Here is a 115,343-nt window from a genome sequence, read left to right as displayed (position 1 = left end):
ATTAAAATGATGTCATTGCCCGCCAATATGGCTTGTTTAACCACCCAGTTAGCGTCAAAGTTTTTGGCAATAGCGCCCATATCCATGGCATCGGTGATAATTAAACCTTGATAGTTCAATTTATTGCGTAATATCCCGCTTAATATTGGCTTAGAAAGGGTTGCCGGCACACCGACTTGCCTTTTATCTATAGTAGTTAGTTTATGGTTATCTAATGCCGGTATAACGATATGTGCTGTGATGATAGCATCGGTATTTGGCATGGTATGCCTGAATGGGAGTAACTCAAATTTGCGCCATTGTTGCTGACTAATATTAATCGTTGGCAAGGATAAATGGCTATCAGCAGTGACATTACCATGGCCTGGAAAATGTTTAATTGCCGTTAAAACAGCATAGCGATGAATGCCTTGAATATAACTGTTGGCCATTTCCGCCACCAGCTGTGGCCTGTCTGAATAAGAACGGACACCAATAATAGGATTATCTTGATTATTATTAATATCAACCACGGGCGCAAAATTAAAATTAAATCCTAAATGCATAAGTTCATAACCATGGATCATACCAACCAATTCACTCAGTTGTTTAGAACGCGTTGCACCTAATGCCATATTACCCGGCATCTCAGTCCCTATCCGCAGTCGTGTGACATAACCACCTTCCTGGTCAATACTTATAAATAGTGGTAAATTGCTACGTGCCTGTTGCAACGCATTAATCAGGTTTACAGTTTGTGGCGTGTCAATTAAATTATCTCGAAATAAGATCACTGAACCTAAATGATAATGGTGAATAATATTGGCGATTTCTGGTTTGAGTTTGGTCATTGCCAACGCATTTTTTTCCGCGTCAATTCCCCAATGGGGAAAACCCAACATTAACATCTGCCCTAACTTTTCTGCAAAACTCATGTTTTCAACGAGCTGTTTGGCTTCCGCCTCTGGGGATTGCCATAGATCAGCTAATTGTTGATGGGTAATCACTTTCGCGGAACAAAAAAAACTTAACAGACACAATGACAAAGCTATTTTTTCATTTTTATTCCTATATTACTGGTGAGTAAAAAAGTTTTATTAATTAACTGTTGTGCTTAGGAAAAAATAAACTAATATCAACAAACTGCACTAACTTAGCATAATCTTAACAAAAAACCTCACTTCAATTAGTGAGGTGGTTACTCGCTTAACTGGCTAAAATCAGCAATCTATTGAGCAAACTCAGCGATAGGATTAATCAAATCTTCAGCAAATTGCAAACTTTGCATGGGATCCAATAAATCCAGCATCTGACGATTGTTAGCAATTTGTAATCGATTTAAACAGCAACGTTTGATTGTAGGCGTAAATAGAGGATAACGTTTAAATTGCTGAGCAAATTGTGGATGGGTCGATTGATAATCTAAAATACAATTCGCCACTGACTGCCAGAACTGTTGTTGGGCATAACCCGCTTTTTCATCAAGAATTGCGGCTATATAGCGAAAGACACCATCAAACACGTCCGATAAAATAGTCAGTGTTTTCATCTGTTCTGGCATACTAACTTTTACCCGACTCGCTTCTGCTGGCAAATCCGCCTGTGGATCCATCACCAACACTTCTTCTGCCAAATCTTTCATAAAAATAGATTGTGGAATATGATTTTCTAGCACTAGAATAATATTCTCTCCATGTGGCATAAACATTAAATCATAAGCATATAAACAGTGTAAGAGTGGTAGTAAGTAACAGTCCAGATAGCGTTTAATCCATTCATCAGCACAGATACCTGATGCGGCAATTAGAGCAGGTAAGAATGCGTTACCTTGTTGATCATGGTGTAATAATGCCGCCATCGTCATCAATTTTTGTTTGCTGCCAATTAATTGTAAGGGATTTTCCCGCCACAGTGCCGCCATCATTTTTTTATAAGGGGTATCGCCTTGGATCGCTTGCTCATAGTAATGATTTCTAAAACCAATACTGGCAACTTCCCGTAATAACCGAAAACCACAACGACGTAAAACATCATCTTGTTGTACCAGATCATATAGCCAATCATTAATCGCTGGTGTGGTTACCATGTAATAGGGCGACAAACCGCGCATAAATCCCATGTTCAAGATAGATAACGCAGTTTTCACATAATAGCGCTGTGGTTGGCTGCGATTAAATAACGTCCGTATTGATTGTTGGGCTTGATAGCAATCTTTGCCTACGCCTAGATAGATTAGTTTTTGACTAGCAAGCTCATGAGCAAAGATGGATGGTAACTTATTTTGCCACTGCCATGGATGAAATGGCATCAATAGGTACTCCTGTGGATCCAGTCCAAGCAAAATTAATTGGTGGTTAAAATCAATTATCTCCTGTTGACTCAATTCTTGCTCGATTAGCTGTTGATAACTAAGCTGCTCTATACAGGCAAACTGGGCCTGACTTTTATGTGCCGCTAACCATATTAAATGGATACCTGCCGCTGATTCAGGACTGAAACATTGAAAATCCTGTGCATCAAAGCCAATTCTGCCATTGTTAGCGATAAAAATTGGGTGCCCTTCCATCATTTCAGCCTCAATGGTCTGAAAATCAGCATGCAACAAACTATCAACGGTAATACCAGTACGATGGTATTTAAATGCGCTACTATGTAGTGTACTCATTAATTCTTCCACATAAGTTGGCATAACACTGTCACTGATCCCAAGCTGATGTTTAAATTCAATAATGAAACGGATAAAGTCGAGTTCAGCCCAATTCTCTGTGTGCATTTTTTGCAGCGAGTCAGCATCAATCAACCAATGATCTAATGCCAATCGTCGCGCACGGAAATAATACTGTACGCCATACTCATCATTATCCAAACGATAATAATGATAACCATCTCGATCGATTTTTTCTGTTAATTGTTTTGGCGATAATAAACACTCATGAGCAAACTCGGAAATGGCTTTTCTCAGCTGTAATCGATGTACTTTTTGCCAAACCTGCGGATATAAATGATGTACCAAAGGATTATCGGGCTGTGAAAATTTAATTAATGGCGCTGATTGCAAAGCTATTTGATGCTGCTCTCTGGTACAGAATGCTAAGCCAGCCATTTTATTTGCTAATTGCACGGTTTTTTCATACACAAAACCCGCCTTTATATTTAGCCGATGAATTTTCGTATTGCGAATATCAGGCTCAACAACAATCCGCTTAACCGCAGGGTTATTGAAAATGAAGGCGATAATGGTTTGAAAAACCCCCCAGGTAAACTGCTTGATTTTTTGCTCCGATGGCGCAACCAAAATATGCATTCCCATGTCACCTGGGTCAGCACGATAGTGCTGGCTGATAACATCATCTTGTGCCCAATAACACTCGAGTAAAAATACTATTTTTCCCTGGTAACTGCCAGTAAAGACCGAATTAGGCTGACGGATCAATAGATCTTGATAAAAATTTTTTACTTGTTGCGAAGTATAATTTTGCATTCCCCAATAATGCGCATAATTGCGATTAACCCATTGGCTAATAATGGCAATATCTTCATTTAGATTCAGTGGCTGTACTGAAAATGTGCCGACATCAGTGACTGTTTTTTTAAACGGCGCCATAGTTGCAACAGACATCAATTGACTCCTTCTTACGCTACACCAAACTGCTGGAATGCAATACTATTTTCTATTGCATAGTGTTCTTTGCCGGTAATTTGTTTAATTAAATAAGAATTACGATAACAGGCCATGCCAAGATCTGGCGTAATAAATCCATGAGTATGGAGTTCGGCATTTTGCACAAAAATGCGATTATGCTCATCAATACTGTAATTACGCCGTACGTCATAGCGTCCGTACTTATCCCAACAGATCTGGTCACGGATACCATCAATACATTTAGGTATTTGGTATTGATAACCTGTTGCTAACACAACAGCTTCCGTTGCCAGTGAAAATGCCGCTTGTTGCTCATGTTGACATAAATCTAATCGCAGTTGTTGTTTTTCATGATCATACTGTAGGTGTTTTAATTCACTGTTGGTATGTAATGCCACAGGCAGCTTGCCATTCAACCGTTTGCAATACAGCAGATCAAAAATGTCATTGATAAGTGAACTATTAATTCCTTTGTAGAGGGATTTTTGGCTACGATTCAGTTCATCACGTATGGTGTCTGATAGGTTATGGAAATAATCGATATACTCCGGTGAAGTCATTTCTAACGTTAATTTGCTATATTCTAACGGGAAGAAACGCGGCGAGCGCGTTACCCAATTCAGTTGATAACCATAGATATCAATCTGACTAAGCAAATCATAAAAAATTTCTGCTGCACTCTGGCCGCTACCGATGATAGTAATTGATTTCTTTTGCTGTAAACTGGCTTTATTAGCCAAATAGTTATCAGTTCGTACTATTTGCTCAGCAAATGGCTGGCAACATTTCGGTATATAAAGTGAAGGGCCGGTTCCTAATATGAGTTTTTTGCAGCAAAACTGATGACACTGTCCGGTTACCGTATCAACACAATGCAAGGTATAGCAATCCAGCGAGGGATCATAATTGATATTTTCTACCCGCGTATTAAAACGCAAATTGGATAATTGCTCTGCTGCCCATTGGCAATATTGGTTATATTCTTTGCGCAATAAAAAGAAATTTTCCCGAATATAAAATGAGTAAATACGTCCTTTTTGTTTGATATAATTGAGAAAACTTAATGGATGACTGGGTGATGCTAAAGTAACTAAATCGGCAATAAATGGCGTCTGCATCGAGGAGTTTTCCAACATCATTCCAGGATGCCAATCGAAAGCTGCATTCTGATCAATAAACAGGCTATTGATCTCTTTTATTGGTTGAACCAGACAGGCTAATCCCAGATTAAATGGGCCAATACCAATCGCGATAAAATCATAAGTCCTGGTTGTCATAATAACTCCTAACAAAATTGCTCCGTTTAAAAACGGGAATAATTATTTATTTACATGATGTCTTGTTAGTAAACGCTTACGATGTCAATAAGAAATTGCCTTGCTGAATAATGTTATTCATTATTTCTACCAGATGTTTTCGTTCTGTTAATGGATTAAGAAAAGTAAATTTCAAGTATTGTCGCCCGTTAATTTTGGTAGCAGCAATAATGCTTTCGCCTTCTCGGAATAAGGCCTTACGAATATTAGCGTTAAGATCATCAATTTGTTCTTGTGACAGAGATTGCGGCGGTATGAAACGAAAAACTAACGTGCTGAGCACGGGTTGATGAACAACTTCAAAATGGGAATTTGCTACCATTAAGTGGTAGGCGATTTGTGCAGTATCCAACACTTTGTCAAATGCCAAACCCAATTGTTCCGCTCCCATCATTCTCAGGGTCAGCCACATTTTTAAAGCATCAAAACGGCGGGTTGTCTGTATACTTTTATTTACCAAATTGGGAATTTTTTCTTGTTCAGCACTTAACGGATTCAAATAATCTGCATGATAGGTTAAGTGACAAAAATGCTGCCGATCCTTAATAAAAAAGGCACCACAACTGACTGGCTGGAAAAATGCTTTGTGATAATCGATTGTAACAGAATCTGCCTGCTCTATTCCCTGAAGTAAATGAGAATGACGCGATGAGACTAATAATCCACAACCATAAGCCGCATCAACATGCATCCACAAACCATATTGTTTGGCTAAATCGGCAATAGCGGGGAGCGGATCAATACTGCCAAAATCGGTAGTTCCCGCCGTGGCTACCACAGCAAATGGAATATTTCCTTCAGCAAGGCATTGTTGAATACTCGTTTCTAACGCCTCAATAGACATACAGAATTTATCATCATGAGGCACTGAAATAATAGCTTGATAACCGAGCCCTAACATAGCCGCTGCTTTTTGGGTACTAAAGTGACTGACTGATGAGGTTAATATGCGTAGCTTACGAAAATCGTCCGGTAAGCCATGGATCAAATTTTTATGTTGTCGATCACGCTGACAACAAAACCAATCACGAGCCAGTAGCATCGCCATAAAATTGGATTGCGTACCACCACTGGTAAAAATACCATCAGCATCTTTACCTAAACCTAGCTTATCCACGGTCCAAGCAAGCACTTTTTGCTCAATTAAGGTTGCGCCGGCACTTTGATCCCAAGTATCCATCGATGAATTAATGGCACCAATCAACATTTCGGCGATCACAGCGGGTAATACTAATGGGCAATTTAGATGAGCAACATATTTGGGATGATGAAAATAAACTGCATCTTTAATATAAAGCTGATTTAATTCTGCTAAAACTGATGACCAAGAAGATAATGAATTATCTAAATTTACTTTTGAAAATAATTGAGATAACTCATGGGGCAATATTCCACTAAACGGAATTTGCGTCTGTTGTAATATTTCTTTTATCTTAATTATAACGTCATGAGCATTATCAAAATAACATTGTGCATTATCACGATTAAAGAAATAGGAATAAAAAAGGCTATCTTTAAAATAATCTTCCTTTATAAAAGAAGTTGTTGCTGATGGCAATTCAGCACACATTTTTACTTCAATAGGCATTGTATATCCTTACTCTTGTATAGTAATTTGCTAAAATAATTGCTCAACATTATTTTTAAATAGATTAAATGCCTTACATTAATCATTTAATAAAGCGGTACAAAACTAACAAATAATTATTTTTATTTTAAATAAGCAGTAAATTTAATAAATTAAATTGATGCCATCACCTCAAGAGGGCAATCATGGCAATTACCGACACCGGGTAATTTGTTTCTCTGACAGCAGCTACGCCGTTGTATGACATTATTTCTAACAATAATGGTACGATAAAGCGGGTTATCTTGCTTATTTAACATTTTTTTTTCAAAAAAAAGCATATTAATTAAATTATTATACTGATCCGCGTCTAGTTTTTCTTTGAAATTCATTAAATACCAATACATAATGTAGCCAATATTATTCCATAATAAACGGCCATTGATACCACGATAAAATTCTATTTTGTTAGAGACTGGAATAATATGCTGCTGTAATAGATCATGATAACGCTCTAATAAAGATAAAGGTTTAGCCATCCATGCTAGCTGATAATGAACAATATTAGGCCGACCACTGGCATGAAATTCAACGCGGAAACGATGATAACTGGTATTAATCGCCTGCGGATACTCTAATAGCATCAACATCATAGGCGGAATCACTAAGCCAAAATACCATTGAGCCCATAAAGAATAGAGACCCTTCTGATTAACATGTTGACTACTATTACCATAGTATTCATATTGATAGCGATCCATTAATGACAAAAACTGTTTTTCCTTTGACCATTGATAAAATTCCATACTATTGGTAGTTATATTTTCTGCATTCACTTTAAATGAAGAATTAAAATGGCTGAATTTACTATCAAATAACTTAGTAATATCTGCTATTTCAATTTTAGGTATAATAGCTATGGAACTTTGATTATTTTTATTTCCCATGCCATATTCTCCGATTTTCCAATTTTATATTGCCAATACTAAAATATAATAAAATATCTTGTTGGTTATTTATTGATTTTATATTTTGGAATAATTAGTGGTTTACCCGATTCAGGATCTGAAATAATGCGACAAGGTAAACCAAATACATTTTTAATATTCTGTTCGGTAATAATTTTTTCAGGTTTACCTTCAGCATAAATCTGCCCCTCTTTCATCATAATTAGACGCGAGGCATAGCGTAAAGCCAGATTAATGTCATGCAGTACCAAAACTAACGTTTTTCCTTGCTGATGCAAACGTTGGCAAAGATCAAGCATTTCAATTTGATGAGCGATATCTAAATAGGTTGTTGGCTCATCTAATAAAATGATCGGAGTTTGCTGAGCAAGTGTCATCGCAAACCAGACACGCTGACGTTGACCGCCTGATAATTCACTGACTAATTTTTGTGCCATAGGCCAAAGATCAACCGCCTTTAACGCATCTTGCACCGCCCGTTCATCTTCAGTTGACCACTGAAATAAAAAAGATTGATAAGGATAACGACCGCGGGAAACGAGTTCATAGATAGTTAACGGTTCAGTGATAATCGCGCCTTGCGCTAATAATGAGAGCTGCCGGGCAACCCATTTAGGTTTAGCGTGGAAAACATCCTTACCATCCAATCGAATTTCACCACACTGCGGTTGCATAATACGGCTAAAGGTTTTTAATAAGGTTGATTTACCACAGCCATTAGGTCCGATAATGACACTAAATTCATTATCATAAATAGCTATATTTACCTCTTTAATGATGCTTTTTTTGCCATATCCAACAGAGACATCACGGGCTGTCAGCCGTGAAGCAACCAAGGGAGAATGAGTGGATGATACCATTAGCTTATTCTCCTAAATTCCATATGCAATAAATACATTAAATAAATCCCACCCATTGCTGCCGTGACTAAACCTACCGTTAAACGCCCAGGCGTTGGCAATATTAACGTAATAAAATCAGCGCACAGCATTAATAAAGCGCCCACTAGCATCGAACAAAATAGCGCAACACCTTTATGCAAAATGATCCGCCTGGCAATTTGCGGTGCTGCTAGTGCCACAAAAGCAACCGGCCCAACAACTAATACGGACAGGGTGGCAAAAATAATCGCTATCAGTATGCTGATGATTTGCACCAAACGAACAGGAACACCGAGTGTAATCGCAATATCATTACCTAAACTGATATAGTTCAACTGCTTACCCAACCAAAACAGAATAGGTATAAAAACCAACATACCGCTAATTAGCACCACATCCTGCCAACCCCGATTAGCCAAACTACCACTTAACAGTGACCGAATTTGTTGTGCCTGCTCAATACGCGTATTCGAAATAGCAAAATCAACTAAAGCCATAGATAAAGCCGCAACAGCAATACCTGAAAGCACAATTTTAGTCGTTTGGATCTCGCCACTTACGGCACCATTAGCAAGATAAACCAATAATACGGCAACCACGGCGCCGCTCAATGCGCCAATAGAAACAGGTACGACATCTGGCCAGAATAATAGTGCCGCCATAATGCCAACAGCGGCGCCGGCATTAATCCCAATAATATCTGGACTTGCTAATGCGTTACGGGTGGTGATCTGAAAAAGCGCACCGGAAAGCGCCAGCGTCATACCGGCACCGATGGCAACTAAAGCTCTAGGTAAACGGATCTGCAATAGAATAAATTGCTGATAGCGGGTTTTTATCTCTAACCAAGGATTATCCAACCCTTCTCGCCCAATGGCTAAAGTGAGATACAAAAACAATACTAACAACAGAAGTAAGAATAAAATTCTACTAGATGTCTGCCATGACGGAGTAATAAATCGTATATTGGCGACACCAAATGTTTTAGTGCTCACTTTTTTCGCTGACAAATCGATCTGCATCATATTTTACTCTATCATTCTGCTAGCGGTTGGTTTTTTAGCTACCCAATAAAGCAAAGGAGCACCAATTGCTGCGGTGATAATACCGACCATCAATTCTTCTGGTGCAATGACTAACCGTGCTATCACATCAGAGATTAACAACAAACATGAACCGGCAAACATGCTATAAGGTAACAGCCAACGGAAATCACTGCCTATCCAGGTGCGCATTAAATGGGGCGCGGCCAAACCGATAAAAGCAATTGGACCTGCCATTGCGGTTGCTACAGCGGCTAGCATGCTGACACTTAATAGCGCCAATAGACGGGTACGCGCAACATTGCCGCCGAGCGAATGCACAATGCCATCACCAAAAACCATAATATTTAATGCCGCACTCAGTGAAAATGTTAAACTAATAGCCACTAATAAATAGGGGATTAGCCAGCCAGCTTCAGTTAATGACATTGAATTTAAAGCGCCCATACTCCAAAAACGATAATTATCCATCGCTTGGGGGTTGATTAGAATAACGCCCTGCACTAGCGCTAATAAACAAGCATTGATAGCAACGCCAGTTAAGATTAGCCTTACCGGATTGGTATTACGACTACTACCACTGATAAAATAAAACAGTAAAGTTGATAAACTGGCACCAATAAAAGCGGCCCAAAAATGTGAGACATTGGTTAATGCAGGTACAAAAGAACAAAAAACCACTGCGGTCGCGGCGCCGGCGTTAATGCCTAATAAACCGGGATCACCAAGCGGATTACGTAGCAATCCTTGCGCCACTGCGCCTGCTAATGCTAATGCAGCGCCGGCCATTAACCCAATAAAGGTGCGTGATTCTCGAGCGTTAATGACTAAATCATAATAATTAATTTGACTGTTATAGCAATAATGTTGCCAAACGGCTGATAATGGCAAGGGTTTTGAACCAAAACTTAAACTGGCCAAAATACAAAGGCAGGTTAATAGCAACATTAATATTAATCCCAGCAGGCGGGAAATTCGTCGTTTAGGGTTTATCATATTTAGCTAACTCCTGCTGCAGTAATGACATAAATTTTGGTAATCCCCAGCGTAAACTCAGTGGTGAGCCATACGACATCGACATGACCAGCGTTTGATCCGTTAATGGCATATAGACTCCCTGACGAACTGCGCGTATCGATTGGAATAGCGGTAAAGATTCGGTCTCTTGTCGCTCTTTTTCGCTGTTATACCAGGTTAACAAAATATCAGCATCATTCAGTAAGTCGGCATTTTCTAGACCAATATTGACAGCAAAATTACCAAAGGCAGCGGTGACTGTTTTTGCCAATGGCAATAATGACAAGCCTATATGAACCAAGGTGTCAACCCGCGGATCATTTTTTACATAAATGGATAAACTATTGGCGGTTGTCCCTGCCTTAATATAGGCAAACTGATAGTCTTGTATATTAGGAATACGATGACCGGCTGCGGCTAACATCGCATCAAGTTCAGCACATAATTTCTTTCCCTGCGGTTGTTTATCCAAGGCATTAGCAATTAATTTAATTTGCTGTTGTGGTGTTGTTTGCCATGGTTTAGCTGGATAGGTCACCACAGGCGCAAAATAAGATAAAGAGTTAAAATCCGCTTGGGTGATGCCAGATTGGGTTGCCAGAATTAAATCAGGTTTTAATTTTATAATTTTTTCTATATCCAATTCAGGATACATTTCAATGATCACGGGTAATCGAGCGCCACGCCGTTCAACCTCTTCCTTAAACCAGGGTAAATATCCTTGTGCATCGCCCCCCCAGTAATGAGATTCAATCGCTATAGGCACGATCCCGAGTGCTAATAAGATATCCTCACTACCACTTCCCAAGGCCACAATCCGTTGCGGCTGTTGGTTAATTTCTGCTTTCCCTAGCGCGGTAATAATCGTTTTGGGATAGCCAATAGTATCTGGCGGTAAATTTGTTACTACCGGCGGTTTATCACAAGCGGTTAATAAAATTATCAGCAATATTAATGGTACTGTGAACCCCATTTTATAAGATGCTAATCGTTGTCGCAGCAGTACCATTATTGATAACCTTTAAATCTATTATTTAATTAAAACTGATAATTTAGCGTCGCTTCAATATTACGCGGAGCACCATAATAATATTGTTTGTAATCACCAAATTGCGTGTAATAAGTCTTATCAAACAAATTATTCAAATTAACCGTTAGCGAAAGCGCCGGTGTAAATTGATAACGTCCCATTAAATTAACAACAGCAAAGCTCGCTTGTTCAACCTTCACTTGCTTCTTAACCGGCCCATCGAGCAGTTGCCAAGTACTACCTTGCCAGTTAACACCACCGCCAATTGTCAGATTGCTCATTGCACCCGGCAACGTATAAGTGGTAAACAGTTTAAATAATCTATTTGGTATTTCTCTATTGATCCGTTTTCCATCCCTATCTGTGCCGCGGAACTGAGTATAACCGGCATAAATTTTCCAATCATCAGTGAGCTGACCGCTGACTTCAACTTCAAAGCCTCGGGTTTTAACGCCATCAATAGCGTAATAAACTCTTGAGCCATCCGGGCGTGGCGGCGCATTACTATCTAATTGGGTAAAGTTATTCTGCCGGATCTCAAATAGCGCTAATGAATAATCGACACTATTATCCATCGCAATACCCTTTATTCCTAGCTCAAAATTTTCTCCGCTAACCGGTTTAAGTAGTTGCCCATTGCGATCAACCCGGCTTTCTGGATCAAAGATTTGGGTATAACTACCATATATAGAGATATCTGGCGCAATATCGTAAATTAATCCACCATACGGCACAAATTGATCGCTATAACTGCCATTTTTGGGCTGATTGAAATCATCACCGCGGGTTTTCCAACTGGTTAGCCGGCCACCAAGAATGAGGGTTACAGGATCCATTAATGAGAGTTGAGTCACTGCATAACCCGCCGTTTGTTCAATATAGCCTTTTGAACCATAGGTACGAGACTTTGACCAAGAGGGTTGCGGATAATTCCAGTTAGATTCGCGAAAATCGCCTAAGGATTTACAAGTTTTCTTCAGCATACATAACGCACTGTAATAATCGTTTTGAAAATGCTGTTTTTGATAATTAATCCCAAAACTCGCATGATGGGTACGACTGAATAAGCCATAATCACCATTCAGTTGTAAATCAAAACTAGTTTGACGGCGACTACCATCAATCAAGGTCATACTCCCTGGATACATACCCTGATTATTGTTAGGATTGGGGTATCCGGTGGCCCATAATACTTTTTGATCGAGGGTATTATTATCGTAAGTAAACGTTCCTTTCATACTCCAATTATTAGCAAATTGATGCTGTAAGCTGGTAAACATTGAGAATGAACGAACCTTGGAAAATGCCCAATCCGGCGCATAACTGGTATGACGCTTATAATCGGTTTTACTTCCGTCGGAGAAGAAAATCGGTAAGCCGCCAAACATACCCTGGCGAGTGTGATTAAATTGGTAATCAGCACCTATTGTTAACAAGGTATTAGCAGTTAAGTCTATCTCGACAATGCCATAAAATGGATATCGTTCATGTTGTTCACGATCAATAAAAGCATTGTTGCGTTGGTAAGCGGTAATAAATCGCCCTCTCACCGTACCTGCCGCATTTAAAGGCCCAGACAAATCAAGCCCGGTTCTCCACTTATCCCAGGAACCGACTGCCATCATCACTTCGCCACGGAAATCGCGAGTTGGTCGCTTACGGATCAAATTTATTACTGCTGAAGGCTGGCCTGGCCCGACCATTAAACCGGCCGCACCGCGAACAACTTCAATCCGATCAAATAAGATTGTATCCAATAAGTTATCGCCATAATTAAAGCGCGTATCATAATAGGTCGCTACACCATCACGCAGAATATTTTTAATCCGCATTCCCCGCGATGTAAAACTAAAACGATCGCTATCTGATTGCCGCACACTGATGCCAGTAATATTATCCACTGCACTGGTAACATTCTTAAGATCCTGATCTAGCATTCGTTGCTTGGTAAGCACACTCACACTTTGCGGTGTTTCACGCGCCGAAAGATTTAATCCGGTGGCGGTTGACATCGATGAAGTATTATACATTTTGCTGTCTTCAGTGATGCCTGTTGCTTCTGCTTTGCCGGTTATAATAATAATATCGTCATTTATAGCCGACTTTTCTGCGGCTAAAGCAGAATTGTTCCCTGATATAAATAGTGGCACCATCAAAGATAATATCTTCTTCAATGTCACCCTATCATGATACAAATGTGGGTTAACCATTTTCTCATCCCATCCCTAAAATTATTTATTGTTATAATCAGTTCGATATTGTTATTGTCTTGTTCATCTGCACCGTAACTGCATAGTTATCACGGAATGCATAGAGTGGATTACGCAATTTTTCGGCGAATTTCAGATTTTTTTCTCGATCATCAAGATCGATCATCTGCTGATTATTCGCCATTTGTAACCGATTCAAACAAATACGTACAAAATCCGGCTGAAACAGATCAAACTTCTCGAATTTTTCTATTTGTTCTAAATGTTGTGATTGGTAGTTATAGATACACTGAGCCACTAATTGCCAAAAATGACTTTCCGCGAAAGAAAGATGTTTTTGCAGTAGGGGGACGAGATAACGGAAAAAACAGTCAAAAATATCCAGCAGAATATAGTTAATTTTCATCTCATCTTTGACTTTAACATGAAGAAAATCAATTTCTTTGGGTAATTGAATATCACTATTTAAAATAGCGATCTCTTCACCAATATCCTTCATTAACATTTTTACCGGTTGATTGTTTTCTAACACCAACATCAAATTTTCACCATGCGGCATAAAGACCAAATCATAGGCAAAAAAAGTATGGAGTAATGGTGATAAATAAACATCTAAATAACGTGAGATCCAATCTGCTACGGTAATAGCAGAATCTTCAATCAGTGCAGCAACAACAGCTTTACCTTGATTATCAAGATGTAATAATGAAGCCATAGTCATCAAACGTTGATCGCTGTTTAACATGGTCATTGGGCTTTCTCGCCACAATGCTGATAACATTTTTTTATGCGGATTATTGTTTTTAATCGCTATTTCAAAATAGGGATTAAAATAACCTATTGCTGCATGCTCACGCAGGATCGTGAACCCTTTTTGCTGTAAAAAATTATCAGACTGAACTAGATGATTAAGCCATTCATTTACACTGGGTGTCGTAACCATGCTATGTGGATCTAACCCACGCATAAATCCCATATTCAGCACTGATAGTGCCGTTTTGACATAATTTTTTTGCGGCTGGCTAATATTAAAAAAGGTACGAATAGATTGTTGAGCCAGATAATCATGATGACCTTCGCCCAAATAAACAATATCTTGATTAGCAATATCAGCAGCAAAACTAATTGCAATTCGATGTTTCCATTGCCAGGGATGTAGCGGCATTAAATAATAATCCGCTAAATCTAAATCTAATGTCTGCATATATTGGGCAAATTGCGTGAGCAAATACTTCTCTAATTCTTGTTCCATTAATGCCGAATACGAGAATGACGATAATGAGGAGAAAACGGTTTTATTACGATGGGCTGCAATCCAGACCAATTTGATTGGATTGGCGCTTTCTGGTGCGTAATGTAAATAATCATCAGCATCAAAACCGATCCTGCCATTATTTGCGATAAATACTGGGTGGCCCTCGGTCATCGCAGTTTCTACTATTTGGTAATCTGCTCGCACCAGATCATGTGCCGTTAATCGATTATTTTGATACTTAAACGCATAACCATAAAGTGTGCTGGATATTTCATCAAGATAGATAGGTAGCATTGAAGCAGAAATATCCAATAAGGGCGATAATTCAATAATAAGGGCGATGGCATCAATAACTTGTGGTTGGCCATTTTTACTTCTACTTATCGAGGTAGGATTAATATCTAAATGATCAAGTTGATAGCTTTGCGCTTGAAAACGATAGTGTGATTGGCCAATCTCAATCGAATAACTATCACCACAATTTAGTGGCTGAATTATTTTTTCGTGAAAAAGTTCACGCAATATTTTGGCGACTAGGTGCTGGTTTGCATATAACCAATTCTTTTTAGTCAGATGTGAAGTTTGTGATTTTACTTTTGTAAATAGTGAGTTCATTTAATAAAGCCCTTTTATTTACTATCCCTTTCAACATTCATGTATCAACATAAGCAATGGTGCTAAAGCTTAATATTTGATTGATTTATAAGGTGATAATTGAAACCTCTGAATATAGAAATTTGGATACAACCATCCAATTTTAGTTTTAAATTTTGCTCACTAAAATTTAATTATTTAGACTAATAGTTACATTAAATTATAATAAATTGACATTTGTTTACTTATGCAAATGATATAGAGAATCATTCTCATTATCAACCAGAAAAATATTAAGTTTATTAATCATTGTTATTATGAATAGAGAAACAACTAAGTAATGGCAGGTAGGCAACATATATATCAATGATATTTTAAATAATATCAACAATTTTGTTGCCTAGCCGAAAGATGGCAGGATTGGTTATTTTATTAAATACTCATAATTTTTATCATATATTGAATATGGTTACTTACATATTCAATAGCTGCTCAAAATTAATGTTTTCAAAACAGTCGACGCGTAAATCAGCACCGACTAAATTGTCTTGCGGCGATATGCCGACAGAAAAAATATTCGCTCTATTTAATGCTTCAATGCCAGCTTGTGAATCTTCAAAACCAATTGCTTCACTCGGCAATACATCGATTAAATTAGCAGCGGTTAAAAAAATCTCGGGATCCGGCTTGCCTTTAGACAAAGAGTGAGGATCAACAATGGCATCAAAATAATCTTTAATATTAAGTTGCTCAAGAATCATGGTAGCATTTTTAGATGCAGAGGCAATCGCACAAGGAATTTGTTTTTTTTTTGCTTGCTGAATAAAAGGCAATACTCCGAGTAAAATACTTTTCTCTGTCAGTTTCCTGAGTGATTGTACATAGTGATCATTTTTACGGTTCATCAGAATATTTTTTTCTGCCACACTAAAATCATCGACTTTATCACCATAAAGCAAAATTTTTTCCAATGACTCAACTCTGCTTATTCCTTTTAAGGTTTCATTAAACGTTGCATCAAAATCAATATCGATTTGTTTAGCCAGATATTGCCAAGCTTTAAAATGATAAAAAGCGGTATCGACAATAACACCGTCAAGATCGAAGATCATTCCCTTCTTCATGCAACTACCTCATTTTTATAATCAATATTGGCAATTTTACCGGCAGAAATCCGATATCCCTGCTTATTCACCAGTATTTCAGTATCGCGATCACAACTCACAAATAACTTCTCTTGAGTAATAAAAAATTGGTAATTAACACCTAAATGGCACAGTTTAAACTGGAGATGTCGCCAATGACTAGGTAATGAAGGATTGATCTCTAATAACGGTTGACGAATATCTACCCCACCATATGTCATAATTGTCATATTAAGGGTAGCGGCCATTACGCCAGTATGAATCCCTTCTGACGTGGTTCCACCTTGAATATCCTGATAATCAGAAAATAGCGCCTCTTTATATAATTGCCATGATAAAGCTGACAATTTAATATTTTCAGCCAAAGAAGCATGAACAACCCGAGATAATGTCGAGCCGTGGGAAGTACGAGAAAAATAATAATTGAAATTTTTTTCAACATAATTATCAGAGGTAGCATAATTCATTTTTTTTAATAAATTTTTTACAACGTCTTGACTCAGGTTATGAAATATCATTAGCAAATCTGCTTGTTTAGCCACTTTGTAATTATCAGCTGATTTCCCTTCAGCACGCAGTATTCTGTCCAACCGATAAATATTACCGTATTTATTGCGATATTTTTGCCAATCAATTTCTTTAAGGGCAAAATAACCATCAAATTGACCTATGATATTTTGCTCATTAATCGACAAGGCTAAGTTTTCTTTAATGGTTGTTAATTGCTGCCAGAAGTCAGTATCAATATCAACTCGATTTAAAATATTATTTAAGTCTTGTTTCGATAGAGACAAAACAATTATATCAATTTGATTAAATAACCATGCCACCATTAAATTAGTATAAGCATTATCCTGCAAACCAGCTTCTTTATTACCTAAACTATATTCATGAAATTCATCTGGTCCCATCACACCAGCAATATGATATCGATTGCTCGTCGCATCCCAGGCTGTTTTACTCAGCCAAAACTTGGCTATCTCGATTAATAATTCCAGCCCATAGTCGATCATAAATGGCTTATCACCCGTATTTAGCCAATATAACCATACATTATAAGCAATGCTTAAAGAAATATGACACTGTAAGTGGCTATGATCAGGATCCCATTGTCCTGTCAGCGGATTGATATGTAAGGTTTGCGTCTGCTCACTACCATCGTGACCCGATTGCCAGGGAAACATAGCTCCTTGGTAACCCGCTTGTGAAGCGGCCTGTTTTGCGGCAGGTAATCGCCGATAACGGTACATCAGTAATTGGCGAGCAGTTGTTGGAAAATGCATAATATAAAATGGCAGAATGAATATCTCATCCCAAAAAATATGCCCTCGGTAAGCTTCTCCATGTAAACCTCTAGCAGTAACAGAAACATCTAATTTATGTTTGCCATTTGTTAAAGGAGAACAAGAGGCTAATAGATGATAGGTATGTAAACGCAGCAGTTTTTGCGCCATCATATCACCAGCAATGACAATATCACTTTCCCGCCAAAGCGTTTGCCAGGCAAGCTGACTTTCTGCTAACTGAGCGGCAAAGTTAGGTAGTTGCCATGTATCTACCTGCTGCCAATCTTGTTTAAAAACAGTGGAAATTGCGATAGCTACATTTTTCTCTAACCGATAACAGTTGCCTTGCTCCGCAGAAAAAACGACTTGTTGAACAATACTATTTTCATTTATCCTATTTTCGACACTATCTGGCGCAAAGAAATCACCGCTAATTTCTGTCGAAATACCAATACCTATTTTACTTTGATAGGTTCGCGCTAATAAATAGGTTTTATGTTTATCAGCAATTAAATCTTTTATCTCATAATGATAAGAATTGAGCGAACGATAACGTTCAACACCATAATTAAACGTTCCGCCATCTGTTTTGGTACAAATAGTTATTTGATCAGAAAAGTTTAACGGACAAAATTGATACTCAATACTGTAGTGTGTCATTCTTGCCATATTAGTAAATTTTCGGCAATCTATTTTTAAGCGACGCCCTTCTTCATCTTCAATTTGTAATTCACTCGATAAAATCCCTGTCAGAAAGTCTAATCGACGATAAAGAGAAATGACCTTAAAATCAGTAAGATTAACAAACTTACCCTGGCCAATACGTAACGAGATATATTGTGCATTGGGTGCATTAACGAAATCTTCATTATGCACTTGGTGGTCATCTATTACCGAAATAGCTTGATTATAAAGCCCGGCAAGATAAGTTGCCGGATAGGTATCATCACTGATTACCATTTCAGGTAATGTACCCCTTAATCCTAAATATCCATTCGCTACGGTCAATAAAGACTCAGTGGTATATTCCGCTTTACCTGGATTATATCCGCAATAATCAATGCTCCAACCTATTGTTTGTTGTTTCTCTGCCAAAGTCTTTTTTAATGTTTCTTCACCATTATCAACCAAAGCCTCTGCTCGAACGAAAGGAACATTAAATATTTCAGCAAAACATTTCTCCATGTCAACGACATCTTCATCAGCAATTTTTATACAAAATGGCGAATAAAACGCTAACGCATCTCCTTTTAATATTCCCCCTTGATTATGGGGAAAATCTAATTTAATTTGCTTAATTAACGCTAATAAATCTAATTTTTTAATTTTCTGATAGGTTATCGGATAAGATTTATTATTCATTTGGGCTTGGTAAACCACTAATTCTTGTGGTTTAAAAACAACATGCAAATAATTCATATTCAAATTCACTATTAAAAATGTATTAGTCAAATAATCCTTTAATCAGAAATAAGTGTGCCTTTTCGTTGTTGGTAACGGTAAATCACTATCGTCAATATGATTGGAACGACAATCGCAATGATTGTTGCAAAAGAATAAACTAGCCAATAAATCGGTTGGATAGAAAGAATACCAGGCAGTCCCCCCACACCAATACCGTTCGAAAGTACGCCAAAGACACCACAAATAAAACCGGCAACGGCAGAACCTACCATAGCGCAGAGCAAGGGAAAACGATAATAAAGATTGACACTATAAAGCGCCGGCTCAGTAACCCCGAGATAAGCAGAAATGGCGGCCGGAATAGTGACTTCACGTTCATTTTCTTTACGACTGACAATAATAATGCCCACCACAGCAGAGGCTTGTGCAATATTAGAAAGTGCAATAATTGGCCAAATTGGCGTTCCACCCTGCGATTGCATTATCTGGAGATCAATGGCCAACGTCGTATGATGAACGCCACTGATTACTAATAGAGGATAGGTAAAACCAAAAATAGCAGAGCCAATTGGTGCAAAACCACCGAACATGACAAATCTGACTACTTCTGCAATTTCGTTACCAATCATTCGCCCTATTGGGCCGAGTATTGCATGAGCAACAAAAACAGAAATACTCAAAGTAACAATAGGAACAACCACAAATTTTAAATAACCAGGAACATAACGGCGTATGAATATTTCAAACCAACCTAAAAATAAGCCAGCAAAAATAGCGGGAATAACTTGGGCCTGATAACCTACTTTTTGAATAGTAAATAGACCAAAATCCCAAACAGCAGGTAACTGACTGCCTAAATTATAGGCATTCATTAATTGTGGTGAAACTAATGTAATTCCAAGAATAATACCTAATATCGGCGTTCCACCTATTTTTTTTACTGTTGACCAGCAAATTGCAACCGGTAAAAAATGAAAAATAGCCTCACAAGGCAGCCAAAGGAAATCATAAATCGGTTTTAGTGTAGGATAAAATGCCATTAATGGTTGATTATTTACTACTGGCATTTCGCCTAAAACATTTCTCAAGCCCAACAGCAAGCCGCCACAAATAAGCGCTGGCAGCAATGGAAAAAAAAATTTCAGCAAGATTGGTAATTAAACGTGTCCAAATTTTTGTCTTTTTTTTAATCGCTCTTTTGGACTCTCTTTTATTGTCGTCACAGTTTGTTATATCAAATTGTTCTTGAATGGCTTTATAATATTTATCTACATTGGTACCAATAACAATTTGTAGTTGTCCTGCTTGATTAAAACAACCTTTAACATCGGGTAGTTTTTTTAAATCCTCTATATTTACCTTTTCTGGTTCATGTAAAATAAAACGTAATCTAGTCAAACAGTGGGTAAAACTATTAACATTATTTCTACCACCAATCGTAGAAATAATCTTGTTAATATTAACATGACTTATTGTGATATTTTTTAACATAATTTCAATAATTTTATATTTTTACATAATAAAATATAAAATATCTCATCAATAATCATATTTCATAGAGATCAATCACAAAATAGATATAAAACAAAATGACTGTAATTTTTTGAAAAACTATTATTTATTTTGAATAATATAATGATAATTTTATAATTTTAATAAGCATCGGTATGAGAATTTTTCTTTTTTAAATAAATATAACTTACTTATGTCAATTTATCTTGAGAATAATTTTTTATTATTCTAATTATTTAGAATAAAACAACAGATAATGATTTTATGTCATTCAATTATCAACATAAATTTCTAAAAGAAATATTTATTAAATTAAAATAATATTTATATTAGCCATTAACTTTAAATATAAAAATTGAAATTTTACTAAAATTCTATTCAGAGATGTTATTACTTAGTTTCAATTATTTTAATAACATTTAGGATTAATCATTTTTTTGTTTTTATTTAATATTTTTAATAAACTGTTTATAGATATCTAATTAATATAAACTTTAATGTGTTAAAAAGTTGAAATATATTTAAAGTTAAATGACAAGTGTTATTTGAAAGATTTTTATTTGTATCTCAATTATAGCAAAAATTACTTTTATCCTTGTTGCAAATATTTTTATTCGATGCTTATCACAAAATATATTAATAATCATTAAAAAATAAGAAAATATTTATATTATACATGATAAATATTTTTTTATTCAAAGCAAAAAAATAAAAGATAGGGAATTAATATGCCTTATAAAAAAAGTTATGTTTATTTCATTTGATGCTATAGCTGTTTCAGGAATTACAGTTGAAGCAGCAAAATTAGCATGTTATTTAAATAATAAAGGATTTGAATCCTTTATTGAATTAGGCTATGACATAAAAATTGATAAAGGAAATTTTGCTAAACCCTATTCTTGTTATGAAAAATCAATTTTTGATAAACATTTTAAATTAGTAAGAATTAATGATATACATTTGTTAAAAAATTATACTCCTGAATTTATTGATAAAGTAAATAACTCTTTAATTAAATGTACGACAAAAATAAATTTAATAGAGAAAAATAAACTACTTGAACAAATAGATATTGTTGCCAATGAGTTATCTGAAATAATTTTTAAGATATGGAATAAACTGCAGATTACTCATCTGGTCATTGAAAATGGAACATTACCTGAAAATATTATTTATACTAAAGCGCTATATAAAAGTATAGAAAAATATGGCTCACAAAAAAATCTAGCCTGTTTTGTATTATGGCGAGATCATGACCTAATGTGGAACAGTGAAACATTATCAAAAAAATACGGCCAAGAACCTTGGCATTATGCAATAAAACCTATTAAATCAAAATATATAAAATACGTTACGTTAAACAATTCATTAGCTAAAAAACTAAAAGATTGGAGTAAGCAGGATATCAATATTGATGTTATGCGTAACACTTATTTATTTAATAATAATAATCATGATAGAATAAATATAAGAGATAGATTTAATATAACAAAAAATGATTTTTTAATCGCTAGAACCACTAGAATTATTCCTGAAAAAAAATTAGAAAGGGATATTTACCTAGTCAAAAAGCTTAACGATTTATATACAAAAAATAATAAATCATGCTCTATATATTTAATTATTGCTGGTGATGAAAAAGAAAATAGTGATTATTCACATTATTTAAGGAAATATATAAAAGAATTAGAACTAGAGAATTTTATAAGATTTTCTGGGCCACTACAACATGATTTTATAGAAAATGAAAACAATAAACCCACTATTCAAGACCTCTATTATTCTAGCGATATGGTTTCATTCTTAACATCCTATGATTATGATAGTTATGGTAATCCCATAGGAGAAGCAATTAGTCATAATCGTTGTTATATATCTACAAGTTACGAATACTATCATGAAGTTTATGGACAACATGGCTTTAAAACTGAATTAATGAATATTTCGCCAAAAGAAGATGGACTACCGGACGACGACTTTATCCAGCGAGTTTATAATTTAATTAATGATCAAAATAAGACAGCAGCTTTGGTAAAACATAATTTTAATATAGGAAAAAATTTATTATCTAATCAGGTAATAAATAAAATATTTAATATCTAGTATTAAAAATGAGATATTTAACCTTTAATATGGATAATTTATGCGTAAAGAAACCTTTATATCTATTGTATTCCCTTTTTATAATGAAAGTGAACGATTAGAAAGTGTCATAGAATCAATCTATAATCAAAAATTTAAATATAAACTATTTGATCTGAGTAATGCTGAATTAATTTTTGTTGATAATAATTCAACCGATGATTCTGTTAATAAAATTATTGCTTGTCAAAACAGATATAATAATCTTGATATTCATATTATTAATGAAAAAATTCAAGGCGTTTCTTCAGCAAGAAAAAAAGGAATGGATTATGCATCCCTACGAGCTGAAAAACGACGGGTTCAATTTAACAACTGGCAAAAACATTATATAGTTTCAGCTGATGCTGATTGTACTGTAGACCAATATTGGCTTGACGAACTTATCTATACCATGATCACCGAAGATGGTGATTTAGGTACCTGTAATTATTTTTATGAGAAAAATGATTTTATCGAGCGGCCTAATTTATATAAAGAAATAAATAAAACATTACGCTGCCGTGATTTTTCATTCTCCTTGTTTGGTGGCTTTCCCGATGGAAAAGGATTTGCTGTTGAAAAAAAAATGTATGATCTTGTTGATGGCATTGAAATATTTTACCAATTACAAAATGGTAAATTTGTCGAACATTTATCTGACGATTGGGATTTTGGCATAAAAGTTATTGCTTATGGTGGAAAACCAGTATATTCACCAAAATCATATGTAAAAATTAATAGTAGAAGAGTAGATACCTTATTATATGATGTTATTAATGGCATCGCCTATGGTGAAAATGGCGTTATTACGATGAAAGACGTAAGGCCATTAGATAATCAATTAAATCATTATCAAGATTTAAGCCTTAATGATGCACAACAAGCTTGGTTTTATTCAATAAAAGATTATATCCCGAAAAACATTATATTACCGGCGTTATTAAATCCTAATATTTTGATTAATAACCAAGAAGTTATTAATTTTTTCACACCTGAGGTTGCTAAGGATCTCTATAATAGAATTAATGAGATCAAAAATGAAACCAGTATTACTGATTTCAAACCCATACATTCTTACAAAACCCCCGCCTTCCGACTCTATTTTGAATTTAAAGAAGAGATATTTAACTCACTTCGCCGTTATGTAGGTGAAGACATCGGCTATCCGCCACCAATCCCTGAGTGCTTTAATGCTATTGATAATAAAGATTTTAATAGATTTGTTTATTATTTTTGCGAGGATAGAGAATCTGGAGAAGCACACAACTATTTTGCTAATGGTGGAGTGTTCTAATGCGAGATACCTATATTGCCTCTCTTAATGATATTGATGAAAAATATCCTAAACCAAATATATGCAATATTTTAAGTAAACAAGAAAATACAGATTTACTTGAATATGTAGTTAAGGATCCTTTTGGCTGTCATATTTTCCCCGGCGATATCGATAATTATCCCTTAACCTCATTTTATAATGATATGAATAAGGAAATAAAAAAGGCAGAAAATATTCATCTCTGGGTTTATATTCCAACTTGTCGTTATCGATGCCACTTTTGTCAGTTTCCAACCGTTATAGTGAACCCTAACACTGCAAAAGCTGATAGTTTATTTAAAGAAATTGTTGACCTTAATATTAAAGAAGCTACGTTTTGGTTAAAGCAGGTGCCAAATCTAACTAATGTGAGTATTGGCGAATTTAATATATTTGGCGGTACTCCCTCTCTTCTGCCTGATAGAGAATTAAAAAGATTAATAAATTTTTATAAAAATAATTTTAACTTCTCATCCACAACTATGCGATTTGAAGGAGAGCCTGGTAGTCTAAATAAAGAATATTTGTCGTTGTTAAAAGAACTTGGTTTTTCTAAATTATCCTTTGGTACTCAATCATTTCAGGATCATTTAATTAAAGCCTGTGGCAGAAAACACACTGCTGAAGAGTTTTTTAAAACCATTGCAGATGCTAATACATTAGGTTTTGAATTAATTAGTGTTGACCTCATTTATGGTTTATTCGGCCAAACTGTTGATGATGTAAAAAACGATATGGAAATAATAAAAAAACTGAATATTTCTCATGTTGTTTGCACTAAATTACATATGAAAGAGTTTATGGAAACAAGAACCGGCGTATCGGGAGAGAGAGATAGTTTGTGGCAGAAAAAAATAATTTCTGATGCGGATAAATTGATACCCAGTTTAGGAAAACAGTATCAAATGCGAGATTTAATAGATAAATATCTAGCTAGGGAATATAACGAACACCCGACAATGTATTTTTATAAGAAAAATACTTATCCTGAAAAATGGAAAAGCCTTATTACTGATCTTAATAAGCAATACCCTGAGATAGCGATCGGATTAGGTGGAAGTTCAAAATCTATCTCCTCTGAAATGATAAATATAACAAACTATAAACAATACAAAGAATCTATTATTAAAAGCCAACTACCTTGTCACTCCATTAGAGGTTTTTCAAACGATCAAAAAAGAATAAATGCTTTTAAAATGGCATTATCTAGCTTGATCCCGGTCGATGATAATGTTTATAAAGCAAAATTTGATGGAGAAAGTTTTTTTACCAATAAAACTATTAATCATGCTCTAACAAAATTACAGCTTAGAAAACTTATTTTCATTGATAATAACAGGTTTTTTTTAACTAAAGAAGCGGCAATATTAATTGAGTCCATTATTAATACCCAATTTTGTTAACATTATTTAATTAAAAAAATCAACACTATTTTTTGATGCCGTATTTTTCTGGCATATCTGTAATCATAATAACGTTATTATGGCAACAGATTTATAACTCGTTATTAATAAGTAGCAGCCAATACTCTACCATGACACCCTATCTCATTGGCAGCGAACATTATACTGGATGCCTAATGACATAATGTTTGGCACGAGGCCATAGCCCGTTATCTACGGCAAAATGTAAGGAAATTATTCATGGAAAAAAATATAACTCGCCCTTACCCGTTTTCAGTCTGTATTACGTTGCAATCGATACCGAGGCAGGTATTACAACAGAGCAATTCGAAACATTCGTTCGCCAAAAAGGTGTCTATCTTCCATGTTATCCAGGTTGGCGCTGGACGCTATTGCGAGGTCTGCGCGGCAAGCGAGTTGGACAATACCTGATGCTGTTTGAAATAGACAGTGTTGAACATCGTAATCGCTATCAATCCAATGACGGCAACAAAACAGAATTAGCGAATCAATTCTGGCAAGAACAACCACAAAAAATCCATCAAATCCTTGCCGAATGGCAACGTTATGGTACTTTTAGTGAAATTCCAACTATTTATACTGATTATCAACTACTGGCTGAAAATAAAAAAAGTACCGTCTGTTATGGCCCACGCTATATGGAGCGACCTAACCAAGAGACTATTGCCAGAATAATAGGGATCCACAACTTAGCGCTACGGCCTGGAGTTAAGGCAGAAACTTTTGAAACTTTTATTGCTGAAAACCATCATCGAATAGAGGATTATCCAGGATGGAAATTTCGCTTATTAAAAGGTGAGCGCGGAAACCGTCTAGATCAATACGTGGTAATGATGGAGATTGAAAGTCTTGCAGCTCTTAATCTATTTTATCCCAAACCAGATATAGCCACTGATAACGCTTTTCATTTTGCACGGGCACATCAGGACACTAAACTTATGTATAAAGAGTGGAAACAATTTGCCTCTTTCTCCGGCTCTCCCCAAATTTATACTGATTATTTGTCAGTAGCGGAAAGTTTAGGTTAAATTAATAAACCAGAAGTTCGACTCGCAGTGATCAAGCTCTATAATCAAACCATCCCTGCTTATCGCTGCTTGGCAATATCATTATCAATGATGAAAGATAGTCGATTTAAAAGTGCTAAATAATAAATTTATTAATATCTTAAAGTATAAAAATTATTTAAACTGTTAATTACTTATCACATGAAAATTAATATTTGTATAAGCTATTTAAAAAATATATTTTTGCTAGCTAAAGTTTTGTTTTTTATAACATCAATAATGTGATTCGTTATAAAAATAATAATTATCTAAATTACCATACTTAATTAATCATTATATAAAAATTAAATTATTTTAAAATAATTTTTACATTTCATTATTAAAAAACATTTATCTTACAAAATTTTAAGATTATTGAATAAAGGATTATATGAATTGTAATTACTAAAAAACAGTCTTTTAATTAAAGAGTTAATTTATTATTTTATTTAAATTAATATATCTATGAATCATTAAAATAACAAAATAAATTATAATAATTTATTAAAATCATAATTAAATAAAAACTGACAATAATTAAAATTCAATAATTATCGCTCAAGAAAACAATAAATATCATGTAATAAATAAAAACCAGAAGATAAATTTCAAATAGAAAGTTCATACAGAAAAACTGCTATATTATATATTTTTGGTTTAATATTAGATTCCCTGGTGTTTATTACATCATATTAATCACATATTAAATCGATAAGCCATTGTAAAGATTCTTTTTTTTCAGCCTTATAATATAATTTGCCACGAACTTCAATATTGAAAGGTGCGGGAGGAATAGCAAAATTCACTTTATGTTGCTTACCTAATGATATATTTTTATTGGATTTAGGAATAAACGAAATACCTTTTCCATCGCCTAATATCTGAAAAACATCATCAATACTTGGAACTGAAATTATATTTTTTTTATGCTTATCCATTAATAGATTTTTTATTCTTTCAAAACCTTTCGATAACAACATACTTTCTGTTTGTATAATATTATTATTAAGCAGTAATTCCATTTTATCTTTATAGCTATTTATAATATCTTCAGCCGCACCTAACTCTAACTTAGAAGATAGTGCTAAGCTTTCAATATTAGCAGGTAAATTCTCCTCTTCTCTTGAACCAATAAAAATATCTGCCTGAATACGACATATAATATCTGATATTAAATGATTAGAATACTTCTTAATATCAACAAGAATTCCCGATTCAATTGAGTCTATTTTTGATATTATTGATGCCAGATCAGGAAAATATGCATCATCTGTCGCTATATTAATAACAGACTCTTTTTTACTAGAAAAACCTAACATTAATTTTTTTGTTGTAGCACTTACATCTTGATAATGTGGAAATAATTCTTGATATAATTTTTCCCCATTAGAAGTTAATCTTGCTCCTCTTCCTGAGTGTCGAAAAAGTTGAACACCTAACTGCCCCTCTATTTCCTTCATTCCCTTACTAAGGGCAGAAGGAGATATACATAACTCATCTGCCGCTTCTTTAAAAGTTCCTTTTTGGGCAATAGTTATAAATTGCTCAACTCTTTTTGAGAAAAACATATTATCTCCTATATGAAAATCTGATAAAAATAAATTTTTTACGAAAAACATATTATCTTCTCTATAAAAAAATTAGATAGAAGCAAAATTTTATTAGAAAAACAACTCAAAACCTATAAATAATCAGTTCAATAATTTTTATATTTTTAGAATTCTCAATGTAATAATATATAGTGTAAGCTTTTATTTCATCCTAATATAGCTACATATAACTTCTCCCTATCATTTGTTATTACTTCTTATAACTTATAAATAATAAAATGTCACATACCTTTTTTTCATTTATTGTTTACTTATCATAAATTTGTAATCATTTATAAGAATAATAATGAAATTTTTAAAATTTATCATATTTAACAACTTATAATAAACTGTATAAAAATACATATATTTTGTATTTTTAAAAAATAGTAATTATGACATTGTAAAATTAATAATTCTTAGTGCATTTAAATAAAAAAATAAATAACTAGAATATATACATTACAATTAACAAATTGTAATGTATATTTTATTTTACTACAGTACATCACAAGATTTTTAAATTTAATAAAATTTGTAACAAAAGATTATGAAATAAGTTTTTTGTTATAACATTACCTTCTTTGATTTATTGATTAAACACCAAATACTAGGTATTATAATATTAATGTTTATATTATAGAGTTAATTAAAGATAAAAACTTTATTGTTAATATAGAATATAATTAATTTCATATGAAAAATGAACAATTACTCATCTGGATTATATTTCTATAGATACGCTTCTTATTTTAACATTATTATTCTTTATTTTCCGGTTAAAGCCATTTGCCTTTTTATAACTACCTATATATTTATAAAAGATCAAAACTTTTTAGTTTTATCTTACTCATCCTAAATCCAGCAATACTTCAACATAATCAGATTGATCTTAATAGTTAAAAATATTATCACTACAACAAAATAATAAAGAACTCCCGAATACCTTCTAAATCTATTTTGATTAATTCTAATTAACTAACTTTTGTCTACTTAAATTTTAGCTAAGTATCAAAAAAATCTTATACATATAAATAAAAGTGATAACATAACAATTTTTTAGTCTACGCCCAATGACCAAAAGTAAAATGAATACAAAAAACGGTTAATTATTATAAATAATTTTCTAAATCAATAAGTTAAAATTGTACAATCATACTTACCAAATATGTGGTTTATAACAGTCCTGTAAAAATTCGGTTGTTATCGTAAGGTGAAAATAGATCTATGAAGAAGCACAATTCTATCAAATCTCCTATCATTCAAATGTGACTCTACACTAAAATTAATAACATTTAACTACCAAAAGAATGAAAATTGCAATTTTAGGCTTTTACAACGTCATTTTTATCCTAACTATGATTAGTATAGGATTTTATAGGTATTTATTAATCAGCAAATATATTTCAGTAAATATGATAAAAATCACAATTTATTAATAACAATATCGTTTTTCAACTATTTATATGGGTTAAATTAAGATAATGTTTCTAAAATTTGCGTTGCAATTAGCTATTAAGTAATAACAATAATCCAATACTAAAAACCCATCATAAGGAAAATGGATATGCATCTCTTTCCTCATTTATTTAAGCCCTTAGACTTAGGTTATACGCAATTAAAAAACAGAGTTATTATGGGCTCTATGCATACTGGACTAGAAGAGCATCCTCAAGCTAGTGTTAGGTTAGCCAAATTCTATGCTGAAAGGGCAAAAAATAATATTGGATTAATCATCACTGGCGGCATCGCCCCTAATCACCCTGGCAGCCTAACCAAAGATGGAGCAACCTTAATTAGCAAGAAACAAATTTTCCATCATCAAAAGATTACTAATGCAGTGCATCAAGCAGGGGGGAAAATCGCCTTACAAATCCTTCACGCTGGCCGTTATAGCTATCATCCTGATCTAGTTGCACCTAGTGCACTACAAGCGAGTATTAATCCCTTTTTGCCTAAACCACTCGGTCATACTGCAATTTTACAAACAATTGAAGACTACGCTAATTGTGCTGAACTTGCTTTGCTCGCGGGCTATGATGGTATAGAAATTATGGGTTCAGAGGGTTATTTAATTAACCAATTTATTACTCAATATACAAATCATCGTGATGATTTATGGGGCGGTAGTTATCAAAATCGGATCCGATTTCCGATTGAAGTCATCAAAACTGTTCGACAACGAGTAGGAGATAATTTTATTATTATTTACCGACTATCTATGCTTGATTTAATTGAAAAAGGATCCATCTGGTGTGAAATTGAGCACTTAGCACAAGCAATCGAAATTGCAGGTGCATCGATGATCAGTACCGGTATTGGCTGGCATGAATCGAGGATCCCGACTATTGCAATGATGGTACCAAGGGCAGGCTTTACTTGGGTCACTAAAAAATTGATGGGAAAAATATCAATCCCTTTAATTTGTACTAATCGCATCAATTCACCCGAAGTCGCTGAGCAGATTTTATCTGATGGCTGTGCTGATTTAGTTTCTATGGCACGACCATTTCTTGCTGATTCTGAGTTTATGACTAAAGCGGCGGAAAATCGTGCGGATGAAATTAATACCTGTATAGCTTGCAATCAAGCCTGTTTAGATCAGATATTTGTTGGTAAACAAGCATCATGTTTAGTTAACCCACGCGCTTGCCATGAATTAGACTTTCCTTTTCGACCCGTATTAAAACCAAAAAACATTGCGGTTATCGGCGCCGGTCCAGCTGGATTATCATTTGCTATCACAGCGGCAGAGCGTGGTCACCATATTACTTTATTTGAACAAGAATGTCAGATCGGCGGCCAACTCAATCTTGCTAAACAAATCCCTGGGAAAATAGAATTTCAAGAAACTATTCGTTACTTTCAACGTCAACTGATACTAAAAAATGTTACTGTTCATTTAACTAAAAAAGCCTCAGCTGAACAATTGGTAAACTTTGATGAAATCATCATTGCTACAGGCGTCCTACCCAAAAAAATCCACATTGAAGGTATCGAGCACGCTAGTGTCGTAAATTATTACGATGTATTAAAACATCATATTTCCATTGGTTCTCAAGTAGCAATTATTGGCGCTGGCGGGATTGGTTTTGATATAGCACAACATCTTTGTCAAGAAATAGATAATAGTAGCCAAGACATTGATGCTTTTACACATCAATGGAACATTGATACAACGATATCTCAACCAGGTGGTATTAATCTTAAAGGTGAACAGCACCTAAGTTCTCCTCGTAAAATTTATCTGCTGCAATGAAAATTAGCGCGTGTTGGTGAACAACTTGGCAAAACAACCGGCTGGATCCATCGCTTAAACTTACTACGCCATGGCGTTATTATGATGAATGGTGTTAGCTACCATAAAATTGATGATCAGGGGCTGCACATTTATCATAATAAGCAAAAAAGTGTTTGCCTGTTGATAACATCATCATCTGTGCTGGCCAAGAATCCCTTCGCACTTTAGCCGACGCATTATATAAATTAGGCAAGAGACCCCATATTATTGGTGGTGCTGATATTGCCGTAGAGCTTGATGCACGGCGCGCGATTGATCAAGGAATGCGCCTTGCATATACAATATAAAGAAAAACACCAATAATCGTTGATATAGCCATCAGAAAGGCAGCAATTGAATAGGCCGACTATAGGTTTTCTGGCCTCTTTTATGGTTAACAATCGAAGAAATAACCAATATTCATACTTAAATAAGCGTAACCACTCCCAAGAAACTAATAAACTGTCGTTAAAAAAATTATCATTCTGCATGCCATTAACCCCAAGCTTCGCAAAAGTAATACAGCATTTAAATTAAATAGTCTTTACTTTATTAAACTTCATGTACGATATAAGACAATCAGCCAACATGCTTTTTCTATAGTCATGACAATTGTTTTATGGCTATAAAAATATTGTATTTACTCTAGTCTGGATAAAAAGATACCATCGTATATAAAAACAGATTGATTAGATAAACAACTAACTGTTTTATTAATGAATTAACCCGTAGAACTAATTTAACTAATAGAAAAAATAGCCATATCCCTTTTTACCATTATTAATCAATATAAAGGGATACAGTATTATAATATTTAAAGATATTATTTAATGATTAAATATATTTTTTATATTTATTAACAATAAGATTAATGAGCATCGTTAATGTTAAAATACCGGCAACAATACTCAGTGAAACAGCGGTCGGAATATGAAATATATCCATTAATAACATTTTTATGCCAATAAAAATTAAGATAATAGATAGCCCATATTTTAGCATAGAGAATTTTTCAGCAATACCCGATAAAACAAAATACATCGCCCGCAAACCTAAAATCGCAAATAGATTTGAAGTTAATACAATAAATGGATCTGTTGTTACTGCAAAAATAGCCGGTATGCTATCCACCGCGAAAATAATGTCACTAATCTCAACTAAAATTAATACCATAATCAACGGAGTCGCTAATAAAATGCCTTGTTGACGAATAAAAAAACACTTCCCATGTAAGGTATTTGTCATGCGTAAATGAGAACCTAGCCATTTTACTAAGGGTTTTTTATCAATTGATTGATCATTTTCTTTAACGAAGAACATTTTAATACCAGTGAAGAGTAGAAAAATGCCAAAAAGATACAAAATCCAATGAAATTGTGAGACTAGCCAACTGCCTGTAAAGATCATAATAGTACGCAATACTATCGCACCCAACACGCCATAGATAAGTACTCGGCGCTGTAAATTCACCGGTATTGAAAAATAATTAAATAACATTAACCAAACAAATACATTATCAACAGCCAATGCTTTTTCCAGTAAATAACCGGTTAAAAAAGCCATTGTTTGACGGTTAGCAATCGTTAGGCTAGTTGTCTGTTTAAAATAAAACCATAGACCTAAGGCAAACAATAATGCCAAACTAATCCAAATTAAACTCCATGTAATAGCCTGTCTTACTGTTATTTCTCTTCCCTTATGCTTACTCTGTAAAGAAATATCAATAAGTAACATAACCGCAATAACAATAGTAAAAATTACCCATAATACGGGAGTACCAACAGAATGCATATTAGCTCCTAGAAACGAAAAACGGCCGAACCCCACAGAAGGCTCAGCCGTTATAATCCATTTTAGTCTTCATAGGTTTCTATTCCACTAATTTAAATTATAAGTAAACCTTGCCTACTGGCAAGGTCTCACTTACAACACAAAAGCGACGTTGATATTCACCTGTGATGCCCGGCTACCGGGTGCATAACACCGTAATGACGACAAACCGGCTAAAGAAGTTACTCCCCTTTGCTAGCTAATAAAATAAAAGATTTGCTAGCGAAACACAAGATATTGGTAAATGTATTTCATGAATTGTAAAAAAATAAAATATTAAATAGAAAGTCAATTTCACCGAAAATTTACTATTTAGTTATTTATGATTTTGTTAGAGTATCTGATTAGTCTAATATATTATGCTTATATCTGAATTTAATATTTAAGCTCATATTACAACCTTTTTAACTAGAATCACATTATCTCTAATAAGGGATAATAGGTAATAACTGCCAATTAGGTTTAAAGATAACGGTATTTAGGAAACACTTGATGGAATTAGTTAAAGAACTTTTTTTTGCACTCTGGCATCAAGATTACAATATGCTAATGAATCCTTCATTGGTATGGGCTATCTACATTATATTGTTTGCAATATTATTTTTGGAAAATGGAATATTACCTGCCGCTTTTTTACCTGGTGACAGTTTGCTTATCCTAGTCGGTGTCCTAATAGCCAAAGACACTATCAATTATCCATTAACAATCTTTATCTTAACTGCAGGTGCCAGTTTGGGTTGCTGGATAGGATATCTGCAAGGTAAATGGCTAGAAAACAATAAAATTGTGCAAAGCTGGCTCTCTCATCTACCTGAACATTATCACCAGCGAGCTTATGGCCTTTTCCATCGCCATGGTTTGGCAGCACTGCTTATTGGCCGTTTTCTTGCTTTTATCAGGACAGTTCTCCCTACCATCGCCGGCCTATCCGGTTTACCTAATGGACGCTTCCAGTTTTTTAATTGGCTTAGTGGGTTACTTTGGGTATTGATTTTAACCACTATTGGTTATGTATTCGGTAAAAGTCCACTCTTTCAATACTATGAACGCCAAATTATGAGCATCTTGATGCTGATCCCGGTTGTCTTGCTTTTTATTGGTCTAATAGGCAGTATAGCCGTAGTATTAAAGAAAAAATTTAATCGCCGTAATCCCTAAATCCAACTTAATTTATGCTGTTGCCTACTTCCCTAGTAACAGCATTCCTTTCAGTCAAACTGTTTATCAAATTGTCATACCAATATAGTTATTTTTATATTTCAATATAACAAATTTTAAATTACCTTTAATGAGATATAGATTGATTTTATTGGATCTTTTACTATTCTCAAAGAACAAGAGTGATAAAAATTAACGATCTTTATTGAAAAGAGGTTAACGTTATGAAAAATACCGAAAACCTACGTACAGAATTAAAATCATTAGCTGATTCTTTGGAAGAAGTTTTGAACAATACAGAAAATAAGTCCAAAGCAGAAATTGATAAAATTCGCCGTAAAGCAGAAAAAGCGTTAAACGATTCTCGCCAAAAACTGAGTGATGTCAGTGGTAAAATTATTGATCAAACTAAGGAAGTTGCTGGCCGGGCAGATGATTATGTACATGAAAAACCATGGACCGGTGTTGGCGTAGGTGCCGCTGTCGGGCTGGTATTAGGCATTTTACTGGCTAGACGTTAATATGCGAGAAAATCAACATCCAGATGGGCCGGCTAAAGGCTTGCTAACTACCTTACAACGGATAGGTTCTATTCTTATTAATATGGTTGAGACACGACTGCAACTTGTTGCAGTCGAACTCGAGCAAGAAAAGCAAACCTTTGTTCAACTGATTTTATTAGCCGGTACCACATTACTATTAATCGCATTTGGCCTGATGAGTTTGCTGGTATTAGTTTTTCTCATGGTTGATCCCGCCTATCGTATACAAGTGGTTGCTATTACAACGGCTGTTTTACTTATCCTAGCATTATTAGGTACTTGCTGGACATTAAAAATAGCCCATCGCACGTCTCTATTAGCGGCTACACGTGAACAATTAAAGCAGGATATCAAACAGTTAAAACAGGATGAACATGAAACTGAGTAAAGCGAAACAATTGGTATTAAAAAAGCAGCAATTGTTAACCAATATTCAGCAGCAGCGTAATGCGCTGTCAGCAACCTCTGAACATTGGTTAGCAATTACTGCACCCTATGATCGTACTTGGCAAAAGATACTCGCTTTCAAACCACTGGTCATTGCAAGTTTTTCATTAATTGCACTCTATAATATTCGTCATCCTAAAAAACTTTATCGCCTCAGTCGACGCGCTATTGGTGTCTGGGGGATAGCTAAAACTTTACAAACATTTATAGCAAAAAAAGCCTAATCTAGTCGTAAATTTGTAAAATACTCCCTTTCGCCAAAAATTACCTGCATTAATTCATTCAATTTTTTTGCATAAGAGATTGAATTTTCCTAGCTAGTATTTTTAATAATCTAGGCTTTACTATAAATAAAACAGCAATTAACTGTTCTTGCTTGGCGGCCAAACGCCCACTATAGATTAAAACCCTTTACTTTAAATATTATGCTTTAAGAAGGATCAATATGAAAAACATAGAAAATATCACAATTTTAGTGGCGCGTATTTTAATGCCACTGTTATTTATTTTTGCCGGCTACGGTAAGCTTGGTAGTGGTTATATTGAAACCCAGCAATATATGCAAGCTATGGGTGTCCCCGCATTTTTACTCCCATTGACGATTTTATTAGAGTTTGGCGGTGGCATAGCGATCCTATTTGGGTTTTTAACTCGAACCACAGCTATTTTTACCGTTGCTTTTAGTTTGTTAACCGCTTTTATTTTTCACTTCAACTTTGCCGAAGGCGATAACCAATTGATGTTTTTAAAAGATCTCTCTATAGCTGGCGGCTATATGCTATTAGCCATTCTCGGACCAGGCAAATTCAGTATTGATCACTGGTTAAATAAAAAATGGTAATACTTAAAGTTTGGGCGATAATTTCACCATCGTCCATAAGTAAAATTTAACCCAATATTTTTAGCAAAAATGATCGATATAGTGTTCACTATTAAATAATTGAGGAATTTGACGCAAGCACCAAAATTTGGCTTCACCAATTTTGCCACGATGCCAAGCCATAATAATATTCGTCTCATGGCTATGTTCTGATCCCACGACACGTAATCGCCCCTCTTTAATATCTTTTTCAACCAACGTATAAGGCATAGTTGCTACACCTAACCCAGCTAATAAAGCGCGACGTTTTTCATCGATCGAACTGACTGTTAATCTCTGCTGTTTATCTAATAACTGTACCGTTAAGACTGGCCGTTCTTTGGCGGTATCGGCAATGGCAATCCCACGATATTTAATCCGTGTCATATCGGAAAGTGGCTCTGGTTCTTGATGAATAGGATGCTCAGGACTGGCAACATAAACATTATTAATAGTACAAAGTCGACGACTATTAATTTCAGGTGAGGAGCGAAAATGCAAATCAGGGGCAATCACAATATCAGCTTTACCGGTTTCTAAACATTCCCATGCACCGGCTAATACTTCAGTTAATAAAGAGAGTTGTGTTTCCGATTTTTGTGCCAATTTATCGACTAAAGGAAAAAGTGTTGAGACGGGAATTAAGACTTCACAAACAATAGTAAGATAGGGTTCCCAACCACGCGCTAATGCTTCAGCATCAACCACAAGTTTATCTGCTGCTTCTAGTAATAATCGCCCTCGTTCCAATAACATTCGACCAACATCCGTAAAACGAGTTCGATGGCCAGAACGATCAAAGAGTACCACATCAAGCTCTTCTTCTAATTTTTGCATCGTATAACTTAATGCAGAAGGGACTTTACCCAATTCATCAGCTGCTGCTGCAAAACTTCCGCGTCGGTCAATGGCATTCATTACGCGTAACGCATCTAATGTTAGTGCACGCTCTTTACTCATAAAGGATCTCAATCAAGAAATTTGAATGTTTAACTCAGATTAACTAGCTAACAATTTTTCGTCTAGTTAATTATTATTTTTCATCATAAATTATCTGAAAGGTAAAATTACTATGATAATTCCTAGAATAGAAAAAGAGTGTGGTCATGCTGATTTTGGTTGGTTACAAGCACAGTATACCTTCTCTTTTGGTCACTATTTTGATCCTAATTTTACCCATTACGGTGCTTTGCGAGTATTAAATCGAGAAACTATCGCGCCAAAGGCGGCCTGCCGGGCCAAAACCTATCCCAATATCGATATCATTAATTTGGTTTTACAGGGTGAGGCTGAATTCCACGATAGTGAAGGAAATCGCATTTATCAATCTGAAAATGAGTGCTTACTTATATCTCCGTTACATAATATAAGTTATAGCGAACACAATATTAATCACGAAAAACCGTTAATACAATTACAGTTATGGATTAATGCCTGCGTTGAATATTTCTGCCACCCACCCCAAAAACGTAAACTGGTTAATAATAATGCATTGACATTACTTGCTTCACCAAATGGTTCGGAGAAGAGCTTAAAAATTCGACAACAAACTTGGATTAGCCATATTTATTTAAAAATGGAACAAAATATAACGCTTAACCTGAAAGAGAAAAATAGTTATCTATATTCAATTACAGGAATAATCAAATTAGAAAACAATATTCACAAAATAGCTTATATTGACTATAGTGATGGTGCATTTTTGATGCAGGAACAAAAGGTAAAATTAACTGCCCAAACAGATTTTCGTGGCATATTGATTTATTTAAATTAAACATAAAATTGATAACTTTCAATAAAGTATTTAATAAAAAGATCGACAGCAAATAAAAGTGATAGAATAAATAGAGTTTTTAATAGATATAATTTATTTGGATGTCAGTGATAACCTTTTCATCAAGTTTTTAACTAGGATATCATCTTCAATCACAAACAACTTTTCTATTTTATTAATTGAAAGGTATAACTCGTGGCTGTTTTTACAAATCAACGTATCCATCAAATTTTTACTAATATTCAGACCGAAATTGTATCGCAAGAAGAACTTGCTAAACGTTTTGGTGTTTCAACGCGCACCATACGTTCAGACATCAACGAATTAAATGAATATTTGCAGGATTATGATGCGTGCATCGTTTATGAGCGCGGCAACGGATACCATTTAAAAATTAATAACGAAGCCCTTTTTGCTACCATCAAAACGGAAAAAATAGCGGATGATGAAAATATTCCGCGTACAGCGAAAGATCGAGTTGATGCATTATTATTAAAGCTTTTAATGTTGCCATTACCCGTTAAACTTGATGATATTGCAGAAAAATGGTTTATCAGTCGCGGTACCATACAGCAGGATATGAGTATTGTCAGAGAATATTTGCATAAACATGACATTCAGTTGGAAGGTATTCCACATCAAGGGATACGATTAAGTGGTAATGAATGGGCCATTCGTACTTGTATTACCGAAATATTATGGCGGCGTTTCTCCCAGGAAATAAATAAAGACATCGCTAAATTTAGTATGACCTATCTTGATAATATTGATTTAACCTATATTGATAAAGTATTGCAAAATAGCCTTAGCCGCTTTGATATTCGACTAACTAACGAAGGCCACCAATATCTTATCTTTAATTGTGCTACCACTATCTTGCGTATTACTCGTGGCCGTGAATTAACCACTTTTATTAATAATGAAATGGATCCTGTTATTCAAAACGCGGTCAAAGAGATTTCTAACGGACTGATTTACTTTCTCGGTGGTGATCTATCAAAAGCAGAACAAGCTTACTTATGCACACAGCTAGCTGCTCAACGTATTATTGGTAATGAACCGCCCACGCAAAAAACAGGTTTACATACCAAATTACTTGATCATATTTTGCAATATATAAACGATTCATATAATTACGATTTACGCAATGATGAGAAACTAAAACGTGACTTGACCACCCATCTCGCCACCTTATTGACTCGTTTACAATTTAATATTAATACCCCGAATCCGTTACTTAACGATATCAAACAATATTATCCTTTTGCTTATGATGTCACCCTCGATGCCCTACGCAGTGCTAGTACCCTGCTTCCTTACCCAATTAGTGAAGACGAGCTTGGTTATCTAGCAGTCCATATTGGAGTAAGTTTGGAATGTAATTATGGTACCAGCCAACATCGTCCAACTCAGGTTTTAGTCGTTACTGATTCAGGCAACTCAACAGTACGGGTTATAGAAACCAAAATTATGCGTGAATTTCCTCAACTGAAATTTAATCGTGCACTATCATTACAAGAATATGAAGCCTTAAAAAACATCGATGAAGATTTTGTCATTACCACCATTCGATTAGCGGAAAAAAATAAACCAGTGGTGAAAATCGCTCCCTTTCCGACTCCTTATCAACTGGAGCAGGTTGGGCGGTTAGCGATGATCAACCAAACCAAACCTTATATTATTGAACGATTCTTTGATGAACGTTATTTCATCATACTTAATGAAAAAATTAGCCAAGAAGCGCTATTTAAAAAAATCTGTAAAAAACTTCAAGCCGATGGTTATGTCACTAGCGATTTTTATCCATCGCTGATCGAACGAGAATCCATTGTGTCAACCTTACTAGGCGAAGGTATTGCCTTACCTCACTCATTAGGTTTATTGGCAAATAAAACGGTGGTTGTTACGATAATTTCACCACAAGGGATCGAGTGGAATGCAGAAACCAAGGAAGTGGCTAATGTCATTTTTCTGCTAGCCATTAGTAAAGCTGATTATGAAGAAGCAATCGCTATTTATGAGTTATTTGTTACTTTCGTCAAAGAAAAAGCAACCAAGAGACTAATTAATAGTAGAAATTTCAATGATTTTCAGGTTATTGCTAAGGATAGTCTAAGTCGTATTAATTAATAATTTCCACTAAATAGTGGAAAAGTGGAAATAATAAGCTAAAAGTGCCATTTTTAGTGATCATTATCATAAGACAGGCAATTTTTTTATCTTTTTGCTCACCACATACTTTGAGCTACTTTAAATTGGCAAGCCAAACTTCCAGAAACCTATTATGATTTAGTAGGCTATTTCCACTTAATAAGCTTACTAAAGAAACAAATAATTAACCAACTTTAAATTAGCTAATCAACTGAAATATAACAAAAATAATAATATCCCAATGTATTGAATAACAACAGAAATAATAAAAAATCAGTCCCTGATTTAGTTACATTTCCAATTTGATTAAAATTAAATCGTTATTTTTGTCTTTATTTTTCCAGATATTTGCCAGTTGAAAGTGGAAATGTTTCCTCTCCAAAACCATACTGGAAAGGACTAAAGTTATTAACAATAGCAAAAGACCAGTTTTATTTTAATTTCCAAATGGGATAGCGAAAATTTATGAGTGAATCCTCAATTGTTTTTAATGTCGCAAAAGACAACCTGGATGTAGAGACTGTCACCAATAAATTAATTTCTATTATTGATGGCTGGCTAAAAACTGAAGGGGCCCATACAACTGATGTTCAACAGCAGATGCTACGTTCTCACGTTAAAGCAATGGTAGAGAGAGCAAAAACAGGTGAGTCTCTGCCTGAAGTGGATGTCTCACTGTTTGAAGAAATATCCCCTGAATCCATTGCCTTGGCCGAGAAAGTTGTTCACACCTTGCCTGGCTTGGCTCAGGAAGAGGCTTATCTGCTCTCAGTTCATTTTGAAGTAGCGCGTTCTAACTCTTAAAGATAATAGGAGAATTAAATATGAAACAGATCCATGTCGTTATTGGTGATCGTTTAGGCAAAGGACAAAAAGTGGCTGCCGGTGTTGAAGCTGCCGGTGGTAAAGCAACTGTTATTCCTGGCGTTGCTGCTGATATGAAGTTAGGCGACGTAATGAAAGAACATAATGCAGATTTAGGGATCTCATTTTGTGGTAGTGGCGGTGCAGGTGCCATCACTGCTCAAACTAAGTATGGCTATAAAGCACGTTATGGTATGCGTTCGATTGAAGAAGGCGAAACGGCGATTGCAGATGGCTGTAATGTCCTTGGGTTTGGTTTTATGGATAAAGAAGAGTTGGGCGAACGTTTAGTCAAAGCATTTAATAAGAAACATGGCAATGCATGATGAAACAGAAAATGGAAACATCTGTACGTGTTAATGGTCACGGGAATTCCCGACAAAAAGCACTTGCTGATGCACTAAGTTCAATTCAACGTACCGTACTAAAAAACACTGATAACATTCTGCTACGTATCGAACCGAAAGACATCACCGTTATCAGCGCTAAAGTAAAAACGACAACAGAAAGGTTTCTTTTTTTATTCTTACCCCGCAAGCGTGAATATTTCTCTGTTGTTTTAGATGTTTCACTAGATATCACCTTGCTAAATGTTAAAGAAATCACATTTACCGATGAATAATCGGTATCTTGATTTGGAGAAAATGTCATGGGCGAGACAACGTCTTTTTTAGAAATACTCGGCATGTCCCTAATTATTGGTGGCTTATGTGGTTTTGGCCTCGGTGCAGGTGCTGCGCGTATGTTTCACGCACCCACTGTTCAAGGTATGGGAGCTTTCCGTACATTAGGTGAATTAAATTCCTGTGAAGGCGATCCTGCTTCTCACTTTTCATTCGGCTTAGGTTTTTTCTTCAATGCTTGGGCATCATCCGTTGCTGCTGGTGCTTTTACGCAAGACGTTGATCACCGAATTATACCCAACTGGGGTACTGCCGTCTTAATGATAAAAAACCGCAATGTCGCGGAAACAATGCATAATCCGAAGAAAATGGCCATTGCCTGTAGCATTATCGGTGCCATAGTGGTTGCTTTCTTAAATACAACGGCTTCTGCCGTGCCTGCTGCGCTACAAACTACAGCAATTAATGTCTTAGTTCCTGCGGCAAATTTATTAGTCGAAATTGTCATGCCGGTCATCTTCTGGTTAGCCGCCATGGATGCTGGTCGTCGTTCAGGTTTTTGGGCAACCCTGCTTGGTGGTTGTGCACAACTTATTATGGGCAATGCTATTCCAGGCCTTGTGCTTGGGATCTTGATTGGTAAAGGCGTCGACGATAGTGGCTGGACAAAAATCACCCGCACTATGATGGTGGCAGTAATCTTATTGTTCGTACTCAGCGCCTTCTTCCGCGGATTTGATGTCAAAATACTCGAATCTTTCCATCTTGGTGCACCTAACTGGCTGCAACATATCCACCAAATCATGAGTGGAGAATAATTATGACAACGGAAATCAATAAAAAAGACTTTTGGTACGCAGAGTGGTCATTTCCTCTGTTTGTTGGACTACTGTCTGCCGGCATCTTTGCTGGAACTCATATGTATGTCGTTTATGGCTTCGGTGCTTTCAATGAAGTTGCCTTCGTGGCTATGCTACGTTCCGGTCTTGATACCGGTGTTTTTGGTGCAGTGGCGGCATTTGGTGCTAGTTTCCTCTTTGCCCGTATCATTGAAGGCTCGCTGGTAGGGATCTTGGATATAGGTGGTGCTTTACAAACGGGACTTGGTTTAGGCGTACCAGCGTTATTACTGGCTAGTGGTATGGACTTTTTAGTCACCAATTTCTGGGCATCGCTGATGACCGGCCTAGTATTAGGTATCGTTATTGGTTGTATCATTATCTTCGCTCGCAAATTTACCGTGGGACAAACTAATTCCACCTTCGGGGCTGATGTCATGATGGGTGCAGGTAACACCTCTGGTCGGTTTTTAGGCCCATTGATCATTTTAGCCGCGATGGCAGCCTCGATTCCAATTGGTATTGGTTCGCTTATTGGTTCATTACTTTTTTATATTTGGAAAAAACCGATTGCCGGCGGAGCCATACTCGGTGCGATGATTCTGGGTTATTTTTTCCCTATCGCCGCCTAAATTTGCAAGAAAATAAAGAAGGCTATTATGAACGATCTCATTATCAAACAAGGGAAACTTATCAACGACCAGATCGTTGATATCTTAGTACGTGATAGCAAAATTGTTGCCATTGGCTCTGATGCTGCCAAAGGACAACAAGCAACTAAAACGATTGATTTAAAAGGCGAACTTTATATTAGTGCCGGCTGGATCGATGCCCATACCCATTGTTACCCAGAATCACCGATTTACTTCGATGAACCCGACTTAGCCGGCGCATCCTGCGGGGTTACCACACTAGTAGATGCTGGTAGTGTTGGCGCAGATGATATTGATCACTTTTTTGCTATTACACGTAAAGTCAAAACCAATGTCTATTCACTGCTTAATATCGCTAAAACAGGTATTATTGCCCAAAATGAATTAGCCGATATGCAGCAAATTGACGAAGCTAGTTTACAAAAAGCTATCGATGATCATCCAGACTTTGTCGTCGGGATAAAAGCACGCATGAGTAAGAGCGTGGTTGGTGAAAATGGTATAACTCCGCTTGTCAAAGCAAAAGCAATGCAGAAAAAAAGTGGGTTACCATTAATGGTACATATTGGTAATAATCCACCCAATCTTGATGATATCGCAGATTTGTTAACCAAAGGTGATATCATTACCCACTGTTTTAATGGTAAACCTAATCGTATTCTGGATGATAATGGCAATTTAAAGCCATCAATTCAACGTGCACTTGCTCGTGGAGTGATCTTGGATGTGGGTCACGGTGGTGAAAGTTTCAGCTTTAAAGTTGCGGAACAAGCTATGCGTATTGGTACTTATCCTGATATCATCAGTTCCGATATTTACCACAAAAATCGTATCAATGGTCCAGTTTATAGTTTGGCTTTCGTGATGACTAAATTTCTTTGTATGGGATTCTCCATACAACAAATCATTGATTGTGTCACGAAAAAAGCCGCTGACCTGCTCCATTTGCAAGGTAAAGGCTATCTAGACATCGGTATGGACGCAGACTTCACTATCTTTGATCTCAAAGAAGAGCGCACTCAACTTTCTGATGCAGAAGGTGAGGTACGCTATGGTAGCCATAAGTTTGTGCCTGTTGTTGCCATTGTTGGCGGTAAAGAAATCATTTCCACAGAAAGTGAGTCTGAATATGCAATCGATTTATGAACAATATCAACTCAAAAATGTGATTAATGCCTCCGGTCGCATGACAATGCTAGGCGTTTCTACGCCCAAAGCGGAAGTTACAGAGCGCGTCGGCTATGGACTTAATCATTACTTTGAAATCAAAGATCTGGTAAATAAAACCGGGCAATATATTGCCAAACTACTTGAGGTGGAAAATGCGGTGGTTGTGTCTTGTGCCTCAGCAGGAATTGCGCAATCCATCGCGGCCGTGATAGTAAAAGATAATGCTGATTTACTTTATAATCTTCACACTTCTCATCAACCTGTTGCCCGTGAAATTGTTATACCGAAAGGGCATAACGTTAATTATGGTGCACCAGTTGATACCATGGTCGCGCTTGGTGGGGGTGAAGTTGTCGAAGCCGGTTATGCTAATGAGTGTAGTGCAGCCCAAGTTGCTGCTAAAATTACCGATCAAACCGCAGCCATTCTTTATGTTAAATCGCACCACTGCGTACAAAAAAGTATGTTAACGGTAAAAGAAGCGGCGCAAGTTGCTAAAAAACATAAAATCCCGTTAATAGTCGATGCAGCCGCAGAAGAAGATCTAATGGCTTATTATCAAGACGGGGCTGATTTGGTGATCTACAGTGGTGCTAAAGCAATTGAAGGTCCAACTAGCGGGCTAGTCATTGGTAAACACCAATATGTTGAGTGGGTTAAACAACAAAGTAGCGGCATAGGTCGCGCAATGAAAGTCGGTAAAGAAGGTATTTTAGGACTAACATTAGCGATTGAACTCTACCTAACTGCCAAAAAAGAAACCGGCAAACAAATGGTTGAGCGGATGTCTGACTTTATTAATGATCTCAACAAAATTAAAGGGGTTAAAGCCCAAATTGTTTGGGATGCAGCTGGCCGTGATATTGCTCGAGCAGAAATAAGCTTCGATCAAAAAGCCATTGGTAAAACCACTTTCGCCATGATGGCAGAATTAAAACAAGGCGATACCGCTATCTATTTTCGCGAATATAAAGCCAACGAAGGGAAAGTTGAGGCTGATATCCGTAGTGTTACTAACGAACAAATGAAAACAATTGTCTCACGCATACGCCAAGTTGTTACTGGAGTCAAATAATGGGAAAACAATTAACCCCTAATTTCTATCATGATCGTGTTTGTCTGAATGTTCTAGCAGGCTCTCACCAAAATGCTAAAGATATTTATCAAGCTGCTGAAACTTATGTCGTGGTTGGCGTGCTGTCGAAAAACTATGCTGACTTAAATAGTGCTATCGAAGATATGGCTAAATATGCTGATGAAATTGATAATGCGCTTTCTGTCGGTTTAGGTGCAGGCGATCCCAATCAATCTAATATGGTTTCACAAATTGCTAAAGTCATTCAACCTCAACATGTAAACCAAGTATTCACTGGTGCAGCAACCAGTCGTGCACTATTGGGCCAAGAACAGACTATCGTTAATGCGCTTATTTCACCCACTGGTGAAGTTGGTAAAGTGAAAATTTCTACTGGACCGCTAAGCTCAAATTATCCAGATGCGATTGTTCCTGTTGAAACAGCAATTGCAATGTTAAAAGATATGGGCGCAAGCTCAGTGAAATTTTTTAATATGGCAGGATTAAAATATCGCGAAGAGTATCAAGTTGTTGCCGAGGCTTGTGCTAATTGTGATTTTTATCTTGAGCCAACCGGCGGTATCGACTTAGACAATTACACGGAAATTCTTAAAATTGCATTAACTGCTGGTGTAAAGAAAATTATTCCGCATATTTACAGCTCTATTATCGATAAAACAACCGGTAATACCCGCCCTGAGGACGTCAAAAAATTACTTGAAATGACAAAGCAGTGCTTATAGACGCTATTGATAATAAATAATCGGTTTATCAATTCTATTGCACTTTAAATAGTTAAAAAGTAAAACCCCATTGTAAGTTTACTCACAATGGGGTTTTTTAATGGTTTAGAGTCAGCCGATAAGCCGGGTTCTGTCGTGGACAACCATTCATCTAGGTCAGCACTTGCGCACTGACTCAAGCAGCCTACCCGGGTTCGATGCGGGCCGCATCTAATGAACCCCTATTTGGCCTTGCTCCGGGTGGAGTTTACCGTGCCACAAGCTGTTGCCAGCTGCGCGGTGCGCTCTTACCGCACCCTTTCACCCTTACCTGTGCTTTTAATAGCCATCGGCGGTTTACTCTCTGTTGCACTAGTCGTAGGCTTTCGCCTCCCAGACGTTATCTGGCACCCTGCCCTATGGAGCCCGGACTTTCCTCCCCTAAATTATCAATTACCACTGGTAACCAACAACAAAGCAGCGGTCGTCTAGCTAACTCCAACGCCAAATTATAGAGATTTAACATTAAGTTGTATAGTTATTTATAATAGCTGGCCAATTGCTAACCTACTTGATTGCACTATCAGAGTTAACTTGTTGTTCAAGGGCATGCTTATATAATGCATTCTTCTTTAAACCATAAATTTCTGCGGTAATGGCCGCCGCTTTTTTTAACGGTAATGATTGTTGTAATAATGCTAATGTTTTCTTCACCTCAGAGGAAATGGCTGCACTAGCCTCCTTTGGTGCTCTATACCCCTCAACCACCAATACCATTTCGCCACGATAACGATTTTCATCAACATTTACCCATTCAAGTAATTCTCTAACCGGCAAACCATGAATAGATTCCCAGGTTTTTGTCAGTTCTCGTGCCAAGATGACATAACGTTCAGCGCCCCAAATAGCGACCATATCTGCTAATGTGTCTAACAAACGATGAGGTGATTCATAAAAAATAAGGGTTCTAGACTCATCCATTAACCCCTGCAATACCTCTTGCCGATTCTTACGTTTTGCCGGCAAAAAACCTTCATAACAAAAGCGATCTGAAGCGATACCGGCAGCAGATAGCGCCGTAATTGCGGCACATGGCCCAGGCAAAGGAACTACCCGAATACCTGCTTGACGACAATTTTTTACCAAATGATAACCTGGATCATTAATTAATGGTGTTCCTGCATCAGAAACTAACGCTATACTTAGTCCCTGTTTTAATTGCGGAATTAATTGATCTGTTTTCTGCTGTTCATTATGATCATGTAAGGACATCATGCGGGTATTAATAGAAAAGTGCTGCAATAATAAACCCGTACGCCGGGTATCTTCCGCGGCAATAAGATCCACCTGCTTAAGGATCTGCAATGCACGCAGAGTGATATCGTCCAAATTACCAATAGGAGTTGGTACAATATATAGCGTTGATACCATCTCTACCTCTTTAGCTTGATTAGGTTCATTCATTGTTTCTTCCGAATAACCGATTAAAATTGAGCAATGATAATTACACCACTGGACAAAGTATGCGTTCTTCAATTTTTGTTAAAAAAAGTTTGATCTGTATAGCAATGCTATCCTCACTTATCTTAGTGGGATGTCATTCCTCAGTAGATCAAAGTAAACCGACCGCTGATGCAACCATACAGACAAGCTCTGAAATCAGCCATTATCAATCAATTATTGATGCTGCTAATGGTACACCATCAGCTAAAGCTTTACGCGCCTATATTGCGCAAGAACCACTCTTAAAAGATCAGGTTAGTCACCAAAAGAATATTGATGATTTTTGGCAAATGTTAATCAATATGCCTGCTGAACAAATTCAAAAACTCGATGTGAGGGCGGATGAAAATGTCTTACAGGGATGGGTTGATCTGCTTGATCTCTACCATAATAACTACCAAGATCCTGCGGCATTAAATAATGCATTTAACGATTGGAAAATACGCTATCCAGCTAACCCAGGTGTTAAAACTTCCCCAACAGCACTAATACAAATCATTCATCACTCTTCAATCAATAGCAACCCTAAAATTGGTCTATTCTTGCCTTTAAGTAATAATGGCAAAATATTTGCTGAAGCCATTTTACAAGGTTTTCTTGACGCCCAAAAAGGATTACCTATTAATCAGACCACAACAACCAACTCATCTGAGCAAAACAACCAGAATAGTGATACTGTCCAAAGTATTATTGATTCAATTACTAACAGTAGCAATAATATAGCGCAAGAAAACAATCTACAAACTCCATCGCTTGTTATTGACAATGCGCCAATTAATAATCAACAGGTTAAAGTATACGATACCAATACTCAATCGATTGAGACACTACTTCGCCAAGCCGAGCAGGATGGCATTACTTTGGTTGTCGGGCCATTATTAAAACCGGATGTTCTTAAAGCTATCCAAATAGATACTCCATTAAATTTATTGACATTAAATGAATTAGATCCTGATAAAATGCCACTTAAAAATAATGTCTGTTACTTTTCTCTATCGCCTGAAGATGAAGCCATCAATGCGGCTCGCCATATTGCAAAACAAGGTAAACAAGCACCATTGCTCTTGATCCCTGCTTCACCTTTTGGGGAACGTATTGCAAATGTATTTGCTCAAGAATGGTTAAAATTGAAACAAACCTCGGTACGTAAACAAACTTTTGGTGATATTAATAGCCTAAAAGCCCGAACGGCTCAGAGTACTGGAATACGTATGATAGGCACACCAATCATGCTTGCCGAACAGCCAGCATCAAATACCAACGATATGGCAGAGGCTATTGATGCCGTGTATATTGTGGCCACAAGTGATGAATTATCATTGATTAAACCGATGATAGATATGGCAACCGATAGTCGCACACGGCCAACACTTTATGCCAGTTCTCGTAGTCATCAAACGGGTTTAAGTACCGATTATTATCTGGAAATGGAAAATCTGCAATTCAGCGAAATCCCTTTACTTGCTGCTGCTAATTCCGCTTTACTAACACAAGCTAATCAACGGCTTTCGGCTGATTACTCCTTGATTCGTCTTTACGCCATGGGGATTGATGCTTGGCTTTTAGCCAATCATTTCAACCAACTACACCAAAATAATATTGAATTAAATGGTGCCACAGGCAAATTAAGCGTTAATAGTGACAATTGCGTTATTTTTCGTTCCCTACCTTGGTTAAAATTTCAACAAGGGAAAGTTCAATTGCTTTAATAAATTGTCAGTTAAAAGTAAAATTTATCAGCCAATAGACAAAAATAGAGTAAAATAGTGATTAAAGTGTCATCTTAACGGCATCTTCACCTGACAGATAAGGATATCCACTATGCTAAAATCGCCAAATTTATCTTGGATACAAGGACGCCATTTCGAATACAAAGCCAAACAATTCTTACAACAGCAAGGGCTGCAATTTATTAGCCGCAATGTGAGTTTCTCAGTTGGAGAAATCGATTTAGTTATGAAAGATCGAAACATCTGGGTATTTGTTGAAGTACGCTTTCGCCGCCATGATAAGTTCGGTAATGCATTAATGTCAGTAACTCTAAGCAAACGAAAAAAATTACTTGCGGCCGCAAAATTATGGCTGCTTAAACATAATGAAAACATAGAAACCGCTTTATGTCGTTTTGATATTTGTGCTACGACAGGGAATCAGTTTGAATGGTTACCAAATGCCTTTAGTGACTATGATACCATCCACTAATTATATGTAAGTAGGTCTTAACGTGTTGGAGAAAATCAAAGCCTGTTTTACCGAAAGTATTCAAACACAAATTGCCGCAGCTGAAGCATTACCCGATGCTATTTCTCGTGCAGCGATTATGATCGTTCACGCCTTACTAAATGGTAATAAAATTTTATGTTGCGGCAGTGGCGGCTCGGCAGTTATTGCACAACGCTTTGCAACCAGTATGATCAATCAATTTGAAGCTGAACGTCCAAGCCTTCCCGCTTTATGTCTTAACACAGATAATGCGATTATAACCTCGATTGCGAATGGCCAAAAACCGGAAGAAGTGTATGCTAAACAAGTGCGTGCATTAGGCCAATCTGGTGACGTACTCCTGGCAATTGCTACCAAGGGTGATAGCCGCGTTGTGATAAAAGCGGTTGAAGCTTCACTAGCTCGTGATATGACTATAGTGGCCTTAACCGGGCATGATGGCGGAGAATTAGCCGGTTTATTAGGCACTCAGGACGTAGAAATTCGCATACCTTCGCAAAGAAGCATTAGAATTCAAGAAGTTCACCTATTAACAGTTAACTGTTTATGTGATCTAATCGATAATACACTTTTTCCGCATCAAGATGACTAAGGAATAATAATGAGACTTTTTCCTCTAATTACCATAATATGCAGTAGCCTTTTGTTACAAGGATGCCTTGGTGCTGCTGTAATAGGTTCAGCGGCGGTCGCCACAAAAAGTGCGACGGATCCGCGAAGTGTAGGTCGCCAGGTCGACGATGGAACATTAGAAGCCCGCGTTAGCGCTGCTATTAACAAAGATCATGCAATTATCCGTGATGCACGTATTATTACTACGGCTTATGAAGGTAAGATACTACTTACCGGCCAAGCGCCTGATCTGGCGTTAGCTGAAAGAGCGAAACAGATAGCAACCAAAGTAGAAGGTGTTGAAGCAGTTTATAACGAAATCCGCCAGGCAACACCCGTTGATCTTGGTACGGCTTCTAAAGATACCTGGATAACAACCAAAATAAAATCGCAAATTCTAACCAGTGATTCGGTTAAATCATCTACCGTCAAAGTTATTACAGAAAATGGAGAGGTGTTTTTACTTGGTATTCTCACCCAACAAGAAGGCGCTGCCGCAGCAAAAATTGCTAGTGAGACAGATGGCGTTAAACGTGTGACTACGGCATTTACCTATCTTAATTAATATTTTCTCACTCAATATAAAAAGTAATTACCTTGCTAACTGTGTTACCTGGCAGCTATGATGTCGGGTAACAACCCTTAGCATACTTACTAGCCGCATTTTGTCTTTTATTAAAGGCAGCTCAATATTTGGTTATCATAACTAATTTCACAATAATTTTAAAAAAATTAAGTAGATTAAAGTAACTACTTCTCTTCAATATAAGCACTTTGTATGGAAATGCCATCAGTTGTGTAACGTGTTTAAATTTCTCAATCTGGAATTACGATCACTTTTTTTCGAACAACGATTCATGTTAAATAATATCACTCAATGTAAATATTACTCATGCAACAATACTCCCTCCAAGGGCTGTTAGGAGAATAGTTAGCAGTGGAGTTTCTGTATAACTCTATTTTTAGGTAAGGGAATATTTAATTGGAAAGTAAAAAAACTATAACATCTGAATTTGTTTAACCGTGCCAGTAGCTATTTTGCTGGTTTATGCACTGATTTATCGGTTTTTTTACTGAAACTCAGTTAGTTATTTGACGTCTAAAATAACAAAATTTATAATTTAATAAAAATAATAAACAAAAGAAATAATTCTCTTATGTAAATAATAAAAATCCATAAAAATTAAATTTTCAATATTTTATACTAGCACTAAAATTAATTAGCAATGAAGCCATATTTTTTCAGAAAATTCTTACCACCTAATTGCTGCATTTGCCGCAGTATCCATGCTTGTCTTATTAATAAATCATTAGATGGTCTTTTTACTTGATAAACTAACGGATTTGGTAAAACTGCCGCTAATAGGGCAGCTTCCGCTTCATTTAATTGATTTGCCTGTTTTTTAAAATAATATTTTGCCGCCTCTTCTACGCCAAAAATACCTTCACCAAACTCAGCTATATTCAAATAAATCGTCAAAATCCGCTTTTTAGACCACATAACTTCAATTATTGGCGTCATAATAGCTTCAACGCCTTTACGTAACCAGCTTCGTCCATCCCATAGCCAAAGATTTTTTACAACTTGTTGAGTGATAGTTGAAGCCCCTCTGACAGGTTTTTTACTAGCCGGATTTTGGTTGATGGCGCTTTCTATTGCCTGAAAATCAAATCCCCAATGATTTGGGAAATTTTGATCTTCTGCAGCAATAGCTGCAATTAACATGTTCGGCAAGATGGCATTAATTTCTACCCAAGAGGAACGAGAAATATAAGAAAAATTTAATGATAACCAAGCGTTAATTTCTCTTTCTAACATTACCATCGAAAAAGGAACAGGCAAAAATTTAAAAATCAAAATCGTTATTAACCAACAAGAAGATAAGATTAATAATGTCCTTTTTAACCAATGCCATAATAAGTAAGCTAACATAACTAACGGCTAGCCATCTCGATAACTTTTTTAACTAATTTATTAATCCCTTGCCATGCCTCATTAGGTGATGATGCTAACATATAAGCGGGTGTTGTGATTACTCTATTCTCTTCATCAACTACAATATCATCAAAGGAACAAATAATATGTTTCCCGCCCATTTGTTCTATTTGAGCAATGGTTTCTTTATCATTGCCTATTGTTAACGTTACCGTTTTATTTAAAATTTTTGGTAACATAACAGGTGCAATACACATCAACCCCATGGGTTTTCCTTGTTGGTGAATTTTGCGACAAAATGTTAATAAATCTTTATCTATTTCACAATCACTTCCTTTAATAACAAAATTAGATAAATTCTTTGCAACCCCAAATCCACCAGGAATGATGACTGCACTAAACTTATTGGCATCTGCAGATGCTAAAGGCGCTATTTTTCCACGTGAAATACGTGCAGATTCGACCATTATGTTTCGTTTTTCTTGTTTTTCTTTTTCACTTATATGATTAATAACATCTAGTTGCTCTCGATCAGGCGCAAAAAAACACATTTCAACATTATTTTGACTCAAAGATAATATAGTAAGTACTGACTCATGGATTTCGCTACCATCCAATACACCACAACCACTTAAAATTACTGCAATAGGTTTCATATTTGACTCCATTTGTAGTAGATTGTTACTAATTCATTTAATGTGATAACATGGAACTTGGTCACAAATTTTAATGAATCTTGTAACAAAAACGATTATATTTGTTATGTTGATTGGCTGACAAAAAAATCAAGATTTCTATTTTACTCACCATCTGCATTCATTCATATCATAATTGGCGAGTAAAAAACGATTTCCCTGGTGTTGGCGCAATATTCGCGCACCCCAACTTCGGTTGGGGTTATTTTTTTTCAGCTACCACTAACCATCGCTTCAAAACCTCAACATCTTTTTGCCAATCGACTTTTAATTCATCAAACCATTCTTGAATATTATCCCACCAGGCAGGTAAATCAGGAGATTGTATCTGTTGAGCTAACTGCTGGAGATGGCGTAAACCAACTGCTCCTGCTGCACCTTTAATTTTGTGGGCTTGGGCAATAATCCCATTACGATCTTTAGCCACAATATTAGACTCTAATAAAGATAGATATCCTGGCATCATATTTTCAAAGATCTTTATACTGTCTTCAATAAGTTTTGGGCCAACTAGTTCGAAATATTGGTTGAGCATGTTGATATCTAATATGTCATCATGATTAACAAATTGTTTTAGCGGAATGTTGATGGATTTATTTTTACAATCAGTTAAATATTTTTCAATAATCTTTATTAATGCGCTTACCGAGAGTGGTTTACTCAATACATCATCCATACCTGCCACAAGATACTCTTTTTTATCTTTCAATACATTAGCAGTTAAAGCAATTAACGGTGGAAGTTCATCATTAGCATAGGTTTGACGAAGCTGACGAGCTATATCGAGACCGGTCATATCAGGTAGTTGGATATCCAATAAAACCAGATCATAACTGCCAATTTTGAACATTTTTAATGCTTCTTTACCATTCATCGCAACATCAACGGTATGACCTAATTTTTCTAATACAGATCGCGCGACGATAACATTTAATTCAATATCTTCCACCAAAAGGATATGCAATTTAGGTAGTAAAACAGCTTCTGGTATTGGCATGTCAACCGTTTTGGCGACAATTGGCGCTATAACGGATACAGTAAAGCAAGAACCTACTCCTAATGTACTAGCTACCTGTATATCTCCTCCCATGCTTTGCGCTAATCGCTTAGAAACAGCAAGACCAATCCCAGTACCCGTTTCTGGCCGGCCACCAGCACTACCCTTTACCTGATAGTACATCGCAAAAATTTTTTTTTGCTCTTCTTTTGGGATCCCAATACCACTATCAATAACCTGAATAAAAAGCTGCTCATGTCCTTCGTACCAAATACGAACCTTGATCTCACCTTGTTGAGTAAATCTCACAGCATTACCAATTAAATTCCATAGTATTTGCCGTAACCGTGTTGCATCGGTAATGATCTTACTCGGTAAATTTTCTTTTACTTCTAGGATAAATTTTAAATCTTTAGGTTGTACTAAAAGTCTCGATAAGTTTTCAATATCAGAAATGAATTCATTAAAATCAATTTGTTGACTATCTAAACTAACTTTGCGACGTTCAATCTTATCCATCTCAATAATGTCATTGAAAATATTACCTAAAGTGATGGCGCTGACATGGATAGTTTTCAAATAATTTGTTTGTTCATTAGTTAATTCTGTATCGAGTAATATACGACTCAGTCCAACAATCCCATTAAGCGGCGTACGAAGCTCATGGCTAATGGTTGAGATAAATGTTGTTTTATCCCTACTGGCATTTTCTAACGCTTCTTGATAATGCTTACGCTCGGTAATATCGCGCCCAAACCCTACTAGCCCATGACGTTTCCCCACCCGGTCATAAAACGGGACTTTACGTATTTCAAAACATGCTTTTCGTCCATCTGGGTATACCAACCATTGTTCATAGGTTAATGACACATTATGACGAAATACTTTTTCATCAGTTTCAAGCTCTTTCTCTGCAACCTCCTCACCATAAATTTCACGATAGGTTAGTCCAATAAGCTGCTTTTCACTACGACCTGTCAATAATTCCATTGCTCTATTACAACAAGAAAAATCATTATTTTCATCACGATAATAAACAAGATCAGGAGATGCATCTAAAAATGATTGTAATAATATAGACTGCTGTTCGAACTCAAGTTGTGTCTGCTCTCGACGCTTCATCTCTTTTTGCAATTTTTCTAATAATTCTAAATGCGCTTTTTGTACTTTTTCACGCTCTGCAATTTCCAAATTTAGCTGAGCAATATTTCCTTTAAGTTTGTCAGTAAGCTCGGCATCACGCTTCCGCATAACTTCTAATTTATCAACCATACCTGATAAGCGACGACGAGACTCTTCAAGTTGCTCAACAACCACAGAAAGAAAATAGACCGCCCAAGGCGTGATAATCAATCCAAAAAAGATAGAGCGAACCAAATCAATATTATGAACATTGCCATACAATAAAATATCAACCGCTATCTGTAATACCATAGCTAATACAACCAGTGCTGTGGCTAATAGTAAGGAAAATCCAATTAAGCCAAGCTTCATCATTAAATCAACATAATACTGAGCAAGTCCTTTAAGCAGCTTCATACACACTCCAATACCGAAAATCAGCTTAAATCATAACTTATATAGATAAAAAGCAGAGGGATCTAACATACATTATGAGGGATAAATTACATTTAGATTTTCATAAACAATGAATTAACTTATAAACGAAGTTTTATAATTATCAGATAAATATAAATTTAATAAACAAAAAGTAGAGATTTAGAAATAAAAAAAGGGCAGTATTTTATACTCCCCTCAATTATAATATACCTTATTTAATAACACGTAGCGTCGGGCGTCCTTTTGGTGGCGTCGGCGGCTCATCATCAGAAGATGAAATTGACGTTATTTCTTGTGCTTCGTTTGACAATTCAGTATCACTAATAAGCACTAAATTTTCACTTTTAGCAACAGAATCACCTGAGCCACTCTCATATTCTGGTTCGGGTTCAAACATCATTCCTGCTCCATTTTCGCGCCCATAGATAGCAATAATAGCACACATGGGTACTTCAACACGGCGAGGAACACCACCAAAACGGGCACTGAAACTGACGATTTCATTCGTCAACTCTAAATTACCGACAGCAGAAGGAGTAATATTTAAAATAATCTGTCCTTTATGGGCATATTCCATCGGTACATTTACACCAAAAATATTAACATCCACAACTAAATGGGGTGTCATATTATTGTCGAGAAGCCATTCATAATGAGCCCTAAGAAGGTAAGGACGACGTGGCGACATTCCTAACAACTCCATAATAAATTAACCTGTGGTAGATAAACGCATCTCACGTTCAGCTTCAGTTAATGAAGCAAGGAAAGAGTCTCGTTCAAATACACGTTCCATATAAGAACGAATGCCCTCGGTTTCTTTTCCTTTGGGGATTTCGATATTCCAAAAAGGTAAACGCCATAAAAGTGGAGCTAAATAGCAGTCAACCAGACTAAATTCTTCGCTCATAAAAAACGGCATCTCTTTAAAAATTGGCGAGATTGATATCAGCTCCTCTCTTAACTGCTTACGGGCAGCATCAGCTTGAGGATCTTTATTTTCAATCTTATACATCAAAGAATACCAATCTTTATCTATCCGATGCATCATCAAACGACTACTACCACGAGCCACTGGATAAACCGGCATCAATGGTGGATGCGGAAAGCGTTCATCAAGATATTCCATAACAACGCGGGAATCATACAATGTTAATTCTCTATCGACCAGCGTTGGTACTGTTTGGTAAGGATTTAGATCAATCAAATCTTGAGGCAAATTGCCTGCTTCAACATTCTCAATCTCAACGCTCACGCCCTTTTCTGCCAATACGATCCGCACTTGATGGCTAAATATGTCGGTCGGGCCGGAAAACAGTGTCATTACCGAACGTTTGTTGGCAGCGACAGCCATGAAAACCTCCAAGTTTTATTAAAAAAGACCAAACAGCCATAATATAATAAATAAGGCCATTCTCACATGTTTAAAACACTTGTAAACCAATCACTCAGTTAACAGGCATCTATTCATTGAACTGCAATTAATACATGTTATTTCCACCAAATTTGGTGGAAATAGATAAGAAATTAATGGCCTATAGTCTATCAGATTTTGGTCAATATGGGGGAAAGTTTGACAAGATTTTATGATAAATGTACAAAATTAGAACATTTTTTTATTGAAAAAATTAATAGCAAAAAAATTTAAATTAATATTCGCAAGATAATATAAATTTATAACATACTAAAAACCCGCCTAAAGGCGGGTCTTATATTAATAATTTGTTGCAAAAACAAAAAATTAACGTTTAGAGTATTGTGGACGACGACGTGCTTTACGCAGCCCCACTTTCTTACGCTCAACAGAACGCGCATCACGGGTAACAAATCCAGCTTTGCGTAGTTCAGAACGTAGTGTCTCGTCATATCCCATCAATGCACGTGTAATACCATGACGGATTGCACCTGCTTGACCAGAAATGCCACCACCTTTAACGGTAATGTATAAATCCAGTTTCTGTAACATATCAACCAATTCTAACGGTTGGCGAACAACCATTCGCGCCGTTTCGCGGCCAAAATACTCCTCAAGGCTGCGTTGATTGATAGTAATATTACCGCTACCTGGCTTAATGAAGACACGTGCGGAAGAGCTTTTGCGGCGACCAGTGCCGTAGTATTGATTTTCAGCCATTGCCTATATCCATCCCGATTAAATGTCAAGAACTTGCGGCTGCTGTGCCGCGTGGTTGTGATCACTACCCGCATAAACTTTCATTTTACGGTACATCGCACGACCAAGAGGTCCTTTAGGTAGCATACCTTTAACCGCAATTTCAATTACACGCTCAGGGTGACGGGCAATCATTTCTTCGAAGGTCGCTTGTTTGATACCACCGATATAACCAGTATGGCGATAGTAGATTTTGTCTTCACGCTTGTTACCAGTAACAGCAACTTTTTCTGCATTAACAACAATGATGTAATCACCAGTATCGACATGCGGAGTATATTCCGCTTTATGCTTGCCGCGCAAACGACGAGCAATTTCAGTTGCAAGACGGCCTAAAGTTTTTCCATCTGCATCAACAACGTACCAGTCGCGTTTTACGGTTTCTGGTTTAGCTGTAAAAGTTTTCATTAAAGCTTACCCATATATAAGTTACATGTTGGCGAACACTCATATTTTATAAAAATATTTCAATATGTTCACACTAAGTTGTGTCCAGTGAATCCTACCCCTTCGAGTAGTCAAACTGACATTAATGCAAGATTTTTGGGAAATAAAAAACTTGCTGTAACGTGGGGTGGCGAGATTATAGAGAAGTTTTTACTAAAAATCGACCCAAAAAATAAATTTTCTCGCTAATTTATTGTATTATTACTCGCTAATCAAGCTATATGACGTAATTTTAGGTATTCTTCACTCTGCATTTCTTGCAATCTTGATAAACAACGTTGATATTCAAAACGTAATAAATGCCCTTGGTAAAGTTTATCCATTGCGACCTCTGCATTTATAATCAACTTAACTTTTCGCTCATAAAATTCATCGATCAGAGCGATAAAACGCCTAGCTACATCTTCATGAATTTCTGACATTATCGAAACATTATACAGTAATACCGTATGATAATCTTTTGCTAAAACGATATAGTCATTTTGGCTACGTGCATCTTCACATAACACTTTAAATTCAATCGATAAGATACCTTCTGCAGTAAGGATTGCCGGCATAGTACGATGATTAATCTCAAGGATAGGGAATCTATCTCCAGGTTTGCCAGCTAATTTAATAAATATCTCATCCATCCGATGGCAGCTCTTTTCATCAATTGGCGTAAGATAAAGACCCGCCTGTTTCAAGGTACGTAAACGATAATCAATACCCGCATCAACATTGATGATGTCACAGTATTTTTTAATTTGTTCGATCGCAGGTAGAAAACGTGTTCGTTGCAATCCATTGCGATAGAGTTCATCGGGTGGAATATTAGAAGTTGCGATTAAACAAAATTTTCTGGCAAATAAAGCTTTTAATAGCGTTGCCAAAATCATTGCATCAGTGATATCAGAGACAAAAAACTCATCAAAGCATAAAACATCGGTCTGTTTTTTAAATCTATCGGCAATAATTTCTAGTGGATCTTGCTGCCCTTGTAGCTCAATCATTTCATTCTGCACTCGCCACATGAAGCGATGAAAATGTAAACGTAATTTTCAACCATCCGGTAAACTCTGATAAAAAAGATCCATCAGCCAGGTTTTACCTCGGCCAACACCACCCCACATATATAATCCCTGGACAGGCTCACAATTTGTATGTAGTTTTTTAGCAAATAATTGGCCAATTTTATTTCTTAAAGATAAGCGAGATGTTCTATTAAGCAATTGATAATGAATAATATCTAAACGTGCTATTGCTTTACTTTGCACCTCATCAAATTGATAATCACCGGTAGCCAAAAACTGTTGGTAAAGTTTAGAGGGAGTCAACAATGTCATCAACGCGATACTCCTTAAAAGGTCATAATTTTATTGGCCAATGAAACCTAGCATAAACATTATATCGATACTCTTTCTTACTTTAATACCTCAAAATAATATGAAATCATTAGCAATAACTTTTCCCGCTTTCACTTATCTCCTTTTAACAGGTATAGTGACTGCTATAATGTGAATTTATTTCTATGAAAATAAATGTTGTTTTGTTAATGAAGGAGTCACCATGACTTGGGAATATGCACTAATCGGTCTAATTGTAGGTTTCATTATTGGTGCACTGGTAGTTCGCTTTGGCAATACCAAGCTACGTAACCAACAAGCTTTGCAAGCTGAACTTGAAAAGAAAAACCATGAATTAGAAGAATATCGTAAAGAATTGGTCAGCCATTTTGCCCGTAGTGCAGAGTTACTCGATAACATGGCGCAAGATTATCGCCAACTCTATCAGCATATGGCGAAAAGTTCTCATGAACTCATGCCTGATATGCCAATACAAAACAACCCTTTTAACTATCGTTTAACTGAATCAGAGTCAGACAATGATCAAACTGCCGTTAATTTACCGCCCAAAGACTACTCTGAAGGCTCCTCTGGCTTATTTCGTTCAATGAAAGAAAAAAAAAGGTAAATTAGGTTACCGATATCAATAAAATTGCATCTTTACCTAATTTCGATGGTAGCGCATCCATCTGATAGATTCATTTTGTTAAAAAAAATCAATATCATGTAAATACATGTAAAAAAACGATTACCACTATCTGTTGGCTGAACTTTTTTGCATAATTTATAGTCTTAGCCTGCTGAAGGCCTTTTCTATCCAGGAAGCAAATTACCTTAAAATAAATTAGGTATGTAAGAGAATTGAATTCATGATGAAAAAAGAGAAACATTTTTTAACTATATTAGCTATGAGTATCAGTCTTTCACTCATAGGTATACCTGCAGTAAGTTATTCTGCATCAATGCCACCAATTGCTTTATCATCTGGTCAAGAATTACCTCGCCTAGCGCCGATGCTAGAAAAAGTACTTCCTGCCGTAGTTAGTATTCGTGTATCTGGAACACGTGTTCAAAATCAACAGCTACCCGAAGAATTTAAATTCTTTTTTGGGCCCAATTTTCCCTCACAGCAACAGAGTATTCGCCCTTTTAAAGGATTAGGCTCTGGAGTAATTATTGATGCTGAAAAAGGTTATATCCTAACTAATAACCATGTCATTGATAATGCTGATAACATTCAGATTCAGCTAAATGATGGCAAAGAAATTGATGTTAAACTTATCGGCCGTGATCCTCAAACAGATATCGCTTTGTTACAAATCAAAGATTCGAGTACAGCAAATCTGAAAAAATTGAACTTAATGGCGATAAAAATAGCTGACTCCGATAAACTGCGGGTTGGCGATTTTGTTGTTGCTGTTGGTAACCCTTTTGGCTTAGGCCAAACGGCAACATCCGGCATTATTTCTGCATTGGGCCGTAGTGGTTTAAATGTAGAGGGTCTAGAAAATTTTATTCAAACTGACGCTTCTATTAATAGAGGTAACTCAGGTGGCGCATTGGTTAATCTCAATGGTGAACTAATTGGTATTAATACCGCCATTTTAGCACCTGGCGGGGGTAATATTGGTATTGGCTTTGCGATTCCATCCAATATGGCTAAATCCCTTAGCGATCAAATTATCAAACATGGTGAAGTAAAACGTGGATTATTGGGGATCAAAGGCACTAAAATGACCTCTGATGTTGCAAAAGCATTGAATATTGATGCGCAAAAAGGGGCATTTGTCAGTGAAGTAATCCCAAAGTCTGCAGCAGCCAAAGCAGGTATTAAACCTGGGGATGTTTTGGTTTCAATTAATAATAAATATATCAATAGTTTTGCCGAGTTGAGAGCTAAAATTGGCACCAGTGAAATTGGTAAACAGATCACCATCGGGCTACTACGTAAAGGTAAGCCAATGGAAGTGAAGGTTACTTTAGAAGATAGTGAGTCAACCAGTACGAAAGCCGAAGTTTTAACCACTTCACTAATGGATGCCACTTTAAGCAATAGTACGATTAAGGGCACTAAAGGTGTCAAGGTCGATAGCGTTTCGTCTAATTCACCTGCAGCAATGCTTGGTCTGGCAAAAGGTGATCTGATTGTTAGAGCCAACAAACAACAGATAGAAAATATTAATCAACTTCGTAAAATTATTGAAACTAAGCCTACCGCTTTAGTATTAAATATTTTACGTGGTGATCAAAATATCATCTTATTACTTCGTGGTAATAATATATTCAATTAATCATCCAATAAACAGGTACGGTTAACTACCGTACCTGTTTGTATTTATGGTATCCTGCTATTTTATTATCTCGTTCATCGCTTATTACAGAATACTTACTATGTTGATCAAGCTTTTTCGTGCCGTCATTGTAGGGCTTGTTATTGCTGCTATTTTGCTAATAGCTATTCCCTCTATCCGTCCAAAAGGACTCACCGATCTTCTCGACGGTAAAAAAGATGATCAACCTATTAGTTTTAGTAAAGCAGTACGTAGAGCAGCACCCGCTGTGGTTTATGTTTATAGCAGTGGTACCGGTAGTTTTTCCCAGAATGGGCGCGAATTAACCGCACTAGGTTCTGGTGTCATTATGAGTAGTAACGGTTATATTATTACAAACAGACATGTCGTTAATAATGCAGATCAAATTCAGATTGCACTACCTGATGGGTTAATTTTTGACGCATTAATTGTTGGCTCAGATAGTTTAACAGATCTGGCTGTTTTAAAAATAGACGCCGAAAATCTTCCGGTGATACCGATTAATCCACATCGTAAAGCACACGTCGGTGATATCGTGTTAGCCATCGGTAACCCCTATAATTTAGGACAAACGGTAACACAAGGAATTATTAGCGCCACCGGACGTGTAGGGCTAAGCCCTACCCGCCGACAGAATTTTCTTCAGACAGATGCGTCTATTAATCATGGGAATTCAGGCGGAGCACTAATTAATACTGAAGGTGAATTAATGGGAATTAATACACTCTCATTCGATCATTCAGAAAATGGTTTCACGCCTGAGGGGCTAGGTTTTGCTATTCCAACTGAATTAGCAACTAAAATTATGGAAAAACTTATTCGCGATGGACGAGTGATCCGTGGCTTTATCGGTATCACTGCGCGGGACTTACCTCGTATTCGTTCTAACAATAACGATATTAATCAAATTAAAGGGTTACGTATTTTTCAAGTCGCGCCAAATGGCCCAGCAGAAAATGCCGGTATTCAAGTCGGTAATATTATCATTTCTGTTAATGGCCAGCCAGTTATCTCTGCTGCTGAAACAATGGATCAAGTTGCTGAAATTAATCCTGGCAGTATCGTCCCTGTCGTACTAATACGCAACGACAAAACAATCACTGTCCACGTTAAAATTGAAGAATACAATGAAGGAAAATCACTACTACAATAAGTAAGAACCAGTAATCTAACTAAGCTACTGATTTTTACCTTTGTAAAATAGCGGGTTATTTTTTATCTGCGCTAATACGCTCTATATTTGCCCCTAAACCACGTAGTTTCTCTTCTATTCTTTCATATCCACGATCGATATGATAAATCCGATCAACAATTGTTTTTCCTTTCGCAACGCAACCTGCCAGCACTAAACTAGCAGATGCCCGCAAATCCGTTGCCATTACTTGAGCACCCATAAGTTGTTTAACACCATGACAAACAACGGTATTCCCTTCTATTTCCGCATGGGCTCCCATACGAATTAACTCAGGGATATGCATAAAACGATTTTCAAAAATAGTTTCCGTTATAGTACTAACACCTTCAGCCACTAAATTAAGTAAGCTAAATTGCGCCTGCATATCTGTTGGAAAGCCGGGATGCGGTTCCGTTCTGATAGTCACTGCTTTTGGTCGCTTACCATGCATATCCAGTTGGATCCAATCCTCACCAACGTGAATTTCTGCACCCGCCTCACGTAATTTAGCTAGTACTGCATCCAATGTAGCCGGTTTAGTATTGCGGCAAATAACTTTTCCGCCAGAAATAGCTGCGGCTACCAGAAAAGTTCCCGTTTCAATGCGATCAGGTAAAATTCGATAAATACCACCACCTAAGCGAGCTACCCCTTCAATAATGATGCTGTCTGTGCCCGCACCTGTGATCTTTGCTCCCAATGAATTTAAAAAGTTGGCGGTATCTTCAACTTCAGGTTCACGAGCAGCGTTTTCAATGACGGTTTTTCCCTCTGCTAGGGTTGCAGCCGTCATAATAGACACGGTGGCACCAACACTAACCTTATCCATGACAATATTGGCGCCTTGCAAACGACCATCAACTGAGGCTTTAACATAACCCTCATCTAAGGTAATTTTAGCCCCAAGTTGCTCAAGTCCGGCAATATGCAAATCAACTGGACGCGCACCTATTGCACATCCTCCCGGTAATGACACCTGACCTTGACCGAAACGAGCAACTAATGGCGCCAAAGCCCAAATAGATGCACGCATCGTCTTGACTAATTCATAGGGAGCACAAAATTTATTAATGCCACGTGCATCAACAAAAATAGCACCATTACGCTCAACTTTGGTACCTAACTGATTAAGCAATTCAATTGTTGTGTCAATATCTTTTAGCTTTGGAACATTTTGTAATTCAACTGGTTCTTCTGCTAATAACGATGCAAACAATATCGGTAATGCCGCATTTTTTGCACCAGAAATCGAGACCTCTCCCATCAAACGCGTTGGGCCTTTTAATCGAAACTTATCCATCAAAAAATTCTCTATGAGTAATATTGATATTATTAATGCAAAAATATAGTCTTAAAAACCATTAAGCTTACGATCTCTTGTCCATTCTGCGGGGGTATAAGCTTTAATTGATAATGCATGGATCCGATTATCTGCAATATATTCCATTAGCGGCGCATAAATCACTTGCTGCTGCTTAATCCGACTCATGCCGTTAAACATTTCACCAACAGCAATTATTTGAAAATGGCTGCCATCACCATTGACAATCACTTCATCAAGTTTCAATTGTTCTATTAATACTTGCTTTATTTTATTTGTATCCATAATTAAACTCAATTCTAACATTAAAAGATAATGCATCTATTCTAAGCGATCTATTATCTGCTGCAAATCAAAGCAAACGCTCTTGGCATAAAAAATGCGCAAGAGCGACTGCTTTATATATAAGCTATTTTTAAAATTTATAACCCTATTAGTTCATGAAATTCTCAACTTTATAAAGCCTAATAAGGGTCTTAAAACGCTCACTAATACCTTCAAGTACCCATTTATTACCTGACTGCTGTTCTGATTTTAACCTGACAAACATAGCAAGTCCGGTAGAATCGATATGAGATAACTGGGAAACATTAATCACATTAATACCTTTTAACAGTTGCTGTCTCTGTTGCCAAAAAGCAGGTAAAGTATCACGATCAAGCTCACCGGTTAAAATCAACGTTTGCCCATTCTGCTGCCAAGTTAACATGGGTATCATGATTTTTTCTTTTCCAAAGTAATGGGAATATTTGAGCTACGCTCTAATTCTTGCGTCAAACCATCAATACCTTTAGTACGTAAAATATTAGCCCACTCATTTTGTTTCGTGGTAATTAAACTAACACCTTCCGTAATCATATCATAAGCTTGCCAATAGCCTGTTTTACTATTTTTACGCCATTGAAAATCAAGCCGCACAGGTGGTCGTCCCTGTGGATCGGTGATCGTTACCCGAATAGCAACCACACTCTTATCGCCTAATGGTTGCTCTGGCGCTATTTGATATTGTTGACCATGATACATGGCCAAAGCTTGGCCATAAGCTTGTTTCAAGTAGGCTGCAAACGCTGTAAAATAGCTATCTCGTTGAGAAGGTGTTGCGCTATTATAATAAGAACCTAATACTAACGCGCCAGCATACTTAATCTGTACATAAGGCAAAAGCTCTTCAGAAACAATCTCGCGTAAGTAATCTGGATTTTGCCGGATCATGGGCTGCTCATTTTTTAAGCGTGTAAAGGTTCTGGCGGCGGCTTCTTGCATCAGTTTATATGGATTCGATTGATCTATCGCCATCGCAAACGGAGCAACCACTAACAAAGCCACTATTAAGAAACGTTTAAGCATAAATAGGTTCCTTCTCATCATATTAGATTATTCATTAGGGTGTCGTGGAAGATTTTTCGTTATTGCCGGAAACTGGGCTTGCTCTATTTGAACGATTAGGATCGCCACTTCTATATAAGAATTGCCCAATTAAATCTTCCAATATTATCGCCGGTTTAGTATCTTCAATGCGTCCACCGTCCTTAAGAAAGGTAATGCCCATATCTGGATCATAAAAACCCACATTAAGTGCTAAAAACTGTTCACCTAATAATCCAGCGGTAAGTATTGACAATGAGCTGTTATCAGGAATATTGTCATATTGACTAAAAATCGCTAAGGTAACGCGTGGAGTATAAGTTTTCTTATCCAACATAATATCGACTATTCGGCCAACTACCACACCACCTATCTTTACCGGTGAATTTACTTTCAATCCACCCACATTGGTAAAAGAAGCGGTAACTTTATAAGTCGGTTGATTTCCAAATGATTTAATATCTGCAACTTTTAAACATAAAAAGACAATCGCAGCTAATGCAATCAAAACAAATAGTCCAACTAGAATTTCACTTTTCTTACTTTGCATGAATTAATTCCCAAACATCAGTGCAGTAAGCACAAAATCTAAACCCAACACAGCTAATGACGAATGAACAACAGTTCTGGTTGTTGCGCGACTGATCCCTTCCGATGTTGGGATTGCATCATAACCATTAAATAAAGCGATCCAACTGACCGTAAAAGCAAATACCACACTTTTAATAAAACAGTTGAGAATATCCTTTTTCCACTCAATGGCAGATTGCATCGATGACCAAAAAAAGCCTTCATCAATTCCTTTCCAATCGACACCGACTAGCGCACCACCTAATATACCCACTGCGACAAAAATTAATGCCAGTAATGGCATACTAATTAGCCCTGCCCAAAAACGCGGCGCAATCACACGACGTAGCGGATCAACCGCCATCATTTCCAAACTAGAGATCTGCTCTGTTGCTTTCATTAATCCTATTTCTGCTGTTAATGCAGAACCCGCTCTGCCAGCAAATAAAAGCGCAGTTACTACCGGCCCTAATTCCCTTAATAAAGAAAGGGCTACCATCATGCCAAGACTGGATTCAGCACTAAACATGGTTAAGACTAAATATCCTTGTAAGCCAAGTACCATGCCAATAAATAATCCCGATACAGCAATTATTAATAAAGATAAGATTCCTACATTGTAGAGCTGTTTTATTAATAATGGCCATTGTTTTGCAAATTCAGGTTTACCAAATAGAGCCCGAAATAACAAATAACCTGCACGACCGAATGTCGCCACCACAGCCAGTGAACGACGACCTAATGCGGTTAGTGTATCAATTAGTATCATCCCATTACCCTAATAAATCTGCTGCATAATTTCCTGCGGGAAACTTAAATGGTACTGGACCATCTGCTATACCATCAAGAAATTGCCTAACCCGCGCATCCTTATTTTGTTGCAATTCTTTCGCAGTACCTTCAGCAATGACATGTTGTTCTGCCACAATATAAGCTTTATCCGCTATACTCAACACTTCTGGTACATCGTGAGAAACAATAACACAAGTAATACCTAATGCATGATTAAGTTCATCAATAAGTTTAACCAAAACTCCCATAGTTATCGGATCTTGCCCAACAAAAGGCTCATCAAATAAAATTAATTGTGGATCCAGGGCAATCGCGCGTGCTAACGCAGCTCGTCGTGCCATACCCCCTGATAATTCAGCTGGCATAAGATTGGCTGCGCCTCTGAGCCCAACAGCTTCTAGCTTCATCATGACGACCGTTCGAATAATTTCTGCTGCTAAAACAGTATGTTCACGTAAAGGAAAAGCAACATTGTCAAAAACATTGATATCAGTAAACAAGGCACCAGACTGAAACAACATACTCATTTTCTTTCGAGCGGCATAAAGTTCTGTGCTTGATAGTGTTGGAATATTCACACCATCAAACCAAATTTCTCCCTTATCTGGCCGTAATTGTCCACCAATCAAACGTAGCAAAGTGGTTTTTCCAATACCTGATGGCCCCATAATTGCCGTAATTTTTCCCCTAGGGATCGTCAAGCTCATATCGGTAAAAATCGGCCGTTGACCCCGAATAAAAGACATCTCTTTGATTTCTATGATATTATCTACAGACTTCTTCATGACGATAATAGCCTTTCTGTCTAACTATCATTTAAGTATATTTACTCAGTATGGAACATATTACCTAAAAACTACCATATATTCGCTATCAATATTGTTGCCAATTTTACTTTTGCTCATTACATGGTCACAATAAACAAATTCTCAAATGTCATCATAGTGAAAAATGCTATTTTTTTAATAATACGATAGACGGATAATACAATGTTGGCTGTAACATAAAACGAATGATATGAAAAAACAGCCTTACTAAAGAGCCATTAACCCATATAATTAAATTACTTATATCAAATTGGTAAATAAAAATGTCGGAAATTGATTTTCAAAAAACAGCAAAAAAGGTATTGGAAATTGAACGTAGTGGACTTGCCAATCTGGAGCAATATATCAATGATGATTTTAACCAAGCATGTGAACTGATTTTCAAATGTACTGGCAAAGTGGTGGTGATGGGGATGGGGAAATCAGGCCATATTGGCCGTAAAATTGCGGCCACATTAGCTAGTACAGGAACACCTGCATTTTTTGTCCATCCTGGAGAAGCCAGTCATGGTGACTTAGGCATGATTAGCAGTAAAGATATTGTTCTGGCTATATCTAACTCTGGGGAGTCAAATGAAATATTAGCACTCATTCCTGTGTTAAAACGCCAACATATTGCGCTAATTTGTATGACAAAAAACCCTGATAGCAGCATGGGTAAAGCGGCAGATATTCACCTTTGTATCAAGGTACCACAAGAAGCTTGCCCATTAGGTTTAGCGCCAACAACAAGCACAACGGCGATGCTCGTCATGGGGGATGCCATTGCTGTCGCTTTACTTGAAGCGCGTGGTTTTACTGCTGAAGATTTTGCACTTTCTCATCCAGGTGGCACATTAGGGCGCAAACTCTTATTAAGAGTGAGTGACTTAATGCACACAGGGAAAAATATTCCCAATGTCCCAAAACAGGCAACATTACAGCAAGCATTAGTGGAAATTACACGCAAAAAACTTGGCATGGTAGTGATTTGTAACGAAGAAATGCAGATAGAAGGTATTTTCACCGATGGTGACTTACGACGTGTCTTTGCAATGAATATTGATTTAAATAATGCCAAAATTGCTGATGTGATGACAACCGGGGGTATTAGAGTAAAACCTGATATGCTAGCGATTGATGCCTTAAATTTGATGCAACAACACCATATTACTTCATTACTGATAGCAAAAGCAGATACACTTATTGGTGTTATTCATCTGCATGATCTTTTGCAAGCAGGCATTATATAATTATTGGAACTAATACATGAATGAGCATAATAAAATAACAAGCTATTATGGCCCAGTAGAACAACATATCATTGAAAAAGCACGTCTGATAAAATTACTCATTTGCGATGTTGATGGTGTCATGACAGATGGCTTAGTTTATATGGGAAATAATGGTGAAGAGCTAAAAGCATTCAATGTAAAGGATGGTTACGGTATCCGTTGTTTATTAACCTCTGCGATTGAAGTCGCCATTATTACCGGACGTAAAGCTAAATTATTGGAAAATCGTGCCAAAACACTCGGTATTAATTATCTTTACCAAGGGCAAAGTGAAAAAAATTTGGCTTATAATGATCTGATAATCCGATTAAAACTCCAACCTCAACAGATTGCTTATATTGGTGATGATTTAATTGACTGGCCTATCATGTCGCAGGTAGGGCTTTCGGTCGCCGTCGCTGATGCTCATCCAATGTTGTTAAGTAAAGCCCATTATGTTACATATCGAGCAGGAGGCAAAGGTGCTGTACGTGAAATATGTGATTTGATCCTGCTCGCTCAAGACAAAATAGAAAATGCCCACGGTTTATCAATATAGGCAAAAATGAAAAGACAAATGAGCAAATTTAACTTTTGGCTTAACATTATATTAACACTGATTGTTTTAGCGCTTATCGGCTGGAACTTAGCTGATTTTAATCAATCAAAAGCACCTGCTATGATTGAAAATAGTCAACCAAATTATCAAACTGCCAATGCCGTTACGCATGTCTATGACCCAATGGGCAAATTAGCTTATAAGTTGATAACGGATGAGACACACCACTTTTCGAGTAGTAAAATTAGTTGGTTTATTAATCCAGTATTAACAACCTACGATACCAAAAGTATTCCTACTTGGGCCATACGCGCCAATAAAGCCAAATTAACGAGCGACAATATGCTCTATTTATATGGTAATGTTCAGGTAAATAGCTTAAATCCAACTTCAGATTTACAACAAATTTTGACAGAAAATGCCATCGTTAACTTAATTACCCAGGATGTTTCATCCAATAATAAAGTCACGTTAATTGGTATCGGTTTACGTTCAGTGGGTATGGAAATGCGCGGTAATATGCGAACCCATACCGCAGAGTTAATTGAAGATGTTAAGACCTATTACGAAATCCCCAATAAGCAACCAGCTCCCGAAGGAAACCATTAAAATGATATTGGCAAAAAAGATCTTCATTAATGTAGCACTGACTAGCTCAATATTCATATTAAGCTTGCCAGCAGTAGCGCTGAAAAGTGACTCACAACAACCCATTCAGATTGATTCAGTCAAACAGTCGCTTGATTTAGAAAAAAACATTACCACATTTACAGGAAATGTTGTTATAAAACAAGGTTCTATAGATGTTCGAGCTGATAAAGTCGTTGTTACTCGTCCGAACGGCGATGCAAAAAAGATGGTTGTCGAAGCCTATGGTACGCCAGCAACCTTCTATCAATTACAAGATGATGGTAAACCTATCAAAGGTCACAGTGATAAAATACGTTATGAAATGGAAAAAGAACTGGTTATCCTAACGGGTAATGCTTATCTTGAACAACTAGATAGTAATATTAAAGGTGACAAAATTACCTATTTAGTCCCAACCCAGCAAATGGAAGCGTTTAGCGATAAAGGGAAACGAGTAACGACCATATTGTTACCTTCCCAATTACAAGAAAAAGGCCCTGGTGTGAAAAGCACAAATAATAGTAAGAGTAAATAATAAAAATGGCTAAATTAACTGCGAAGCATTTGGCAAAAACATACAAAAACCGTAAGGTTGTTGAAGATGTTAGCCTAGAAGTCAGTTCAGGTGAAATCGTTGGTTTACTAGGGCCAAATGGTGCCGGTAAAACGACAACCTTCTATATGGTAGTTGGGATCGTTCCTCGTGATACTGGAAAAATTGCTATCGATGATGAAGATATTAGTTTATTGCCTCTGCATGAACGTGCTCGTAGAGGAATAGGTTATTTACCACAAGAAGCCTCAATATTTCGCCGGCTAAACGTTTACGATAATCTGATGGCTGTATTAGAAATTCGTAAAGATCTAACCTCCGAAGAAAAACAACAACGTGCCGAAGAATTGATGGAAGAATTTAGTATTACTCATTTGAGAAATAATCTCGGTCAATCACTTTCGGGTGGGGAGCGCCGCCGAGTGGAAATAGCCCGGGCATTGGCGGCTAATCCTAAATTTATTCTTTTAGATGAACCTTTTGCTGGTGTTGATCCAATTTCAGTATTAGATATAAAAAAAATAATCCAACACTTGAGAGATTATGGTTTAGGTGTATTAATAACCGATCATAATGTGAGAGAAACATTAGATGTCTGTGAACGTGCTTACATTGTCAGTCAAGGTCATCTTATCGCTCATGGAACCCCTAAAGCGATTTTAGAAAATGAGCAAGTCAAACGTGTCTATTTGGGAGAAGGTTTTCGCCTCTAACCCTAACTCATTAAAGTTGTAAGTTTTTTTATTATGTTATTCCCAAGAGGTTAAGCCAATTTTATGAAACAGAGTTTGCAACTCCGACTCAGTCAGCAGTTGGCGATGACACCACAGCTACAACAAGCGATTCGTTTGTTGCAACTTTCAACATTAGAACTTCAGCACGAAATTCAGCAAGCGCTTGAAACCAATCCTTTACTTGAACAAGATGACCTCTATCAGGAAATCGAAACATCAGATATTAATGATAACGAGCCAGCGACACTAGATAGTTTTGAAGCAATTGAACAAAATGATATGCCTGACGAATTACCCTTAGATACTAATTGGGAAGAAATTTATACTTCAGATAGCTATCCAAGCTTAAGCAATAATTTTAGCGACAATGATTTTCCTCTCTACCAAGGGGAAACATTGCAAACACTACAAGATTATTTATCCTGGCAAGCATCATTGACACCCTTTACTGAAATAGATGCAGCAATTGCCACCGCCATTATTGATGCTGTCGACGATTCCGGCTATTTAAGCACTACTATTGAAGATATTTACACCGGTTTGGCACTAACCGATATTACCCTGGAAGAAGTTGAAATTGTATTAAAACGGATCCAACACTTCGATCCAATTGGCGTTGCAGCAAAAAATTTGAAAGACTGCTTACTTATTCAGTTATCAGCATTACCTAACGAGACTCCTTTTCTAAAAGAAGCTAAACTGATAATTAATGACCATCTAGAATTACTTGGCAATCGTGATTTTCGGCAACTTAGCCGGAAAACTAAATTAAAAGAAGCGGCCTTGAAAGAAGTTATCGCTATGATACAACGATTAGATCCTAAACCTGGGCAAGTCATTCAAACTAAAGAGCCACAATACATTGTCCCAGATGCTTTGGTTCGTAAAATAGATAATGACTGGCAAGTAGCACTAAATACTGAAAACATTCCACGTTTAAAAATCAATCAACATTATGCTTCTCTAGGCAAATATTCTGGTAATGAAGAAGATAACCAATTCATCCGTAACAACTTACAAGAAGCAAAATGGTTAATAAAAAGTTTAGAAAGTCGTAATGAAACTTTATTAAAAGTTGCCCAATGTATTGTTGAAAATCAGCAAGAATTTTTTGAATATGGTGAAGAGCATATGAAACCTATGGTATTAGCGGATATTGCTTATCAGGTTGATATGCACGAATCAACAATTTCCCGTGTCACATCGCAAAAATACCTCCATAGTCCAAGAGGCATTTTTGAACTGAAATACTTTTTTTCTAGCCATGTTAACACCGATACAGGAGGAGAAGCGTCTTCTATCGCTATACGCGCGCTAGTAAAAAAACTCATTGCGGCAGAGAACCCTGTAAAACCCTTGAGTGATAACAAATTAACGAGCATACTAGCAGAACAGGGGATTCAAATTGCTCGTCGTACAGTTGCTAAATATCGAGAGTCTCTATCCATTCCACCCTCTAATCAGCGTAAAAAACTGATTTGAATTAACTGAGAAGGAAGATACTATGGAATTTCAAATTACTGGACAAAATATTAAAATTACCGAAGCATTACGACATACCGTTGAAGAAAAATGTTCAAAATTTGAACAATATTTTGACCATATTAATGGTATTCATGTAATTTTAAAAGTACAGAAATTTAATCAGATTGCTGAAGCAACAGCGAAAGTGAATGGAGCAGAACTCCATGCTTCTGCTCAAGAAGATGATATGTATGCTGCTATTGATGCCATGGTAGAAAAAATGGCACGTCAGCTTACTAAATATAAAGAAAAATTGAAACAACATTAATTTGTGTTATTAAACAACAAGGGCACTAAATATAAATTATTGATGCGAGTATCGTTCATACCAGATATTGATTATCGATATCTGGTATAATTGCCCTAAGTGAATAAATCCAATGAACAGTGAAAAAAAATTATCATTAAGCTCGGTATTAACACCATCATGTACACTAAATAATGTACATTGTACGAGTAAAAAAAGAGCACTAGAGATTATTAGTGAAGTTGCTGCTATTGAACTGAATGTGCCTGAAAATGTCGTTTTTGATTCATTACTTACCCGTGAAAAAGTCGGCACAACCGGTATTGGTGGGGGTATTGCAATCCCTCATGGCAAATTAAATGACAGTAATTCATCCGACGCAGTGGGTGTATTTCTTCATTTGAATGAACCGATCGCTTTTGATGCCATTGATAATCAGTCTGTTGATTTGCTGTTTGCACTATTAGTTCCTTCGGAGCAATGTAAAACACATTTACATACGCTCTCTTTAATTGCCAAACGGTTGGCTGACAAGAACTTGTGTCGTCGTTTACGCGCTGCGCAAAGTAATGAAGAACTCTATGAAATCATTACTGAATAACAACTTAAAAAAATCTGTACTAAAAATAATGATTTTTTTATTGTGAAGAAACTTAAGGGGTATTACTCATGGTGCTGATGATAATCAGTGGCCGTTCTGGTTCAGGTAAATCTGTTGCTCTACGAGCGCTGGAGGATATGGGTTTTTATTGTGTTGACAATTTGCCCGTTATTTTACTGCCAGAATTAGCCAATACGCTGGCTGAACGACAAATTTCAGCTGCTGTGAGTATTGATGTTCGCAATATGCCCGACGACCCAGCAATTTTTGAAAAAGCGTTAAAAAATTTACCTACTAGTTTTTCCCCGCAATTACTTTTTCTTGATGCAGATCGTAACACGTTGATCCGAAGATATAGTGATACACGCCGTCTACACCCACTTTCCAGCAAAAAGTTATCATTAGAAAATGCGATTGATGAGGAAAATGATTTATTAGAGCCTTTACGTTCACGAGCTGATTTAGTCATCGATACCTCTGAAATGTCGGTGCATGAACTGGCTGAAATGCTAAGAGCACGTTTATTAGGTAAACGCGAACGTGAATTGACTATGGTATTCGAGTCCTTTGGCTTTAAACATGGTATTCCGATCGATGCAGATTATGTATTCGATGTACGTTTTTTACCTAATCCACACTGGGATCCCAAATTACGCCCTATGACAGGTCTCGATCGTCCAGTTGCTGCCTTCCTTGACCGACATACAGAAGTACATAATTTTATTTATCAAACACGTAGTTATCTTGAATTATGGTTACCCATGTTAGAGTCGAATAACCGTAGCTATTTGACCATCGCTATCGGTTGTACCGGAGGTAAACACCGTTCAGTTTATGTTGCTGAACAACTGGCTGATTACTTTCGCTCTAGAGGTAAAAATGTTCAATCCCGTCATCGAACGTTGGAAAAAAGAAAGTCATGACCGTCTATCATCGCATTATTATAAAAAACCAGCAGGGTATGCATGCTAGGCCAGCAATAATGCTTTGTGAACTGATCCAACAGTTTGAATCTACAGTGCGCTTACGCAACTGTCATAATATAGAAGCTCAAGCAGATAGTGTTATAGCAATGCTGATGCTAGACTCTGAGCAAGGAAGTTATATCGATGTTGAAGTAACGGGTCCAGATGAAGAACAGGCACTGGCAGCAATTATTCAACTTTTTCATCATAAACTTGAAGAAGACTAATAAATTTTCTGCCTAAATTTCACGACATCAAGGCCATTCGTCAGCAAAATCACCTTTCATGGTTATTAAGCTCTATCAGCTAACTCTATTTTTAAAAGCTAGTATAAAATGCTGTGGCAAATTGTAGCTAAAATCATTCTGCCACAACATGAATGCTAGTGGGCTAATTACAACAAAATGACTGACTCTATCGTAGCAGCCAATGTTGGCTGTTGCGATAAGATGCACGTTACTTTAATCGACTGGTTTTCAACCAATTTTTCAGCCTTAAACAGCAATTTGTTAGTAATAATTGAATTATTGACCAGCCACATGCATTTCTGACAATAATACTGAACCGCATTGAATATTGCTTCGCGTTTCAATATCATTGCCTATTGTTACAATATTAGCCCACATCTGTTTTAAATTACCGGCAATTGTAATTTCACTGACAGGATATTGTATTACTCCGTTTTCGACCCAAAATCCAGCTGCTCCTCGCGAATAATCGCCCGTTACCGAACTAACTCCCTGCCCCATCAATTCAGTGACAACCAATCCTGTCCCCATTTCTTTTAACAGAGCAGCAAAATCTAATCCTTGGCCGGCAATATGCCAGTTATGAATACCACCCGCATGACCCGTACTCCGCAAGCCAAGTTTACGTGCTGAATAAGTAGTCAGTAACCAAGTTTGTAATATTCCTTGCTCAATAATATTACGTTGAATTGTATTGACTCCTTCACTATCAAAAGGCGATGACGCAAGCCCACCAATCCGATGCGGGTTCTCCTGAATGGTTAACCAAGCAGGAAAAATTTGCTTACCCAGGCTGTCTAATAAAAAAGAGGATCTTCGATAAATATTTGTACCACTAATCGCGCCAACCAGGTGACCAAATAAACCGGTTGCGACTTCAGCAGCAAAAATGACCGGTGTCTTCATAGTCGATAATTTATGCGGCGAAAGCCGGGCTACCGTTCGGCGAGCAGCCTCCTGTCCAACCCATTGTGGTGATTGCAAATCCTCTAATCGGCGGGCAATGGTATAAGCATAATCACGTTCCATACCACCATCCGCCTGCGCAATCACGCAACTTGACATTGAATGGCGACTGGAGCAATAGCTCTGTAACATTCCGTGAGTATTACCATACACTCTGATACCATAATGACTATTAAAGCTTCCACCTTCGGTATTTTTGATCCTTTTATCGGCATTTAAAGCAGATATTTCCGCTTGACTTGCTAATTGGATTGCCTTTTCGGCATCAATATCAAAGGGATAAAAGAGTTTTAAATCAGGCGATTGATAAGTCAAAAGTTCAGCATCTGCCAAACCCGCAAAAGGATCTTCTGAGGTATACTGAGCAATATTAATAGCGGCTTGTACAGTACGCTTTATAGCTTCTGGATGTAAATTAGTGGATGATGCACTGCCTTTACGTTGCTTATGATAAACTGTGATACCGAGAGCACCATCACTATTAAATTCAATATTTTCAGTTTCACCAAAACGGGTACTTACACTGATACCTGTTGATTTATTAATAGCTACTTCAGCCGCATCACAACGCTCTTTAGCGTATGATAATGCATATTCAACCGTTTCTTCTAATTGTTTACGTTGTAATAAAACCTGTTCCGTCAAACTCATTGATATCATCCAAAAATAGAAAATAAAATCAACTCAACCAATACCTATCCTCAGCGGAAAATAAATCCTCTATAGCATTAAATCTATTTTCCCAGTTACAATAGAGATAAGATATTAACATACCCGACGACAGATCATTCTGAAATAAAATAATCCTACGTCTTGCTAAGAGGAAAGCCGCAATGGCAAAACAGCCCGATAACTGGTTCGATGATAACGCCGATAATCTCGATAAGGATGAAATCATCTGGGTCAGTAAAAGCGAAATCAAGCGTGATGCCGAAGCGCTAAAAAAGCTGGGAGCTGAACTGGTTGAACTTAGTAAACATGAACTAGAACGAATCCCCCTTGATGATGAACTACTAGCAGCCGTTGAATTAGCGCAAAAAATTAAGCGTGAAGGACGTCGACGCCAGTTACAATTTATTGGTAAATTACTCAGAGCGCAAGATCCTCAACCTATTTATGACGCGTTGGATAAACTAAAAAATCGGCACAATCAACAAATCGCTATATTACATAAGCTTGAAGCTTTACGTAATCAATTACTAGAGAATGGCGATAATGCGATTGAAGATGTAATACTTTTATTTCCCTTAGCTGACCGTCAACAGCTACGTACATTAATACGTAATTGTAAAAAAGAAAGAGAGGCAAATAAACCGGCTAAAGCCTATCGTCAACTCTTTCAGTATCTAAAAACACTATCTGAAAGTGCCTAAACTGGATCAGATTGGGAGGCGCGGCAATGAAATATTAATTGCCCTCCCAATGTTTGTTCCGCTTCTCTAAAAACCGTTATTACTTCAGCAAATTTTGTTAACTGATGTTGATTTATATGAGAAAAAATAACCACTATCGGTAAAGCAATTTCCCCAGTCAACACATCCCACAAAGCATCTAAATTTTGGCCAAACCATTTTGGCAATTCAAAAACTGATATCGCTTTTTGATAAAAATCAGTCAGATTGTCTATTTCACGAAAATCAAACTCAACACAATGCATCATTTAATTCACTCTTGAAAAGGTTTTATAATGATCTAAAGTTACATAAATCAATCCATCTGATGAGTAAAGCAACCGATCACTCCCTCGATGACCACAGTGATAATTGATATCAGCTTCATACCATTGCCGATCTGGCGCAGAGAGTAGCAATTTTTCTCGATTATTATATCTATCGCCACCAATCGCTTTACCCGGCACAACCTGACATAAATTACCTTCTCTTGGGCTCCAACCATTTTGTTGCGCTTTTCTTTTCGTGATATAAAAATCAGGTAATCTATGATATTGCCGTAGATAATTAACCACATTTTCCTGTGCAGTTAACTGGTCAATATTGTGAACAGCTGTTGGCTTTACCTTTTGCCCGATAACTTCTGCCTGGTGCAGACTATTCCATTTGAAGTAAATACCTGCACCTATTAATATGGCTAATATTACCAAGATAACAATTTTTTTATTCATCCAATAATCCAAAAATTTTATTATGCAGTTCCACCAACTGTAATACTATCAAGCTTTAATGTTGGTTGGCCAACACCAACAGGAACACTTTGGCCTTCTTTACCACAAACACCAATACCGCTATCAAGTTTGAGATCATTGCCAACCATGGAAATCTGCTGCATTGCCTCTTTCCCCGCACCGATTAATGTTGCTCCTTTTATCGGCTGCGCGATCTTCCCTTTTTCGATCAAATAGGCTTCTGCGGTCGAAAACACAAATTTGCCAGAGGTAATATCAACTTGTCCACCCGCAAAATTAGGGGCATAAATTCCACGATCTACACTGGCTATTATCTCTTCAGGAGTTGACTGTCCCGCTAACATATAGGTATTTGTCATCCGCGGCATCGGCAAATGCGCATAAGACTCACGGCGACCATTGCCAGTTGGTAAAACCCCCATCAAGCGTGCGTTCATTTTGTCTTGCATATAACCTTTTAAAATACCGTTTTCAATCAAGACATTATATTGACCTGGCACCCCTTCATCATCAATGGCTAAAGATCCTCTACACCCGACTAACGTCGCATCATCAACTACGGTACAAAGTGGTGAAGCAACTTGTTGACCTATTTTGCCACTAAAGATAGATGTTCCACGACGATTAAAATCGCCTTCAAGACCGTGGCCAACTGCCTCATGTAGTAAAACTCCTGGCCAACCAGCCCCTAGTACCACAGGCATTGTTCCTGCCGGTGCAGCAATTGCGGCAAGATTAACCAATGCTATACGTACAGCCTCTCGGGCATAATGTTCCGCCCGAACTTCACCCTGCTCTGTTGCAAGAAAATATTGGTAACCATAACGACCACCACCGCCACTGCCTGCCCGCTCACGCTTGCCATCATGTTCAACTAACACACTAACAGATAAGCGTACTAGTGGGCGAATATCAGCCGCTAATGTACCATCTGTTGCTACGATAAGTACATGTTCATAAACACCAGATAGCGTTACATCAACCTCTTGCACTCGATGATCTTCGGCCCGGGCAACCTGATCAACACGCCGCAACAAGGCTATTTTCTCTTCCGGGCTCATTGTTTGCAGAGGATCAATCGCAGAATATAAATGTTCAAAATCGACCGGATTGATTAGACCTACTTTACCCTTTCCACCTTGATTTACAATGCTTCGTGCTGCTTTCGCACTTTGCTGTAATGCCTGTAAAGTAATCTGATCAGCATAAGCAAACCCGGTTTTATCATCACGAATAGCACGAATACCTACACCCTGATCAATATTGTAGGATCCTCTTTTAATAATTCCGTCTTCCAACCCCCATGCTTCATGACAACTCGACTGAAAATAGAGATCAGCATAATCTAAATGTCGCTCTGCGAGTGATCCTAAAACCTCTTGCAGATGTTGATGATTGAGATCGTTGGATGTCAGCAAATATTCACTAACAGAGGTTAAACTCATATTTATTTACTCTTTCTATTTTGTTTCGTGCTGAATCAATGGCATCAAACTCGTACGGAAGCGATTATGTTTTACGACTTTCATCTGTTCACGGACACCAATTAGGCTTTCTTTAGCTTTATCAATATTAAGGGTTAATGCGCTAACTGCATCTGTATTTTCTTGGAGAATATTGCCCCAGCTATCAATCACCATTGAGTGACCCCAAGTACGACGTTGACCATGCACACCTATTTGTGCCGGCGCTATGATAATACATTGATTTTCAATCGCACGGGCTTTTAAAAGTGGCTCCCAGTGTGCTTCACCAGTTAAACGGGTAAAAGCAGCGGGCACAGCTATCAGATCCGCCCCTTGCTTTCTTAAAGCCTGAAACAGACTGGGAAAACGTAAATCGTAACAAATTGTCATTCCCAAACGGCCAACCGGTGTATCAACAACGGTAATATGTTCACCACGTTGATAAATTGAAGATTCATTATAAATACCTTGTTCATCTTCAATAATATTCACATCAAACATGTGAATTTTGTCATAGCGAGCGCGAATTTCACCTTTATCATCAAATAACAGACTACTACTCGTAATAAGTTCAGGATCTTCTCGACTAATTAGTGGCATAGAACCCACCAATATCCATACTTGATAATGGCGAGCCATTTCAGCAATTGCACCTTGTAAAGGACCTTCTCCCTGTAATTCAGCAAAATTACGGTAACTGACATTATCACTAAACAACAGTGCATTTTCCGGTGTTAAAACCAATTTCACACTATTCGGCAATTGTTTAATTTGTTGCTCTATCTGAGCAAGGTTATGTTTAGTATTTTTACCACTACACAATTGTAAGAGTGCAATATTGTCACTTGTCATCCTGTTGATTCTCCTTCAATTGACGCAAAGTTTCATCAATTTTTGGTTGTTCCAGACTACCGGTAATTCGATAACGAATAACCGATATTTTACTCCATAATGGCCCCAATACTCTAGTTGCAGCAAACACGGCTGCACCGGCCAGTGGATTAACAGCAAACGCCGTTGCAACACCTACAGTGGCTGAAATTTCAGGGGTAATAATAGCTTCTAAATTCATATCACGACGAATTAAATTAATTTTGCCATGTATTGCAATATCAGCCATTAAACCATCAATATAAAAATCATCGGTGTTTAAGATACCATTTTTTATATTGGCTCTGCTACGAATGGAATCGAACTCAAAGTCATTACTAAAAGTATCACTAAAATCTAGCTGCAATTTACGCAGCAGTGCGTCGAAACTAACAAAACGCAACAACTGACCGGCACCACCACCTCCCATCTGAGCAATTGCTCCCTTAGTTAAATGAAAACTCAGATTACCGTTCAAACTATTAACATCAGGTTGCCATGGTACTGTTGCCCAATTTAAATCAAAATCAATTTTAAAGGGTGCCTGTTTAATAGGTACTAGTATGCCGTAATAAGCGGCCAAATCATCAAAGCGATTACCTTTTAATATCCCTCTTATGCTGGTACGGTTTTGTTGATCTGCCTGCCATATACCAGAGATTTTCAAATTAGTGGCACTATTTTTTAACGATCCCTCTTTTAAAATAAGTGTCTGTCTATTCCGCATAATTTGCGCTTTAAGCTCACCAAGTTTATAGCCGGCAATCCAGCATTCTGAGCAATAAATATCTATATTGGGCCAAGCAGAAATATCATATTTTTGCGCAATGTTATTTGTTGTCACGTCATTCTGCTGTTGGGATGAAATTTCTGGATTGAAATAAAGATAGTTGATCTTAGCTTGCCAGTTGCCCTGCTTCGGAATAGTCAAGTTTCCCTTTAACATATCACTCTGTGCAACAATTTTCGTCAATTCCGCCGTTTTATTAATGGTAAATACCATATTATTCCATTGCTGTTTGGCAAATGTGATCTTTGGTAAGTTAACAATAGTGATATCCGGTAGCACAAATGATTTACCATAATTTTGTGGCGCTAAGTTTACTGAAGAAAATAAAGCCAACCATGAAAGCCATTTTGGATCACTAATTTCAGGTAAATTGATCATAATTAACGGGCTATTGGGCAGAACAACCCGTTTGGGTATGTAAGGCTGAATAGCACCTTTTAGTAAACGGACTTGCTTGTCAGTAAATTGCCATTCAGTATTAAAGCTAACTTGCTGACCAACATCACCATAAATTTGCAACTGCCGGGTATCACCACTAGCACGAATTTGCATATCACCTAATTGCCTCAGTTGCTGAGAATCCAAAGCAGGAAGTTGGCTGCGAAGCTGGCCTAATTTGCTATTGAGCGCAATAGATAAGGTTGGATTTCGCTTTAGTTGATTGGGCAATTCAATATTAATCTGTCCTTGCCAAGCTGTGCTACCTGCCAGATGACGTGTAATCGATTTAGGCAAAATGGCTATTTGTTTAGCTTGCCAATTACCGTCAACATTAACATTGATCTGGTAATTCTGCCGCTGATTAGTGGTATTGAATGTTAAATTTATCGGTTGGCCAAACCATAAAGCTTGCAATTTTTCACTCTTCAAATCACCATTACGAAAATAAAAACGTCCTGTTAGCTGTTTCAACTGACTATCAATAGCTGTAATATCGACCTGATTATTATTAAGATCAACTTGACCACTGGCAATCACACTGCCACTATTCTCCTCCAACGGAATATCAAGCACCAATTTACCATTAATATTACCGCCTATTTTCACTGCATCTAATGCCTTACCAATCGAACCCTCCATTGGGCTATGGTTAAAATAATTACGGATCGCTTTTCCATCGCCGCTAATATTTGATTTTATTAATAATTTCGACTGACTATAATCAGCAATACTTGCACTAAGATCCAACGCTGTAGCTTCGCCTAATTTTACATTAGACGCCGACATCCAAAGTCCATTACGTTCAAAATTAAGATCGATATCTAAATCAAAAATTGTCGGCCAATCAGGTTGATATTTAAAAGTTGCGTTTCGTAGTGGCACAAAAACTTGAAATTGCCCGTTATTCTTTTTAAAAGGAAAATCAGCCGGATCACCATGAAAAATCATAGTGGCAGCATCAACATGGCCAGCAATAATTGCTTTTGTTAGATAATCAGTTAAATCTTTGCCCATTAAGGTTGCTGGAAAATAACGCCATGCTTCACCCGCATCGGTCAATTGTGCGCCAATCAAAATACTTAATATCGGTGGCTGATCTTTTATTGCTAGATAACGAAAATCACCGGTTGTCGATAGTGATTTTGCTTGCAACTGCAAATTCTCACTCCAAATCTGGCGTGAATTGTCTTCTTCTGACCAAGAAATCGTTCCCTGTCCGGTAGAAATTTCTAATGGTGCTTTAAACATCGGCGCATATTCAATAACACTGTTATTTAAGTTAAATGAAAATACCCCTCCTTGCTGACTCCCGCGCAATGAACCACTAAAATGGCTAACTGATGGCAAATCTTTCCAACGTATCCAGCTAATATCTTGCCAAGTTACATCAATTAACGCCTTTTCTGGCTTATCAGGAGTAATATCCAATGCCAATGCGATGAGTTGCCCTTTTGGCTGACGTTTTTGCCAATCACTGATAAATTCAGGCGTGAAAAAAGAGAAAATAGGCAAAATAGATCTTAATCGTTCTAATTGAATATTATTAACCCGTATACGCCAAAGATTTTCATCTGCTGTTGATTGGGGTAAATAGAGTAGAGAAATTTGGCCTTCAAGCCATTGTTGTTGATCGGTTTTTAATTGCTGTAATTGTGGAATATTAAATAACCAACCATTTTCTTGGCGCTGCAGGGTTAGCAATAAATCATCAACAGCCAGCTGATGCTCTTGTTCATCAACCTGCCAATTTGCCTGCCCCTGATGTAGCTGTAGTTGCCCACCTTCGATACGGCTATCTTTGATAGTAATCCAGCTAGAAAGACTAAACACTGCATTCTGTAGTCCAGTACTATCCCGTAACCAACGACTTAACCAAGGGCGCAAATTAACATTATCTGCCTGTAAGTAAACCGTTCCTTCATTAATCACACCATTTTTATTACGAAGGTTGAGTTTAATTTGAATGGCATCCTGATCTTGTTGCTGTTGCACACTATCAAGATTGACAAATCCTTGTGCTCGATGATATTCATTTTGATTTAACCAGGTTAGCTCCGGGATCTTTAATGTTCTTTTTTCTGCTGATGGCGTCAAAAAAGTGATTCGACTTTCTTTCAGCGTAAAATAATCAAATTGCTTTAAAAACAGTTCATCTAAGGCATCTAAATCAATATGACTAAAATCACCTTCACTGCCGAATTCTAGAGGTTTATAACAATCTGCATTTAATTGATAGAAAATAATATCGCGAAAACGTAGATGTAAAGAAAATAGTGAACGCCATATATCAAATGAAAACTTTACTTTCTTTACCTTGATATTGACTTTTTCAGTGGTAACACTGACATCAGAAATCGTCAATACTGGCCCAAAAGAGACCCACTCACCTTCAATATGACCAATTTTAAACGGTATCCCCGTTAACGCTTGAATTTGTCCTTCAAGTTGATTTCGGTATTCATTAATTTGAGGAAGAAAAAGACGTAATCCAATAATGGCTAATGCCATAATAAGTATGATTACTGTGCTTATGGCTACCAATACCTTAGGTAGTCGTTTCACCCATCTCTCCTTCCAAAAGAAGTTACTACAATGGCAATCTAGCCGCTAACATAACTACATCATAACGACATCAAACTGTTCCTGACTATACAGTGACTCAATTTGAACTTTGACCGACTTGCCAACAAAAATTTCTACTTCCGCCAATACATGAGATTCATCACCATTTAATGCCTCGACAACCGCGGGTGAAGCATAAACTAAGAAACGATTAGCATCGATAGTACGATTTATACGAACAATTTCACGTAAAATTTCATAACAGACAGTTTCTACCGATTTTACCGTTCCTCTACCCTGGCAAGTTGGGCATTCATCACATAGAACATGTTCAAGACTTTCACGCGTTCTTTTGCGAGTCATCTCTACCAATCCTAATTGCGAAAATTCATTAATAGTGGTTTTGACCCGATCTTTTAATAAAGATTGCTCCAGCGATGCCAAAACACGGCGACGATGTTCAGGATCAAGCATATCAATAAAATCGATAATAATAATACCACCCAAGTTGCGTAACCTTAACTGTCTCGCTATAGCTTGTGACGCTTCAATATTGGTATTAAAAATGGTCTCTTCCAGGTTACGATGACCAACAAAAGCACCAGTATTAATATCAATGGTGGTCATGGCTTCAGTTTGATCAATAATCAGATAGCCACCAGATTTTAATTCAACCTTACGTTCTAAAGCTCGCTGAATTTCTTTCTCAACATCATACAGATCTAATATTGGTAATGGCCCTTGATACAGTTCAAGCTTTACTGTCATTTCAGGCACATATTCATCAATGAACTCTTTTAATGAAACAAAAGTCAGTTTTGAATCAACCCGGATACGGTCTAATGATGCACCGGCAAAATCACGAATAATACGATGGGCTAAAGCCAGTTCGCCGTAGATCTGCATACGAGACTTATGACGTTTTTTACGTTCAACAATTTTAGACCATAAACGCTTCAAAAAGGCGGCATCTTGAGCCAATTCATCATCACCTACTCCTTCTGCCGCAGTACGAATAATGAAGCCACCATTTTCATCACAAAATAGTTCAACAATACTTTTCAAACGTTGTCGTTCTTCTTCACTTTCAATACGTTGGGAAACACCAACATGAGAAGCGCCCAGCATAAAAACTAAATAACGGGATGGTAATGTGATATCCGTTGTTAGACGAGCGCCTTTTGTTCCAAGCGGATCTTTAACCACCTGTACCATAATATCTTGCCCTTGCCGAACCAATTCGCCAATATCACGTACATGAAAGTTTTTTTGTTCATCACCAGCAATGCATTCAGTATGCGGCATAATATCAGAGGCATGAAGAAAAGCAGATTTTTCCAAGCCAATATCAACAAAGGCCGCCTGCATACCGGGCAAAACTCGACTCACACGACCTTTGTAAATATTACCTACAATTCCTCTTTTAGCTTCACGCTCAATGTGAATTTCTTGTAACACGCCACCGTCAATATAAGCCACCCGTGTTTCAGAGGGGGTTACATTGACTAATAGTTCAGCTACCATAGCTCTTCTTCCTATTATTTAACGCTAGAAATTTAGTCAATAATTCATCTGTTTCAACTAACGGTAACCCCACTACAGCGTGATAACTTCCGACAATCCGCCTAACAAAACAGCCACCTTTACCCTGGATAGCATAAGCTCCTGCCTTATCCATAGGCTCACCTGACAAGATATATTGATCGATTTCTTTATTTGTTAATCGTCGCAATGTTACTTCGGTGACAACCAAATCATACAATGTCTTCTGTTTATCTGAGAACGCAATTGCAGTCATCACTTGGCGTGTTCTACCTGAAAGTTGTCTTAATATCTGCGCAGCATGGTTTTCATCTTTAGGCTTACCCAAAATAGTTCCGTCATTTACAACAATAGTATCCGCCCCCAATACTGGATACGGTTTGGTCGCCATATCAACACCCGCTTGTGATTTTTCACATGCTAAACGAATAACATACTTACTGGGTGTCTCTCCTTCACACCATAATTCAGATATGTCAGGAAGAATAATGTCAAATAGCCATCCTAGCTGTTCAATTAACTTACGCCTTCTTGGCGAAGCTGACGCTAAATAAATCCTATTTACCATAGAAAAAACTCTCAGAAAAAATAGACAATTGGCTGCCCATTTTTAACGAACTAAAAACTGACGTCGAACTTTGCGCAATAATAAAAACATCCAAGGCCACAAGATGGCATTAATCAAACAATTCCAGAATATTTCAGGATGAAATAAAACAAGGGAAGAGAGAAATTCCGCCCAGAATATTGTAAAATTCATAACCACTGATAATCCAGCAATAACAAGCGATTGTTGCCACAGTGCCATATTTCGAAGAAGCTGATGTTTATACGATACTAAATAACAAATCAAGCTATAAGCTAATGCATGTACACCAAGTGCTGAGCCTTGGATCAAATCCATTAAGATCCCTAAAAAAAATCCGGTGCCGACACTAACTCGATGCGGTAAAGCCATAACCCAATAAATTAAAATTAATGCTAACCATGTGGGCCGATAATAAATAAACTGCTCAGGCCAGGGCATTTGTTCCAGAATTATTGCAATTAAAAAGGACAGCCAGATGATCCACCGCCCATTACCACGGTATTGATCCATTCTATGTTTCCTTTAGTTGCCTTGATTTCACGGTAACAATTCCTATTGAGCGACCAAAGGAGGTTGCTCGACATTTTTCATTTCTGTTGCTGGTAGTGGTGGCCCTTGAAGCTCGTTTGGGCTAGGAAGCACCTGGGGCAGAATCTTCATTAAACGCTCATTTGCTGCTCGATATACTTCTGATGGAGGTAAAGGATGAGAAGGATCGCTAGAGTTTCCCCATAGCAATAAAAGATAGCGTAGTCTTTGTAAATCTGCGGTAGGTCGTGCATGAATAATCGTATAAGCGCGTTGGGTATCATGCTTTACGGAAGAGACAATCGCAACGGGATACCCTTCGGGAAAACGTCCGCCTAAACCAGAAGTGACTATCACATCACCAATACGTATATCAATATTATCGGGTAAAGGTTCAAGTTGAAGATCATCACTACATCCTGTACCCACTGCAATCACCCGAATATCATTACGTAATACTTGTATAGGTAATGCATGCGTTGTATCACAAATCAGTAAAACACGGCTATTAAACTGGCTCACTGCGATAACCTGTCCAACAACACCCTTATCACTAATAACAGGCTGACCTTCATAAACACCATCATGTAAACCTTTATCAATGACAATTTGATCTCGATAAGGCGTATTTGCACCTGAGAGCACTTGAGTAACCATCATGTGTTCATCCTGACGTAGAGGTGACCCCAATAGCTCACGTAATCTAGCGTTTTCCTGTTTAAGTTGTCCAAGTAATAAATTATCTGCTTTTTTTAATAAAACCTCTTTCTTCAATGCCTTATTTTCAAAAAGAAGTTGATCTCTTCTCGCCAATGTATCTGAAATATTATCAAGCAGTTCTCGCGGGCCATTTGCCAAAAAATAAAAAGGACTAACAGCCGTATCTAAATAACTACGTATTTTATTAAAAGTATCAAATTGACGATCAAAAGCAACCAGCGCGATTGCAACAACGATCGCAATAATAATACGCAATTGTAGGGATGGCCCTCGACTAAAGATCGGCTTCATGAGTTACTTTAATAAAAAATAAATAAACGTTAAACATTAACATCACTTTACATAAAGTAAGGAGGAGCGCCATCCTTAAGTTCCTCCTTCTATTGGCTAACGTCTAGTCATCACTAAACAGATCACCACCATGCATGTCGATCATTTCCAATGCCTTACCACCACCACGTGCAACGCAAGTTAATGGATCTTCAGCAACAATGACAGGAATGCCTGTTTCTTCCATTAAAAGACGATCTAAATTACGCAATAACGCACCACCACCGGTTAAAACCATACCTCGTTCAGAGATATCAGAAGCTAATTCTGGTGGACATTGTTCCAAAGCTAACATAACGGCACTAACAATACCGGTTAAAGGTTCCTGCAGCGCCTCAAGTATCTCATTCGAATTAAGGGTAAAGCCACGTGGTACTCCTTCAGCCAAATTACGACCGCGCACTTCAATTTCGTAAACTTGATCTGTAGGATAGGCTGAACCGATTTCGTGTTTAATCCGCTCAGCAGTTGCTTCACCAATTAATGAACCATAATTACGACGAACATAATTAATGATCGCCTCATCAAACCGGTCACCGCCGATACGTACCGATGATGAATAAACAACACCATTCAATGAAATAACAGCAACTTCTGTCGTTCCACCACCAATGTCAACCACCATAGAACCTGTTGCTTCGGAAACCGGCAAACCAGCCCCAATTGCAGCTGACATAGGTTCTTCAATTAAGAAAACCTCGCGAGCGCCAGCACTCAGTGCCGACTCCCTGATTGCACGACGTTCTACCTGGGTCGCACCTACAGGCACACAAACTAAGACGCGTGGACTTGGACGCATAAAGCTATTGCTATGAACTTGTTTGATAAAATACTGTAACATTTTTTCAGTAACATAAAAGTCCGCAATCACGCCATCTTTCATTGGACGAATAGCCGCGATATTACCCGGCGTCCGACCTAGCATCTGTTTTGCTTCATGACCTACTGCAGCAACGCTCTTAGGTGAGCCTGCGCGATCTTGACGAATAGCCACAACTGACGGTTCGTCTAACACAATACCTTGTCCTTTGACATAGATGAGAGTATTGGCGGTACCCAAATCAATAGACAAGTCGTTGGAAAACATGCCACGAATTTTTTTAAACATAACGAAAGGATAATCCTGCAAGCTGGAAACGAATGAAAATCCGTCTACTTTACCAACCACATGAAGCAACGACAAGGAGTTAATTAAATCGCTTCAATAAAAAGTGGCCAATTTTTTTACAATACAAAAAACCGTTATTACTGCTTATTTTCTATAATCGATTACAGTATAAAGTAAACAATACCATCATAAAAATCACTTAATGCACTTAATATAAAATTTTCTAACAAGAAATTTAACTATTTTACATTAAAATAGATCACTATATTAAGTTTATATGACGCTACATAATTATTAGTTGACATATGCTTCAAAGCAAGGTCAATTCACTTTTTAATATTACCTTAAAGTATAAAAGTCTTCCATATTAATACTTTATCTAAGTAACAATAAAAAATAATTTAAATGTAAATATTAATTCTGTACGTAATTATTTATAGAAGAAAAAATTTCTTTTCAACTAAATATAATAAACCCGTATTCTGCCTGATAACTCCCTATTGGCGCTAGTAAAAAAACATATTTACAATTTATTTATCATTGAGACTTTTATCCCCCACCGAAATAACGGAAATAACTTTATACTGAAGCATCCTTATGCAAATTCAAAGGCCACAATTTATGAAAGCCCTGCTGTTAGAACAAGAAAATCAAGTATTAAAAGCCAATATAAAATCGATCGACGACACACTTTTGCCTTCGGAAGACGTTACTGTAGATATTTATTGGTCTACACTAAACTACAAAGATGCTTTAGCTATTACAGGTAAAGGAAAAATTATCCGCCAATTCCCGATGATACCAGGTATCGATTTTGCCGGGATTGTTAAGTCTTCAACAAATCCAAAATTTCAAGCCGGCCAGCAAGTTTTACTGACGGGTTGGGGAGTTGGTGAAAACCATTGGGGGGGATTAGCAGAACAAGCCCGAGTGCCAGCCAAATGGTTAACCGCTATTCCTGAAAAAATGACGTTGCGACAAGCCATGATAATCGGTACCGCTGGTTTTACCGCCATGCTTTGTATAATGGCTTTGGAAGAAAACGGAGTAACATATGATAAAGGCAACATTCTTGTGACTGGCGCCAGTGGTGGTGTAGGTAGTACCGCAATACAACTTCTTGCTAAACTTGGTTATTCCGTCACAGCAGTAACTGGTCGAGAAAGTAATATCGATTATTTAAAAGCGCTTGGCGCTCAGCAAGTGCTGCTTCGTAAAGAGTTTACTACAATACCTCATCCTTTAGAAAAACAGCGCTGGGCAGGTGCTATTGATACCGTTGGTGGCAATATTTTAGCCACGGTTATTTCACAAATGTGCTATGCAGGGACGGTAGCAGCCTGTGGTCTGGTCGCTGATATTAGGTTATCAACAACAGTGATGCCTTTTATTCTGCGTAATGTAAGACTGCAAGGGATCGACTCTGTAATGGTTCCAACGATAAAACGCCCACAGGTTTGGCAACGGTTAGCCAATTTATTACCCGACAGTTTTTATCAATTAACAACAACCGAGATCCCGTTAGAAAAAGTGATTGATTATGCTGATAAATTAATCAACAACCAAATCACTGGCCGAATACTGGTAAAAATACGTTAACTGGTTAATATTCGAGACAACTTTGCTGATTAAACTAAAATTTTGCTGCTAATTGCTATGAAATGTTGATAATATCGTTCTTTGTCGTCAAAATAAACGTTTCCATTATGAGAAAAAGATGACAAACTATTAGCATCGAGTTATCTTGTCAAATTATCAATTATCAGTCGGAGATACCCGCAAAATGACAAAAGATTTCCACATTTTGCTGCTAAATGGCCAAAATTTAAATATGTTGGGAACAAGAGAACCATCATTCTATGGTGGTCTTACACTTCAGGATATTGTTAACCAAACGAGCCAAAAAGCAAAACAATTAGGAGTTAAATTAAGTCATTTTCAATCTAATGCGGAACATGAGCTGATTAATAAAATCCATCAAGCTCAAGGGAAAGTAGACTTTATATTGATTAACCCAGCAGCATTAACGCATACTAGTGTGGCATTACGAGATGCAATATTAAGCGTTGCCATTCCTTTTTATGAGATCCACCTTACTAATATTTATGCACGTGAACCATTTAGGCATCACTCTTATCTCTCTGATATTGCAAACGGCGTCATTTGTGGCTTTCGAGCTGACAGTTATATTTTTGCATTAGAAGCTGCGGTTAAATTCTTAATACGTGTTGAAGAATTAGATGCCGACGGTGAACCTAAATCTAATAAATGTAAAGAATAAAAATACGGAATTAACTTATGGATATTCGTAAAATTAAAAAATTAATTGAGCTTGTTGAAGAATCTGGCATTTCTGAACTAGAAATTTCGGAAGGTGAAGAATCAGTGCGTATTAGCCGTACAATCGTGCAGAATTTACCAACTTTACAACAGTATATGGCAGCACCCACCACACATCAACCAGCTTTAGCAAACGCCATAGCGCCTTCTCAAATTTTACCTGAAACAACCAATGAGAAAAAAGCCGAGATCAGTGGTTATACTGTTCGTTCACCAATGGTTGGTACCTTCTACCGAGCGCCTAGTCCAGAAGCAAAGCCATTTGTTGAAGTCGGACAAACGGTTAAGGTAGGGGATCCTCTATGTATTGTCGAAGCGATGAAAATGATGAATCAGATCGAAGCTGACAAAGCAGGTGTAGTTAAAGCAATTCTCCTGGAAAATGGAGAAGCGGTTGAATTTGACGAGCCATTGGTTATCATCGAATAACGAGGCATCCTATGCTTAAAAAAATTGTTATCGCCAATCGTGGCGAAATCGCTTTACGCATCTTACGTGCCTGTAAAGAACTAAAAATACAAACTGTTGCCGTGCATTCTGCCGCTGATCGCGACTTAAAACATGTATTACTTGCTGATGAAACCGTCTGCATCGGGCCTGCCGCTTCAGCTGAAAGTTATCTTAATATTCCAGCAATTATCTCAGCAGCAGAAATTACTGCTGCAGAAGCTATTCATCCTGGTTACGGTTTTCTATCTGAAAATGCCGACTTTGCCGAAAAAGTGGAACGCTCTGGTTTTATATTTATTGGCCCTAAACCAGAAACCATTCGTCTTATGGGCGATAAAGTTTCTGCCATTGAAGCCATGAAAAAAGCCGGTGTTCCTTGTGTTCCAGGCTCAGATGGACCTTTAGGAAATGATATTAAAACCAATAAAACGATTGCTAATCGAATTGGCTACCCGGTTATTATTAAAGCCTCTGGTGGTGGTGGTGGCCGCGGTATGCGCGTTGTTCGTAATGAAAGTGATCTAGAACAAGCTATTACTTTGACGCGCGCCGAAGCGAAAGCGGCTTTTAATAATAGTATGGTTTATATGGAGAAGTTTCTAGAAAATCCTCGCCATATTGAAATTCAAGTACTTGCTGATGGTCAAGGCAATGCGATTTATTTAGCCGAACGTGACTGTTCAATGCAGCGTCGTCACCAAAAAGTCGTTGAAGAAGCACCTGCGCCAGGTATAAAAGCGGATATGCGTAAGAGCATTGGTGAACGCTGTGCAAAAGCTTGTCTTGATATCGATTATCGTGGAGCCGGTACCTTTGAATTTCTTTATGAAAATGGCGAGTTCTACTTTATTGAAATGAATACGCGTATTCAAGTCGAACACCCTGTGACAGAAATGATCACTGGGGTTGATCTGATTAAAGAACAGTTAAGGATCGCTTCCGGCTTACCCCTATCTATTAAACAAAAAGATGTCAAAATTCATGGGCATGCAATAGAATGCCGAATTAATGCCGAAGATGCCAATACCTTTTTACCAAGTCCGGGTAAAATTACTCGCCTCCATATTCCTGGTGGTTTTGGTATACGCTGGGAATCACACATTTATGCCGGTTACACAGTTCCACCTTACTATGACTCTATGATTGGTAAGCTAATTACTTATGGTGAAACCCGCGAAATTGCCATTCTTCGGATGAAAAATGCCTTATCCGAATTAATCATTGATGGCATTAAAACTAACATAGAATTACAACAAAAAATTATGGATGACAGCAATTTTTTCAAAGGTGGTACCAATATCCATTACCTGGAAAAAAAACTGGGATCACAGGAATAAACTTTTCTATTTACCTTTCATTGCAATAGGGTACTGAATGTACCCTTATTTTTGATAATTTTTCTGCATATAATCGTTAACCAACATACAAATCCTCAGATTAAATTTTTACTACCAGGAGAAACAATGGACAAACGTTTTCTGCAATCCAACAAAGAAGCTCGTTGGTCAGCTTTTCTTACCGTTGCTTATTTATGTAGTTGGATTATGGCTGCCTACCTCCCGGGTGAAAAAGTGGGTATAACAGGGATGCCATTATGGTTTGAACTTTCATGTTTATATTTACCGCTGATTTTTATTTTACTTTGTATCTTAATGGTTAAATTTATTTTTAAACAAATGTCGTTGGAAGATAAAGATGCAAATTGAAATCCTCTTACCACTTATCGGTTATTTATTATTGGTTTTTTTACTGTCTATTTATGCCTATCTACGACGCCAAAAAGGCGAATTTTTGCATGAACACTTTCTAGGTAATCGCTCTATGGGTGGGGTTGTTTTAGCGATGACTATCACCGCAACCTATATCAGTGCAAGTTCTTTCATAGGTGGTCCTGGAGCAGCCTATAAATATGGCCTTGGCTGGGTGCTACTTGCCTTAATTCAGGTGCCTACTATTTGGCTCTCGCTTGGCGTTTTAGGTAAAAAATTCGCCATCTTAGCGCGTCGCTATCATGCGGTAACACTTAATGACATGCTGTATGCTCGTTTTCAAAGCCGTTTACTGGTATGGATCGCGAGTATTAGTTTGCTGGTCGCTTTCTTCGGTGCTATGACGGTTCAATTTATTGGTGGCGCTCGTCTGCTAGAAACAGCGGCAAATATTCCGTATGAAATAGGATTATTAATATTTGGTATCTCGATTGCACTTTACACTGCCTTTGGTGGCTTTAGAGCCAGTGTCCTTAATGACACCTTACAAGGCTTTGTTATGTTACTAGGAACAATTATTCTGCTGGTTGCTACAGTTCACAAGGCGGGAGGCCTGGCCACAGCAACAGAGACCCTAAAAGCGATTGATCCCAAACTGATTACGCCACAAGGGGCTGATGATATCTTTAGCATGCCATTTATGGTGTCTTTCTGGGTTTTAGTCTGTTTTGGGGTTATTGGCTTACCACATACTGCTGTCCGCTGCATTTCCTATAAAAATAGCCAAGCGATGCACCGTGGGATCATTATCGGCACCATTGTAATGGTTATTTTAATGTTAGGAATGCATTTAGCAGGAGCATTGGGTCGAGCCATTTTACCGAACTTAACTATTCCGGATCAGGTGATCCCAACATTAATGATCACGGTTTTACCTCCATTCGCCGCAGGAATTTTCCTTGCAGCCCCAATGGCTGCCATTATGTCAACAATTAATTCACAATTGCTTCAATCTTCAGCAACTATCATAAAAGATCTATATTTAAATATTGCACCAAATGAGATAAAAAAAGAGAAAAAATTAACCTGGATCTCAAGTGCTTCTACCCTCATTCTTGGTGCTTTATTACTATTAGCCGCCTGGCACCCACCGCAAATGATTATTTGGTTAAATTTACTGGCTTTTGGTGGATTACAAGCTGTTTTTCTTTGGCCATTAATACTCGGACTTTATTGGGAAAGAGCAAATCGTTTTGGTGCATTAAGTTCAATGATTATTGGTGCCCTCTCTTACACATTATTTACCGCGTTTGATGTTAAAATTTTAAATTTTCATCACATCGTACCATCACTATTATTGAGTTTGATTGCTTTTTTAATTGGTAATTTTGTAGGTGAGAAAAAATTATTATCTACATCGATAAAAATTAGCTAATAACCCACGATCTGAAGAGAATATTTATGCCCTGGATACAAATACGTCTGAATTCAACAGCCGATCATGCAGAAGCCTTAAGTGATATATTAACGGAAGCCGGAGCGGTTTCTGTCACCTTTCAGGATAGCTATGACAACCCTGTTTTTGAACCCCTACCGGGTGAAACTCGTCTTTGGGGAGATACGGATGTTATTAGTTTATTTGATGCAAAAAGCGATATGGAGCAGGTTATTAATCAACTTGCAAGTCACTCTTTATTAGGTAAAGATTTTGTGCATAAAATTGAACAAATAGAAGATAAAGATTGGTCGCGTGAATGGATGGATAATTTCCATCCCATGCGTTTTGGACATAAATTATGGATCTGTCCTAGCTGGCGTGATACGCCGGATCCCAATGCTGTTAATGTCATTTTGGATCCTGGTTTGGCATTTGGTACCGGTACACACCCTACCACATCGCTCTGTTTAGAATGGCTAGATAGCTTAAATTTGAAAGATAAAACGGTTATCGATTTTGGTTGTGGCTCAGGCATACTGGCCATTGCCGCACTTAAGCTAGGCGCAAAGAAAGCCATTGGTATTGATATCGATCCACAAGCTATCCTTGCTAGCCATAACAATGCTGACCAAAATAATGTCGCCGATAAATTAGTTCTTTATTTAGCAAAAGATCAACCGAAAGATTTAAAGGCGGATATTGTTATTGCTAATATCTTAGCGGGCCCCTTACGCGAATTAGCGGGCGCAATAGGGGCGTTAACCAATCCCAATGGTCTACTTGGACTATCTGGAATATTAAGCAACCAGGCTGGAACAGTTATAACTGCTTACCAACAAAAGTTTAATATTGAGCCGATAATAGAAAAAGAAGGCTGGTGTAGAATAACAGGGATAAAAAAAGCGGATTAAACTCAAGCAGGATTAGCGTAATACATGCGTTAATCCCTGTAATAAAATTTTTACGAGTAATCTCTTTTGGAAAAATCACAAAATGATAACGACCACCAATCTAATAATGTTTATTGTTTAAGTGAAATAGTATCTTTTGAATAACCATAATAAAAATAATTATTGAGGTTGATTTTTATACAATCAACAGAGATAATCTAACCTAACAAGGAATTTACGATAAAGAATAACAAAATTTGAAAACAAATCAGAAATTTTCATTATCTTGATTTTTATGAATATTATTTGTAATCAGAAAAAATCAAGCTAAAATTTTTCAAAGAAATATCAATTTGCTCAAAGTTTGTCCTTTCATCTCTCGTAAAAAATGCGTAATATACGCGCCCTTGCAGTCACAGGATGGTCTTCTTTTATCGCCTATGTATATTGGTCAATATCAGATAAAAAACTGCCTCGTTGCAGCACCAATGGCAGGTATCACCGATAGGCCTTTTCGGTCATTGTGTTACTCAATGGGTGCGGGTATGACAGTTTCGGAGATGCTGTCTTCCAATCCTCAGGTTTGGAAAACAGACAAATCCAGATTGAGAATGATCCATAGTGATGAATTAGGCATCCGTTCTGTGCAAATTGCAGGTAGTGATCCCGATGAAATGGCAACAGCTGCACGAATTAATGTTGCAAATGGTGCTCAGATCATCGATATCAATATGGGTTGCCCTGCCAAAAAAGTGAACCGTAAGTTAGCAGGTTCAGCATTATTGCGCTATCCAGAGCTGATTGAGAAAATTCTATTAGCTGTTGTGAATGCGGTTGATGTTCCTGTTACATTAAAGGTTCGCACTGGTTGGTCACCTGAAGAACGGAACTGTATAAAAATAGCCCAACTGGCCGAACGTTGTGGTATTCAAGCTGTAACTATTCATGGTAGAACGCGTGCCTGTTTATTTAATGGTGCAGCTGAATATGACAGTATTCGAGCAGCTAAGCAAAATGTTACTATTCCTATTATCGCTAATGGCGATATTACTGACCCGCTTAAAGCCAGAGCAGTGCTTGACTACACTGGGGCTGATGCCTTAATGATTGGTAGAGCTGCTCAGGGGAGACCCTGGATCTTTCGGGAAATCCAGCATTACCTGGAAACAGGCGAGTTACTGCCACCTATGCCTATTGCTGAGGTGCAGTGCTTAATGCAAGCGCATGTTAAGGAGCTGCACGACTTTTACGGTCAAGGCAAAGGAATCCGCATCGCACGCAAGCATGTCTCTTGGTACTTAAGAGAACATGCACCTGATGACCAGTTTCGGCGCACATTCAACACCATAGAGGATGCCAGTGAACAACTGGAGGTGTTGGAGGCATATTTCGAAAAATTTTGCGTAAATCAAAAGAAAAGAGCTGACAGAACTATGTTCGAACAACGCGGAAATTCTGACGTACTAACCGTTGCTACTATAAATTCACAAGATCAAATAACTCAAAAGCCACTACGTGATTCAGTTAAACAAGCACTGAAAAACTACTTTGCCCAACTTAATAACCAGGATGTCAATGACTTATATGAATTAGTACTGGCTGAGGTGGAAAAACCATTATTAGATATGGTAATGCAATATACCCGTGGAAATCAGACCCGTGCTGCATTAATGCTAAGTATCAATCGTGGAACTCTACGTAAGAAATTGAAAAAATATGGTATGAATTGATATACTCATACATGCAAAAAAGGCGCTTACCTTACTGGTAAACGCCTTTTTATTTAACAGGTAAAAAATCAAAATAAATTTGCCATTAACTTTCAACAACCTTTTATAAAGTTATTGCCAAGCTTTAAATCGGCCAAATTTCAGCTAGATTTTTATATCATGCTAGCGTGGCTTATCCTAAGCCTCCATCACTAAGCGCAGTTTTTTCATGGCATTTTTTTCTAATTGTCGAACACGTTCAGCAGATACACTATATTTATCGGCTAAATCCTGTAAAGTGGTTTTATTCTCATCATCAAGCCAGCGCGCACGAATGATATCCTGACTACGCTCATCCAAGGTGGACAGTGCTTGCGTCAATTTATCAGTAGCATGGTTTTCCCAATTATCTTCCTCAATGCTATCGGCAAAATCAGAAGATTTATCCTGTAGATATAAAACCGGTGCAATAGTCGTATTTTCACCACTATCATCATCGTCATTCATGTCGAATGCCATATCTTGTGCTGCCATTCGCGATTCCATCTCACGAACATCCTTGCTGGTTACACCTAGCTCCTTGGCAACCATATCAACTTCATTTTGATTAAACCAACCGATACGTTTCTTATTCTTACGCAAATTGAAAAAAAGTTTACGTTGAGCTTTGGTGGTTGCAACTTTAACTATCCGCCAATTACGCAATACATATTCATGAATTTCAGCTTTGATCCAATGGACGGCAAATGAAACTAAACGTACGCCAACTTCAGGATTAAAACGGCGAACAGCCTTCATTAGGCCAATATTACCTTCTTGGATGAGATCCGCTTGTGGCAATCCATAACCTGAATAATTACGCGCGATATGAATAACAAAACGTAAATGAGAAAGTATAAGCTGTTTAGCCGCATTTAAATCACCATGATAATGCAGCCGCTTTGCATATTCTTGTTCTTCCTCTGCTGTTAGCATCGGATAAGCATTAGCTGATCGCACATAAGCTTCAATGCTACCTTGTGGAATTAATGCTAATGATTGCATATCTTTGGTCATTGATATCCTCTTTGAATTCAATAAACTAAGAGTTAGTTCTAAATAAAAATTTTATATTTGAGCAGAATTCCATTGCTCAGCGATTAATCTGATATCGAGTAGTTTACCACTGCTTGGTATCGAAGAAAATTGCCTTGACTTAAATTACATTGAACTTTTAACTTCGACATAATGACAGCATAAAAGTTCAATATTGATTATCCAATCACTTTTTCTGCTGAAAATGATCACTCTGGCGTGAAACGGCTTAAGTGTTGAGCAGTAGCAAGCCAAGCTGCTAACCAGCCAATCATCGCGGCAACCAGGATAATTAATAGCACTTCATCCCATAAAAGCCCTTGTATATGAAATGTTGTACCAAACACACCCGCTACTTGTGTAACGATATCGGTTAGTTGCCATACCAATAATGCAGAAAGTATTAATGAGAGTAAAGCACCCAAAAATCCCAGTATAATACCACCATTTAAAAAAGGACGCATAATGAAACCATCTGTCGCTCCAATCAACTTCATGACATTAATTGTATCCCTACGGGCAAAAATATTTAATCTTATGCTATTGCCTATCACTAAAAACACCGCCATAATCATTAAAATACCAATCACCAATGCAATCTGTCCTATCAGCCCCGTTAATGCGGCTAAACGGGTAAACCAACTATCGTCCATGCGAACATCTTCAATTCCAGCTAACTGACCTACTTTATTACGCAGGTTTATCAATGATTGTGAATTTTGAAAATCAATTTTAGGCGTGATAATTGCTACTGCGGGTAAAGGATTTTCTTCCAATAGGTCTAATGCTGTGCTAAATCCTGACCAGTTGCGAAACTCAATCATGGCTTCTTCCCGTGACAAATAATTCACACTTTTAACACCGTCTAATTGCCTAAGCCCAGCGACTGTCTGTTCAGCACCTTTTTCATCCAAAGATTTATCCAAATAAACGGTTAATTGGGGTGTGGGGTACCATTGTTGCGCTGCTTGTGAAACATTTTTCCAAACAATATAACAAAGACTGGGCAACGTTATTGAGATCGCAATAACAGCCACCGTTAAAAACGTAGCCAAAGGCTGACGTAACATATCTGCTAATGTATTTAGCCAAGCATAGCGCCATTGCTCTCGCCACCCTCCTTTTAATGCCTTGGCTTTGGCTGTTTTATGGATAGGTTTTTTAGCCATTCTGACCTCCTATCATTCTTCCTTCGTTTAATGTCAAAATAGCATAATGACGACGCGCAATAAGCTCAAGATCATGAGTGGCAACTAAAACTGTTACACCAACGCGATTGAATTCTTCAAACAATCGCATGATACCTTCAGATAATTCATCATCCAAATTACCCGTTGGTTCATCTGCTAACAATACACTAGGCTTATTAACGATTGCACGAGCTATACCTATCCGTTGCTGTTCCCCACCTGATAATTGAATTGGATAACTTTTCGCTCTATTAAGTAATCCCACTTTATCTAGTGCAGCGGAAACCCGACGACGAATATCCTCAGAGCTGGCACCGGCAATAATTAGCGGCATAGAAACATTGTCGTAAACGTTTCTATCAAATAACAAATGGTGATCTTGAAAAATCATGCCTATCTGTCGACGTAAAAAAGGAACTTCCCTTTTTTTTAACCGACTAATGTGGTGACCACCAAACCAAATATGGCCAGTACTGGGGCGTTCAATACCACAAATTAACTTTAATAAGGTACTTTTCCCCGCCCCCGAATGACCGGTAAGAAATGCCATTTCTCCAGGATGAAGATGAAAATCAACACCCTGGAGTGCTTGCTTACCACCACGATAAGCTTTACTAACATGTTCAAAGCGAATCATTGATATTAATCCTCTCGGACAAAAAGCGCCTCGATGAAATCATGAGCTACAAATGGCCGGAGATCATCAATCCCTTCACCAATCCCGATATAACGTATTGGGATCTTAAACTGATCAGCAATAGCAAAAATTACGCCACCTTTAGCTGTACCATCAAGTTTAGTTAAAATAATACCGGTTAAACCAACTGCCTCATGAAAAATTTTAGCCTGATTAATTGCATTTTGACCAGTACTCGCATCTAACGTTAGCATCACTTCATGAGGTGCGTGTTGATCAAGTTTTTGCATAACTCTGACAATTTTTTTCAGCTCTTCCATCAAATGCGTTTTGTTTTGCAATCGTCCGGCAGTATCTGCAATCAATATGTCAATCCCTTTCGCTTTCGCCGATTGAATGGCATCAAAAATAACTGATGCAGGATCGGCGCCAGTCTGCTGAGCAACAACTGGGATATTGTTACGCTCTCCCCAAACTTGCAATTGTTCAACCGCCGCTGCCCTAAATGTATCTCCAGCCGCTAACATTACCGATTTACCTTCTGCCTGATATTGACGGGCTAACTTACCGATTGTAGTGGTTTTACCCACCCCATTAACCCCAACCATCAATATTACATAAGGTAGTTTATTTTCTATAACCAAGGGCTTCTCAACACCAGATAAGATATTGGCCATTTCTTCGCGCAATTTGCTGTAAAGCATCGCAGCATCATTCAACTCTTTACGATTAGCATGATTAGTTAAACTATCTATAATCTTGCGTGTTGTTTCTAGACCCACATCAGCGATTAAAAGTTGTTCTTCCAATTCATCGAATAAATCATCATCAATTTTTTTACCGCGAAAAAAACTAACAAAACCGATGCCCATATTCTGCCGCGTTTTTAATAAACCCCGCCTTAACCGTGAAAAAAAATTCTCTTTTGCCGGTTTTTTTTGCTGTTGTATCGGCGGTGTTTTTTTCTGTTCATCTATTTCTTGCACAGTGACTGTCTGTTCACTAAGTGTAACAATTTCTGCGGCTTTTACGTCGACTGTTTGATATTGACTATTTTCTTTTTCCGCTGATTGAGACGGCACCTTTTCTGCTTTTTCCGATTGCTGTGATGTCTCTATGACATCCGTCAACCCTTCCGCATTGTCTTGTACTCTTGATTCAGGTTGTTGCTCTGTCTCTTTTTGTTGCACTTCATTTTCAGATCCTAACCCTAGCCAGGAAAAAAAACTTTTTTTTCTCTTTTTAGCCATCTGCCATTACACTCCTAGCGGTAAAAATGTGGTGTTACTAATGTAAATAATAAAATATGTTGGCAGTGTATCATTTGATTTGATTGCAACACATATCTGACACCTATTTCATGTTAAATTAGCGATAATTTTCATGTTGTACATACTGTCGATAAACATTGGTATTATTATCACCTATATTAACAAACTGTAATGACTAAACTATGTAAATTATGGCAAGAAAAATACAATCTGCATCACGTGGCCAAATTCGTATCATTGGCGGGAAATGGCGGGGACGAAAACTACCTGTTTTTGATAGTGAGGGCTTACGCCCCACAACAGATAGAATCAGAGAAACTTTATTTAATTGGTTAATACCTGTTATTCAAGAGGCTCGCTGCCTTGATTGTTTTGCAGGTAGTGGCGCTTTAGCTATTGAAGCACTTTCTCGCAATGCCGCTTCCGCTACCTTAATTGAATTAGAGCGCCCTGTCGCAACACAACTTGCGACCAATCTAGCTAAATTAGAGGCAAAAAATGCACAAGTGATTAATAGCGATGCATTGAACTATCTGGCACAGGCAGGCACAGCCTATGATGTCATTTTTCTTGATCCGCCTTTTCGTAAAGAACTATTGCAAAAAACAGCCTTGCTATTAGAACAAAATGGTTGGTTAACCGAAAACTGTTGGATTTATGTTGAGGCAGAAACAGAGGCTAATTTAGCCATGTTACCTAAAAATTGGCAGCTTCATCGTAAAAAAGTTGCAGGACAAGTCGCTTACTGTCTTTATATTCGCTATCAATGATTAATTGGAAAATATCATGTTAATAAATGCTGGAAAATTATTAATGGTTTTTGTTTGGGGATTCATGATTTTTAATTTAATCCATCCGTTCCCTAAACCATTAAAATATTTTATCGATGTGGCAATGATTTTTATGCATGCTATGCAAGCCATTTTTTTGCAAGCCGCTTTTGCAAAAACAGAAAAACATCCTCGTTGGCTGCAAATAAAAATTTTTATATTCGGCGTTTTTGAACTCTTAGCCTGGCAGAAAAGACAAAAAACGGATAAATTGCAACAATAAACCAGAAGTGATTACAAGAGCCGTGCATTATCAGCTGATAAAATTAGTTATTTTGCATTGGCTTTAACTTCAAAGCGAACAAATTCTGTTCCCTGCATATAAAGTGTACCTCTATCTCCCTTTTTGATCGCATTGTATTCCCTTTGCTCTTTAACAAAAATCTTTATCACATCACTAGTTGATAGTCGCTGAAAATAAATTTCATAACGGAAAGTTTCAGGGGTAACAACCTCTCGTTGACGAGAACGCATATTAGGATAGGGATAATCTTTCTTATCAATGACCTCAACTGGATAACTGAAAATCGGCGAATTGTCATTAATTACATTTTGTCGACGTTGATCAAAAAAACGTTTCGTCGCTAGCATAATAATGATAATAATGGTAATAACGAATATAACTGATTTATTCACAATATTTTCAAAGCTTTTATCATTGATGTAATTATTATTGTCTATCCTCTAATAGGATCAATAATTTCTAATTAATCTTTTTAGCTAGTGGGGAAACAATGATTAGTTGGCCATTTCTTGCTGTGTTATTTTCTGGTTGGCTCTATATTGATGCTGCCTATCGCGGTCCACAATGGCAATGCTGGTTGTTTCGGCCAGTTACGTTATTACTGCTAGTATTTTGGGCCTGGAGTGCCGATATTACTGATGCTTCCGGCTACCTGATCATGGCGGGGCTATTCGTGATGCTGATGGCTGATGGCTGGCAAATGCTTTCTAGTGAACGTTTATTACCCGCTATTTTCTTGTTATCTCTCAGCTTTCTGCTTTATACCATTAGTTTTGCCCTGCAAATGAACTTCTCTTTCTACTTGCCACTACTGGCTATCTTGCTGATCCTTAGTGTCATTGTATTAATTATAATTTGGACACCGGTTGGGTCATTACGTGCACCTGTTTTTTTTCTACTAGCAATGTCATTTATTATGGCATGGATAGCAGGTGAACAATATTTTGGTCTAGCAAGAGAACATAATTTCTCCATTATGATAGGTGCATTTTTACTTTTTCTTGCCAACAGTATCTGGCTGATCGCCAATTTTCGTTATCCCTTTAAAGCATCTAAAGCGACAATTACCGCTTGCTATTTTATTGGTCAGTTTTTAATTGTACGCTCGCTTTACTTATAAGTTTGATTGACAACAATTTTTCCGTTAAATAGCATTTTTTATCAAAAATCCCCTCTTTTTATGTTTGACTTTAGAGTTAACTCTAAAGTGTAAAGTAGATCACAGAAACGAAATTTTAGATTGAGTGCATTAAAAGGGGATACTATGTGTGCACATACCCATAAACAACATAAACATACTGCACAATGTTGCACAATTAGTGGTCGCTGTAGCGATAAAAAGAAAGTTAGTGGTCACAAACATAACAAAAAAACTGTAGCGCTATCGGCAAAAAATACAGATGATGAAGAGCATCATCCCGCCAAGAGTAGCGCTAATCTTATTGATCCATCTGTATGCAATAATAGCAAAAAACATAACTGCGTAAGTGAACATTCACTTATATCTGAAGAGAATAATACCTTTAGTTCAAGAGGAAAGCAGCGTTTTCATTGGATTGTAGGGGGTATGGACTGTGCAAGCTGCGCGCGTAAAATTGAAATAGCCGTTGGTAAGGTCAAGCATGTCAAACACGTAAAAGTGCTATTTACAACCGAAAAATTAATTGTCGATGCGGATGAAGATGTTCGTGATGATGTTATCAAAGCGGTGCAACAGACTGGCTTCAAATTATATAGCCTGAACACCGCCGAATCAGTAGTAAAAAATAGACAAAATAATCCATTTAGTGAATCTAAGCCTATCATTATTTTACTATTTTTAATGCTCATCAGTTGGGGAATTTCTTTCATTGATGCAAAAATAGGACAAATTGCTTTTATTCTCACCACACTATACGGACTCTATCCGATTACAGTTAGAGCAATACAGTTGATACGCTCAGGTACTTTTTTTGCGATAGAAACACTAATGAGTGTTGCAGCAATAGGCGCATTATTCATTAATGCCAGCGAAGAAGCCGCGATGGTGCTGTTGTTATTTATGTTAGGGGAAAGATTAGAATCATATGCCGCTGGACGCGCACGCCGAGGCATCAGTAGTTTAATGGCCTTGATCCCTGAACAAGCGGCGCTAATTAAAAATGGTGTCAAGACCATTGTTCCTGTCTCAACACTACAACCAGGCAATATCATTGAAATCGCTCCCGGTGGCCGTTTACCAACTGATGCCGAATTACTGAATGAATTTGCCAGTTTTGATGAAAGCGCACTAACGGGTGAATCGATGCCTGTTGAACGAAAAAAAGGCGAAAAAGTACTTGCAGGCGCACTTTCTATCGATCGCGCTATACAAATGAAAGTCGTGTCCGAACAGGGTCAAAATGCCATCGATCGGATTATGATATTAATCGAGGAGGCTGAAGAGCGCCGCGCACCGATTGAACGATTTATTGATCGTTTTAGCCAAATTTACACGCCCATTATTATGTTAATCGCTATATTGGTTATTATTATTCCACCGCTATTTTTTGCTCAACTTTGGGATATATGGCTCTATCGTGGTCTAACTTTGCTGTTAATTGGCTGCCCTTGCGCCTTGGTGATCTCTACGCCAGCGGCAATTACTTCTGCCCTAGCCGCAGCGACCCGTCGAGGAGCACTGATTAAAGGGGGCGCAGCTTTAGAGCAATTAAGTTCAGTCACCCAAGTAGCCTTAGATAAGACAGGTACACTTACCGAAGGAAAACCGCAAGTTACTGACATCATAACGGCTGAAACCGTGGCCCAGGAAACACTCTTGCAATTTAGCGCTTCAGTCGAAAACGGTTCACATCATCCTTTAGCAAAAGCGATTTTGGCCAAAGCTCAAGCACTAGAAATTAATATTGAACCCGCCCAAAATCATAAAGCATTGGCCGGTATTGGGGTGGAGGGTTATTTGGCAGGTAAACATATTCTAGTAGCAGCACCGAATAAAATCTCTGACGACATATTAACTCTAAAATGGCAACAAACGGTAAAAAAACTTGAAAAGCAAGGTAAAACCGTGGTGGTGATCTTAGTTGATAATAAGCTACTTGGCATTATTGCGATGCAAGATACACTACGCTCAGATGCGTTTGATGCTGTTAATAAGCTGGGAAAACTTGGTATTAAAACCGTCATGCTAACGGGGGATAACCCACTGGCAGCTAAATCAATTGCCAAAAAAATTGGTTTAGATTATCGGGCAGGACTGTTACCTGAAGATAAAGTCAATGCAATTATAACCCTCAGTAAAACCGATCATACACTGATGGTTGGTGATGGTATTAATGATGCTCCGGCAATGAAAGCGGCTAACGTCGGTATAGCCATGGGTAATGGAACGGATGTCGCGCTTGAAACCGCTGATGCAGCATTAACTCATAATCGGCTAACTGGATTAGCTGAGATCATTATGTTGTCACGAGCAACCAGAGCCAATATTCGTCAAAACATTACTATTGCCTTAGGACTAAAAGCCATCTTCCTAGTGACTAGTTTATTAGGCATAACCGGCTTATGGATAGCTGTTTTAGCGGATTCGGGTGCCACTGCATTAGTGACCGCAAATGCACTCCGCTTATTGAAGGCGCATCAGACAGAATAAACATTTTATTAAATATTATTTATATATTGAAGAAAAGAGAGGCATGGTTCAATAGCCTCTCTTTTTCAATATATTATTTTCTTTAACACCGTTTCATTTTAAGTATTAATTCACTTTTTGCGGATCAAATAACGGTAAGGAGGTTGCTGGGTCTCTTCAGCTAAAAGTTGATGTTGCATAAAACGACAAAAGGCTGGAATATCACGGATTGTAGCCGGATCATCAGCAATAATTAATAATGTATCACCTTCAGCCATCTGACGAACCATTTTTCTTATCATCATAATTGGTTCAGGACAACGTAATCCTTGTGTATCAAGAGTTCGATTTGGGTTAGTAAAAATATCTGGCATAGGTATTTCGTTTTAAAGCCTATTCAATAGCTTGGAATTATATTACAAATCAAATAAATTCTCCTGCCATTTATTAAATAAAATAGATAAGAAAACTTTATTATTCATTTTGCTTTTATCTTATCCCAGGAGTATGATGCGCTGCGTAAATGACATTATCATGGGTTCCCTCACCCCATTTAATCAAAAAGGTATAATATGTTCGAATTAACGCCACAACAGCGAATTAAGGCACTCATCTGGCTTTCCTTTTTTCATATTTTGATAATTACCTCTAGCAATTATCTGGTACAACTGCCGATTACCATTTTCGGCCTTCATACCACATGGGGAGCGTTCACTTTTCCTTTCATTTTCTTAACAACTGATCTAACTGTACGTATTTATGGTGCTGCTCTCGCTCGACGGATTATTGCTGCGGCTATGCTGCCGGCGCTTTCTATCTCCTACATTCTATCGGCACTTTTTTACCAAGGACAATGGCAAGGATTTATTACCCTAAATGAATTTAATTTATTTGTTGCCCGTATTGCGCTAGCAAGCTTCATGGCTTACGTTTTGGGCCAAATTATGGATATTTTCGTGTTTAATAAATTACGTAATTATCGTCGTTGGTGGATTGCGCCGACGGCTGCAATGTTTTTCGGTAATCTACTGGATACGATTGCTTTCTTTTTCATTGCATTTTATCGCAGCACTGACCCTTTTATGGCGACAAACTGGGTGGAAATTGCTTTAGTCGATTATAGCTTTAAGTTATTTATTTGTATGCTATTTTTCCTTCCAGCTTATGGATTGATGTTGAACTTCATTTTAAGCTACTTTTTCCAGGGTCAACACGAAAAGAATTGTTATCTAGCTAGCAGATAATAATTAAGTTGAATCAAGTCTAAATATGCCTAATTGAATATCTGTTTAACAATAAAACCATCCATTGAGTGGAGAATAACGATATCCACTCAGTGTAATAATGTATAAACCACAGAACACTTAGCAATTATTTTCGTTATAGGGTAGTTGTAGACTTTAATATGATATTTGATATCAACTAAATAAGCGGTCATCTATCACAATATAAACAATTTTTAATCAACAATGTTTATTAAGAAACAAAAACGAGCATTCATAGTGACTTTTGATAGCAGAACTAACAAATTTATGACGAAGTTCACATTTATGCTTGAATAATTAAAAAATTATTTCTATCGCCGATATATATTTTGTCTGTTTACGCACAAATTTATAACATTTTCGCATTCATATGCAGACATATGCATTAACATGAGTTATCTTAGCGCGCGATTAAGAAAGAAGACCGAATAATAACGTCTCACATTTTTCGTTTTAGCAATTGCTTATTACTTGATAGCAATAATTTAAATGCTATCGGAGGGGAATTATGTTAAGTATTTTTAAGCCAGCACCACATGACAAAAGAGTTCCGGCAAATCAAATTGATCCACTTTATCGCCGCCTACGTTGGCAAATTTTCTTCGGTATTTTCTTTGGTTATGCTGCTTACTATCTAGTTAGAAAGAATTTTGCCTTAGCAATGCCTTATTTAATTGAACAAGGCTTTTCCAAAGGTGATCTTGGTTTTGCGCTATCAGGTATCTCAATTGCTTATGGTATCTCAAAATTTATTATGGGCTCAGTCTCTGATCGTTCAAATCCGAGAGTATTTTTACCTGCTGGGCTAATTTTATCCGCTTCAGTGATGCTGATTATGGGCTTTGTACCTTGGGCAACCTCAAGCATTATGATCATGTTTGTTTTACTCTTCCTATGCGGTTGGTTTCAAGGTATGGGATGGCCCCCCTGTGGCCGCACAATGGTTCACTGGTGGTCACAAAAAGAACGTGGTGGTATCGTTTCGATTTGGAACTGCGCGCATAATGTTGGTGGCGGCATCCCGCCTTTATTATTTATATTAGGTATGGCATGGTTCCACGACTGGAAAGCAGCGCTATACATGCCAGCTCTTGCCGCCATTTTAGTCGCTATCATTGCTTTTGCTTTAATGCGTGATACACCACAATCATGTGGTTTACCACCGATTGAAGAATATAAAAATGACTATCCCCCTGATTATACCGACAAAGACGAAAAAGAGCTGACCGCAAAACAGATCTTTATGCAATATATTTTGCCTAATAAACTGCTTTGGATGATCGCTTTTGCTAACGTTTTCGTTTACTTACTACGCTACGGCGTGCTTGACTGGTCACCGACTTACTTACGTGAAGTTAAACACTTTGCTATGGATAAATCGTCATGGGCTTATTTCTTATATGAATATGCAGGTATTCCCGGCACACTACTTTGCGGTTGGATGTCAGATAAAGTTTTCAAAGGAAACCGTGGTGCCACCGGCGTATTCTTCATGGCATTAGTCACCATTGCAACCATTGCCTTCTGGCTCAATCCTCCAGGGAATCCTCATATTGATATCGCTTGTATGCTAATTATTGGATTCTTAATCTATGGCCCTGTTATGTTGATTGGTTTACATGCACTTGAATTAGCTCCCAAAAAAGCCGCAGGTACTGCAGCTGGTTTTACCGGTTTATTTGGCTATCTTGGTGGTTCAGTAGCGGCAAGTGCTATTGTGGGTTATACCGTTGACTATTTCGGCTGGAATGGCGGCTTTATGGTAATGATTGGCGGTAGCTTTCTTTCTGTTATTTTATTGTTTATTGTGATGCTAAGTGAAAATAAACATAAGCGCCAAATGATGGAGCAACATAGCTAATTTTTGTCATAGATCTACTATCTTTAATTAATAAACTCGGCCAAAAGGGGAACTCACTTTATCGCTGATTTCCCCGATCATAATAAAGAGAATTATACTAATGAATATAAAATTAAATACCTTGGTTGCTAGTATGTTATTAGTTATGTCGATGTCAACAATTGCACAATCTAATGCAAAAGTTGTTATTGCTTATCGCGGGGCAAGTGGCTATTTGCCTGAACATACATTACCCGCCAAAGCAATGGCTTATGCGCAAGGTGCCGATTTTCTTGAGCAAGATTTGGTAATGACAAAAGATAATGAGCTGATTGTGTTACATGATCACTATCTTGATAGCGTAACAGACGTTGCTGACCGCTTTCCAGGCCGTGCTCGCAAAGATGGTCGCTTTTATGCCATTGATTTTACCTTACCAGAAATTCGTTCACTTAAATTTACTGAAGCCTTTGAAATGAAAGATGGTAAAAAAGTGCAAACCTATCCTAACCGTTTCCCAATGGAAAAATCCAGCTTTCATATTCATACTTTTCAAGAAGAAATTGAATTTGTCCAAGGTTTAAATAAATCAACCGGCAAAAACATAGGCATTTATCCTGAAATTAAAGCACCTTGGTTTCACAAGCAGGAAGGTAAAGATATTTCAACTAGGGTGTTAGAAATACTAAAGCAATATGGCTATAGCAACAAAAACGATAATGTCTATCTCCAGTGTTTTGATGCTAATGAATTAAAACGTATTAAAAATAAGCTTTTCCCTAAATTAGGTATGGATTTAAAACTGGTTCAATTAATTGCTTATACTGACTGGCATGAAACTTATGAAGAGCAGCCTAACGGTAGCTGGACTAATTATAGCTATGATTGGATGTTTAAACCAGGTGCAATGAAAGAAGTGGCTAAATATGCTGATGGGATAGGGCCAGATTATCACATGCTTATTAGTGAAAACTCCAAGCCTGGTAAAATAAAGCTGACTACAATGGTTAAGGATGCACACAAAAATAAGTTAGTTGTTCATCCTTATCCTTATACCATTCGGATTGATAAGCTACCAAATTACGTGAAAAACGGCGAACAACTGTTTGATATTATCTATAACAAAGCTAACGTCGATGGTGCCTTTACCGATTTTCCTGATCTTGGGGTAAAATTTTTGCAAAAACAGCATCAACATCAATAACAACCACCAATAAACTCAGCGGTAATAATTTACCGCTGATTACTTTTAGCTTACTAATATTAAGCCCGCTCGATAGAAAAAGAGATAACATCACTGATTTTTTCTGCATTCAACGCCAACATAACTAAACGATCAATGCCTAAAGCAACGCCCGAACAATCAGGGATGACTTTATCTAATGCCGCAAGGAGACACTCATCAATGGGCTGCTCTGGTAAACCCATCTTTTCACGAATTTGGTTATCATGCTCAAAACGTTCTCTTTGTTCTTGTGCATCCGTCAACTCACGAAAACCATTAGCCAACTCAATACCCTTAAAATAAACTTCAAAACGCTCAGCGACGCGGTGATCTTCTTTACTAATTTCGGCTAATGCTGCTTGTGAAGCGGGGAAATGATAGATAACAGTGGGTTTATCTTTACCTAGATTAGGTTCAACTCCCATAGTAAACAAAAATTGTAACAATACATCTTTGTCTTCTTCAGTTTCTGCGTTATTTAAACCCAATTTCACTGCTGCATCACGTAATTGTTTTCTTTCTGATTCCAGTGCTAATGGATCAATATTTAGATAACGCTGAAAGGCCTGTTGATATGATATCCGCTCAGTTGGTTGGCAGTCCAAAATCTGTTGCAGCAAATCATCCACTTCATCAATAAGTCGGTACATATCATAATGTGGTCGATACCATTCCAGCATAGTAAACTCTGGATTATGGTAACGTCCCTCTTCTTCATTACGAAAAGCTTTAATTATCTGATATATAGGCCCACTGCCGGCCGCTAGCAAACGTTTCATATGATATTCTGGACTCGTTATCATATACAGTTTGGTGCTATCAGCGATGACCGGAGCTATAAATTGGGTTTCAAACGGCGAGAGATGAATATCTGTTACCGTGAATTTGCTTAATATAGGCGTCTCTACTTCTACTACTCCTCGATCGATGAAAAAACGCCTGATTTCAGCAATAATTTTGGCTCTTTTCAGTAAGTTATTGATAGACGCGCTCGGTTGCCAATTCACGACCTCACTCATTGTAAAAACTCCAAAAAAGAATAAAGCGCGCTAGTTTACTCGCCTGTAAACAAATAAACAAATGTTTCATATCGTTAATCTCATCACTAGGTTTTTTAACAAAAAATAAACTAACCCTTAGTTGAATAGTAAGAGAACCTGAAAATATTAATTAGTTGAAAGAAATAATTAATATTAGTTATAAGTTAATATAACTATTTTCTATATGATCTCCAATTTAGCTGAACAAAGAAAATATTTCAACTGAAAATCATCAAGCCATAAAAAACAAATTCAAATAATATCAATACCTTAAAAGAATTTAGAAGTTATTTTCAGCTATAAAATTAATAAAAAAACTAAAAATAATCATTTTAATGAATTAATACAAATTTTTATTATTGAAAATACATTCATTTATAATAATTTTATAAACACAAAAATATTATAAAATATGACTAAAATTACCTTATTGCTTATGAAAATATTATCAATGAATATATTTTATTAATTATAAAAATACCAAAAAGAAATAACGTTATATATCAATAAATAAGCATATAATTATACTATTTTCATTAAATAAAATTCATATTATTTATTAAGTTAGTAACAAAAACTGCCTACTAATGCTTGTTTAAAATTTATTTAAAAATCTTTAACAATAAAAAAATAAAAACCCATTCGAAATCCATTAACTTAATAAGATAACATATAAACTTAATTATACTCATTTTATGATCAAAAATAGCTAATTTTTAAAACAAGTCTATTAGCTCTCACTTTTTATAAGCAAAATCCTAGAAAACTAGTACCTGAATCAAATCTCTGTCCGTAACAATTTGTTATAAATTGCTTAATAATAATTTATTGTTAATTATTAATCATAATTAGATAACAATGCCATAACAACATGAAGTTTATTTCAAATAGTAATGGAGAAGCATAGTGTGCAAACCTTTAATGCAGATTTAGCCATAATAGGAGCAGGCGGGGCGGGTTTAAGGGCAGCAATTGCTGCTGCAGAAGCTCATCCCCATCTGAAAATTGCTTTAATTTCAAAAGTCTACCCCATGCGCAGTCATACAGTTGCTGCAGAAGGTGGCGCAGCTGCAATCGCTCAATCCCATGATACTTATGATTATCACTTTAATGATACGGTTTCAGGGGGAGATTGGTTATGTGAACAAGATGTGGTTGAATATTTTGTCAAACATTGCCCAACCGAAATGACACAACTGGAATTATGGGGATGCCCATGGAGTCGTAAAAAAGATGGTACAGTGAACGTTCGTCGCTTTGGAGGAATGAAGATCGAGCGCACTTGGTTTGCTGCTGATAAAACCGGCTTCCATATGTTACATACTTTATTTCAAACCTCACTCAAATACCCACAAATCCAACGCTTTGATGAACATTTTGTGTTAGACATTCTTGTTGATGAAGGACGCGTACATGGCCTAGTCGCTCTTCATATGATGGAGGGTACACATGTTCAAATTAACGCAAATGCCGTTATTATGGCCACCGGCGGCGCGGGTCGTGTTTACCGTTATAATACTAACGGTGGAATTGTTACCGGTGACGGCATGGGTATTGCGTTGCGTCATGGTATTCCATTACGTGATATGGAGTTTGTCCAATACCATCCAACTGGCTTGCCAGGCTCTGGAATACTGATGACTGAAGGCTGTAGAGGCGAAGGCGGGATCCTCATCAACAAAGATGGCTATCGTTATCTGCAAGATTATGGTTTAGGCCCTGAAACCCCACTCGGTAAACCAGAAAATAAATATATGGAATTAGGTCCACGAGACAAGGTTTCTCAAGCTTTTTGGCATGAGTGGCGAGCAGGCCGCACAATAAAATCATCTCGCGGTGATGTCGTACATCTTGACTTACGCCATCTGGGAGCAGAGAAACTACATGAGCGCCTGCCCTTTATTTGTGAATTAGCCAAAGCTTATGTCGGCGTCGATCCCGTTACCGATCCTATCCCTGTTCGCCCAACCGCGCACTATACAATGGGGGGTATTGAAACGGATCAGAAATGTGAAACATCAATTAAAGGTCTATTTGCTGTGGGCGAATGTTCATCGGTTGGCTTACATGGTGCAAACCGCCTAGGTTCTAACTCATTAGCAGAATTAGTCGTTTTTGGGCGATTAGCTGGCATAGAAGCAGCAAAATACGCCACTGAAGCCTCTCCAGCAAATAAAAATGCCATTGAATTAAAAGTGCGTGAAATTGAAACCAATTTAACCAAACTATTCAACCAAAAAGGTAAAGAGAATTGGGCTAACATCCGAGATGAAATGGGAATAGCAATGGAGGAAGGTTGTGGTATCTATCGAACACCAGAATTAATGCAAAAAACCATAAATAAATTAGCCGAACTTAAAGAACGTTTTAAACATATTGAAATTACCGATCATAGCAGCGTCTTTAATACCGCTCTGCTCTATACTATCGAATTAGGATTTAGTCTTGATGTAGCGGAATGCATGGCTCACTCTGCTTTCTATCGCAAAGAATCTCGTGGTGCCCATCAGCGTCTGGATGAAGACTGTACTGATCGTGATGATGCTAATTTCTTAAAACATTCTCTTGCCTATTATAATTCACAAGGCGCACCGCATATAGCTTATCGTGATGTGAAAATTACCAAATTAGCGCCAGCTAAACGCGTATATGGTGGTGAAGCAACGGCACAAGAGCAAGCAAATAAGGAGCAGGCTAATGGCTAAGATGAAAAAACTGAAAATGCAGATCATGCGCTATAATCCTGAAACTGACGATGTCCCTTACTGTAATGGTCAACAAATTCTGTAGAAGATCTAAGCGGCATTTTTTAGTTCATGATATTTTTGATGTGGCGTTAAATAACCAATCGTTGAATGGCGTCGATAATAATTGTAAAACTGAATATAATTTTCAACTTCACAGACAACAGATTGATGATTCATAAACGATAAACGATAAACGGTTAAGTCTTTCTGTCTTTAAACTCCTAAAAAATCTTTCCATCACGGCATTATCGAGGCAATTACCTCGCCGACTCATGCTTTGAGTTATTTTCCGTTCAAAGAG

The 115,343-nt window shown here is 37.2% G+C and carries 102 protein-coding genes, 1 other RNA gene and 5 pseudogenes (1 of these 108 running past the window's edge); 55 read left to right on the top strand and 53 right to left on the bottom strand.

Annotated elements, in window-relative coordinates; translation table 11 throughout:
- The 14 genes and pseudogenes from G468_RS0100540 to treB all read right to left on the bottom strand — a co-directional run.
- Positions 1–1,025, bottom strand: partial view of a glycoside hydrolase family 3 protein gene (locus G468_RS0100540; RefSeq protein WP_246067284.1) — the 5' portion only. Its footprint begins 823 nt before the window's first position; only the first 1,025 of its 1,848 coding nucleotides appear in the window; the start codon lies at positions 1,023–1,025; the stop codon falls past the left edge of the window.
- A gap of 182 nt (positions 1,026–1,207) precedes the next feature.
- Entirely contained in the window at positions 1,208–3,598 is a 2,391-nt protein-coding gene (locus G468_RS0100535; protein ID WP_026821420.1) for a GNAT family N-acetyltransferase, read from the bottom strand.
- A gap of 14 nt (positions 3,599–3,612) precedes the next feature.
- Positions 3,613–4,899 (bottom strand): lysine N(6)-hydroxylase/L-ornithine N(5)-oxygenase family protein, encoded by a 1,287-nt coding sequence (locus G468_RS0100530; protein ID WP_026821419.1) that lies wholly within the window; start codon positions 4,897–4,899, stop codon positions 3,613–3,615.
- A 76-nt stretch (positions 4,900–4,975) separates the two neighbouring features.
- Positions 4,976–6,508, bottom strand: a complete 1,533-nt coding sequence (locus G468_RS0100525) for a pyridoxal phosphate-dependent decarboxylase family protein (protein ID WP_167876717.1) — start codon at positions 6,506–6,508, stop codon at positions 4,976–4,978.
- A gap of 170 nt (positions 6,509–6,678) precedes the next feature.
- Positions 6,679–7,452 (bottom strand): siderophore-iron reductase FhuF, encoded by a 774-nt coding sequence (gene fhuF, locus G468_RS0100520; RefSeq protein ID WP_034249121.1) that lies wholly within the window; start codon positions 7,450–7,452, stop codon positions 6,679–6,681.
- A gap of 65 nt (positions 7,453–7,517) precedes the next feature.
- Positions 7,518–8,333, bottom strand: coding sequence for an ABC transporter ATP-binding protein (locus tag G468_RS0100515; protein ID WP_034249119.1), 816 nt, complete (start codon positions 8,331–8,333; stop codon positions 7,518–7,520).
- Complete coding sequence (locus tag G468_RS0100510) at positions 8,333–9,379, bottom strand: FecCD family ABC transporter permease (RefSeq protein ID WP_051296896.1); 1,047 nt, start codon at positions 9,377–9,379, stop codon at positions 8,333–8,335. The genes G468_RS0100515 and G468_RS0100510 overlap by 1 nt, the downstream gene beginning before the upstream one ends.
- A gap of 3 nt (positions 9,380–9,382) precedes the next feature.
- Entirely contained in the window at positions 9,383–10,393 is a 1,011-nt protein-coding gene (locus G468_RS0100505; protein WP_026821414.1) for a FecCD family ABC transporter permease, read from the bottom strand.
- Positions 10,380–11,423, bottom strand: a complete 1,044-nt coding sequence (locus G468_RS0100500) for an iron-siderophore ABC transporter substrate-binding protein (RefSeq protein ID WP_034249117.1) — start codon at positions 11,421–11,423, stop codon at positions 10,380–10,382. The genes G468_RS0100505 and G468_RS0100500 overlap by 14 nt, the downstream gene beginning before the upstream one ends.
- Positions 11,424–11,452: 29 nt before the next feature.
- A complete protein-coding gene (locus G468_RS0100495; RefSeq protein ID WP_407062042.1) occupies positions 11,453–13,597 on the bottom strand; it encodes a TonB-dependent siderophore receptor in 2,145 nt (714 codons plus the stop codon).
- A gap of 94 nt (positions 13,598–13,691) precedes the next feature.
- On the bottom strand, positions 13,692–15,524 hold the full coding sequence (locus tag G468_RS0100490) for an IucA/IucC family protein (RefSeq protein ID WP_026821411.1): 1,833 nt from the start codon (positions 15,522–15,524) through the stop codon (positions 13,692–13,694).
- 452 nt (positions 15,525–15,976) lie between these two features.
- Positions 15,977–16,627 (bottom strand): beta-phosphoglucomutase, encoded by a 651-nt coding sequence (gene pgmB / locus G468_RS0100485; RefSeq protein WP_026821410.1) that lies wholly within the window; start codon positions 16,625–16,627, stop codon positions 15,977–15,979.
- Positions 16,624–19,353: a glycoside hydrolase family 65 protein gene (locus G468_RS0100480; protein ID WP_026821409.1), complete on the bottom strand. Its 2,730-nt coding sequence runs from the start codon at positions 19,351–19,353 to the stop codon at positions 16,624–16,626. Before G468_RS0100480 ends, pgmB begins: the two co-directional genes overlap by 4 nt.
- A gap of 41 nt (positions 19,354–19,394) precedes the next feature.
- Positions 19,395–20,829, bottom strand: a pseudogene (gene treB, locus G468_RS19335) (PTS trehalose transporter subunit IIBC).
- 768 nt (positions 20,830–21,597) lie between these two features.
- Here treB and G468_RS0100470 point away from each other — a divergent pair.
- The 4 genes from G468_RS0100470 (at position 21,598) to G468_RS0100455 (ending at position 26,741) form a co-directional block, all read left to right on the top strand.
- Complete coding sequence (locus G468_RS0100470) at positions 21,598–22,953, top strand: glycosyltransferase family protein (protein WP_034249116.1); 1,356 nt, start codon at positions 21,598–21,600, stop codon at positions 22,951–22,953.
- Positions 22,954–22,993: 40 nt separating this feature from the next.
- Positions 22,994–24,268 (top strand): glycosyltransferase family 2 protein, encoded by a 1,275-nt coding sequence (locus G468_RS0100465; RefSeq protein WP_026821407.1) that lies wholly within the window; start codon positions 22,994–22,996, stop codon positions 24,266–24,268.
- Positions 24,268–25,692, top strand: coding sequence for a radical SAM protein (locus G468_RS0100460; RefSeq protein WP_026821406.1), 1,425 nt, complete (start codon positions 24,268–24,270; stop codon positions 25,690–25,692). Before G468_RS0100465 ends, G468_RS0100460 begins: the two co-directional genes overlap by 1 nt.
- A 236-nt stretch (positions 25,693–25,928) precedes the next feature.
- Entirely contained in the window at positions 25,929–26,741 is an 813-nt protein-coding gene (locus tag G468_RS0100455) for a hypothetical protein (RefSeq protein WP_026821405.1), read from the top strand.
- 710 nt (positions 26,742–27,451) lie between these two features.
- Here the strand turns inward: G468_RS0100455 and G468_RS0100450 are convergent.
- The gene (locus G468_RS0100450) at positions 27,452–28,378 is read right to left on the bottom strand and encodes a LysR family transcriptional regulator (protein ID WP_081700598.1); all 927 of its coding nucleotides are present in this window, start codon (positions 28,376–28,378) and stop codon (positions 27,452–27,454) included.
- 1,537 nt (positions 28,379–29,915) lie between these two features.
- Between G468_RS0100450 and G468_RS19330 the strand changes: the two are divergent.
- A pseudogene (locus G468_RS19330) lies at positions 29,916–31,936 on the top strand (oxidoreductase).
- 526 nt (positions 31,937–32,462) lie between these two features.
- Here the strand turns inward: G468_RS19330 and G468_RS0100440 are convergent.
- Positions 32,463–33,419 (bottom strand): TerC family protein, encoded by a 957-nt coding sequence (locus G468_RS0100440; protein WP_026821403.1) that lies wholly within the window; start codon positions 33,417–33,419, stop codon positions 32,463–32,465.
- Between the two features lie 531 nt (positions 33,420–33,950).
- Here G468_RS0100440 and G468_RS0100435 point away from each other — a divergent pair.
- From G468_RS0100435 to G468_RS0100415, 5 genes are all read left to right on the top strand, one after another.
- A complete protein-coding gene (locus G468_RS0100435; RefSeq protein WP_026821402.1) occupies positions 33,951–34,616 on the top strand; it encodes a DedA family protein in 666 nt (221 codons plus the stop codon).
- Between the two features lie 224 nt (positions 34,617–34,840).
- Positions 34,841–35,137, top strand: a complete 297-nt coding sequence (locus tag G468_RS0100430; protein ID WP_026821401.1) for an ElaB/YgaM/YqjD family protein — start codon at positions 34,841–34,843, stop codon at positions 35,135–35,137.
- Position 35,138: 1 nt separating this feature from the next.
- Complete coding sequence (locus G468_RS0100425; protein ID WP_026821400.1) at positions 35,139–35,546, top strand: phage holin family protein; 408 nt, start codon at positions 35,139–35,141, stop codon at positions 35,544–35,546.
- Entirely contained in the window at positions 35,533–35,829 is a 297-nt protein-coding gene (locus tag G468_RS0100420; RefSeq protein WP_034249114.1) for a YqjK-like family protein, read from the top strand. The genes G468_RS0100425 and G468_RS0100420 overlap by 14 nt, the downstream gene beginning before the upstream one ends.
- 221 nt (positions 35,830–36,050) lie before the next feature.
- Positions 36,051–36,446: a DoxX family protein gene (locus tag G468_RS0100415; RefSeq protein WP_026821398.1), complete on the top strand. Its 396-nt coding sequence runs from the start codon at positions 36,051–36,053 to the stop codon at positions 36,444–36,446.
- Positions 36,447–36,506: 60 nt separating this feature from the next.
- Here the strand turns inward: G468_RS0100415 and G468_RS0100410 are convergent, their stop codons facing one another.
- On the bottom strand, positions 36,507–37,424 hold the full coding sequence (locus tag G468_RS0100410) for a LysR family transcriptional regulator (RefSeq protein WP_026821397.1): 918 nt from the start codon (positions 37,422–37,424) through the stop codon (positions 36,507–36,509).
- A gap of 112 nt (positions 37,425–37,536) precedes the next feature.
- Between G468_RS0100410 and G468_RS0100405 the strand changes: the two genes are divergently transcribed.
- The 10 genes from G468_RS0100405 (at position 37,537) to dagF (ending at position 46,356) form a co-directional block, all read left to right on the top strand.
- Positions 37,537–38,238 carry a pirin family protein gene (locus G468_RS0100405; protein WP_026821396.1) on the top strand — a complete coding sequence of 234 codons (702 nt, stop codon included), beginning with the start codon at positions 37,537–37,539 and terminating at the stop codon, positions 38,236–38,238.
- Between the two features lie 195 nt (positions 38,239–38,433).
- On the top strand, positions 38,434–40,368 hold the full coding sequence (locus tag G468_RS0100400; protein ID WP_026821395.1) for a BglG family transcription antiterminator: 1,935 nt from the start codon (positions 38,434–38,436) through the stop codon (positions 40,366–40,368).
- 486 nt (positions 40,369–40,854) lie between these two features.
- Positions 40,855–41,193, top strand: a complete 339-nt coding sequence (locus G468_RS0100395; RefSeq protein WP_026821394.1) for a PRD domain-containing protein — start codon at positions 40,855–40,857, stop codon at positions 41,191–41,193.
- 20 nt (positions 41,194–41,213) lie between these two features.
- Positions 41,214–41,579, top strand: coding sequence for an SFCGS family glycine-rich protein (locus tag G468_RS0100390; RefSeq protein WP_026821393.1), 366 nt, complete (start codon positions 41,214–41,216; stop codon positions 41,577–41,579).
- On the top strand, positions 41,579–41,875 hold the full coding sequence (locus G468_RS0100385) for a DUF4312 family protein (RefSeq protein WP_026821392.1): 297 nt from the start codon (positions 41,579–41,581) through the stop codon (positions 41,873–41,875). Before G468_RS0100390 ends, G468_RS0100385 begins: the two co-directional genes overlap by 1 nt.
- 27 nt (positions 41,876–41,902) lie before the next feature.
- Positions 41,903–42,694: a DUF4311 domain-containing protein gene (locus G468_RS0100380; RefSeq protein WP_026821391.1), complete on the top strand. Its 792-nt coding sequence runs from the start codon at positions 41,903–41,905 to the stop codon at positions 42,692–42,694.
- 2 nt (positions 42,695–42,696) lie between these two features.
- Positions 42,697–43,347 (top strand): DUF4310 family protein, encoded by a 651-nt coding sequence (locus G468_RS0100375; protein ID WP_026821390.1) that lies wholly within the window; start codon positions 42,697–42,699, stop codon positions 43,345–43,347.
- Positions 43,348–43,374: 27 nt separating this feature from the next.
- Entirely contained in the window at positions 43,375–44,514 is a 1,140-nt protein-coding gene (locus G468_RS0100370) for an amidohydrolase/deacetylase family metallohydrolase (protein ID WP_026821389.1), read from the top strand.
- On the top strand, positions 44,498–45,613 hold the full coding sequence (locus G468_RS0100365) for a DgaE family pyridoxal phosphate-dependent ammonia lyase (protein WP_026821388.1): 1,116 nt from the start codon (positions 44,498–44,500) through the stop codon (positions 45,611–45,613). Before G468_RS0100370 ends, G468_RS0100365 begins: the two co-directional genes overlap by 17 nt.
- A complete protein-coding gene (gene dagF / locus G468_RS0100360; RefSeq protein ID WP_034249111.1) occupies positions 45,613–46,356 on the top strand; it encodes a 2-dehydro-3-deoxy-phosphogluconate aldolase in 744 nt (247 codons plus the stop codon). The genes G468_RS0100365 and dagF overlap by 1 nt, the downstream gene beginning before the upstream one ends.
- Positions 46,357–46,459: 103 nt before the next feature.
- Here the strand turns inward: dagF and rnpB are convergent.
- Both rnpB and rsmI read right to left on the bottom strand, forming a co-directional pair.
- Positions 46,460–46,835, bottom strand: an RNA gene (gene rnpB, locus G468_RS22215) — RNase P RNA component class A.
- Between the two features lie 67 nt (positions 46,836–46,902).
- The gene (gene rsmI, locus G468_RS0100350) at positions 46,903–47,799 is read right to left on the bottom strand and encodes a 16S rRNA (cytidine(1402)-2'-O)-methyltransferase (protein ID WP_026821386.1); all 897 of its coding nucleotides are present in this window, start codon (positions 47,797–47,799) and stop codon (positions 46,903–46,905) included.
- 59 nt (positions 47,800–47,858) lie between these two features.
- On the opposite strand from rsmI, the gene G468_RS0100345 reads away from it, so the two are divergent.
- The 4 genes from G468_RS0100345 to dolP all read left to right on the top strand — a co-directional run bounded on the left by G468_RS0100345 (position 47,859) and on the right by dolP (position 51,238).
- Positions 47,859–49,547, top strand: a complete 1,689-nt coding sequence (locus G468_RS0100345; RefSeq protein WP_026821385.1) for a penicillin-binding protein activator — start codon at positions 47,859–47,861, stop codon at positions 49,545–49,547.
- Positions 49,548–49,659: 112 nt separating this feature from the next.
- Positions 49,660–50,040 carry a YraN family protein gene (locus tag G468_RS0100340; RefSeq protein ID WP_026821384.1) on the top strand — a complete coding sequence of 127 codons (381 nt, stop codon included), beginning with the start codon at positions 49,660–49,662 and terminating at the stop codon, positions 50,038–50,040.
- A gap of 22 nt (positions 50,041–50,062) precedes the next feature.
- Positions 50,063–50,653 (top strand): DnaA initiator-associating protein DiaA, encoded by a 591-nt coding sequence (diaA, locus tag G468_RS0100335; RefSeq protein WP_026821383.1) that lies wholly within the window; start codon positions 50,063–50,065, stop codon positions 50,651–50,653.
- A gap of 9 nt (positions 50,654–50,662) precedes the next feature.
- Positions 50,663–51,238 carry a division/outer membrane stress-associated lipid-binding lipoprotein gene (dolP, locus tag G468_RS0100330; RefSeq protein WP_026821382.1) on the top strand — a complete coding sequence of 192 codons (576 nt, stop codon included), beginning with the start codon at positions 50,663–50,665 and terminating at the stop codon, positions 51,236–51,238.
- Positions 51,239–51,889: 651 nt separating this feature from the next.
- Here dolP and mtgA read toward each other — a convergent pair.
- The 8 genes and pseudogenes from mtgA to zapE all read right to left on the bottom strand — a co-directional run bounded on the left by mtgA (position 51,890) and on the right by zapE (position 59,803).
- Entirely contained in the window at positions 51,890–52,606 is a 717-nt protein-coding gene (gene mtgA / locus G468_RS0100325) for a monofunctional biosynthetic peptidoglycan transglycosylase (protein WP_026821381.1), read from the bottom strand.
- A 2-nt stretch (positions 52,607–52,608) separates the two neighbouring features.
- Positions 52,609–53,265, bottom strand: a complete 657-nt coding sequence (gene elbB / locus G468_RS0100320; protein ID WP_026821380.1) for an isoprenoid biosynthesis glyoxalase ElbB — start codon at positions 53,263–53,265, stop codon at positions 52,609–52,611.
- 241 nt (positions 53,266–53,506) lie between these two features.
- Positions 53,507–55,840, bottom strand: coding sequence for an aerobic respiration two-component sensor histidine kinase ArcB (gene arcB, locus G468_RS0100315; protein ID WP_026821379.1), 2,334 nt, complete (start codon positions 55,838–55,840; stop codon positions 53,507–53,509).
- A 232-nt stretch (positions 55,841–56,072) separates the two neighbouring features.
- Entirely contained in the window at positions 56,073–56,564 is a 492-nt protein-coding gene (gene sspB / locus G468_RS0100310) for a ClpXP protease specificity-enhancing factor (protein ID WP_026821378.1), read from the bottom strand.
- 6 nt (positions 56,565–56,570) lie between these two features.
- Positions 56,571–57,212: a stringent starvation protein SspA gene (gene sspA / locus G468_RS0100305; protein WP_026821377.1), complete on the bottom strand. Its 642-nt coding sequence runs from the start codon at positions 57,210–57,212 to the stop codon at positions 56,571–56,573.
- A gap of 387 nt (positions 57,213–57,599) precedes the next feature.
- A complete protein-coding gene (gene rpsI / locus G468_RS0100300) occupies positions 57,600–57,992 on the bottom strand; it encodes a 30S ribosomal protein S9 (RefSeq protein WP_026821376.1) in 393 nt (130 codons plus the stop codon).
- Positions 57,993–58,010: 18 nt separating this feature from the next.
- Entirely contained in the window at positions 58,011–58,439 is a 429-nt protein-coding gene (rplM, locus tag G468_RS0100295; protein ID WP_026821375.1) for a 50S ribosomal protein L13, read from the bottom strand.
- Between the two features lie 251 nt (positions 58,440–58,690).
- Positions 58,691–59,803 (bottom strand): annotated as a pseudogene (zapE, locus tag G468_RS19320) (cell division protein ZapE).
- A gap of 223 nt (positions 59,804–60,026) precedes the next feature.
- Between zapE and zapG the strand changes: the two are divergent.
- The 3 genes from zapG (at position 60,027) to degS (ending at position 63,268) form a co-directional block, all read left to right on the top strand.
- A complete protein-coding gene (gene zapG / locus G468_RS0100285) occupies positions 60,027–60,431 on the top strand; it encodes a Z-ring associated protein ZapG (protein WP_026821374.1) in 405 nt (134 codons plus the stop codon).
- A gap of 244 nt (positions 60,432–60,675) precedes the next feature.
- The gene (locus tag G468_RS0100280) at positions 60,676–62,094 is read left to right on the top strand and encodes a Do family serine endopeptidase (RefSeq protein WP_026821373.1); all 1,419 of its coding nucleotides are present in this window, start codon (positions 60,676–60,678) and stop codon (positions 62,092–62,094) included.
- A gap of 100 nt (positions 62,095–62,194) precedes the next feature.
- Positions 62,195–63,268 carry an outer membrane-stress sensor serine endopeptidase DegS gene (degS, locus tag G468_RS0100275; RefSeq protein WP_026821372.1) on the top strand — a complete coding sequence of 358 codons (1,074 nt, stop codon included), beginning with the start codon at positions 62,195–62,197 and terminating at the stop codon, positions 63,266–63,268.
- Positions 63,269–63,323: 55 nt separating this feature from the next.
- Here the strand turns inward: degS and murA are convergent, their stop codons facing one another.
- The 7 genes from murA to mlaF all read right to left on the bottom strand — a co-directional run bounded on the left by murA (position 63,324) and on the right by mlaF (position 68,122).
- On the bottom strand, positions 63,324–64,589 hold the full coding sequence (murA, locus tag G468_RS0100270; protein WP_026821371.1) for a UDP-N-acetylglucosamine 1-carboxyvinyltransferase: 1,266 nt from the start codon (positions 64,587–64,589) through the stop codon (positions 63,324–63,326).
- 51 nt (positions 64,590–64,640) lie between these two features.
- Positions 64,641–64,895 carry a BolA family iron metabolism protein IbaG gene (gene ibaG, locus G468_RS0100265; RefSeq protein ID WP_026821370.1) on the bottom strand — a complete coding sequence of 85 codons (255 nt, stop codon included), beginning with the start codon at positions 64,893–64,895 and terminating at the stop codon, positions 64,641–64,643.
- 148 nt (positions 64,896–65,043) lie between these two features.
- The gene (gene mlaB, locus G468_RS0100260) at positions 65,044–65,328 is read right to left on the bottom strand and encodes a lipid asymmetry maintenance protein MlaB (RefSeq protein ID WP_026821369.1); all 285 of its coding nucleotides are present in this window, start codon (positions 65,326–65,328) and stop codon (positions 65,044–65,046) included.
- Complete coding sequence (gene mlaC / locus G468_RS0100255; protein ID WP_026821368.1) at positions 65,325–65,957, bottom strand: phospholipid-binding protein MlaC; 633 nt, start codon at positions 65,955–65,957, stop codon at positions 65,325–65,327. The genes mlaB and mlaC overlap by 4 nt, the downstream gene beginning before the upstream one ends.
- A gap of 34 nt (positions 65,958–65,991) precedes the next feature.
- A complete protein-coding gene (gene mlaD / locus G468_RS0100250; RefSeq protein WP_026821367.1) occupies positions 65,992–66,525 on the bottom strand; it encodes an outer membrane lipid asymmetry maintenance protein MlaD in 534 nt (177 codons plus the stop codon).
- A gap of 3 nt (positions 66,526–66,528) precedes the next feature.
- Positions 66,529–67,314, bottom strand: coding sequence for a lipid asymmetry maintenance ABC transporter permease subunit MlaE (gene mlaE / locus G468_RS0100245; protein ID WP_407061997.1), 786 nt, complete (start codon positions 67,312–67,314; stop codon positions 66,529–66,531).
- Between the two features lie 4 nt (positions 67,315–67,318).
- Complete coding sequence (gene mlaF / locus G468_RS0100240) at positions 67,319–68,122, bottom strand: phospholipid ABC transporter ATP-binding protein MlaF (protein ID WP_026821365.1); 804 nt, start codon at positions 68,120–68,122, stop codon at positions 67,319–67,321.
- 305 nt (positions 68,123–68,427) lie between these two features.
- Here mlaF and kdsD point away from each other — a divergent pair, with 305 nt between their 5' ends.
- The 10 genes from kdsD to npr all read left to right on the top strand — a co-directional run bounded on the left by kdsD (position 68,428) and on the right by npr (position 75,457).
- Entirely contained in the window at positions 68,428–69,396 is a 969-nt protein-coding gene (kdsD, locus tag G468_RS0100235; protein ID WP_026821364.1) for an arabinose-5-phosphate isomerase KdsD, read from the top strand.
- Positions 69,397–69,412: 16 nt separating this feature from the next.
- A complete protein-coding gene (gene kdsC / locus G468_RS0100230) occupies positions 69,413–69,976 on the top strand; it encodes a 3-deoxy-manno-octulosonate-8-phosphatase KdsC (RefSeq protein WP_026821363.1) in 564 nt (187 codons plus the stop codon).
- Between the two features lie 18 nt (positions 69,977–69,994).
- Entirely contained in the window at positions 69,995–70,585 is a 591-nt protein-coding gene (gene lptC / locus G468_RS0100225; protein ID WP_026821362.1) for an LPS export ABC transporter periplasmic protein LptC, read from the top strand.
- A 1-nt stretch (position 70,586) separates the two neighbouring features.
- Positions 70,587–71,141: a lipopolysaccharide ABC transporter substrate-binding protein LptA gene (lptA, locus tag G468_RS0100220; protein ID WP_051296895.1), complete on the top strand. Its 555-nt coding sequence runs from the start codon at positions 70,587–70,589 to the stop codon at positions 71,139–71,141.
- Positions 71,142–71,146: 5 nt separating this feature from the next.
- On the top strand, positions 71,147–71,872 hold the full coding sequence (lptB, locus tag G468_RS0100215; protein ID WP_026821360.1) for an LPS export ABC transporter ATP-binding protein: 726 nt from the start codon (positions 71,147–71,149) through the stop codon (positions 71,870–71,872).
- Positions 71,873–71,935: 63 nt separating this feature from the next.
- Positions 71,936–73,375: an RNA polymerase factor sigma-54 gene (gene rpoN / locus G468_RS0100210; protein WP_026821359.1), complete on the top strand. Its 1,440-nt coding sequence runs from the start codon at positions 71,936–71,938 to the stop codon at positions 73,373–73,375.
- Between the two features lie 22 nt (positions 73,376–73,397).
- Positions 73,398–73,685 carry a ribosome hibernation promoting factor gene (gene hpf, locus G468_RS0100205; RefSeq protein ID WP_026821358.1) on the top strand — a complete coding sequence of 96 codons (288 nt, stop codon included), beginning with the start codon at positions 73,398–73,400 and terminating at the stop codon, positions 73,683–73,685.
- A gap of 112 nt (positions 73,686–73,797) precedes the next feature.
- Positions 73,798–74,265: a PTS IIA-like nitrogen regulatory protein PtsN gene (gene ptsN, locus G468_RS0100200; RefSeq protein WP_026821357.1), complete on the top strand. Its 468-nt coding sequence runs from the start codon at positions 73,798–73,800 to the stop codon at positions 74,263–74,265.
- A gap of 68 nt (positions 74,266–74,333) precedes the next feature.
- Positions 74,334–75,188, top strand: a complete 855-nt coding sequence (gene rapZ, locus G468_RS0100195; protein WP_026821356.1) for an RNase adapter RapZ — start codon at positions 74,334–74,336, stop codon at positions 75,186–75,188.
- Positions 75,185–75,457, top strand: a complete 273-nt coding sequence (gene npr, locus G468_RS0100190) for a PTS phosphocarrier protein NPr (RefSeq protein ID WP_026821355.1) — start codon at positions 75,185–75,187, stop codon at positions 75,455–75,457. The genes rapZ and npr overlap by 4 nt, the downstream gene beginning before the upstream one ends.
- A gap of 297 nt (positions 75,458–75,754) precedes the next feature.
- Here npr and pmbA read toward each other — a convergent pair whose 3' ends face one another.
- Positions 75,755–77,095, bottom strand: a complete 1,341-nt coding sequence (gene pmbA, locus G468_RS0100185; RefSeq protein WP_026821354.1) for a metalloprotease PmbA — start codon at positions 77,093–77,095, stop codon at positions 75,755–75,757.
- Positions 77,096–77,277: 182 nt separating this feature from the next.
- On the opposite strand from pmbA, the gene yjgA reads away from it, so the two are divergent.
- On the top strand, positions 77,278–77,817 hold the full coding sequence (yjgA, locus tag G468_RS0100180; RefSeq protein ID WP_026821353.1) for a ribosome biogenesis factor YjgA: 540 nt from the start codon (positions 77,278–77,280) through the stop codon (positions 77,815–77,817).
- On the opposite strand, the gene G468_RS0100175 is transcribed toward yjgA, so the two are convergent.
- From G468_RS0100175 to mreB, 10 genes are all read right to left on the bottom strand, one after another.
- Positions 77,814–78,104 carry a barstar family protein gene (locus G468_RS0100175; protein ID WP_246067290.1) on the bottom strand — a complete coding sequence of 97 codons (291 nt, stop codon included), beginning with the start codon at positions 78,102–78,104 and terminating at the stop codon, positions 77,814–77,816. The genes yjgA and G468_RS0100175 overlap by 4 nt on opposite strands.
- Positions 78,105–78,566, bottom strand: coding sequence for a ribonuclease domain-containing protein (locus G468_RS0100170; RefSeq protein WP_026821351.1), 462 nt, complete (start codon positions 78,564–78,566; stop codon positions 78,105–78,107).
- 20 nt (positions 78,567–78,586) lie between these two features.
- A complete protein-coding gene (tldD, locus tag G468_RS0100165) occupies positions 78,587–80,032 on the bottom strand; it encodes a metalloprotease TldD (protein ID WP_026821350.1) in 1,446 nt (481 codons plus the stop codon).
- 15 nt (positions 80,033–80,047) lie between these two features.
- A complete protein-coding gene (gene nit1, locus G468_RS0100160; protein ID WP_026821349.1) occupies positions 80,048–80,905 on the bottom strand; it encodes a deaminated glutathione amidase in 858 nt (285 codons plus the stop codon).
- The gene (yhdP, locus tag G468_RS0100155) at positions 80,895–84,716 is read right to left on the bottom strand and encodes an AsmA2 domain-containing protein YhdP (RefSeq protein WP_026821348.1); all 3,822 of its coding nucleotides are present in this window, start codon (positions 84,714–84,716) and stop codon (positions 80,895–80,897) included. The genes nit1 and yhdP overlap by 11 nt, the downstream gene beginning before the upstream one ends.
- Before the next feature lie 54 nt (positions 84,717–84,770).
- Positions 84,771–86,240 carry a ribonuclease G gene (gene rng, locus G468_RS0100150; protein WP_026821347.1) on the bottom strand — a complete coding sequence of 490 codons (1,470 nt, stop codon included), beginning with the start codon at positions 86,238–86,240 and terminating at the stop codon, positions 84,771–84,773.
- Positions 86,230–86,826: a Maf family protein gene (locus tag G468_RS0100145; protein ID WP_034249109.1), complete on the bottom strand. Its 597-nt coding sequence runs from the start codon at positions 86,824–86,826 to the stop codon at positions 86,230–86,232. The genes rng and G468_RS0100145 overlap by 11 nt, the downstream gene beginning before the upstream one ends.
- A 42-nt stretch (positions 86,827–86,868) precedes the next feature.
- On the bottom strand, positions 86,869–87,357 hold the full coding sequence (gene mreD, locus G468_RS0100140; protein WP_026821345.1) for a rod shape-determining protein MreD: 489 nt from the start codon (positions 87,355–87,357) through the stop codon (positions 86,869–86,871).
- Between the two features lie 42 nt (positions 87,358–87,399).
- The gene (gene mreC, locus G468_RS0100135) at positions 87,400–88,386 is read right to left on the bottom strand and encodes a rod shape-determining protein MreC (protein WP_026821344.1); all 987 of its coding nucleotides are present in this window, start codon (positions 88,384–88,386) and stop codon (positions 87,400–87,402) included.
- Between the two features lie 103 nt (positions 88,387–88,489).
- On the bottom strand, positions 88,490–89,533 hold the full coding sequence (mreB, locus tag G468_RS0100130) for a rod shape-determining protein MreB (protein WP_026821343.1): 1,044 nt from the start codon (positions 89,531–89,533) through the stop codon (positions 88,490–88,492).
- A gap of 621 nt (positions 89,534–90,154) precedes the next feature.
- On the opposite strand from mreB, the gene acuI reads away from it, so the two are divergent.
- The 9 genes and pseudogenes from acuI (at position 90,155) to fis (ending at position 98,090) form a co-directional block, all read left to right on the top strand.
- Complete coding sequence (gene acuI / locus G468_RS0100125) at positions 90,155–91,132, top strand: acrylyl-CoA reductase (NADPH) (RefSeq protein ID WP_026821342.1); 978 nt, start codon at positions 90,155–90,157, stop codon at positions 91,130–91,132.
- Between the two features lie 184 nt (positions 91,133–91,316).
- A complete protein-coding gene (gene aroQ, locus G468_RS19315) occupies positions 91,317–91,814 on the top strand; it encodes a type II 3-dehydroquinate dehydratase (protein ID WP_051296894.1) in 498 nt (165 codons plus the stop codon).
- 17 nt (positions 91,815–91,831) lie between these two features.
- A complete protein-coding gene (gene accB, locus G468_RS0100115; protein WP_026821341.1) occupies positions 91,832–92,302 on the top strand; it encodes an acetyl-CoA carboxylase biotin carboxyl carrier protein in 471 nt (156 codons plus the stop codon).
- 11 nt (positions 92,303–92,313) lie between these two features.
- A complete protein-coding gene (gene accC / locus G468_RS0100110; protein ID WP_026821340.1) occupies positions 92,314–93,660 on the top strand; it encodes an acetyl-CoA carboxylase biotin carboxylase subunit in 1,347 nt (448 codons plus the stop codon).
- A 126-nt stretch (positions 93,661–93,786) separates the two neighbouring features.
- Positions 93,787–94,029 carry a YhdT family protein gene (locus tag G468_RS0100105; RefSeq protein WP_026821339.1) on the top strand — a complete coding sequence of 81 codons (243 nt, stop codon included), beginning with the start codon at positions 93,787–93,789 and terminating at the stop codon, positions 94,027–94,029.
- Positions 94,019–95,467, top strand: coding sequence for a sodium/pantothenate symporter (gene panF, locus G468_RS0100100; RefSeq protein WP_026821338.1), 1,449 nt, complete (start codon positions 94,019–94,021; stop codon positions 95,465–95,467). Before G468_RS0100105 ends, panF begins: the two co-directional genes overlap by 11 nt.
- 26 nt (positions 95,468–95,493) lie before the next feature.
- Positions 95,494–96,381, top strand: a complete 888-nt coding sequence (gene prmA, locus G468_RS0100095; protein WP_026821337.1) for a 50S ribosomal protein L11 methyltransferase — start codon at positions 95,494–95,496, stop codon at positions 96,379–96,381.
- Between the two features lie 419 nt (positions 96,382–96,800).
- Positions 96,801–97,760: pseudogene (gene dusB / locus G468_RS19310) on the top strand (tRNA dihydrouridine synthase DusB); the annotation flags it as partial.
- A gap of 33 nt (positions 97,761–97,793) precedes the next feature.
- A complete protein-coding gene (gene fis / locus G468_RS24375; protein WP_167876718.1) occupies positions 97,794–98,090 on the top strand; it encodes a DNA-binding transcriptional regulator Fis in 297 nt (98 codons plus the stop codon).
- A gap of 177 nt (positions 98,091–98,267) precedes the next feature.
- Here fis and rpoH read toward each other — a convergent pair whose 3' ends face one another.
- From rpoH to ftsY, 4 genes are all read right to left on the bottom strand, one after another.
- Positions 98,268–99,125 (bottom strand): RNA polymerase sigma factor RpoH, encoded by an 858-nt coding sequence (gene rpoH / locus G468_RS0100085; RefSeq protein ID WP_026821336.1) that lies wholly within the window; start codon positions 99,123–99,125, stop codon positions 98,268–98,270.
- Positions 99,126–99,352: 227 nt separating this feature from the next.
- Positions 99,353–100,312 (bottom strand): permease-like cell division protein FtsX, encoded by a 960-nt coding sequence (gene ftsX / locus G468_RS0100080; protein WP_026821335.1) that lies wholly within the window; start codon positions 100,310–100,312, stop codon positions 99,353–99,355.
- Positions 100,305–100,970 (bottom strand): cell division ATP-binding protein FtsE, encoded by a 666-nt coding sequence (ftsE, locus tag G468_RS0100075; RefSeq protein WP_026821334.1) that lies wholly within the window; start codon positions 100,968–100,970, stop codon positions 100,305–100,307. The genes ftsX and ftsE overlap by 8 nt, the downstream gene beginning before the upstream one ends.
- Before the next feature lie 5 nt (positions 100,971–100,975).
- A complete protein-coding gene (gene ftsY, locus G468_RS0100070) occupies positions 100,976–102,220 on the bottom strand; it encodes a signal recognition particle-docking protein FtsY (RefSeq protein WP_026821333.1) in 1,245 nt (414 codons plus the stop codon).
- A 212-nt stretch (positions 102,221–102,432) separates the two neighbouring features.
- Between ftsY and rsmD the strand changes: the two genes are divergently transcribed.
- Both rsmD and G468_RS0100060 read left to right on the top strand, forming a co-directional pair.
- Positions 102,433–103,011 (top strand): 16S rRNA (guanine(966)-N(2))-methyltransferase, encoded by a 579-nt coding sequence (gene rsmD / locus G468_RS0100065; protein ID WP_026821332.1) that lies wholly within the window; start codon positions 102,433–102,435, stop codon positions 103,009–103,011.
- Between the two features lie 16 nt (positions 103,012–103,027).
- Complete coding sequence (locus tag G468_RS0100060; protein ID WP_026821331.1) at positions 103,028–103,294, top strand: DUF1145 domain-containing protein; 267 nt, start codon at positions 103,028–103,030, stop codon at positions 103,292–103,294.
- 47 nt (positions 103,295–103,341) lie between these two features.
- On the opposite strand, the gene G468_RS0100055 is transcribed toward G468_RS0100060, so the two are convergent.
- The gene (locus G468_RS0100055; protein WP_026821330.1) at positions 103,342–103,707 is read right to left on the bottom strand and encodes a DUF2500 domain-containing protein; all 366 of its coding nucleotides are present in this window, start codon (positions 103,705–103,707) and stop codon (positions 103,342–103,344) included.
- A 98-nt stretch (positions 103,708–103,805) separates the two neighbouring features.
- Between G468_RS0100055 and G468_RS0100050 the strand changes: the two genes are divergently transcribed.
- Positions 103,806–104,435 carry a lysoplasmalogenase gene (locus G468_RS0100050; protein ID WP_034249106.1) on the top strand — a complete coding sequence of 210 codons (630 nt, stop codon included), beginning with the start codon at positions 103,806–103,808 and terminating at the stop codon, positions 104,433–104,435.
- Positions 104,436–104,579: 144 nt separating this feature from the next.
- Complete coding sequence (locus tag G468_RS0100045; protein WP_026821328.1) at positions 104,580–106,946, top strand: zinc/cadmium/mercury/lead-transporting ATPase; 2,367 nt, start codon at positions 104,580–104,582, stop codon at positions 106,944–106,946.
- A gap of 110 nt (positions 106,947–107,056) precedes the next feature.
- Here the strand turns inward: G468_RS0100045 and tusA are convergent, their stop codons facing one another.
- The gene (tusA, locus tag G468_RS0100040) at positions 107,057–107,299 is read right to left on the bottom strand and encodes a sulfurtransferase TusA (protein ID WP_026821327.1); all 243 of its coding nucleotides are present in this window, start codon (positions 107,297–107,299) and stop codon (positions 107,057–107,059) included.
- A gap of 198 nt (positions 107,300–107,497) precedes the next feature.
- Here tusA and G468_RS0100035 point away from each other — a divergent pair, with 198 nt between their 5' ends.
- The 3 genes from G468_RS0100035 to glpQ all read left to right on the top strand — a co-directional run bounded on the left by G468_RS0100035 (position 107,498) and on the right by glpQ (position 111,234).
- Complete coding sequence (locus G468_RS0100035; protein WP_026821326.1) at positions 107,498–108,169, top strand: 7-cyano-7-deazaguanine/7-aminomethyl-7-deazaguanine transporter; 672 nt, start codon at positions 107,498–107,500, stop codon at positions 108,167–108,169.
- A gap of 529 nt (positions 108,170–108,698) precedes the next feature.
- Positions 108,699–110,051, top strand: coding sequence for a glycerol-3-phosphate transporter (glpT, locus tag G468_RS0100030; protein WP_026821325.1), 1,353 nt, complete (start codon positions 108,699–108,701; stop codon positions 110,049–110,051).
- 100 nt (positions 110,052–110,151) lie between these two features.
- A complete protein-coding gene (glpQ, locus tag G468_RS0100025) occupies positions 110,152–111,234 on the top strand; it encodes a glycerophosphodiester phosphodiesterase (protein WP_026821324.1) in 1,083 nt (360 codons plus the stop codon).
- A gap of 59 nt (positions 111,235–111,293) precedes the next feature.
- Here glpQ and epmA read toward each other — a convergent pair whose 3' ends face one another.
- Positions 111,294–112,274, bottom strand: coding sequence for an elongation factor P--(R)-beta-lysine ligase (epmA, locus tag G468_RS0100020; protein WP_026821323.1), 981 nt, complete (start codon positions 112,272–112,274; stop codon positions 111,294–111,296).
- Positions 112,275–113,203: 929 nt separating this feature from the next.
- On the opposite strand from epmA, the gene frdA reads away from it, so the two are divergent.
- On the top strand, positions 113,204–115,000 hold the full coding sequence (frdA, locus tag G468_RS0100015; RefSeq protein ID WP_026821322.1) for a fumarate reductase (quinol) flavoprotein subunit: 1,797 nt from the start codon (positions 113,204–113,206) through the stop codon (positions 114,998–115,000).
- A 90-nt stretch (positions 115,001–115,090) separates the two neighbouring features.
- Here the strand turns inward: frdA and G468_RS25025 are convergent.
- A pseudogene (locus G468_RS25025) lies at positions 115,091–115,343 on the bottom strand (integrase core domain-containing protein); the annotation flags it as partial.

It is taken from the genome of Arsenophonus nasoniae DSM 15247 (assembly GCF_000429565.1).
Classification (GTDB): Bacteria; Pseudomonadota; Gammaproteobacteria; order Enterobacterales; family Enterobacteriaceae; genus Arsenophonus; species Arsenophonus nasoniae.
This window is presented reverse-complemented; position numbering and strand designations above follow the sequence as displayed.

Excerpts from the sequence above, each read along its gene's own strand:
- G468_RS0100495 (WP_407062042.1), bottom strand. The coding sequence starts at position 13,597 with ATGGTGCCACTATTTATATCAGGGAACAATTCTGCTTTAGCCGCAGAA.
- pmbA (WP_026821354.1), bottom strand. The coding sequence starts at position 77,095 with ATGAGTTTGACGGAACAGGTTTTATTACAACGTAAACAATTAGAAGAA.
- mlaE (WP_407061997.1), bottom strand. The coding sequence starts at position 67,314 with ATGATACTAATTGATACACTAACCGCATTAGGTCGTCGTTCACTGGCT.
- G468_RS0100535 (WP_026821420.1), bottom strand. The coding sequence starts at position 3,598 with ATGTCTGTTGCAACTATGGCGCCGTTTAAAAAAACAGTCACTGATGTC.
- G468_RS0100500 (WP_034249117.1), bottom strand. The coding sequence starts at position 11,423 with ATGGTACTGCTGCGACAACGATTAGCATCTTATAAAATGGGGTTCACA.
- mreC (WP_026821344.1), bottom strand. The coding sequence starts at position 88,386 with ATGAAGCCGATCTTTAGTCGAGGGCCATCCCTACAATTGCGTATTATT.
- G468_RS0100490 (WP_026821411.1), bottom strand. The coding sequence starts at position 15,524 with ATGAACTCACTATTTACAAAAGTAAAATCACAAACTTCACATCTGACT.
- G468_RS0100460 (WP_026821406.1), top strand. The coding sequence starts at position 24,268 with ATGCGAGATACCTATATTGCCTCTCTTAATGATATTGATGAAAAATAT.
- accC (WP_026821340.1), top strand. The coding sequence starts at position 92,314 with ATGCTTAAAAAAATTGTTATCGCCAATCGTGGCGAAATCGCTTTACGC.
- sspA (WP_026821377.1), bottom strand. The coding sequence starts at position 57,212 with ATGGCTGTCGCTGCCAACAAACGTTCGGTAATGACACTGTTTTCCGGC.
- rpsI (WP_026821376.1), bottom strand. The coding sequence starts at position 57,992 with ATGGCTGAAAATCAATACTACGGCACTGGTCGCCGCAAAAGCTCTTCC.
- prmA (WP_026821337.1), top strand. The coding sequence starts at position 95,494 with ATGCCCTGGATACAAATACGTCTGAATTCAACAGCCGATCATGCAGAA.
- dagF (WP_034249111.1), top strand. The coding sequence starts at position 45,613 with ATGGGAAAACAATTAACCCCTAATTTCTATCATGATCGTGTTTGTCTG.
- G468_RS0100415 (WP_026821398.1), top strand. The coding sequence starts at position 36,051 with ATGAAAAACATAGAAAATATCACAATTTTAGTGGCGCGTATTTTAATG.
- sspB (WP_026821378.1), bottom strand. The coding sequence starts at position 56,564 with ATGGAGTTGTTAGGAATGTCGCCACGTCGTCCTTACCTTCTTAGGGCT.
- G468_RS0100385 (WP_026821392.1), top strand. The coding sequence starts at position 41,579 with ATGAAACAGAAAATGGAAACATCTGTACGTGTTAATGGTCACGGGAAT.
- rsmI (WP_026821386.1), bottom strand. The coding sequence starts at position 47,799 with ATGAATGAACCTAATCAAGCTAAAGAGGTAGAGATGGTATCAACGCTA.
- nit1 (WP_026821349.1), bottom strand. The coding sequence starts at position 80,905 with ATGACAAGTGACAATATTGCACTCTTACAATTGTGTAGTGGTAAAAAT.
- accB (WP_026821341.1), top strand. The coding sequence starts at position 91,832 with ATGGATATTCGTAAAATTAAAAAATTAATTGAGCTTGTTGAAGAATCT.
- lptC (WP_026821362.1), top strand. The coding sequence starts at position 69,995 with ATGAGCAAATTTAACTTTTGGCTTAACATTATATTAACACTGATTGTT.
- G468_RS0100340 (WP_026821384.1), top strand. The coding sequence starts at position 49,660 with ATGCTAAAATCGCCAAATTTATCTTGGATACAAGGACGCCATTTCGAA.
- G468_RS0100505 (WP_026821414.1), bottom strand. The coding sequence starts at position 10,393 with ATGATAAACCCTAAACGACGAATTTCCCGCCTGCTGGGATTAATATTA.
- G468_RS0100465 (WP_026821407.1), top strand. The coding sequence starts at position 22,994 with ATGCGTAAAGAAACCTTTATATCTATTGTATTCCCTTTTTATAATGAA.
- epmA (WP_026821323.1), bottom strand. The coding sequence starts at position 112,274 with ATGAGTGAGGTCGTGAATTGGCAACCGAGCGCGTCTATCAATAACTTA.
- ptsN (WP_026821357.1), top strand. The coding sequence starts at position 73,798 with ATGAACAGTGAAAAAAAATTATCATTAAGCTCGGTATTAACACCATCA.
- dolP (WP_026821382.1), top strand. The coding sequence starts at position 50,663 with ATGAGACTTTTTCCTCTAATTACCATAATATGCAGTAGCCTTTTGTTA.
- glpQ (WP_026821324.1), top strand. The coding sequence starts at position 110,152 with ATGAATATAAAATTAAATACCTTGGTTGCTAGTATGTTATTAGTTATG.
- G468_RS0100175 (WP_246067290.1), bottom strand. The coding sequence starts at position 78,104 with ATGATGCATTGTGTTGAGTTTGATTTTCGTGAAATAGACAATCTGACT.
- murA (WP_026821371.1), bottom strand. The coding sequence starts at position 64,589 with ATGGATAAGTTTCGATTAAAAGGCCCAACGCGTTTGATGGGAGAGGTC.
- G468_RS0100035 (WP_026821326.1), top strand. The coding sequence starts at position 107,498 with ATGTTCGAATTAACGCCACAACAGCGAATTAAGGCACTCATCTGGCTT.
- G468_RS0100170 (WP_026821351.1), bottom strand. The coding sequence starts at position 78,566 with ATGAATAAAAAAATTGTTATCTTGGTAATATTAGCCATATTAATAGGT.
- G468_RS0100440 (WP_026821403.1), bottom strand. The coding sequence starts at position 33,419 with ATGCATTCTGTTGGTACTCCCGTATTATGGGTAATTTTTACTATTGTT.
- G468_RS0100480 (WP_026821409.1), bottom strand. The coding sequence starts at position 19,353 with ATGAATTATTTGCATGTTGTTTTTAAACCACAAGAATTAGTGGTTTAC.
- G468_RS0100510 (WP_051296896.1), bottom strand. The coding sequence starts at position 9,379 with ATGATGCAGATCGATTTGTCAGCGAAAAAAGTGAGCACTAAAACATTT.
- fhuF (WP_034249121.1), bottom strand. The coding sequence starts at position 7,452 with ATGGGAAATAAAAATAATCAAAGTTCCATAGCTATTATACCTAAAATT.
- ftsX (WP_026821335.1), bottom strand. The coding sequence starts at position 100,312 with ATGGCTAAAAAACCTATCCATAAAACAGCCAAAGCCAAGGCATTAAAA.
- lptA (WP_051296895.1), top strand. The coding sequence starts at position 70,587 with ATGATATTGGCAAAAAAGATCTTCATTAATGTAGCACTGACTAGCTCA.
- G468_RS0100060 (WP_026821331.1), top strand. The coding sequence starts at position 103,028 with ATGTTAATAAATGCTGGAAAATTATTAATGGTTTTTGTTTGGGGATTC.
- G468_RS0100365 (WP_026821388.1), top strand. The coding sequence starts at position 44,498 with ATGCAATCGATTTATGAACAATATCAACTCAAAAATGTGATTAATGCC.
- mlaC (WP_026821368.1), bottom strand. The coding sequence starts at position 65,957 with ATGCTTAAACGTTTCTTAATAGTGGCTTTGTTAGTGGTTGCTCCGTTT.
- hpf (WP_026821358.1), top strand. The coding sequence starts at position 73,398 with ATGGAATTTCAAATTACTGGACAAAATATTAAAATTACCGAAGCATTA.
- acuI (WP_026821342.1), top strand. The coding sequence starts at position 90,155 with ATGAAAGCCCTGCTGTTAGAACAAGAAAATCAAGTATTAAAAGCCAAT.
- G468_RS0100420 (WP_034249114.1), top strand. The coding sequence starts at position 35,533 with ATGAAACTGAGTAAAGCGAAACAATTGGTATTAAAAAAGCAGCAATTG.
- G468_RS0100410 (WP_026821397.1), bottom strand. The coding sequence starts at position 37,424 with ATGAGTAAAGAGCGTGCACTAACATTAGATGCGTTACGCGTAATGAAT.
- tusA (WP_026821327.1), bottom strand. The coding sequence starts at position 107,299 with ATGCCAGATATTTTTACTAACCCAAATCGAACTCTTGATACACAAGGA.
- G468_RS0100105 (WP_026821339.1), top strand. The coding sequence starts at position 93,787 with ATGGACAAACGTTTTCTGCAATCCAACAAAGAAGCTCGTTGGTCAGCT.
- G468_RS0100370 (WP_026821389.1), top strand. The coding sequence starts at position 43,375 with ATGAACGATCTCATTATCAAACAAGGGAAACTTATCAACGACCAGATC.
- lptB (WP_026821360.1), top strand. The coding sequence starts at position 71,147 with ATGGCTAAATTAACTGCGAAGCATTTGGCAAAAACATACAAAAACCGT.
- tldD (WP_026821350.1), bottom strand. The coding sequence starts at position 80,032 with ATGAGTTTAACCTCTGTTAGTGAATATTTGCTGACATCCAACGATCTC.
- G468_RS0100470 (WP_034249116.1), top strand. The coding sequence starts at position 21,598 with ATGTTTATTTCATTTGATGCTATAGCTGTTTCAGGAATTACAGTTGAA.
- yjgA (WP_026821353.1), top strand. The coding sequence starts at position 77,278 with ATGGCAAAACAGCCCGATAACTGGTTCGATGATAACGCCGATAATCTC.
- mlaB (WP_026821369.1), bottom strand. The coding sequence starts at position 65,328 with ATGATACCCATGTTAACTTGGCAGCAGAATGGGCAAACGTTGATTTTA.
- G468_RS0100050 (WP_034249106.1), top strand. The coding sequence starts at position 103,806 with ATGATTAGTTGGCCATTTCTTGCTGTGTTATTTTCTGGTTGGCTCTAT.
- fis (WP_167876718.1), top strand. The coding sequence starts at position 97,794 with ATGTTCGAACAACGCGGAAATTCTGACGTACTAACCGTTGCTACTATA.
- kdsD (WP_026821364.1), top strand. The coding sequence starts at position 68,428 with ATGTCGGAAATTGATTTTCAAAAAACAGCAAAAAAGGTATTGGAAATT.
- G468_RS0100405 (WP_026821396.1), top strand. The coding sequence starts at position 37,537 with ATGATAATTCCTAGAATAGAAAAAGAGTGTGGTCATGCTGATTTTGGT.
- panF (WP_026821338.1), top strand. The coding sequence starts at position 94,019 with ATGCAAATTGAAATCCTCTTACCACTTATCGGTTATTTATTATTGGTT.
- G468_RS0100280 (WP_026821373.1), top strand. The coding sequence starts at position 60,676 with ATGAAAAAAGAGAAACATTTTTTAACTATATTAGCTATGAGTATCAGT.
- npr (WP_026821355.1), top strand. The coding sequence starts at position 75,185 with ATGACCGTCTATCATCGCATTATTATAAAAAACCAGCAGGGTATGCAT.
- G468_RS0100045 (WP_026821328.1), top strand. The coding sequence starts at position 104,580 with ATGTGTGCACATACCCATAAACAACATAAACATACTGCACAATGTTGC.
- rplM (WP_026821375.1), bottom strand. The coding sequence starts at position 58,439 with ATGAAAACTTTTACAGCTAAACCAGAAACCGTAAAACGCGACTGGTAC.
- rng (WP_026821347.1), bottom strand. The coding sequence starts at position 86,240 with ATGGTAGCTGAACTATTAGTCAATGTAACCCCCTCTGAAACACGGGTG.
- G468_RS0100395 (WP_026821394.1), top strand. The coding sequence starts at position 40,855 with ATGAGTGAATCCTCAATTGTTTTTAATGTCGCAAAAGACAACCTGGAT.
- G468_RS0100530 (WP_026821419.1), bottom strand. The coding sequence starts at position 4,899 with ATGACAACCAGGACTTATGATTTTATCGCGATTGGTATTGGCCCATTT.
- G468_RS0100425 (WP_026821400.1), top strand. The coding sequence starts at position 35,139 with ATGCGAGAAAATCAACATCCAGATGGGCCGGCTAAAGGCTTGCTAACT.
- G468_RS0100525 (WP_167876717.1), bottom strand. The coding sequence starts at position 6,508 with ATGTGTGCTGAATTGCCATCAGCAACAACTTCTTTTATAAAGGAAGAT.
- G468_RS0100375 (WP_026821390.1), top strand. The coding sequence starts at position 42,697 with ATGACAACGGAAATCAATAAAAAAGACTTTTGGTACGCAGAGTGGTCA.
- mtgA (WP_026821381.1), bottom strand. The coding sequence starts at position 52,606 with ATGTTAGCTTACTTATTATGGCATTGGTTAAAAAGGACATTATTAATC.
- mlaD (WP_026821367.1), bottom strand. The coding sequence starts at position 66,525 with ATGCAAAGTAAGAAAAGTGAAATTCTAGTTGGACTATTTGTTTTGATT.
- zapG (WP_026821374.1), top strand. The coding sequence starts at position 60,027 with ATGACTTGGGAATATGCACTAATCGGTCTAATTGTAGGTTTCATTATT.
- rapZ (WP_026821356.1), top strand. The coding sequence starts at position 74,334 with ATGGTGCTGATGATAATCAGTGGCCGTTCTGGTTCAGGTAAATCTGTT.
- G468_RS0100390 (WP_026821393.1), top strand. The coding sequence starts at position 41,214 with ATGAAACAGATCCATGTCGTTATTGGTGATCGTTTAGGCAAAGGACAA.
- pgmB (WP_026821410.1), bottom strand. The coding sequence starts at position 16,627 with ATGAAGAAGGGAATGATCTTCGATCTTGACGGTGTTATTGTCGATACC.
- G468_RS0100380 (WP_026821391.1), top strand. The coding sequence starts at position 41,903 with ATGGGCGAGACAACGTCTTTTTTAGAAATACTCGGCATGTCCCTAATT.
- ftsY (WP_026821333.1), bottom strand. The coding sequence starts at position 102,220 with ATGGCTAAAAAGAGAAAAAAAAGTTTTTTTTCCTGGCTAGGGTTAGGA.
- degS (WP_026821372.1), top strand. The coding sequence starts at position 62,195 with ATGTTGATCAAGCTTTTTCGTGCCGTCATTGTAGGGCTTGTTATTGCT.
- G468_RS0100515 (WP_034249119.1), bottom strand. The coding sequence starts at position 8,333 with ATGGTATCATCCACTCATTCTCCCTTGGTTGCTTCACGGCTGACAGCC.
- G468_RS0100430 (WP_026821401.1), top strand. The coding sequence starts at position 34,841 with ATGAAAAATACCGAAAACCTACGTACAGAATTAAAATCATTAGCTGAT.
- G468_RS0100145 (WP_034249109.1), bottom strand. The coding sequence starts at position 86,826 with ATGGTAAATAGGATTTATTTAGCGTCAGCTTCGCCAAGAAGGCGTAAG.
- rsmD (WP_026821332.1), top strand. The coding sequence starts at position 102,433 with ATGGCAAGAAAAATACAATCTGCATCACGTGGCCAAATTCGTATCATT.
- ftsE (WP_026821334.1), bottom strand. The coding sequence starts at position 100,970 with ATGATTCGCTTTGAACATGTTAGTAAAGCTTATCGTGGTGGTAAGCAA.
- aroQ (WP_051296894.1), top strand. The coding sequence starts at position 91,317 with ATGACAAAAGATTTCCACATTTTGCTGCTAAATGGCCAAAATTTAAAT.
- mlaF (WP_026821365.1), bottom strand. The coding sequence starts at position 68,122 with ATGAAGAAGTCTGTAGATAATATCATAGAAATCAAAGAGATGTCTTTT.
- G468_RS0100435 (WP_026821402.1), top strand. The coding sequence starts at position 33,951 with ATGGAATTAGTTAAAGAACTTTTTTTTGCACTCTGGCATCAAGATTAC.
- G468_RS0100345 (WP_026821385.1), top strand. The coding sequence starts at position 47,859 with ATGCGTTCTTCAATTTTTGTTAAAAAAAGTTTGATCTGTATAGCAATG.
- arcB (WP_026821379.1), bottom strand. The coding sequence starts at position 55,840 with ATGAAGCTGCTTAAAGGACTTGCTCAGTATTATGTTGATTTAATGATG.
- kdsC (WP_026821363.1), top strand. The coding sequence starts at position 69,413 with ATGAATGAGCATAATAAAATAACAAGCTATTATGGCCCAGTAGAACAA.
- ibaG (WP_026821370.1), bottom strand. The coding sequence starts at position 64,895 with ATGGATACAAATAAAATAAAGCAAGTATTAATAGAACAATTGAAACTT.
- mreD (WP_026821345.1), bottom strand. The coding sequence starts at position 87,357 with ATGGATCAATACCGTGGTAATGGGCGGTGGATCATCTGGCTGTCCTTT.
- G468_RS0100450 (WP_081700598.1), bottom strand. The coding sequence starts at position 28,378 with ATGTTTTTCGTAAAAAATTTATTTTTATCAGATTTTCATATAGGAGAT.
- glpT (WP_026821325.1), top strand. The coding sequence starts at position 108,699 with ATGTTAAGTATTTTTAAGCCAGCACCACATGACAAAAGAGTTCCGGCA.
- rpoH (WP_026821336.1), bottom strand. The coding sequence starts at position 99,125 with ATGACCAAAGATATGCAATCATTAGCATTAATTCCACAAGGTAGCATT.
- mreB (WP_026821343.1), bottom strand. The coding sequence starts at position 89,533 with ATGTTTAAAAAAATTCGTGGCATGTTTTCCAACGACTTGTCTATTGAT.
- rpoN (WP_026821359.1), top strand. The coding sequence starts at position 71,936 with ATGAAACAGAGTTTGCAACTCCGACTCAGTCAGCAGTTGGCGATGACA.
- elbB (WP_026821380.1), bottom strand. The coding sequence starts at position 53,265 with ATGAAACCTATTGCAGTAATTTTAAGTGGTTGTGGTGTATTGGATGGT.